This is a genomic window from Vibrio sp. SCSIO 43097, from assembly GCF_023650755.1.
Taxonomy (GTDB): Bacteria; Pseudomonadota; Gammaproteobacteria; order Enterobacterales; family Vibrionaceae; genus Vibrio; species Vibrio alginolyticus.
Genome location: NZ_CP071841.1, coordinates 1,610,725 through 1,726,067, shown reverse-complemented (window position 1 = coordinate 1,726,067; position 115,343 = coordinate 1,610,725). Strand labels below are relative to the sequence as shown.

95 protein-coding genes (2 of these 95 only partly in view) are annotated in these 115,343 nt (G+C 44.8%); 46 read left to right on the top strand and 49 right to left on the bottom strand.

Going from position 1 to position 115,343, the window contains the following annotated elements; translation table 11 throughout:
* The 14 genes from J4N40_RS24120 to katE2 all read left to right on the top strand — a co-directional run.
* Nucleotides 1-270, top strand: the 3' portion of a protein-coding gene (locus J4N40_RS24120; RefSeq protein WP_005375265.1) for a polysaccharide biosynthesis/export family protein. Its footprint begins 264 nt before the window's first position; 270 of the gene's 534 nt are visible here — the last part of the coding sequence; the start codon falls outside the window, past its left edge; its stop codon occupies nt 268-270.
* A gap of 15 nt (nt 271-285) precedes the next feature.
* Nucleotides 286-2,466: a GumC family protein gene (locus J4N40_RS24115; protein WP_017821253.1), complete on the top strand. Its 2,181-nt coding sequence runs from the start codon at nt 286-288 to the stop codon at nt 2,464-2,466.
* Nucleotides 2,444-3,253 carry a putative capsular polysaccharide synthesis family protein gene (locus J4N40_RS24110; RefSeq protein ID WP_005375261.1) on the top strand — a complete coding sequence of 270 codons (810 nt, stop codon included), beginning with the start codon at nt 2,444-2,446 and terminating at the stop codon, nt 3,251-3,253. Before J4N40_RS24115 ends, J4N40_RS24110 begins: the two co-directional genes overlap by 23 nt.
* Nucleotides 3,254-3,255: 2 nt before the next feature.
* On the top strand, nt 3,256-4,308 hold the full coding sequence (locus J4N40_RS24105; RefSeq protein WP_017821254.1) for a glycosyltransferase: 1,053 nt from the start codon (nt 3,256-3,258) through the stop codon (nt 4,306-4,308).
* The gene (locus J4N40_RS24100; protein WP_017821255.1) at nt 4,274-5,521 is read left to right on the top strand and encodes an O-antigen ligase family protein; all 1,248 of its coding nucleotides are present in this window, start codon (nt 4,274-4,276) and stop codon (nt 5,519-5,521) included. The genes J4N40_RS24105 and J4N40_RS24100 overlap by 35 nt, the downstream gene beginning before the upstream one ends.
* 15 nt (nt 5,522-5,536) lie before the next feature.
* The gene (locus tag J4N40_RS24095; RefSeq protein ID WP_017821256.1) at nt 5,537-6,370 is read left to right on the top strand and encodes a putative capsular polysaccharide synthesis family protein; all 834 of its coding nucleotides are present in this window, start codon (nt 5,537-5,539) and stop codon (nt 6,368-6,370) included.
* Entirely contained in the window at nt 6,367-7,398 is a 1,032-nt protein-coding gene (locus tag J4N40_RS24090; RefSeq protein WP_250654571.1) for a glycosyltransferase family 4 protein, read from the top strand. Before J4N40_RS24095 ends, J4N40_RS24090 begins: the two co-directional genes overlap by 4 nt.
* Before the next feature lie 8 nt (nt 7,399-7,406).
* On the top strand, nt 7,407-8,714 hold the full coding sequence (locus J4N40_RS24085) for an oligosaccharide flippase family protein (RefSeq protein WP_250654570.1): 1,308 nt from the start codon (nt 7,407-7,409) through the stop codon (nt 8,712-8,714).
* Nucleotides 8,715-8,716: 2 nt separating this feature from the next.
* Nucleotides 8,717-9,112, top strand: a complete 396-nt coding sequence (locus tag J4N40_RS24080) for a VanZ family protein (protein WP_033906760.1) — start codon at nt 8,717-8,719, stop codon at nt 9,110-9,112.
* Nucleotides 9,113-9,179: 67 nt separating this feature from the next.
* On the top strand, nt 9,180-9,500 hold the full coding sequence (gene yqfB / locus J4N40_RS24075) for a N(4)-acetylcytidine aminohydrolase (RefSeq protein ID WP_005385855.1): 321 nt from the start codon (nt 9,180-9,182) through the stop codon (nt 9,498-9,500).
* 50 nt (nt 9,501-9,550) lie between these two features.
* The gene (locus J4N40_RS24070; protein WP_005385858.1) at nt 9,551-10,150 is read left to right on the top strand and encodes a TetR/AcrR family transcriptional regulator; all 600 of its coding nucleotides are present in this window, start codon (nt 9,551-9,553) and stop codon (nt 10,148-10,150) included.
* 151 nt (nt 10,151-10,301) lie between these two features.
* The gene (curA, locus tag J4N40_RS24065; protein WP_005375239.1) at nt 10,302-11,336 is read left to right on the top strand and encodes an NADPH-dependent curcumin/dihydrocurcumin reductase; all 1,035 of its coding nucleotides are present in this window, start codon (nt 10,302-10,304) and stop codon (nt 11,334-11,336) included.
* 14 nt (nt 11,337-11,350) lie between these two features.
* Nucleotides 11,351-11,968 carry a glutathione S-transferase family protein gene (locus J4N40_RS24060; protein WP_005375238.1) on the top strand — a complete coding sequence of 206 codons (618 nt, stop codon included), beginning with the start codon at nt 11,351-11,353 and terminating at the stop codon, nt 11,966-11,968.
* Between the two features lie 281 nt (nt 11,969-12,249).
* Complete coding sequence (katE2, locus tag J4N40_RS24055) at nt 12,250-13,689, top strand: catalase KatE2 (protein WP_250654569.1); 1,440 nt, start codon at nt 12,250-12,252, stop codon at nt 13,687-13,689.
* 194 nt (nt 13,690-13,883) lie between these two features.
* Here the strand turns inward: katE2 and J4N40_RS24050 are convergent, their stop codons facing one another.
* The 4 genes from J4N40_RS24050 to norV all read right to left on the bottom strand — a co-directional run bounded on the left by J4N40_RS24050 (nt 13,884) and on the right by norV (nt 17,989).
* Nucleotides 13,884-14,762 carry an NAD(P)-dependent oxidoreductase gene (locus J4N40_RS24050; RefSeq protein ID WP_005375233.1) on the bottom strand — a complete coding sequence of 293 codons (879 nt, stop codon included), beginning with the start codon at nt 14,760-14,762 and terminating at the stop codon, nt 13,884-13,886.
* A 184-nt stretch (nt 14,763-14,946) separates the two neighbouring features.
* Entirely contained in the window at nt 14,947-15,285 is a 339-nt protein-coding gene (locus tag J4N40_RS24045; protein ID WP_005375231.1) for a TehB family protein, read from the bottom strand.
* Between the two features lie 42 nt (nt 15,286-15,327).
* The gene (gene norW, locus J4N40_RS24040) at nt 15,328-16,476 is read right to left on the bottom strand and encodes an NADH:flavorubredoxin reductase NorW (RefSeq protein ID WP_250654568.1); all 1,149 of its coding nucleotides are present in this window, start codon (nt 16,474-16,476) and stop codon (nt 15,328-15,330) included.
* A gap of 10 nt (nt 16,477-16,486) precedes the next feature.
* Nucleotides 16,487-17,989: an anaerobic nitric oxide reductase flavorubredoxin gene (norV, locus tag J4N40_RS24035; protein WP_171345498.1), complete on the bottom strand. Its 1,503-nt coding sequence runs from the start codon at nt 17,987-17,989 to the stop codon at nt 16,487-16,489.
* A gap of 190 nt (nt 17,990-18,179) precedes the next feature.
* Here norV and norR point away from each other — a divergent pair, with 190 nt between their 5' ends.
* From norR to azu, 4 genes are all read left to right on the top strand, one after another.
* Nucleotides 18,180-19,712, top strand: coding sequence for a nitric oxide reductase transcriptional regulator NorR (gene norR, locus J4N40_RS24030; protein WP_171345499.1), 1,533 nt, complete (start codon nt 18,180-18,182; stop codon nt 19,710-19,712).
* Nucleotides 19,713-20,111: 399 nt separating this feature from the next.
* Complete coding sequence (locus tag J4N40_RS24025; protein ID WP_053307894.1) at nt 20,112-20,630, top strand: DUF7691 family protein; 519 nt, start codon at nt 20,112-20,114, stop codon at nt 20,628-20,630.
* 269 nt (nt 20,631-20,899) lie between these two features.
* On the top strand, nt 20,900-21,550 hold the full coding sequence (locus tag J4N40_RS24020; protein ID WP_171345500.1) for an HAD family hydrolase: 651 nt from the start codon (nt 20,900-20,902) through the stop codon (nt 21,548-21,550).
* Between the two features lie 335 nt (nt 21,551-21,885).
* Nucleotides 21,886-22,338, top strand: coding sequence for an azurin (azu, locus tag J4N40_RS24015; protein WP_005375211.1), 453 nt, complete (start codon nt 21,886-21,888; stop codon nt 22,336-22,338).
* 226 nt (nt 22,339-22,564) lie between these two features.
* Here azu and J4N40_RS24010 read toward each other — a convergent pair whose 3' ends face one another.
* The 5 genes from J4N40_RS24010 to J4N40_RS23985 all read right to left on the bottom strand — a co-directional run bounded on the left by J4N40_RS24010 (nt 22,565) and on the right by J4N40_RS23985 (nt 28,442).
* On the bottom strand, nt 22,565-22,915 hold the full coding sequence (locus J4N40_RS24010) for a EutQ-related cupin domain-containing protein (RefSeq protein WP_005385875.1): 351 nt from the start codon (nt 22,913-22,915) through the stop codon (nt 22,565-22,567).
* Nucleotides 22,912-24,228, bottom strand: a complete 1,317-nt coding sequence (locus tag J4N40_RS24005; RefSeq protein WP_005385877.1) for an NAD(P)/FAD-dependent oxidoreductase — start codon at nt 24,226-24,228, stop codon at nt 22,912-22,914. Before J4N40_RS24005 ends, J4N40_RS24010 begins: the two co-directional genes overlap by 4 nt.
* A 12-nt stretch (nt 24,229-24,240) precedes the next feature.
* On the bottom strand, nt 24,241-25,674 hold the full coding sequence (locus J4N40_RS24000; RefSeq protein WP_447076181.1) for an FAD-dependent oxidoreductase: 1,434 nt from the start codon (nt 25,672-25,674) through the stop codon (nt 24,241-24,243).
* Between the two features lie 142 nt (nt 25,675-25,816).
* Nucleotides 25,817-27,253, bottom strand: a complete 1,437-nt coding sequence (locus J4N40_RS23990; protein WP_053303840.1) for an aldehyde dehydrogenase family protein — start codon at nt 27,251-27,253, stop codon at nt 25,817-25,819.
* Nucleotide 27,254: 1 nt separating this feature from the next.
* Nucleotides 27,255-28,442, bottom strand: coding sequence for an aromatic ring-hydroxylating oxygenase subunit alpha (locus tag J4N40_RS23985; RefSeq protein WP_054577059.1), 1,188 nt, complete (start codon nt 28,440-28,442; stop codon nt 27,255-27,257).
* Nucleotides 28,443-28,760: 318 nt separating this feature from the next.
* Here J4N40_RS23985 and J4N40_RS23980 point away from each other — a divergent pair, with 318 nt between their 5' ends.
* Entirely contained in the window at nt 28,761-30,497 is a 1,737-nt protein-coding gene (locus J4N40_RS23980; protein WP_138939664.1) for a BCCT family transporter, read from the top strand.
* A gap of 90 nt (nt 30,498-30,587) precedes the next feature.
* On the opposite strand, the gene gcvA is transcribed toward J4N40_RS23980, so the two are convergent.
* From gcvA to J4N40_RS23950, 6 genes are all read right to left on the bottom strand, one after another.
* Complete coding sequence (gcvA, locus tag J4N40_RS23975) at nt 30,588-31,514, bottom strand: transcriptional regulator GcvA (RefSeq protein ID WP_047103923.1); 927 nt, start codon at nt 31,512-31,514, stop codon at nt 30,588-30,590.
* Nucleotides 31,515-31,761: 247 nt separating this feature from the next.
* Entirely contained in the window at nt 31,762-33,126 is a 1,365-nt protein-coding gene (locus tag J4N40_RS23970; protein WP_250654567.1) for a TrkH family potassium uptake protein, read from the bottom strand.
* A 1-nt stretch (nt 33,127) separates the two neighbouring features.
* Nucleotides 33,128-33,781, bottom strand: coding sequence for a potassium channel family protein (locus J4N40_RS23965; protein WP_005375180.1), 654 nt, complete (start codon nt 33,779-33,781; stop codon nt 33,128-33,130).
* Nucleotides 33,782-33,932: 151 nt separating this feature from the next.
* The gene (locus J4N40_RS23960; RefSeq protein ID WP_017821850.1) at nt 33,933-34,631 is read right to left on the bottom strand and encodes a response regulator transcription factor; all 699 of its coding nucleotides are present in this window, start codon (nt 34,629-34,631) and stop codon (nt 33,933-33,935) included.
* On the bottom strand, nt 34,628-35,662 hold the full coding sequence (locus tag J4N40_RS23955) for a sensor histidine kinase (RefSeq protein ID WP_025768539.1): 1,035 nt from the start codon (nt 35,660-35,662) through the stop codon (nt 34,628-34,630). Before J4N40_RS23955 ends, J4N40_RS23960 begins: the two co-directional genes overlap by 4 nt.
* Nucleotides 35,663-35,899: 237 nt before the next feature.
* Nucleotides 35,900-37,753, bottom strand: a complete 1,854-nt coding sequence (locus J4N40_RS23950) for an ABC transporter ATP-binding protein (protein WP_042521744.1) — start codon at nt 37,751-37,753, stop codon at nt 35,900-35,902.
* A gap of 145 nt (nt 37,754-37,898) precedes the next feature.
* Here J4N40_RS23950 and J4N40_RS23945 point away from each other — a divergent pair, with 145 nt between their 5' ends.
* Genes J4N40_RS23945 through fhuB form a run of 4 tightly spaced genes read left to right on the top strand, consistent with a single transcriptional unit; the run spans nt 37,899 to nt 43,722 of the window.
* Nucleotides 37,899-40,001: a TonB-dependent siderophore receptor gene (locus J4N40_RS23945; RefSeq protein WP_250654566.1), complete on the top strand. Its 2,103-nt coding sequence runs from the start codon at nt 37,899-37,901 to the stop codon at nt 39,999-40,001.
* A gap of 51 nt (nt 40,002-40,052) precedes the next feature.
* The gene (locus J4N40_RS23940) at nt 40,053-40,838 is read left to right on the top strand and encodes an ABC transporter ATP-binding protein (RefSeq protein ID WP_250654565.1); all 786 of its coding nucleotides are present in this window, start codon (nt 40,053-40,055) and stop codon (nt 40,836-40,838) included.
* Nucleotides 40,829-41,758, top strand: a complete 930-nt coding sequence (locus tag J4N40_RS23935; protein ID WP_250654564.1) for an iron-siderophore ABC transporter substrate-binding protein — start codon at nt 40,829-40,831, stop codon at nt 41,756-41,758. The genes J4N40_RS23940 and J4N40_RS23935 overlap by 10 nt, the downstream gene beginning before the upstream one ends.
* Nucleotides 41,755-43,722 carry a Fe(3+)-hydroxamate ABC transporter permease FhuB gene (gene fhuB / locus J4N40_RS23930; protein ID WP_005383903.1) on the top strand — a complete coding sequence of 656 codons (1,968 nt, stop codon included), beginning with the start codon at nt 41,755-41,757 and terminating at the stop codon, nt 43,720-43,722. The genes J4N40_RS23935 and fhuB overlap by 4 nt, the downstream gene beginning before the upstream one ends.
* A gap of 95 nt (nt 43,723-43,817) precedes the next feature.
* On the opposite strand, the gene J4N40_RS23925 is transcribed toward fhuB, so the two are convergent.
* The 8 genes from J4N40_RS23925 to J4N40_RS23890 all read right to left on the bottom strand — a co-directional run bounded on the left by J4N40_RS23925 (nt 43,818) and on the right by J4N40_RS23890 (nt 52,722).
* Nucleotides 43,818-44,666, bottom strand: a complete 849-nt coding sequence (locus J4N40_RS23925) for a mechanosensitive ion channel family protein (protein ID WP_005375171.1) — start codon at nt 44,664-44,666, stop codon at nt 43,818-43,820.
* A 95-nt stretch (nt 44,667-44,761) separates the two neighbouring features.
* Nucleotides 44,762-46,102, bottom strand: a complete 1,341-nt coding sequence (locus tag J4N40_RS23920; protein ID WP_005383906.1) for an HlyD family type I secretion periplasmic adaptor subunit — start codon at nt 46,100-46,102, stop codon at nt 44,762-44,764.
* On the bottom strand, nt 46,077-47,795 hold the full coding sequence (locus J4N40_RS23915) for a type I secretion system permease/ATPase (RefSeq protein ID WP_250654563.1): 1,719 nt from the start codon (nt 47,793-47,795) through the stop codon (nt 46,077-46,079). Before J4N40_RS23915 ends, J4N40_RS23920 begins: the two co-directional genes overlap by 26 nt.
* A gap of 152 nt (nt 47,796-47,947) precedes the next feature.
* Nucleotides 47,948-48,538, bottom strand: coding sequence for a calcium-binding protein (locus J4N40_RS23910; protein ID WP_005375168.1), 591 nt, complete (start codon nt 48,536-48,538; stop codon nt 47,948-47,950).
* 210 nt (nt 48,539-48,748) lie between these two features.
* Complete coding sequence (locus J4N40_RS23905) at nt 48,749-49,405, bottom strand: LuxR C-terminal-related transcriptional regulator (RefSeq protein ID WP_005383910.1); 657 nt, start codon at nt 49,403-49,405, stop codon at nt 48,749-48,751.
* Nucleotides 49,406-49,633: 228 nt separating this feature from the next.
* Nucleotides 49,634-50,302 (bottom strand): LuxR C-terminal-related transcriptional regulator, encoded by a 669-nt coding sequence (locus tag J4N40_RS23900; protein ID WP_005375166.1) that lies wholly within the window; start codon nt 50,300-50,302, stop codon nt 49,634-49,636.
* A 246-nt stretch (nt 50,303-50,548) separates the two neighbouring features.
* Nucleotides 50,549-50,749 carry a restriction endonuclease subunit S domain-containing protein gene (locus J4N40_RS23895; RefSeq protein ID WP_005375165.1) on the bottom strand — a complete coding sequence of 67 codons (201 nt, stop codon included), beginning with the start codon at nt 50,747-50,749 and terminating at the stop codon, nt 50,549-50,551.
* Nucleotides 50,750-50,805: 56 nt separating this feature from the next.
* Nucleotides 50,806-52,722, bottom strand: coding sequence for a methyl-accepting chemotaxis protein (locus J4N40_RS23890; protein WP_017821859.1), 1,917 nt, complete (start codon nt 52,720-52,722; stop codon nt 50,806-50,808).
* Nucleotides 52,723-53,032: 310 nt separating this feature from the next.
* Here J4N40_RS23890 and J4N40_RS23885 point away from each other — a divergent pair, with 310 nt between their 5' ends.
* From J4N40_RS23885 to J4N40_RS23860, 6 genes are read left to right on the top strand one after another with little or no spacing between them, the layout of a single operon-like run.
* The gene (locus J4N40_RS23885) at nt 53,033-53,989 is read left to right on the top strand and encodes an AAA family ATPase (RefSeq protein WP_005383914.1); all 957 of its coding nucleotides are present in this window, start codon (nt 53,033-53,035) and stop codon (nt 53,987-53,989) included.
* A 13-nt stretch (nt 53,990-54,002) separates the two neighbouring features.
* On the top strand, nt 54,003-54,929 hold the full coding sequence (locus J4N40_RS23880; RefSeq protein WP_065275457.1) for a DUF58 domain-containing protein: 927 nt from the start codon (nt 54,003-54,005) through the stop codon (nt 54,927-54,929).
* 37 nt (nt 54,930-54,966) lie between these two features.
* Nucleotides 54,967-55,443 carry a DUF4381 domain-containing protein gene (locus tag J4N40_RS23875; protein WP_065275458.1) on the top strand — a complete coding sequence of 159 codons (477 nt, stop codon included), beginning with the start codon at nt 54,967-54,969 and terminating at the stop codon, nt 55,441-55,443.
* Nucleotides 55,436-56,440 carry a vWA domain-containing protein gene (locus J4N40_RS23870; RefSeq protein WP_250654562.1) on the top strand — a complete coding sequence of 335 codons (1,005 nt, stop codon included), beginning with the start codon at nt 55,436-55,438 and terminating at the stop codon, nt 56,438-56,440. Before J4N40_RS23875 ends, J4N40_RS23870 begins: the two co-directional genes overlap by 8 nt.
* On the top strand, nt 56,433-58,298 hold the full coding sequence (locus tag J4N40_RS23865) for a VWA domain-containing protein (protein WP_250654561.1): 1,866 nt from the start codon (nt 56,433-56,435) through the stop codon (nt 58,296-58,298). Before J4N40_RS23870 ends, J4N40_RS23865 begins: the two co-directional genes overlap by 8 nt.
* 4 nt (nt 58,299-58,302) lie before the next feature.
* Nucleotides 58,303-59,949 carry a BatD family protein gene (locus tag J4N40_RS23860; RefSeq protein WP_199267664.1) on the top strand — a complete coding sequence of 549 codons (1,647 nt, stop codon included), beginning with the start codon at nt 58,303-58,305 and terminating at the stop codon, nt 59,947-59,949.
* Between the two features lie 125 nt (nt 59,950-60,074).
* Here the strand turns inward: J4N40_RS23860 and J4N40_RS23855 are convergent, their stop codons facing one another.
* The 5 genes from J4N40_RS23855 to J4N40_RS23835 all read right to left on the bottom strand — a co-directional run bounded on the left by J4N40_RS23855 (nt 60,075) and on the right by J4N40_RS23835 (nt 66,080).
* Nucleotides 60,075-62,201, bottom strand: a complete 2,127-nt coding sequence (locus J4N40_RS23855) for a sensor domain-containing diguanylate cyclase (protein ID WP_065275462.1) — start codon at nt 62,199-62,201, stop codon at nt 60,075-60,077.
* 328 nt (nt 62,202-62,529) lie between these two features.
* On the bottom strand, nt 62,530-63,279 hold the full coding sequence (gene pstB, locus J4N40_RS23850) for a phosphate ABC transporter ATP-binding protein PstB (protein ID WP_005375156.1): 750 nt from the start codon (nt 63,277-63,279) through the stop codon (nt 62,530-62,532).
* A gap of 60 nt (nt 63,280-63,339) precedes the next feature.
* Nucleotides 63,340-64,203 (bottom strand): phosphate ABC transporter permease PstA, encoded by an 864-nt coding sequence (pstA, locus tag J4N40_RS23845; protein WP_005383923.1) that lies wholly within the window; start codon nt 64,201-64,203, stop codon nt 63,340-63,342.
* 22 nt (nt 64,204-64,225) lie between these two features.
* Nucleotides 64,226-65,158, bottom strand: a complete 933-nt coding sequence (pstC, locus tag J4N40_RS23840) for a phosphate ABC transporter permease subunit PstC (RefSeq protein WP_005375154.1) — start codon at nt 65,156-65,158, stop codon at nt 64,226-64,228.
* Between the two features lie 100 nt (nt 65,159-65,258).
* A complete protein-coding gene (locus J4N40_RS23835; RefSeq protein ID WP_005375153.1) occupies nt 65,259-66,080 on the bottom strand; it encodes a phosphate ABC transporter substrate-binding protein in 822 nt (273 codons plus the stop codon).
* 331 nt (nt 66,081-66,411) lie between these two features.
* Here J4N40_RS23835 and J4N40_RS23830 point away from each other — a divergent pair, with 331 nt between their 5' ends.
* Nucleotides 66,412-68,055: a methyl-accepting chemotaxis protein gene (locus J4N40_RS23830; protein WP_005375152.1), complete on the top strand. Its 1,644-nt coding sequence runs from the start codon at nt 66,412-66,414 to the stop codon at nt 68,053-68,055.
* A 108-nt stretch (nt 68,056-68,163) separates the two neighbouring features.
* Here the strand turns inward: J4N40_RS23830 and J4N40_RS23825 are convergent, their stop codons facing one another.
* The 6 genes from J4N40_RS23825 to J4N40_RS23800 form a co-directional block, all read right to left on the bottom strand.
* Entirely contained in the window at nt 68,164-68,739 is a 576-nt protein-coding gene (locus tag J4N40_RS23825) for an Lcl C-terminal domain-containing protein (protein ID WP_250654560.1), read from the bottom strand.
* 1 nt (nt 68,740) lies between these two features.
* Nucleotides 68,741-70,192 (bottom strand): Lcl domain-containing protein, encoded by a 1,452-nt coding sequence (locus tag J4N40_RS23820; RefSeq protein WP_005375150.1) that lies wholly within the window; start codon nt 70,190-70,192, stop codon nt 68,741-68,743.
* A 25-nt stretch (nt 70,193-70,217) separates the two neighbouring features.
* Nucleotides 70,218-72,470: a proprotein convertase P-domain-containing protein gene (locus J4N40_RS23815; protein WP_250654559.1), complete on the bottom strand. Its 2,253-nt coding sequence runs from the start codon at nt 72,468-72,470 to the stop codon at nt 70,218-70,220.
* Nucleotides 72,471-72,479: 9 nt separating this feature from the next.
* Entirely contained in the window at nt 72,480-74,621 is a 2,142-nt protein-coding gene (locus J4N40_RS23810) for a TonB-dependent hemoglobin/transferrin/lactoferrin family receptor (RefSeq protein WP_250654558.1), read from the bottom strand.
* Nucleotides 74,622-76,619 (bottom strand): prolyl oligopeptidase family serine peptidase, encoded by a 1,998-nt coding sequence (locus J4N40_RS23805; RefSeq protein ID WP_213915564.1) that lies wholly within the window; start codon nt 76,617-76,619, stop codon nt 74,622-74,624.
* Between the two features lie 324 nt (nt 76,620-76,943).
* On the bottom strand, nt 76,944-78,287 hold the full coding sequence (locus tag J4N40_RS23800; RefSeq protein WP_017820508.1) for a DEAD/DEAH box helicase: 1,344 nt from the start codon (nt 78,285-78,287) through the stop codon (nt 76,944-76,946).
* A gap of 550 nt (nt 78,288-78,837) precedes the next feature.
* Between J4N40_RS23800 and J4N40_RS23795 the strand changes: the two genes are divergently transcribed.
* Nucleotides 78,838-79,092 (top strand): Lpp/OprI family alanine-zipper lipoprotein, encoded by a 255-nt coding sequence (locus J4N40_RS23795; RefSeq protein WP_005375145.1) that lies wholly within the window; start codon nt 78,838-78,840, stop codon nt 79,090-79,092.
* A 26-nt stretch (nt 79,093-79,118) separates the two neighbouring features.
* Here J4N40_RS23795 and J4N40_RS23790 read toward each other — a convergent pair whose 3' ends face one another.
* The 4 genes from J4N40_RS23790 to J4N40_RS23775 are packed head-to-tail and all read right to left on the bottom strand — an operon-like array spanning nt 79,119 to nt 83,230.
* Entirely contained in the window at nt 79,119-80,045 is a 927-nt protein-coding gene (locus J4N40_RS23790) for a L,D-transpeptidase family protein (RefSeq protein WP_017820509.1), read from the bottom strand.
* A gap of 6 nt (nt 80,046-80,051) precedes the next feature.
* Nucleotides 80,052-81,467 carry a deoxyribodipyrimidine photo-lyase gene (gene phrB, locus J4N40_RS23785; protein WP_047104510.1) on the bottom strand — a complete coding sequence of 472 codons (1,416 nt, stop codon included), beginning with the start codon at nt 81,465-81,467 and terminating at the stop codon, nt 80,052-80,054.
* Between the two features lie 22 nt (nt 81,468-81,489).
* Nucleotides 81,490-82,290, bottom strand: coding sequence for a MerR family transcriptional regulator (locus tag J4N40_RS23780; RefSeq protein WP_033906723.1), 801 nt, complete (start codon nt 82,288-82,290; stop codon nt 81,490-81,492).
* A complete protein-coding gene (locus J4N40_RS23775) occupies nt 82,280-83,230 on the bottom strand; it encodes a YbgA family protein (protein WP_017635475.1) in 951 nt (316 codons plus the stop codon). Before J4N40_RS23775 ends, J4N40_RS23780 begins: the two co-directional genes overlap by 11 nt.
* Before the next feature lie 398 nt (nt 83,231-83,628).
* Here J4N40_RS23775 and deoD point away from each other — a divergent pair, with 398 nt between their 5' ends.
* The 9 genes from deoD (at nt 83,629) to J4N40_RS23730 (ending at nt 94,318) form a co-directional block, all read left to right on the top strand.
* On the top strand, nt 83,629-84,339 hold the full coding sequence (gene deoD, locus J4N40_RS23770; protein ID WP_005375140.1) for a purine-nucleoside phosphorylase: 711 nt from the start codon (nt 83,629-83,631) through the stop codon (nt 84,337-84,339).
* 70 nt (nt 84,340-84,409) lie between these two features.
* Nucleotides 84,410-85,879, top strand: coding sequence for a hypothetical protein (locus tag J4N40_RS23765; protein WP_005383936.1), 1,470 nt, complete (start codon nt 84,410-84,412; stop codon nt 85,877-85,879).
* Between the two features lie 166 nt (nt 85,880-86,045).
* Entirely contained in the window at nt 86,046-87,530 is a 1,485-nt protein-coding gene (locus J4N40_RS23760) for a tetratricopeptide repeat protein (protein WP_005375137.1), read from the top strand.
* Complete coding sequence (locus tag J4N40_RS23755; RefSeq protein ID WP_250654557.1) at nt 87,514-89,097, top strand: GGDEF domain-containing protein; 1,584 nt, start codon at nt 87,514-87,516, stop codon at nt 89,095-89,097. The genes J4N40_RS23760 and J4N40_RS23755 overlap by 17 nt, the downstream gene beginning before the upstream one ends.
* Nucleotides 89,098-89,341: 244 nt before the next feature.
* Complete coding sequence (locus J4N40_RS23750) at nt 89,342-89,722, top strand: DUF3302 domain-containing protein (protein ID WP_042521635.1); 381 nt, start codon at nt 89,342-89,344, stop codon at nt 89,720-89,722.
* Complete coding sequence (locus J4N40_RS23745; RefSeq protein ID WP_005375134.1) at nt 89,722-90,852, top strand: HlyD family secretion protein; 1,131 nt, start codon at nt 89,722-89,724, stop codon at nt 90,850-90,852. The genes J4N40_RS23750 and J4N40_RS23745 overlap by 1 nt, the downstream gene beginning before the upstream one ends.
* A 335-nt stretch (nt 90,853-91,187) precedes the next feature.
* Nucleotides 91,188-91,736 (top strand): ECF-type riboflavin transporter substrate-binding protein, encoded by a 549-nt coding sequence (locus J4N40_RS23740; RefSeq protein WP_005375133.1) that lies wholly within the window; start codon nt 91,188-91,190, stop codon nt 91,734-91,736.
* 6 nt (nt 91,737-91,742) lie between these two features.
* Nucleotides 91,743-93,482 (top strand): ABC transporter ATP-binding protein, encoded by a 1,740-nt coding sequence (locus tag J4N40_RS23735; protein WP_047104520.1) that lies wholly within the window; start codon nt 91,743-91,745, stop codon nt 93,480-93,482.
* Nucleotides 93,479-94,318 carry an energy-coupling factor transporter transmembrane component T family protein gene (locus J4N40_RS23730; RefSeq protein WP_005383942.1) on the top strand — a complete coding sequence of 280 codons (840 nt, stop codon included), beginning with the start codon at nt 93,479-93,481 and terminating at the stop codon, nt 94,316-94,318. Before J4N40_RS23735 ends, J4N40_RS23730 begins: the two co-directional genes overlap by 4 nt.
* 122 nt (nt 94,319-94,440) lie before the next feature.
* On the opposite strand, the gene J4N40_RS23725 is transcribed toward J4N40_RS23730, so the two are convergent.
* The 4 genes from J4N40_RS23725 to napG form a co-directional block, all read right to left on the bottom strand.
* Entirely contained in the window at nt 94,441-94,722 is a 282-nt protein-coding gene (locus J4N40_RS23725; RefSeq protein ID WP_025768568.1) for a YrhK family protein, read from the bottom strand.
* Between the two features lie 206 nt (nt 94,723-94,928).
* The gene (locus J4N40_RS23720) at nt 94,929-96,110 is read right to left on the bottom strand and encodes an MFS transporter (protein WP_005375129.1); all 1,182 of its coding nucleotides are present in this window, start codon (nt 96,108-96,110) and stop codon (nt 94,929-94,931) included.
* 199 nt (nt 96,111-96,309) lie between these two features.
* Nucleotides 96,310-97,164 carry a quinol dehydrogenase ferredoxin subunit NapH gene (gene napH, locus J4N40_RS23715; protein WP_053350046.1) on the bottom strand — a complete coding sequence of 285 codons (855 nt, stop codon included), beginning with the start codon at nt 97,162-97,164 and terminating at the stop codon, nt 96,310-96,312.
* Complete coding sequence (napG, locus tag J4N40_RS23710; protein WP_005383947.1) at nt 97,164-97,934, bottom strand: ferredoxin-type protein NapG; 771 nt, start codon at nt 97,932-97,934, stop codon at nt 97,164-97,166. Before napG ends, napH begins: the two co-directional genes overlap by 1 nt.
* A 395-nt stretch (nt 97,935-98,329) precedes the next feature.
* On the opposite strand from napG, the gene J4N40_RS23705 reads away from it, so the two are divergent.
* Nucleotides 98,330-98,830, top strand: a complete 501-nt coding sequence (locus J4N40_RS23705; protein ID WP_017820512.1) for a GNAT family N-acetyltransferase — start codon at nt 98,330-98,332, stop codon at nt 98,828-98,830.
* Between the two features lie 46 nt (nt 98,831-98,876).
* Here J4N40_RS23705 and J4N40_RS23700 read toward each other — a convergent pair whose 3' ends face one another.
* Entirely contained in the window at nt 98,877-99,854 is a 978-nt protein-coding gene (locus tag J4N40_RS23700; RefSeq protein ID WP_213915637.1) for a phosphotransferase, read from the bottom strand.
* Nucleotides 99,851-100,126 carry a GNAT family N-acetyltransferase gene (locus tag J4N40_RS23695; RefSeq protein WP_017635482.1) on the bottom strand — a complete coding sequence of 92 codons (276 nt, stop codon included), beginning with the start codon at nt 100,124-100,126 and terminating at the stop codon, nt 99,851-99,853. The genes J4N40_RS23700 and J4N40_RS23695 overlap by 4 nt, the downstream gene beginning before the upstream one ends.
* A 127-nt stretch (nt 100,127-100,253) precedes the next feature.
* Here J4N40_RS23695 and J4N40_RS23690 point away from each other — a divergent pair, with 127 nt between their 5' ends.
* Complete coding sequence (locus J4N40_RS23690) at nt 100,254-101,000, top strand: flagellar brake protein (protein ID WP_042521645.1); 747 nt, start codon at nt 100,254-100,256, stop codon at nt 100,998-101,000.
* A gap of 124 nt (nt 101,001-101,124) precedes the next feature.
* Here J4N40_RS23690 and J4N40_RS23685 read toward each other — a convergent pair whose 3' ends face one another.
* From J4N40_RS23685 to J4N40_RS23675, 3 genes are all read right to left on the bottom strand, one after another.
* A complete protein-coding gene (locus tag J4N40_RS23685) occupies nt 101,125-102,084 on the bottom strand; it encodes a porin (protein ID WP_064354918.1) in 960 nt (319 codons plus the stop codon).
* Between the two features lie 397 nt (nt 102,085-102,481).
* Nucleotides 102,482-104,110 carry a methyl-accepting chemotaxis protein gene (locus J4N40_RS23680; RefSeq protein WP_005375120.1) on the bottom strand — a complete coding sequence of 543 codons (1,629 nt, stop codon included), beginning with the start codon at nt 104,108-104,110 and terminating at the stop codon, nt 102,482-102,484.
* Between the two features lie 293 nt (nt 104,111-104,403).
* Nucleotides 104,404-106,764, bottom strand: coding sequence for a Lon protease family protein (locus J4N40_RS23675; RefSeq protein ID WP_054574916.1), 2,361 nt, complete (start codon nt 106,762-106,764; stop codon nt 104,404-104,406).
* Nucleotides 106,765-106,951: 187 nt separating this feature from the next.
* Here J4N40_RS23675 and J4N40_RS23670 point away from each other — a divergent pair, with 187 nt between their 5' ends.
* Nucleotides 106,952-107,449 carry a hypothetical protein gene (locus J4N40_RS23670; protein WP_005375116.1) on the top strand — a complete coding sequence of 166 codons (498 nt, stop codon included), beginning with the start codon at nt 106,952-106,954 and terminating at the stop codon, nt 107,447-107,449.
* Nucleotides 107,450-107,534: 85 nt separating this feature from the next.
* Nucleotides 107,535-109,166, top strand: a complete 1,632-nt coding sequence (locus J4N40_RS23665; RefSeq protein WP_017635486.1) for an ABC transporter ATP-binding protein — start codon at nt 107,535-107,537, stop codon at nt 109,164-109,166.
* Nucleotides 109,167-109,408: 242 nt separating this feature from the next.
* Here the strand turns inward: J4N40_RS23665 and J4N40_RS23660 are convergent, their stop codons facing one another.
* Together J4N40_RS23660 and J4N40_RS23655 are read right to left on the bottom strand one after the other, a co-directional pair.
* Entirely contained in the window at nt 109,409-111,442 is a 2,034-nt protein-coding gene (locus J4N40_RS23660) for a prolyl oligopeptidase family serine peptidase (RefSeq protein WP_115386801.1), read from the bottom strand.
* A 120-nt stretch (nt 111,443-111,562) separates the two neighbouring features.
* On the bottom strand, nt 111,563-112,462 hold the full coding sequence (locus tag J4N40_RS23655; protein WP_005375112.1) for a LysR family transcriptional regulator: 900 nt from the start codon (nt 112,460-112,462) through the stop codon (nt 111,563-111,565).
* Between the two features lie 162 nt (nt 112,463-112,624).
* Here J4N40_RS23655 and J4N40_RS23650 point away from each other — a divergent pair, with 162 nt between their 5' ends.
* Nucleotides 112,625-114,316 carry an L-lactate permease gene (locus J4N40_RS23650; RefSeq protein ID WP_033906714.1) on the top strand — a complete coding sequence of 564 codons (1,692 nt, stop codon included), beginning with the start codon at nt 112,625-112,627 and terminating at the stop codon, nt 114,314-114,316.
* Between the two features lie 315 nt (nt 114,317-114,631).
* Nucleotides 114,632-115,343: the 5' portion of an FMN-dependent L-lactate dehydrogenase LldD gene (lldD, locus tag J4N40_RS23645; protein ID WP_115386802.1), read on the top strand. Its footprint extends 428 nt past the window's final position; the window shows 712 of its 1,140 coding nt (coding positions 1-712); its start codon is at nt 114,632-114,634; the stop codon falls past the right edge of the window.

The window sequence follows — 115,343 nt, the reverse complement described above, 5'->3', positions numbered from 1 at the left end:
TATCTCATCAATCCAAAAGTGATGGTCACCATCAATAACTTTCGTCTGTTTTACGTTAATGGAGAAGTCAGGAAACCTGGTGGATTTGAGTACCGTCCAGGGTTAACCATAGAGAAGGCCATCGCTCTAGCAGGTGGCTTGACCGACAGAGCCTCACGCAAAGGCATTAACCTCACCAAGCATAAAACAGGTCAAACGATGGAGGGGGTCAGTATGCACCGCAACGTTGAACCTGGTGACATTGTATTTATTGACCAGAGCTTCTTTTAAGTGACAGGGAATCAAATGAACGGGACTCATCCAAATAATCTCCAGATGAACAAAGTAGAACTGATTCGTTTTGGCCATCACTTCAAAGCGATTAAAAAGAATTGGCTAAGCATCGCAGCATTCACGCTTCTGTTCTCATTAACTTGTACTTGGTATATCTACTCCAAAGCATCGATATACCAAGCTACAGCTACGCTACTCATCCAAGAGGAGCAAAAAAGCGCCCTTTCAATCGAGGAAGTATATGGCGTCGACACGACAAAAAAAGAGTACTTTCAAACGCAAATCGCCATTTTAAAATCGAATCATATTGCAGATAAGGTCATTAGAGAGCTGAACCTTACCCAATTACCTGAATTCACAAGCTCAGGGGGGTTAAATAAAAAAATCGACCAAATAAAGTCGATTCCTTTTGTTCAAGACCTACTGAATGTGGCACCAAGCCCAAAAGAAACCGCCCAGTTTTCAGAGTCCTATTATCAGGCACTTCAAGCTTTCAGAAGTAAACTCGATATTGAGCCAGTACGTAACACCCAATTAGTCAGAATTCGCTTTCGTTCTATCGATCCTAAGCTTGCGACGACAATCGCCAACGCGGTCGGCCAAGCCTACATTGACGCAAATTTTGAAGCCAAATTGGTCGTTACACAAAATGCGGCTACTTGGTTGACAAATAACTCTCAAAAATTGGAGGAGCGATTACGTAACTCGGAGCAAGCGCTGCAAGAATTCTTGTTAAAAGAAGGGTTGATCGATATAAACGGTATTGATGAAATTTACGCAAATGAGCTAGAAGAACTCACTCGCAAGCTGAATATCGCTGTTAATAAGCGTATTGAAGCGCAGACGTTAATCCAACTGTTACGACGTAAATCTTCGCAAAGTTTAGACAGCTTGTTGTCAATTGATGAATTCGCTAATCAAGCGCAAATCCGCGATCTAAAATTGTCGGAAGCACAGGCAGCCAAAAATCTCTCTGAACTGGCACAGCGCTACGGACCTAAGCATGATCGAATGATTCAGGCGAAAGCACAGCTTGCTGAAATTCAATCAAGAACCCAGCAACTCATCCGGGACATTTCCTTCAGTAAGCAACAAGACCTTCTTGCTGCAAAAGCGCAAGAGGACATGCTTCGAGCAGAACTCGATAACAAAAAGTCAGACTTCCAATCGTTAGGGTCACAAAAAGCGCGTTACGAACAGTTAAAACGCGAGGTTGAATCCAATAAGGCACTCTATGAAGCGTTCTTAAATCGTGAGAAAGAGACCAACGCCACCAGCGACTACAAGAATGTCACGGCTCGCTTTACTGATAAAGCCATCATTCCTCTATTCCCGGTGGCACCACAACGAATCAAACTGGTACTGATTGCCACCTTTTTTGGCTTTGCCATTGCTTGCGCTCTGGTCATCATCTTAGAAACGATGCGAGAAGTTATCCGAAGCACAACCGATGTGCAGGAAAAACTTGGTGTTACGTGTTTAGGTGTGATTCCTATGGTCAAAAAACGCAATTTGCGTAAAAACGGCGTCAGTTATACCGCGTATTTAGATGATGAAGAAAAGCTATTTAGTGAAGCTTGCCGCTCCGTCAGAACCTCGCTTCTGCTCAGATTAACCAACACGAAGCAAAAGATATTGCCCTTTACCTCTGCTATTCCAGAAGAAGGAAAAACATCGACCAGTATCAATATGGCGGTGTCGTTTTCAAAAATGGAAAAGGTGTTGATCATCGACTGCGATTTACGTCGACCTTCCATCGCAAAGCGATTCGGTATTGCTGAATCAAGCCCTGGCTTAACGCATATCCTGACGATGGATACGCCAATCAAAGATTGTGTTACACATATAAAAGAAGCCAACTTAGATGTATTACCGGCCGGCCTAATTCCGCCAAACCCACAGGAATTACTGGCTTCTGATCGCTTTAAAAAGTTGCTCGAACATTTTCAAAATAAGTATGACCGGATCATTATCGATACACCACCCCTACTGTCAGTGAGTGACGCACTTATTCTTGGTCAGTATGCCAATGGTCTGATCACCGTCATTCGCTCAGAATCAACAAAATCATCACTGGTTAACCTTGCGTTATCTAAACAAATACAACACTCAGTTCCATCTCTTGGCGTCTTAATCACACAAGCCAAGGCCAAGGAAGGAGAGACGCTTTATGTCCAGAAATACGCCTACTAACGTAAACCTATCTTGGTACCAAACGTTGAAAAGCCAAGAACAGCCGGTATTGATCTATCAAATGGGCAAAGTAGGTTCGAGTGCATTAGAGCATTCCATTCCTAACTCGATTCACTTGCACGACCTTATGACCGTCGATGCGCAAAAACAAATATCCCCCGTTAGAGCGCAATTGCATAAGCCTCAGATCAATGCGTTAAAGCGACGACTAAAGCGTATAACGATGAGCCATATGTTAAAGCGCAAGAAAAAAGTTCGAATTATCTCGCTGGTGCGTGAACCGATCGGACGAAATGTCTCAATGTTCTTTCAAGCACTTCCTTTTTGGATGGCGGACAAATATCTAAAGGATGACAGCGCAATACGTACCGAACGACCGCAATTACTCCAAGAAGCATTTGATAAGCACATGAATCATCAATATGCGCTGCAGTGGTTTGACAACGAGATCAAACAACTAACAGGGATTGATGTGTTTAACGAGTCTTTTAATCACGAAGTAGGCTATCAAACATACCATAACAATAACTTCTCGCTGTTGGTCATTCGAAGTGACAAGCTAACAAAGGCTAACTCCGCAGTTGAAGACTTTTTAGGTTACCCCGTGGATGTTGTTTATGAAAATCAATCAGACAACAAATGGTACTCGCCACTAATGAAAGAATTCAAAACGCAATTTCAACCTACACCCGAGTACGTTGAAGAAATGCTGAATTCTAAATTGACGAAGCACTTTTTCTCAAATGCAGAAATCACCGACCTTAAACAGCAATATCTGACCAATTAATCATGAAAACCAAGATTCTACATATTATCAATGATCTTTCTCAGAACGGCGGTGCTCAGAAGTTCTTAGTCGACCTTGTTTTAGAACATAAGCCTGAATACGAAATCAAAATTTTGGTCTTGTGTGATGAAAATGATTACTTACCAATGCTATCCGCCCAAGGCATAGAGTGTTTTAACTGGCGCACATTGCCATTGAGTGAGAAATTCTCTTTGCTGCGTTGGCCGGATGTCGTTCACGGGCACCTCTACCCTTCCATTTACCTAGCGCTATTGGCGGTAGGTAAAAAACGAATCCAGACTGAGCACTGTTCTTATAACCGTCGACGTGACTATCCGCTGTTTAAGTTCATGGAATACGTCTTATATTGGGGCCACGACTTGACAGTCAGTATTAGTGAAAAAGTACAAGATGAACTGGTGAAGTTCATGCCTCGCTACCAACACAAATATCACGTGGTGCACAATGGCGTTGATTTAAAAAGGTTTTCTATGACGCCAAGATGCGCCAGCCACCTAATCGACAAACCAGTTATCAAGATTGGAATGGTGGGCCGACTTCACCAACATAAGGATCATGAAACGCTTATCCAAGCACTTATCCATTTACCAAGACGATACGAACTCCACCTTGCGGGAGATGGAGAAAAAAAATCGTCACTGCAAGAATTGGCAACAAAAATCAACGTCGCGCAACGTGTTCACTTTCATGGCGTAGTTTCTGACGTTCCAGCCTTTTTGAACGACATGGATATTTACGTGCAATCGTCGCACGTCGAAGGCTTTGGCTTGGCGGCGGTTGAGGCCATGGCAGCAGGCTTACCCGTATTATCATCGGACGTACCTGGTTTGGATGACGTCACCGGACGTGCCGAATATTTATTTCAAGTTGGTAACGCCACTGAACTGAGCCAAAAAGTCCTCCAGCTGTGTGAAAGTGTTGAGCGGTACGACGCTGCAAGTCAATACTCAGTCAATAGGGCCTCTCTCTACACCATCGATAAATTTCGTGAAGGTTACTATGGAATCTACCAGCAGCTTTGCGCCAACAAATAGTTCCGCGCCATCGAGCCATCGCGCCTCATTGCTTGCAGCATGCCTATTAGTATTGTTCTTTATTCCAATGAAGTTTCGTGCTGGAGGAATAGCGCTAGCCCCATCTGACATCGCAAGCCTTTTGTCTATTGGTTTTACTGCATTAGTGGTATTGGAAGGAAAAGCTGAAAAACTCATGCATCCCTGTATGGGGTTCCTCGTATTGTTCACTGGGTATGTGTTCATAAATGGTCTGCTAAATCGCGTCCCTTTAATGCCGCTAGTTATAGAAACTGTGCAATGGTTAGCGATTTTGTGCCTACTGAGCCTAATGTACGCCTATGGCGTGTTTGATGACGAACGGGTAATGGTATATTTCACGTATCTGTTGTTTTTCATCTGTACGCTCGTTGCCTTATGGCACTTTGCTCAGGGCTATCAAAGTGGGTTTAAGTTACTCGGGGTAAGTAAATACGGGTTCGGTGTACTGTGCTCACTACTGTACCTTTATCGAGATAAAATTCGCGCTTTCCACCTTTTGATGCTCGTAGCTTTAGTATTACTGGTGTTGTCACAAGAAAGAAAAGCGCTACTTGGTTTTTGTCTGCTTTTCTTCTTTGACCAACTGCTCGTAAAAAACTTAATGAGAAAATCGCTCAGCGAAACGTACACGTGGACGATTTTATTAGCCTTAAGCTTTATTGTGTTTACTGCCGTCACAACCACACTCTACGTTGGGTTTGAAACGCTAGCAGACACATTGGAAATAACCCAAGAAGACGTCTTATTTGCCAACCAAAGTGAAGCCCGCTGGGTATCGAATCTTCATAGAAAACTTTTACTTGCCAATGGGCTAGATATTTTACTTCAACACCCAGTGTTAGGTGTCGGCGCGAAAATGTTACCCAACTTTATGATCAGTTACTTTAACTATGATGAGCTGGCGATCTACACCCACAACTTTGTGTTAGATACCGCAATTGAATACGGATTACTTGGTATCGGTCTGCTGTTTGGTGGTTATTTTCTTTTTATTCGCTTTTGCTTCCGTAGTCTTAATGAAAACAGAAAAAGCCTATTACTTGCGATATACGCCCTCATCATGGTGTTTTTCGTTGCGGTAAACACCACCATAATTTTAATACTCTTATTACCCGTCATGATCAGCATGAGCAACGACTCAAGGGCCATTGCTCATACTTTTCCGGTAAACCATCACCACGAATATGAATAATCAAGGATAGGATAGATGAAGTATTCAATCTCTCGACAATTTGAAAAGAACCGAGAACTCCAAGCTGATAATTTTGTTTTAGTTTACCAAATGGGCAAAGTTGGCTCCTCATCAATTGAGCACACGCTAGGGGAGAAAAATATCCCGAGCTATCACATCCACACCTTTGATGATCACGAAGAATTTCACATGTATCACAATAAAAAAGACGTGAGTAAATTCTTCGACTTCCGAAACCGCGCACTCTATCGCTTAGTGCTCAAGCAGCGAAAACGTATCTTACAAAAACGCGAGCAGATTAAAATCGTTACGCTGGTCCGCGATCCAATCGCAACTGTCTTTTCTCGCTTCTTTCAAGATCTCCATTTGCAATTTATCGAAGGCAAAAAGAACGATGCAATTCACCGAGATATGGAAGTCACGTATCAGCACCTCGAGCATTGCTTTGATAACTATATCAATCTCAACTATTTTGCGGACTGGTTCGACAACGAGTTAAAGCGTAATTTCAATATCGATGTGATGCGCCAAGAGCTGGACAACACTCAACCTTTCTTCACATTCCAGAACGCTCAGGCCAACGTCATGCTAATCAAATGCGAACAGCTCAGTTCTCTTGATAAAGAAATCGGTGAGTTTCTTGAGTTGCAAGACTTCGTGCTGAAAAACAGCAACGAAGCGAAAAACAAGTGGTACTCCAATATCCACCAACACTTTAAGAATCACTACGACTTCTCAAAACTGTTCTATATGTACGATCTTCCCTTGTATCGCCACGTTTATTCAGAGCAAGAGCGTGATGCTTTTAAACACAAATGGATGCAAACACCAGGGACAAAATCATCATGAAGAAAGTGCTCCATGTTACAGAAGCATTTGGAGGTGGCGTTCAAACCGCCCTCTATAGTTATGTTCACTCATCCAGAGACGAGCCTTATCAGCATTTCTTGCTAGCCAGAGCCCGAGAAAACGACTTGACCAATGAGAACAACCATCATATTTTCACACAGACCAAATGGGTGGAAGGCGGTTTACTTCAATTTGTTCGCGATGCAAACCACATGATTGCATCACTTGCGCCTGACGTTGTGCATTTGCACTCGAGTAAAGCAGGATTTCTCGGGCGATTTCTAAAACTTGGCAAGGCGCGCTTGGTTTACACTCCGCACTGTTATGCTTTCGAACGTGAAGATATCTCCGAATTCGCGCGCCAGCTCTATAGAGCGCTAGAGAAAGTAAAACTAAGCAAAATTGATGTGGTGGCAGGCTGTAGCCAACGAGAATGTGACTTGGCGATTAGCATTGGCGTGAAACGTGCCGAACTGCTCAACAACTACGTGTCTTATCAAAGTGAAGATCGTATAGAGCGAAACAAGCAAGAAACGCTGAAGCTCGTTGTACTTGGTCGTGTCACGCCCCAAAAAGATCCTCAGTTTCTTATCAGCACATTGCAGTTCCTTAATCGGTATGCGCTTAACCGCCCGATAGAGATCACATGGATAGGTGGCGGTGACCACGTACTCGAACAGAAATTACGCACTGAAAATGTGGATGTAACGGGCATGCTGCCTCGCGATGAGGTAGTTGAAAAGCTCAAGGGTTCAGACCTTTATCTACATACTGCAGCATGGGAAGGGATGCCGTTAACCATTCTAGAAGCATCCAAGTTACATCTTCCTATGGTTATTCGGACCATCGGCGCAACCAAAGATCTCAACTACCCGTTTTTAGCGCTCACACCTGAAGAAATGGCCAAGCAGATCGCGCATTGTGTCAATCATTATGAAGAGATCGATTTTCGCCAATATACAGCAGGATTAAACGATGCCTTCAGTGAAGAAAAACAGCGCCTCGCACTCAATAAACTTTACGGTTAAATGCCCCTATGTTTCACACTGTTCAACAAAAATTACTGTTGATGCCCAGCGGTACAAAAAGCTTGTTATCTACTGGATTAAAAACCGCAATCACGCGTGTGTTGAGTGCGCTATTTGCTTTTTTACTGACTCTGATTGTATCGAAGACCAGTGACGCTTCGACGGCCGGTCAATTTTTCTTTTTATTCAACCTAGTCTCGCTACTCGCTATCGTTTCTCAGCTAGGTTTTGATGTCTCGTTAGTTCGTTACAATGCGATCGCTTTTAATAACAAAGAGAAGCTTGAACAAAGCCAAAACTATAAAACCGCACTGTATCGAAGTATGGCATTTTGCTTGCTCGCCATAGGCGTTTTGTTGGCAGGGTTTAATCTGTTTCCAGAACAGCTAAACCAGACTCAATCACCAATGTATGCGATTACTTTATGCTTGCTTTGTATACCTTTCTTGGTGCTTGCGCAAACCAACAGTCGGGTGCTTCAAGCATGTAGAAAAGTCGTATCATCTCTGTTTGCGTTGCAGCTTGGGGTAAGCATGTTGATGGTCATTTTTGTCTTTGCCCTAGACTATATCGGTCAGCAAAATATCAACAATCTAATGACCGCACTGCTTTTAGCGAGCATAGGCGTCGCGGTCATATCTAGTGCCAATTGGCTTGGCTCAGATCAATATCAAACATCGGCTTTCGTACCAAACAAAAAAATGTCCGCTTCTGCCAAGCAAGTCTGGGTTGGCAGTATCTTCACGAATGTTCTTCAATGGGGAAGCCTTGTTATTGCGGGCTTTTTTATCTCAACAGCGGAAATCGGTTTGTTAGCCGCAGCCCAACGCACATCACTACTGATTGGCTTTGTGCTGATTACCATTAACTTTGTGGTCGCCCCGATGTTTGCCTCTCTCTACAAAGAGCGTCAAATGCGCAAACTGCAGAACCTGAGCCGCTTGGCGTGCCGAGCCAATGTTGGTTTAGCGATTGTACCCGTAATTATTTGCACCCTCTTCCCCGAGTTTGTAATGCAGTTTTTTGGTGAGGAGTTTCTCGCCGCGGCACCACTATTAGTCGTCCTTTCTCTGGGGCAGTTAGTCAATGTTGCGACTGGTTCAGTAGGTTTTTTATTATTAATGAGTGGTCATGAGAGAACCATGAAATACATTACAATTTCCTCCGGTACGGTGTCCATCTGCCTACTTGTTACGCTTTGTCAAATGTTTGGTGTGATTGGTGCAGCGTGGGCAATGGCAATTGGCATGGCTATCCAGAATTTAGCTGCACTGTACTTTGTAAAACGTTACTTAGGCTTCTTTCCAATAGGTTAATTATGGCTTTAATACTGGCACGCACGAGTTTTGTTTTAGTCCTGATGCTAACCGCTTCACTCTCTTTGTGGAAAAGCTCTGACCTACACCATACTGCTTACCTGCAAATGGAAACCTACTTAGGCGGATCAAGTACGCTTCACTTTACTTTCAGTTTATTGATCGGCTTTTTATCGGTCTTCACGTTCCCTTCTCTGGTGAGCTCGAATAAAACCGACGTTTTTGGGATTCGTCTTTTGCTACTGCTGTTAGCTATCGTTTCAATGGAAGAAATAAGCCAACTTTTTATTCCAAATCGATCATTTAGTTTTGATGATCTCAGCACCAACTGGATAGGCGTTATCTCAGGTTACTTTAGTGCCAAGTTAATTCGCTTCATCCGCGCTCGATCGTTCTAGTAATACAGGAATCTCTGGGGGATTTGGGTATATAATTACGCCAAACAACCAGACTAACGAGTACATCATGCCATCTCATCCAACCAAGATTACTTTTTTTGAATTCTTAACCCCGTTGATCACGTCAGGCAAAAAGACGATAACGATTCGAGATGAATCAGAAAGCCATTACGTTCCCAATACAGAAGTCGAAGTTTTTACCTTAGAAACGGATCGTAAAGTCTGCGATATCAAGATACGTTCTGTAGAACCACTTCACTTTGAAGATATTAATGAGTTTCATGCAGAACAAGAAGCCATCGAACTACCAAAACTCAAGCAGTTAATTCGAGAAATCTACCCAAATACCGACACGCTCTTTGTTATTGAGTATGAGCTGATTAAATAACCCACAACAAATACTAGACGACTGGTCTAATCCATCCTATAGTAAACTTTATGAACGCAAAGACGAATGACACACGCCAACATATTCTCGACGTCGGATACGAGTTGATCGTAAACCGAGGGTTCACGAGTGTTGGTCTTTCAGAGCTATTAAAAAAGGCCGCAGTGCCAAAAGGCTCGTTTTATCATTACTTCAAGTCCAAAGAACAATTTGGTGAAGCGATGATTCAAGACTACTTTACTAAGTATTTTGAGCGTTTAAACGCACGCTTTACCAATACTGAACTGAGTGGCTACCAACGCCTAATGAGCTATTTCGAAGAAATGGTCAAAGTAGAAGACGACGTGTGTAATGCGAACAAATGTTTATTGGTTAAGTTAAGTGCAGAAGTCTCCGATCTCTCTGAGTCAATGCGCTTGGCATTACGCCAAGGAGCAGACAAAACCATTCAAGCGATAGCGGATTGCATTGACATCGGCATTCAAGATGGCTCAATCCCCAATGGTGACAGTGCGTTATTAGCAAGGCAGATATACTACCTTTGGAATGGCGCTAGCTTGCTGAACAAACTTTATCAAGATCAGGCAGCATTGACGCAAAGTCTGACCTATACTCAACACTTACTGCAGAATACGCGCACTTGCCCATAACGGGCGGCGTGGAAGCAGAATGAACACCCTACACACGTTTCACTGTCAGAAAAAGCGTCAGTGTTAACACAGTAAACCTTCCCGCTTTAAATAAGCGGGATATTTTGAAACAAATACTAGACGACCGGTCTAATCAACAAGTGAGATAGATATGACTAACGCAACAAATCGCAGAATCGTACTCGCGTCACGTCCCCATGGTGCACCGACACAAGAAAACTTTCGTTTAGAAGAGGTAACGAAACCGACTCCGAAAGAGGGTGAAATGCTATTGAGAACGGTTTATTTATCTCTAGATCCATACATGCGTGGTCGCATGAGTGATGCCGAATCATACGCTGACCCTGTTGCAATTGATGACGTAATGGTCGGTGGTACAGTTTGTCAGGTAGAAACATCAAACCACCCAGATTACGAAGCAGGTGAATGGGTTCTTGCCTACACTGTTGGCTGGCAAGACTACGCTATCTCAACTGGTGAGATGGTCATTAAACTTGGTAAAGAACCGCAAAACCCTTCTTACGCGTTAGGCGTTGCAGGTATGCCAGGATTTACCGCGTACATGGGTTTACTCGACATTGGTCAGCCAAAACCAGGGGAAACCATCGTGGTAGCAGCTGCTACGGGGCCTGTAGGCGCAACAGTTGGTCAAATTGGTAAAATCAAAGGTTGCCGAGTTGTTGGTATAGCAGGCGGAGAAGAAAAATGCCGTTACGCTAAAGAGGTGCTTGGTTTCGATGAGTGTATTGATCACAAAGCTGAAGACTTTGCAGAACAACTGAAAAATGCCTGTGACAAAGGTATCGATGTTTACTTCGAAAACGTAGGTGGCAAAGTATTCGAGGCTGTAATGCCACTTCTGAATACAAATGCGCGTATCCCACTTTGTGGTTTGATTTCTCAGTACAACGCGACAGAGCTGCCTGAAGGTACCGACCATCTTCCATTACTAATGGGTAAGCTCCTGACCAAACGAATCAAGGTGCAAGGCTTCATCATTTTTGATGATTACGGACATCGTTACGGTGAATTTGCGCAAGATATTAATCAATGGTTGGCAGAAGGAAAGATCCAATACCGCGAACATCTAGTACAAGGACTGGATAATGCGCCAGAAGCATTCATCGGTCTGTTGGAAGGTAAGAATTTCGGCAAGCTTGTAGTACAGATTAACGACCCATTATAAAAAGGGATATGTAAATGATTAAACTTCACCACCTCAATCAGTCTCGTTCAAAGCGCATCATTTGGTTACTTGAAGAGCTAGATGTAAATTACGAGATTGTACCCTATGTCCGTGATTCCGTGACCTTCATGGCACCGCCAGAACTAAAAAGTGTTCACCCATTAGGAAAGTCACCTGTTCTTGAAGATAACGGCGAGATTATCATTGAGTCAGGTGCAATGACCGAATATTTGATTGAGAAATACAGTGACGGAGCCTTTGCTCCTGAGCGCGGTACAAAAGCACACACAGAATATTTGCAATGGATGCACTTTGCAGAAAGCTCCGCAATTTTACCTATGCTGCTAAAAATCTTCGTAAGCAAAGAGCCAAATGAAACTCAGTTTTTATCAGGCTATGCCGACAAGGAAGCAATGAATGTACTAGGCTACTTCGAGCAATCCTTAGAAGGCAAAACTTACCTAGTAGAAGAGCGTCTGACTGGCGCTGACATCATGATGTCTTTCATTGTCGAATTGGTTCAAAAGTTTGGTTTAGTTAATCACTTCCCTAATATTGAACGTTATGGGAAACAGCTCGCGACACACCCAGCATTTGCAAAAGCTGAACAACTTGAAGTGAAGTACTCTTAATTACTTCGCCCCTTTGATGACACGTAAAACTTCATTTAAGGGGCGATATTACTAGCATCGCAGACACGCTAACTGGATAGCGCTCCCCCCAGTCAATCGCATTCGAGAACGTCGATTGTTATGTCAATCAAGCTAATGTAGTAAATTTCTGATTCTAATATAGTTTCGACCATAGTCACCATCTATTGAATTGATAAGCAATATCAGTTTTCTCCCCCAGCTTTTCCGTAATAACCTCCTCTACAGTTTCTAAGGTATTGAGCCCTGGAGGGGGAAGAAAAATGACAAACAAGAAATTGACTACAGCAGCAGGTTGCCCTGTCGCACATAACCAAAACGTTATGACTGCAGGTCCTCGTGGCCCTCAACTATTACAAGACGTTTGGTTCCTTGAAAAATTGGCACACTTTGACCGCGAAGTGATCCCTGAGCGTCGTATGCACGCAAAAGGTTCTGGTGCTTACGGTACGTTCACAGTAACGCACGACATCACAAAATACACTCGCGCTAAAATCTTCTCTGACATCGGCAAAAAAACAGAACTATTTGCTCGCTTCACTACCGTAGCTGGTGAGCGCGGTGCAGCAGACGCAGAACGCGACATCCGTGGTTTCGCACTTAAATTCTACACTGAAGAAGGTAACTGGGACTTGGTTGGTAACAACACACCAGTATTCTTCCTACGTGACCCACTAAAATTCCCAGACCTAAACCACGCAGTAAAACGCGACCCTCGCACTAACATGCGTAGCTCTACCAACAACTGGGATTTCTGGACATCACTACCAGAAGCATTCCACCAAGTGACTATCGTAATGAGTGACCGTGGTATCCCAGCGTCTTACCGTCATATGCATGGTTTTGGTAGCCACACATTCAGCTTCATCAACACAGAAAACGAGCGTTACTGGGTGAAATTCCACTTCAAAACTCAGCAAGGCATCAAAAACCTAACTGACCAAGAAGCAGAAGCAATCGTAGGTAAAGACCGCGAAAGCCATCACCGTGACCTTTACGAAGCGATTGAGCGTCAAGACTTCCCTAAATGGAAGATGTACGTACAGATCATGCCTGAGCTAGAAGCGGATGAAGTCAACTTCAACCCATTCGACCTAACACGTGTATGGTCTCAAAAAGACTACCCACTGATCCCAGTTGGTGAGTTCGAACTGAACCGTAACCCAGAAAACTTCTACGCAGAAGTTGAGCAATCAGCGTTTAACCCAGCAGCAGTTGTACCTGGTATCGGCTTCTCTCCAGATAAGATGCTACAAGGTCGTCTGTTCGCTTACGGCGATGCTCAGCGTTACCGTCTAGGTGTGAACCACCATCAAATCCCAGTGAACGCACCTCGTTGCCCTGTTCACAGCTACCACCGTGATGGCGCAATGCGCGTTGATGGCAACTTTGGTTCAACACTGGGTTACGAGCCAAACTACAAACAAGAATGGGCAGAGCAACCAGATTACTCTGAGCCACCTCTGCGCATCAATGGCAACGCTGATCACTACGATCATCGTGTAGACGAAGACTACTTCAGCCAAGCGGGTGACCTATTCCGTCTGATGAGCGAAGAGCAACGTCAAACTCTGTTCGATAACACAGCTCGCGCAATGGACGGTGTGCCAGAGTTCATCCAACAGCGCCACGTTCAACACGCATACCAAGCGGACGAAGCGTACGGCAAAGGTCTTGAAATTGCACTAGGCTTAAACAAGTAAGCGAACGCTGCAATCATTACACTGCGTGATTTAAAGACGAAAAAAGGAGGTGCTCTACAGCACCTCCTGATTTCAAATCACTAATCCTTAATCACAAGTCACAAACCATGCTCAAGGAGATTCATTATGATTAACTTAGATTTCTTTAAGCTCTTTGATACCAAAGAACTGTTTATCTATTACTGATTCATCAACTACTGATTTTTAGCTACCGCTTTGATCAGTACTGATGTATCCATGCGACCTAAACCATCACGTTGAAGGTCTGCGTATTGCTCATCCACTTTCTTAGTCAGTGGAAGTTCTAGACCCACTCGCTCAGCTTCTTGCAGACAGAAACCTAAGTCTTTGCGCATCCAATCAATAGCGAAGCCAAAATCGAACTTGTCTTCAGCCATTGTATTTGCGCGGTTTTCCATCTGCCAAGAACCTGCAGCGCCATGCTTAAGCGTTTCTACAACTTGAGCGATGTCCAAGCCTGATTTTTGTGCCAGCAACAAAGCTTCACTCAGACCTTGTAAAACGCCTCCAATACAGATTTGGTTTACCATCTTACAGCGTTGACCCTGACCGTTTTCACCCAGTAGCGTCATCTGCTTCGCGTACACATCCATCGCCGGAGACACACGGTCAAAAATGCTTTGTTCACCACCACACATGATGGTTAGAACACCATTTTCTGCGCCCGCTTGACCACCAGAAACTGGCGCATCAATGAAGTGATTACCATACTTAGCACACGCTTCAGCCAGCTCAACCGCTAGGTCTGCAGAAGTCGTCGTGTGATCGACTAACACTGCATCTGCTTTCAAACCGACCAGAATGCCTTCTTCACCGTAAACAACGCTACGAACGTCATCATCATTACCCACACAGGTAAAAACGATGTCACAGCCTTCTGCCGCTTCACGTGGTGTTTCACAAGCTACGCCTTGGTATTCTTCAGCCCATTTGTCGGCTTTCGCTTTTGTGCGGTTGTATACTTTGGTTTCAAAGCCCGCTTTACTTAGGTAACCAGCCATTGGGTATCCCATCACACCCAGACCAATAAATGCTACTCGTTGTTTTTCCATTGCACGCTTCCCTTAGTTCACCTGACTGAAATGTTTCGTAACATGCTACTAAAGAATTGAAATCATTACTCGTGATTTCTCTTTCCTCGGTCTCGATGATCCTGCATTGCAGTCCGTTTATTGCGCCTTCTACACCCCTTTACTTGACGATTAGCGTAACAGTCAAAGCACTTACAAAGATTCACTACTGCTTAGCGTGGAACATCGCTTGCCCACTTTTGTCCTTGTTCGACCAGAAATTGATGTTGAACTGAGCATCATCGCTCATCTCAATGCGGTGCCAGTACTGCGGTGGGCTTGTAGCAAACTGGCCTGCATTAATCACCACCACAACTTCTGCTTCTGTGGCATTTTCATCAGCAAAGCCGTAGTAAGTCACTTGCCCTTCCATGACGCACAGCTGTCCAAACACTCCCTCAGCGGTATTATGATGAGTCAGTAGCGCTGGTGGCACATTGTCTTTAGTGAAGAAAGGCGTTGAACGTTGAACAGTCCAGTCTTTAGGAATTCTTAGATGCGACATAATGATACCCTCTCTAATTACAATTCTTTTCGTTAAAATCGGTTAAGCCTGAGCGGCTTGAGACAACTCTCGGAGTAGTGGAAATGCTTGCGTAACTTGTTCTCCCGTCACGACGAAGCCCATGAGTCGGCTATTTTCATCTTCTGCTTTCGCGGCAATGCCAGTTTGAGAAATCTGCACGCTCCAGTTCGTCACCGAGCTAAAATCGCCTGCCAATTGAATTGGGTAGCTCGGCGTTTTGACCTTTACCATCATAGGCGGTAGTTTCAGCTCTGCTTCTTGCTCCAGTAGTTGTTTCCCTAAAACATTGGCACTTAGCACGATCGGTTGGAGATAAGGCATCATTCGACCTTGGATCTCGGCGCAATCGCCTAATGCAAATACATTGGCTGCTGATGTCTGTAATCGGGCATCTACCTCGATGCCTTTATTGACACTCAACCCACAAGCCTTCGCTAACCAAGTGTTAGCACGTAAACCCGCCGCTGAAATCACTACATCGGCTTCGATTGCTTTACCTTTGCTCAAGCTTGCCACCAGCGAATCATCTGAACGATTGATCGCAACTACACCAGTCTCCAAGGCAAGTTGAATACCTTGCTGCTTAAGTTGGTTTTCGAGCGGCAATGCGACGAATTCAGGAATCAAGTTAGCGAGCAAACGGGAATTTGGCTCAACCACCGTAACCGCTTTACCACTGGTTGCGAGATCCATGGCGATCTCGACGCCGATCAAACCACCACCCATTACTAGAATTCGTTCCGCGCGGCTAATTTGCTCTTCCGCTAATTGATATTCTTGTAGCGAGTTCAGCGTTATCACCTCAGGTGCTGCACCACCAGATATTGGCGGCACAAAGGCTTTCGCGCCTGTCGCAAACACCAGTTTGGAATAAGGATAGGTTTGGCCGTTGGCGACCACTTGCTGAGCTTGCACGTCGACATGCTCAACCTTGGTATGGGCGAACAGTTCGATGTTGTGTTCCTGTGCAAACGCCTCACCACTTTTAACTACCAAGTCTCGGGCAGTTTGCTTGTTACTGAATACATGACTCAAATCGGGCTTGTTGTATTCCGCGCCATCATCAGCAGTAAACACTTGCAGCGGAATATGTGCGTCAATTCGACGCACTGTTTTCACCAATTGGTAAGCCGCAAAGCCGCTACCAATAATCACAATAGGTGCTTGCATATTCGCCCCCTTACCCGTTGTATTCGACAAAGACGTCTTTACCCAAGTGACATTCTGGGCACAAGAAGTAATCTGGCACTTCAGACCATGCCGTACCCGGTTCAACGCCTTGATTAGGCTCACCTTTAGCTGGGTCGTATACCCAATTACAAACTGTACACACCATGCATTGACAATCTGCGGGATGCGCCTCGGTAGTAGGGTTATTAGGAGCAGCATCTATCACAGCTTGTGTTGTCGCTGGCGCAGCGGGTTGTGATTGAACTTGTGGTGCAGACGCCACAATCGCCGGAGAAATAACAGGACTTGTCAGGTCATGCTTTGCCCACAATTTCGCGATGTTTTGACCATGTTCGCGACACTCACGCATCGCTTTACCATCTGGTCGCCATTTGGTTTTCAAGCTCACTGCGGTTTCAAAACCTGCGTCGGTCAATCGAGCATGGATACGATCCACCGCGCCACCATTCCACCCGTAGCTACCGAATGCAGCGGCTTTCTTCGCCTTAAAGCGCAGACCGGTAATTTCTTCTAGCATGCCTGCGATCTTCGGCATCATGACGTTATTCATGGTAGACGAACCAACCAAGATGCCTTTTGAGCGGAATACGTTGGCGAGAATTTCATTCTTATCATGCTTAGAGACATTAAAGACTTTGACCGCCACGCCAGGGTCGACATCGTGAATGCCTTGCGCAATGGCATCAGCCATCATTCGAGTGTTGTTTGACATAGAGTCGTAGAAAATCGTAATGCGATCTTCTTGATAGTTGTCTGCCCATGCCAAGTATTGCTCGATGATTTGAACCGGATTATCGCGCCATACAATACCGTGTGATGTTGCGATCATGTCGACAGGCAAATTAAAGCTCAGCACTTCTTTGATTTTAGCGGTTACCAAGCTGCTGAATGGCGTTAGGATGTTTGAGTAGTAACGCAAACACTGTTCCATCAACTCATTTTGATCCACTTCATCATTGAATAAGCGTTCATCGCAGTAGTGCTGACCAAATGCGTCGTTACTGAATAACACTGCATCGCCCGTTAGGTAAGTCATCATGCTGTCTGGCCAATGCAGCATCGGCGCTTCCACGAACACCAATTGCTTACCGTTACCAATATCGATGCTGTCGCCCGTTTTTACGGTTTTGAAGTTCCACTCAGGATGGTGGTGATGACCCACAATCGAATCAATCGCCGCTTCTGTACAGTAAATTGGCGTGTTCGGAATCTTCTCCATCAATGCCGACAATGCGCCTGAGTGATCTTCTTCAGCATGGTTTACCACAATAAAGTCGATAGACTTAAGGTCGATTTCCATTTCTAAATTTTGGATGAATTGTTGACTGAATCGATGATCGACCGTATCAATCAATACGGTTTTCTCTTCACGAATTAGATAACTGTTGTAGCTGGTACCTTTTGTCATTTTGTATTCTGTACCGTGGAAGTCTTGAACTTCCCAATCGCGTTGACCTACCCAGTGGATGTTGTTTTTTACGTGAATTGTCATAATTACTACCTTGAATGACGGGATAAACAAAAATAATTTCTTCTTGTATTGCACTGGGCGTGCCAACTTTTAATTGCCATATATTTCAACATCTTAATTAAAACCCAACCTTAACAAGTGTCATTTAGACACAGTTGAAAATTGTCATTAAGACACTACAATAGTCATATTGACATAATTGGTATTGGCTATGACTTCTTTAATCGCGCAATGGCTACACATCACGCAAGACCTTAACTCGGCGCTCACTCAACAGGCTCGCTTCGATACGTTATTAACCACGATTCGAGAGGTATTGAAGTGTGACTCTTCAGCCCTTCTTTTGTATGAAGACCAGCACTTTAAACCTTTAGCGATCAATGGATTGGCGAAAGAAGTGCTTGGACGCCGTTTCTCCATTGAGCAGCACCCAAGATTAGAAGCCATTGCCCGAGCAGGCGATATCGTGCGCTTTCCCTCTGACAGCGACTTACCTGATCCATACGATGGTTTGATCCCTAACCACGATGACAAACTGCATGTCCATTCCTGCATTGGTTTACCTCTGCTGATCGACGATCAACTGATTGGTGCCATTACGATTGACGCCTTCGACCCCAACCAATTTGATGGGCTACGCAACCAAGAGTTACGTTTTGTCAGCGCATTGGCAGCAGGTGGCTTGCACACTGCACTCCTACTAGAACAGCTAGAGACACAAGCGAGCCTGCCACGCGACTCTTACGCCGAGAAGCGCACCTTAAGTAATGAAATCATTGGCAACTCTAAGGGGATGAAGAATCTTCAAGAGCAGATTGATGCCGTCGCCGATACGGAATTGTCTGTGCTAGTGATGGGAGAAACGGGCGTGGGTAAAGAGTTAGTTGCCAGCGCTATTCACCATCGCTCTAGCCGCTCGAACAATACTTTGGTTTACCTCAACTGTGCGGCGCTGCCAGAATCAGTCGCGGAAAGCGAGTTGTTCGGACATATCAAAGGCGCATTTACGGGCGCAATCAGCAATCGTAAAGGTAAGTTCGAACAAGCCGATGGCGGCACACTGTTTTTGGATGAAGTCGGCGAACTGTCGTTAGAGCTGCAAGCCAAGTTACTTCGAGCCCTACAATACGGCGACATTCAACGTGTGGGTGATGACCGCCATATTCGAGTCAGCACACGCATTGTCGCCGCCACCAACCGTGTATTGCATGAAGAAGTGACTGCTGGTCGCTTCCGAGCCGACTTGTATCATCGTCTAAGCGTCTTCCCGCTTCATGTTCCACCTCTTCGTGAACGTGAAGACGATGTGGTGTTACTCGCAGGCTTTTTTGCCGAACGCTTAAGAAGCAAATTGGGATTGAACAGCATTCGTTTGTCCCCCACTTTAGTACAAGCACTCAAAGACTATTTATGGCCAGGCAACGTGCGAGAGCTTGAGCATGTAATTAAACGTGCCGGTGTTTTGGCAAAAGCACGTACTCACGCCATAGACATTGAGTTGGTTGAGCAAGATTTTGATATTAGAACGCCGAATCAGAACATCAAGAACGTTGAAGAAACGGAACAAAACTCTCGGCTTGAGTTACCAGAAGGCGGATTAAAGCCTGCCACAGATGCCTTCCAAAAAGCGATGATTGTTCGAGCTCTGGAAGAAAACCAAGGCAACTGGGCAGCAACTGCACGTCAGCTTGAATTAGATAACGGTAATTTACACCGGTTAGCAAAACGCCTAGGGATAAAATAGACACTAACGAATATCACCTAATATGGCATATTCATCGCCAAATAATGTGCCTGATGCCCAACCGCGCACTCAGCCCACCATAAGTAGTGAGCTGAGTGCTCAGATAGAATAGCCACCTAAGTTTGACGGTATTTTCTTCTAAATTTTATTGTCTTGAACCACCTCACAGATTTAATAACCCTTAACAATAAACACAATAATAGTTAAGGTATTTTTATGAGCTAGATCTAATAAAATTAAATATATAGTATTTATTTTAAGAATTTAAACTTTCAAAGTTCATCATAATAAATACAACCTCTATATATACACTTTACCTTCAAAAAACATCAAAATATAATCCCTTCGATAAAAAACACTTAAATGAATTTAACTGTATAAAAGTGAGGAGAATAAAATATGGGATATGGGGCGACAGTATATTCATTAGATACTGAAAAGGTTTTTAACGTACTAAAGAATGAGCGTAATCCAGAGCTAGAAAAAGCCATCATGGAAAGGTGTCAAGACTCCTTTAAAGTGATTAATGAAATGCTGGAAAGTAGTGGCGAAAGCATCCGAGCTGAAGAGCTTCTTATGCAGATGCTGTCTGAAGAGATAAAATACAGTCACTTGGGTTACGCCTATGCTTACTTGCTTGAAGCTATATGTAAGATCACTGGTTATTACTTATCCAATAACTCTTGGTATCCTTGCGATGTAAACGATTTCTGCGATATTCCATTCACTAATACCGATTATCCCATAAAATTCCCACTCCCTGACGATTTCCCTGTTGTTTTTATGATAAAAAATCAAGATATTCACCAAGATAACGTTGACTTCGGAGGCTTATCAGAGCAACAAATATCTGAAGTCAAGAGCTGGTACACTCATGCAGTCGTAAACAATCGTGACTTGGTATTATTTTATTATTAATTTTAACTATTAATAAATTATCCAATAGTTAAAATAACAATAGAATATTAATAAAACTCTAGCTTATATTAAGATAGAGTTTTATCTATTTAACTGAAATTTTTATAATTTTAAAAATATTATATTTCACACCTAATTTATAGACTCTGTGTATAGTGTGTTCAGAGGCAATGTGAACTCATAGGATCAAAATCAAGTTCTAATTTTTAGAAGAAAAAACGATCTGCTTGTGTCAAAATGCGCCATCCCAACCAAAAAGTCTTAATGTAATGAACTACCAAGCTGCTATTTTTGATATGGATGGTTTGCTCCTTGATACTGAGCGCGTCTGTATGCATATTTTCCAAGAAGCATGTGAAGCCCAGAACCTACCCTTCTATAAAGATGTTTACCTTTCAATCATTGGTCGCAATGCAACGGGCATTGAAGTGATTTTTCGTAAAGCTTATGGGGATGATCTTGACCGCTTACACCAAGAGTGGCGCGACCGTTACGACGCTGTGGTTAAGCACCAAGCGATACCGGTAAAAGAAGGGGTGATTGAGCTGCTTGAGTGGTTGAAAGGCCAAGGGTTGCCAATTGCAGTCGCCACTTCTACAGCAAAAGAAGTGGCACAGAAGAAGTTGGAGTTAGCGGGCCTAAGCAAGTATTTCGACAACTTAACGACAGGCTGTGAAGTGTCACACGGCAAACCTGATCCAGAGATCTACCTGCTTGCAGCAAGTCGTCTAAGCGTAGATCCAACCAAATGTCTCGCTTTTGAAGATTCAAATAATGGCGTACGTGCTGCGGTAGCAGCGAACATGATCACTTATCAAATTCCTGATTTGGTTGAGCCTTGTGACGAAATAAAGCAATTAGGCCATACTGTCGCACCTTCACTGCATGATGTGTTGCACACGTTAAAGCAAACTCGCTAGGCCTACTTGTCGTCTGTTCTCTAGAAGCTCAGCAATTTAGCTGAGCTTCTTTCTTGAAACCTCTCCAACACCGTAAAACCAAACAATTCTGCCACCCGTTTAGAGAGATTATTTTCACCTTAACTCTGGCTAATCACGACTTTTGATTTAACTCACGCAATCGCATGAAATAAGGCATTTGAGTGATCAAATAGCGGAACTGACCAGTACAAGCTTGCAACAAAACGTCAATATACCGATTGAAGCACGTTTTTGGAGTGAAAATTGGCTGATAATGAGAACTATTGGATAAGATCAATCCAAGTCAGCCTAAAATACAAAATGGAGAGTGTTATATGTCTTTACGTTTATTAGCAACAACCTTCGCATTAGTAGGAATGAGCTTTGGTGCCCAAGCCAGTGCCGAGTGTGAAGTGTCATTAGATGCTAACGATATGATGCAGTTTTCTACTAAAACATTGAGCGTACCAGCCACTTGTAAAGAGGTAAAACTAACGCTGAATCACACAGGTAAGATGCCAGCGCAATCGATGGGTCACAACGTGGTCATCTCTGACACAGCCAACCTACAAGCAGTCGGTACTGATGGCATGGCAGCTGGAGCAGAAAATAACTACGTAAAACCAAATGATGATCGCGTCTACGCTCACACAAAAGTAATTGGTGGCGGTGAAAGCACCAGCATTACGTTCAGTACTGAGAAAATGAAAGCCGGCGGTGACTATTCATTCTTCTGTTCGTTCCCGGGTCACTGGGCAATCATGCAGGGTAAATTTGAGCTAAAATAAAAGCTTTAGCCAAGCCAAAAGAAGACTCATTATAGGGAAGCCAAGGCTTCCCTTTTTGATAGATAAAATAGCAATTGAGAAAGGTCTAACACGTCTGGAAACGTGACCAAGAAACATAGCAAGTATGAAACCCTTGCTCCATTGAGATTAAGTTCTTTTGCGAAAAGTTATGGTTAAAAATCAGATTTTTATTTTGCCTTTCCGAGACACTACTAAATGATAAAAGTCATTCAATACCATGTAACTCTTTCCAGTTTCCTGGATGAACCACATAGCCGAACAGAGCATGCCCACCATAAACCAATTCAGTTCCTTCCGGTATCCAAAGCATCTGACCTGGGTGCACAAAATGTGTCTCACCATTTGCGGTCAGCTCAAAACAGCCTTCAATCACAAAAACAACTTCATCATAAAGCACTGTCCAAGCCACTTTAGCGCCTTCCCATTTAGCAAAGCCTACACCAATGTTTGGTGAAATTTCTGGGCTTAACGCCCTGGCAACATACGCCATTCCCGGCGTATCACCACGAACATTGAAATCTAGACTTTTACTATCAACAAGTTTGACTTGCTTCATAATTCACTCCGGCTTTGCCATTTTGCTAATTGGATACGCGTTTTTACTCCCAAACCTAAAAAAGGCTCTGGCGGATTCAAACAAGGCATTCCTGTCACTTGCTGTATGTCATCCAATGATTTAGATGTCGCACCAACGACATAGTCAGCTAACAGTGTTCCAGAAATGGTTCCCCACGCAGCACCAACACCATTGTCACAAGCGCTGGCATAAACACCTTCATCTAATTGACCGAAAAAGTTAGTAAAGTTACGAGAGATGGCATACACCCCACCCCATGTGTGAGTAAATGGTACGTCGGCCAGCTCGGGGTAACGCGCCAGAAAGACCTGACGATGATCGTCGCGAATTTGTTCTCTGACTTTATCGTTCATGCTTGAGCCATATTTCGGCACGTGTTTGTAAGTATTGCGGATCAAAATACGTCGATCGGCGGTCATACGTAACGTCGTTCCCGCATGATCAGCTGGAGTTAACCCCCAATTCAGCTCACCTCCGTATCGTTGCATTTCTGCGTCGGTTAATGGACGCGTCCAGCTTGCAAACGTCATCACTGGAAGTAGTCTGTTTTTAAGATAACCAAACTCCCGAGTAAAAATGCTGGTCCCAAGCAGCAGTTCAGGGGTTTCAACAGAGCCACTATCTCCATGTAATACCCAGCAACCGTTTTCTTTACTGAGCTTGCGGATTGGCGAGTTCTCTAACACCTCGACGTTCTCTGGAAGGCTTTCCCCTAGCCCACGCACCAAAGCAGCAGGTTGCATTAAATAACCACCTGGCGTGTAAATTGCGCGGCTGTAGTAGTTGGTTCCCAAGACTTTCGCCAGCTCACTGCCATTAACATGGAAGTATGGTTCGCCAAGGTCTTTCATTAGGTGCTCAAAGTGATCGAGATACGCTTCACCGCGCGCCCCTACGGCTCCTTGATATTTGCCCTTTGCTGACCACTGACAAGAAATACTGTGCTTCGACACTAAAGTGTTTAGCTGAGCAATCGCAGAACGGTTGAGCGACAATAACTTTTGTTTGTGCTCAGGGTCGGGATGCTCAAGTGAAAACTTATGAGGCAAATCGATAACAAAGCCCGAATTTCTTCCTGAAGCCCCTTGGCCGATACGTTGCGCATCAATCAGTATAATTCGTGCATTAGGCATAAGTTCAGCTAAACGTCTTGCCATAGCTAGGCCTGCGAAACCGGCACCTAACACGGCATAGTCAGCACTTTGTTTACCTTTTAACGCCGATTTTTCTGGAATACTTGGCAACGCATGGTACCAACCACACGTCACGTCATCATTGGGTAAATGAATCATCTTTTTTCTCCGCTACGCTGCTGACAGTTTCAATGACAATTGATCTAGCCAAGGGCCGCGTAATGACTGTACTTTTCTTCCTAGCAACGCAAAACCGAGCATTGCTCCTTCTGGTGAATAAAACGCAGCGGTCAATTCATCTGCTTGGTTCTCAATGTACCATTGTCCCTGTTCTTCAGCGGCTACCGGGAAAATCGTGAGTGGAAGAATCGGCGTTTTTACAATCACTGGAGTTGGTGTTAAAGAGGTAGGCGTAATATCACCTAGCAAGCTTTTCGCTACGGAAGGAATCATTTGATTAATCGGCGCAATATACGGCTGCCAACCTTGCTCCGTTTCAACACAGTCACCTAGCGAGTAAATATTCTCATCACTCGTCTGGCCGAATTGATTCACTTTAATGCCGCGGCCAACTTCAAGCCCCGCGCGCTCAGCCAGAGAAACATTTGGCTTGAGTCCAACCGCGCTCAGCACTAGATCTGCTTCAATCTGCTTGCCACTGTTTAGATGTAAAACCACACTAGATTCCGACCTTGGCTCGATTCTGACGATACTGTCTTGCAGAGCCCATTGCACGCCTCGATCGGCAAGTGCGCTTTGTAATGATTCACCCAACTGTTGCGGGATCAAACGCTCCATTGGCCATTGACCCAACCCGATAACTGTCACTTCATAACCGCTTTCGATCAGGTCATTCGCAAACTCACAGCCAATTAAGCCATCACCTAGGATCGCGATGCGCTTTTTGTCTTGCAGCTCCGATCTGAAACGGCGGTAGTCAACTAAGTCGTTCACACTCATAACCCAAGAGCGATCGCCCTCAATTGGGATTTCAATCGGTGATGCACCTGTTGCAAGTACCAAGCGGCTGTAGGCGTATTTACCGATGGAGGTATGTAGCGTTGAATTGGCACGATCGATCTGTTCAACACGCGTATGCGGGTAAACGCGGATATTGAGACGGCTTTCCCACTCCAACGCGCTTTCACTTTGCAGCGCGTCGCCGTCTTTGTTCATGACCAACGCATTAGACAATGCTGGTTTGCTGTACAAAGCGCCATCATCAGAGGTAAAGATGGTGATAGCAACCGTCTCGGATTGCGCTCTAAGTGCCGCCGCCAACTGGTAACCACTGTGGCCACTACCGATGATAACGATAGGGTCATTTGAGAATACAGGTTGAGTAACTTCAGATGGAAGAGGCTGAGCCGTATTTGGCTGAACAGACGCTTCTACCGACACCGAAGACACAGCTGCAACCTCTTCTAGTGGCGCATCGTCGGTGATTTCGATCATTTCAAAATCGGCCTTACCCACTAAACAGTCAGGACATAACCAGTCATCCGGTACATCTTCCCATGCTGTTCCTGGTGCAATACCATCGGATGGCCAACCTTGTGCTTCATCATAGATTAAGCCGCAAATAATACAGAGCCACTTTCTCATCACTTATACTCCAACTACCTTGTTCAGAATTTCCGTGTTTACAAACCGCTGTCAGATTTGTTGTGATTCCATCAACCTCGCCCTAGCTTGTGGTCTGAAATCCAAGCCGGTACGAGGTGATGAAAATACAGTTACACGGTAGCTATACGTTGCTGTCTTGCTGCAAACGAATGGCAATATTGCGTGTCTGGACGTAGCTATAAATCGCTTCTTGTCCTTTTTCTCGCCCAAACCCGGACAAGCCCACGCCACCAAATGGTGTTTCGATGCCACCAGCAAACCATTCATTGATGAACACTTGTCCACCACGCAGTTGCTGTGCCACACGCAATGTTTGGTTTAGGCTTTCACCAAAGACACCAGCGACCAGGCCAAAATCGGTGCCATTCGCGATTTCAACGGCCTCTTGCTCGGTTTCAAACGGTGTAATTACCAGTACAGGGCCAAACACTTCTTCTTGAGCAATACGCATATCTGGTGAGGCTTCAATCACCGTCGGTGCCACAAAGTAACCCGACAAATCAGGGGCGTAGCCACCCGTTAGGATGTTCGCGCCGTCGGCTTTTGCTTGTTCTATCATTTCAAGCACGCGCGCTTGTTGATCAGCCGATACCAACGGTGTGATGTCCGGCTGGCTTTCGCCTTGGCCAATGGTTAGGCTTTTTGCCATTTCCACAACCGCCGCTTTTACTTCTTCATAACGCTCTTTTTGAATCAGCAAACGAGACATTGCCGAACAAACTTGACCAGCGTTAAAGAAAATACCGACCTGAACGCTTTTCAAAAGTGTTTCGAGGCTCGCATCTTTCAGCGCGATAGCAGCCGATTTACCACCCAGCTCCATCACCGATGGAGTAGCGCGTTGCGCTGAATCTTGCAGGATGCGTTGGCCAGTTGGAACAGAACCCGTAAAGACAATTTGATCGACCTCTTGGTGCTGCACCAAATGACTGCCAACGACTGAGCCTTTGCCACATAGCAAGTTAATCGTGCCTTTTGGGAAGCCCGCTTTTTCAATCGCTTTAATCAACAACGTCATGGCAAGTGGAGAAATCTCTGGCGATTTGATCACCACTGCGTTACCTGCGGCTAATGCAGGTGCCAATGAGCGTGCACAAATAGAGACAGGGAAATTCCACGGCACAATCTGCACTGACACGCCAAACGGCACATATTGAGTGAAGTCGACATAGTCTTTACCCAACGGAATTGACGTGCCTTCCAGCTTGTCGGCCATGCCAGCGTAGTATTCGAAGTAACGTGCCGACTCTAAAAACTCATCTTTGGCATCTTGCAAAGATTTCCCATTTTCACGACAGGCAACTAACCCACCTTCATCAACCATTTCACGAATAGCTGCGGCGGCTTTTAACATCCACTCGGTTCTGACGGCGGGACGAACGTCCGAAAGAAGACCTTGATAGACCACTCGACGTGCCGCTGCCATTGCGCGATCGGCATCGGTGATAGTGGCTTCTGCAATCGTCGCATACGCTTCGGCTGTGCCAGGGTTCATGACGGTCAGCGCTTGCTCTGAATCGCACCACTCACCATCAATATAATTAAGGTAATGCATCATATTACTGCTCCAGTGCCGCTTTCACTTGCTTTGCCAACCAGGTTTGGAAGAAATGCGTCGGAACATCCATTTCTGGTGAGAACACACCACCACCAAAGCCAGGTGAGTAACGACCTTCCTGCATGCCCTCGACCGCTCCAATATCTTCGCCGAATACGACTCGCCATGACTCAACGGTAGCAGTACGGCACGCAGCGAACTCATCTTTCGTTGCTTCATCACCCACATAGAAAACACGTAGGTGCTCAACACTCTTATTCGCAGTGATTGGTTCAATCATCATCGCAAAGGCATGATCGGCTTGAATACCAAGCAACACGTTTGGAAAGAGTGCAACATATTCTGCATGACGCAGTTTATCTTCTGGCCAGTTTGGAAATTTAGGTAAGTGTGTTCCTGCAGTATCAGAGAGGTTGTATGCGAGACTACCTTGGCCAGCAAAACGCTCTGCAAACATGATGTTGTAGTGATCCTCTAGGCGAGAATAACTGTTCAAACTCGGATGCACCCAAGGTAAGTGGTAAGCTTCACAGTAGTTTTCTACGGCAAGCTTCCAGTTACTTTTCACTTCTATCTCTAGGTTGCCACCCATGTTCACGCGGCGAAGAAGCCCTAATCCTTCTTCACCTAAGAATTGCTGCCAACGTTGCTCTAGCGGCGCGATATGCTCTTCAAAGCTTTCTGCATTGCCCGATAAGTTGACGAACACCATGTCCATCCAAACGGCTGAACGAAGTGGCTTAAGGCCATGTTTTTCACACTTAAATCGGTCATCTTTGTGTTTTGCGATACCACCAATGTGTGGTGTGCCTTTTAGATTGCCGTCAAGATCGTACGTCCATGAATGGTAAGGACAGCGAATCATGCCTTGAACTTCGCCTGCCTCATGAACCAGCTTCATACCACGATGACTACATACGTTGTGGAAAACTTGGACTTCACCTTGGCGATTTCTCATCATGAGTAGTGGAAGATTCATGAAATCAAGTGGCATCACATAACCATTTTTAAGCAGGTCTGATGCAAAACCAATACATACCCAAGTGTTACCAAACACCTGATCACGCTCAAAAGTAAAATACTCTTCGCTGGTGTAGGCCTGATTCGGCATTCCTGTTGCTTCACTGATTGGGTTCAGTACATTATCAACAAGTTCAACAGGAATAATGGTTTGGTTGACATTGCTCATATTCTTATCTCCGAGAGTCGAGTTGCATCCAGTGCGTACAACATCGTGTTGTGTTAGTGGAGAAGATTTTGATTAACAACCCGGCAACAAACAAACGACTTTTTCGCCGGGCTTGGATGAGTTTTTGTCATTCATGCATTGATCTCGAACAAAAAATAACCTTTTAATTAACAATGATCTTCTTGTCATGATTAATACTCATTAACCGATGAGTATTAATCAGTTGAAACACAAAAGCCCTCTCTCTACTCTCTTTCAAAAATTAACAATAACGCAACAAACAATAACGTTAAAACAAACGCACTGTGAGGGATGCCTATGAGAGCAACATCTGGGATATTGAAAGGACTCAATCCGACTGTGACAATCGCATCAAAGATCGTCGTTATCGGTTTTGTACTTTTCTGCGCCATTCTCGCCAACCAAGCGGGCCAATACTTCGAAACGATTTCCGGCATTTTGCTACAGAATATGAAGTGGTTTTACATCGGACTTGTTTCACTCGTTGTCGGTTTTCTTCTTTACCTTATGGTTAGTCGATATGGGCATATTCGTTTGAGTAAAGATGACGAAAAACCAGAGTTTAGTTATTTGTCTTGGGTATCCATGCTTTTTTCCGGAGGCATGGGGATAGGCTTAATTTTCTGGTCGGTCGCCGAACCGATGTGGCATTACGCTGACAACCCATTTACTCAAGGCCTGACCAATGAAGCCGCAACAACATCAATGAAACTGACATTCTTTCACTGGGGTCTACATCCTTGGTCTGTCTTTATTATTGTTGCACTCGCATTAGCTTACTTTTCCTACCGTAAAGATCTGCCTTTTACCCTACGCTCTATCTTGTACCCTTTGATTGGTGATCGTATTTATGGGCCTATCGGACACACGGTTGATATCCTAACAGTCGCGGTGACTGCTTTCGGTATCTCTCAAACCTTAGGGATGGGAGTTATCCAAATAAACTCTGGTTTGAATCAAGCCTTTGGCCTAGACATTAGTTTGGGGATTCAACTCTTTATTATCGTTTCCCTTTGTACTTGTGCGGTTGCGTCGGTGCTATCTGGTGTAGGAAAAGGTATTCGCCGTTTATCAGAATGGAACATGCTGCTTTCACTCGCACTCGTGCTGGTCGTACTTTATATTGGCCCAACTCGCTATATCTTAAATACGCTACTCGAAAGTACGGGGCTTTATGCACAAAACATTGTCGGTATGAGCTTATGGAGCGATGCACAGAATGACTCTGGCTGGCAAAACTGGTGGACGGCTTATTACTGGCCTTGGTGGATGACTTGGGCACCTTTCGTTGGCATGTTTGTGGCTCGTATCTCTAAAGGACGCACAATACGTGAACTTATCGGCGGTGCTCTCATCGTACCCACGCTGATCACGTTCTTATGGATTTCAGTATTTGGTGGTGCAGCGTTGAAGGTAGAGCAAGACGCTCGTGTTGCTCATCAAGAGCAAGTCACTGCGGCACAAGAAGCCAAACAAACACCACCTGCGGATTTTTCTGGCGGCCCGATTCTTGAAGCGACTAAAGCCGATACGACACGCGCTTTGTTTACGCTATTCGACAATCTAGATACAGGTATGTTTGGTAAACTACTTAGCGTGCTTGCGTGTCTATTGCTCGGTACTTATTTCATTACCTCCGCAGACTCGGGTACCTTGGTTCTATGCACCCTCGATGCCGCTGGGCACAGTGAGCCTCCTACCTCTATACGCGTATTGTGGGGGATCATGATCGCAGCCATTGCGGGAGTACTTCTATACGCAGGAGGGTTAAAAGCAATGCAAACGGCCTCCATTATTGCCGGTTTCCCTATCGCCATTTTTATCGCGGTGATGAGCTTAACGCTGTTTCATAGTATTCGACGCGAACCTAAGCCATGGGCAATGCTGCCTGAGCATGTTCACCCAGAGCAAGAGAAACTTGATGGTCCTGTTGAACCGCTTGTTGAAAGCAAAACAGTGGCTTCCGAGCCTATCGCTTCAAGATCCTCACAAAAAAGTGATTCCACACTCAATCAGGGACCAGTACTAAGTTAGTGCGTCGTTTCATCAATTAAAACAAAGCGGGAACTGGTACTCCCGCTTTTTTAACATGACCAAACTCTGTTATTTTCTCTGCTTATTGATTTAGGCTAAACCTCGATCACCCACCTCATCTGGCAACTGTTGCAAAAGCCACTCTCTAAAACGCTTGACGCTTGCTGGGATTAAACCTCTATTTTTAGGTTCAAGCATAGAGAAATTGGAAGGTGTTGAAAGCACGTGTTCGACTGGCCTAACTAAAGCACCGCTTTGTAAATAGTCGTCCACTAATGACCCCCAGGCTAACGCGATGCCCTGACCATTAATTGCCGCTTGTAACAGCATTGGATAGTTATTGATGTTCATGCGATTACGAGGCGAAATATTTGGCAATCCTACACTCGCAAACCACTGCTCCCAATTCACCCAATCTCTTTGAGACTCTTCCAGATAGAGTAACGTTTTATTGAAGATTTCTTCTGGCTCACTAGGCTGGCCGATTTTCTCTAAATAAAGCGGGCTACACACAGGGAATACCTCTTCTGAAAATAGCGTTGTCACGTCCATTTCCGCAGGTGGAGTGCGACAATAAAACAAGGCGATATCGCAATCTAATCGGCGTAAGTCCAACACATTATCTGAGGCCAATATTCTTATATCGATGTCATCATGTTCATTTTGAAATTGAGCAACCTTAGGCAACAACCACAAGGCTGCCATTGCATTTGTCGTCGCAACCGTGATCTTTTGTTCGCCCTGCCACTTCTTCACTTCACCCGTGATTTGAGCAATATCGAGCAAAGATTGGCTGACAGCTTGATAATATTGAAGACCTGTAGGCGTTAAATTAATGCTTCGATTGGCTCGCGTGAACATAGCCTTGCCTAAATATTCTTCTAATTGTCTAATTTGGCGACTGATAGCACCTTGGGTCACGTTTAGCTCGTCAGCGGCTAACGTAAAACTCAAGTGCCGCGCCGACGCTTCAAACGCAACGAGGCTATTTAAAGGTGGGAGGGGTTTAATTTTCATGTATCTTCCAGTAAGGCAGTATTGTAATTATTTTTATTCCCGGCAATCTTATGTTGCACGTGGATAATGCCATTCTGGACAACACCTCAAAAACGACAATTTATAAATGATAAAAAATAGATATGAATCATAAATTGTTGTGAGAGAGACCGCCGTATACAGTTTCGTGGCTACAACGAGCGCAAAAAGAGGAGCAGTTACTCCTCTTTTGCCTAGCCTTTTGCTCACTTTGTACGAGTTAGCCCATTTACCCTATTGCCAGTTTAGTACTCGCGTAACGCGCTTTTTTCTTTCTTGGACTGGCTAAGAAGTACGCTAATGTAAGAGGCCCTAATCGTCCCATAAACATCATGAAGATGATCACTAACTCACCTGGTTCGGACAAACTGCCCGTTAAGCCTCGCGATAACCCAACCGTACCCAGTGCCGAGACCGCTTCGAACATAATATCTAACATAGACGCTTTCTCTGTCAGTAACAGCGTGAATATGGCAAACCAAGTCACCCCCACCGAGATCAGAGTCAGCGCCAATGCCTTGCTGATGGTCTCTTTGGGAATCTCGCGTTGAAAGGCATAGGTTGCTTCATCGCGACGCAAATAGCTGTAAGTTGCCAAGACCAATACCATAAATGTCACAACTTTAATGCCACTTGCCGTACTCAATGAACCACCGCCGATAAACATCAACACCAGAATGATCGCCGTTGTGGCATCTTCCAACTGATCGATAGCTAAAGTATTGAACCCCGCCGTTCTTGGCGTCACCGCTTGAAACCACGATGCCCACCATTTCCCTGCTTCGCTCAAAGGGGCAAGCGTGTTGGGGTTGTCATATTCAATCAGGTAAATCGCGATAAGTGCCACCACGTTAATGGTCACCGTGCCTAAGATCATCATTCGACTGTAAACGGTGAGTCGGTGCCAACGGCGATTGCGTTTTAAGTCAATCCAAACCGAGAAGCCTAAACCACCAATAATGAACAAACTGGTAATGGTGAAGTTAACGATCGGGTCGTCCACGTAAGGCATTAAGCTATCGGCACTCAACGCAAAACCTGCATTGTTAAACGCACTGATGGTATAGAAGAAACCATGGAACAAACTGGTTTTCCAGCCCAGCTCTTCACTCCAATAAACGCTCAAAATAGTGAAACCAATAAGTTCAACGAGCAGAGCGAACATCAATACAGATTTAGCTGTGGCAATGAGTGTCGATGAATCAGTTTGGTTGAACGCCTCTCTCGCGACGGCTCGCTCCAAAAAGCCAATTTTTCCGCCCAGAGCCAGCAAGGTCACGATAGCAAACGTCATCAAACCTAGGCCACCACATTGAATCAGGAAAGCAATAACCACTTGCCCAAAAGGCGTAAACGCCGTGCCCGTGTCCACCACAACTAATCCCGTCACCGTAATGGCCGATGTTGCTGTAAACAGGCTTTGAATCCAAGTGATGGGCTCTGTGGTGGCAATCGGCAGTTTGAGTAAGACCGTGCCGAGCATGATCAAGCACGCAAAGCTGAGGCTAAGTATTAATGGCGGTGCGCCCAACAATTTTTTGCCCGCTTTGGGTTTTCGCTCGATTGGGATAACAGAGGGATGCCACAAAACCATGTTACACCAACCTTGGAGCGACGTATTTCAGCTCAGCGCGACTACCGCAAAGCAACAGCGTGTCGAACTCATTAAGCACAAACTCATCATTGATATTGGTGTAGACGGCTTCTTCGCGCTTCACCAAGATAGGCTGAATGTTGTAACTGCCTCGGCTGATCAACTTAGAAAGCGGCGTATCGTGCAGATTGGATTTAACGTGGATTTCCACCACATACAAACCATGCCCCATTTCCAAATAGTTGTTCACCATCGGATAGTTGAGTGCCTGCGCGACTCTTACGCCCATCTCCTCTTCCGGATGAATAATGCGTTGTACACCAAGCTTAGACACGATGGTGTGGTGTGCTTTGGTGCTCGCTTTGACCCAAATAGATTTCACACCCAGATTTTTCAGCGCCAGCGTACACAACAAACTGGCTTGCATGTCTTCGCCAATCGCCACCAACACCACATCACTGTTCGCTAACGCTAACTCTCTGAGTGCACCTTCGTCTGTTGCGTCACATATGACCGCTTGCGTTAACTCTTCGACGTATTTTTCGACGATTTTCGGGTCGCTATCCACCCCCGTTACGGTGTGTCCAAGATGAATAAGTTCTAAGCTGGCGGCAACGCCAAATCGCCCTAGACCAATTACTGTAAAGTGAGCCATATCAATACCTAACTGTGTTTTATGTATAGAAAATGCTAATGCGTTAAGGGTTAGACTGATTTTCCGTCACGGAAAATAGGCAACACGAATCCCGTTCGAGTGCCGATAACCAGCACTAAACCTTGGCATTAACGTTGATTAAATTTGGAATTTAGTGGTGCTTGGACGCCTCTAGCACTAAACGATAACCCAACCCCGGCTCGGTTTTTAATAGCCGCTGTTCGTCAGCACTATCGTTCAGTTTTTTGCGTAGTTGACTCACTAACACACGTAAGTAGTGAGTATCTTCGACATGACTTTTTCCCCAAATCACCGCTAGCAAATGAGTTTGCTCAATGAGTTTTCCCGGCTTGAGAATCAACTGTTCAATGAAAGAAAACTCTTTCTTGGTGAGTGGAATTTCCCTCTGATCCAACCAAAATTGGTGAGTACTTTTGATGATTTTGACTCGGCCAGCCACCAGCTCATCAGCGACGGTTTGCTCATCCACCAAATCTCGAACCAGCACTTTGATGCGCGCGATGAGCTCTTTTACGCCAAAAGGCTTGCTCAAGTAATCATTCGCGCCCGCTTCTAAAAGGCGGATTTTTTCCTCTTCTTGATCGCGAGCCGTCAGCACTAGCACTGGCGTTTTATACGTCTGACGAAGCGTAGTGAGAAACTCCTTCCCATCGCCGTCGGGCAAGCCTAAATCTAGCAGAATGACGTGCGGCGAATGCGCTTCGAAACACGCTTTGGCTTCTGCAATGGTACTCGCGCCAATGTAATCAAACCCTTCAGCAGACAGCGAAATTCGAATAAAGGTATGAATGCGAGGCTCATCGTCCACGACTAAAACTTTGTAACTCACGCCTGCTCTGCTCCTGGATTGAGTGGAAGTCGAATGCGGATCAGCGTCCCTTCTGATACTGGCATAGATTGAATCTCTCCTTGGTGTGCGATGATGATGCCTTTGGCAACCGCGAGTCCCATTCCGGTGCCTGAATCGGCCGATTTGTTGTTCGCGTCGGAATAGAAAAGGCTGAATATTTTTTCCGCATCTTCAGCTTTGATGCCAATCCCCATGTCCCGAACATCAATCACGCACGACGAACCCTGCTTAGAAAGTGAAACCTCGACAGATTCATTCTCTGGTGAAAATCGCATGGCATTATCCAACACATTAAAAATCGCTTGCTCGATGAGCGAACGACTTACTGACAAATAATCAACGGAATCATCCATATTCATGGACACTTTCTCGGTGTAATTTGGCAAACGAGAAACCGCATCCCGAACAATATCTGCAATCAACTCATCTTTTTTGGTAATTTTTAATGTGCCGTGCTGGAGCTTAGTCGCCTGTAAGAGGTTCTCGATATATTGATGCAAGCGATGGCTTTCTGAAGTCGCACTGTCGAGCAATTCTTTACGCTCTAAGTCATTGAGCTTGGGCATGTACTCGTTGAGTGTGGTCAATGTTCCAATAATGGTTGCCAGCGGCGTGCGTAAGTCATGGGACACCGATAGCAGGATGCTGTTTTGCAGCTTGGTTTGTTTTAACTCGCCCTGCTGGCGACGATAAAGATCCGCAAAGGTGCTGGTGATAAATGCCACCACCATAAACACGACTAAATTAAAAATGTCTTCCGGACGAAACATCTGCAAAGAGTAACGAGGTGTCGTAAAAAAGAAGTTGAAGCTCAGCGCTTCGATCACCGCCGCCGCATAAGCGAATCGCGAGTTGCATTGAAACGCCACTACCACGACCGCTAACTGTAAAATCAGCAGGACGGCAGCCGTAGAGCCAAACAGTTGGTCTAACAACCATGAGACGACAACCGCGCCAACAATCACGGTAGTAGAAAAGAGAAAGGTGTTATCTCGCCATTGAACAAACATAAAATACATCAACCAAAATTCGATGTAGAAAACTTTAGCAAAAGCCCATTCGGAGTTCGCGTAAAAAAAGCGTAAAAAATTCAATAACGACAGTGAGTTATAAACATAATCATCATTAAGTTGGCCTAACTTAATGAATAATCACAAGTTAACGTTGCCCATTAACGCCTACTTACTCGGTATAAACGACAGACACAAAAAAGAGGAGCATTTGCTCCTCTTTCGTGTAGCGTCATATTAGATGACTTGCAGCTGAGCATCACCTTGCTCAGACAAAAATCCGCCGGTTTGATGCTTCCACAACTGAGCGTAAACACCACCCAATTGCAGCAGCTCGTAATGCGAGCCTTGCTCAATGATTTTGCCGTCATCCATTACAATCAAACGATCCATCGCGGCAATCGTTGATAAACGGTGAGCAATCGCAATCACTGTTTTTCCTTCCATCAGAACTTCAAGGTTTTCTTGAATTGCCGATTCTACTTCTGAATCAAGTGCAGACGTTGCTTCATCCATGATCAAAATTGGCGCGTTTTTCAGCAGAACGCGAGCAATCGCCACACGTTGACGCTGACCACCAGACAGCTTCACACCGCGTTCACCCACTTCAACGTCATAGCCAACGTTACCTTGCTCGTCTCGTAGAGATTGAATGAAATCATGAGCATGTGCTTTCTCAGCAGCTGCGATAACGGCATCCATTGAAGCATCTGGATCACCGTAAAGAATGTTCTCTTTAATTGAGCGATGTAGCAAAGAGGTGTCTTGCGTGATCATACCGATGTGTTGGCGAAGCGACTCTTGTTCAACTTGAGAAATGTCCTGTCCATCAATACAAATCTTACCGCTATTTACGTCGTAAAAGCGCAGCAACAAGTTGACCAACGTGGATTTACCTGCCCCAGAGCGACCGACAATGCCGACTTTTTCGCCCGGTTTGATAGTCAGATTCAAGTTCTCAAATACTGCCTTCTCATCACTGTAGTTAAAACCTACGTGATCAAAGCAGATCTCACCTTGAGAGATTTGCAAAGGCTTAGCATTTGGTACGTCTTTCACTTCAACATCGTTTGAAATCGTATTAATACCGTCTACTACTGTACCGATGTTTTCAAACAGTGCGCTAACTTCCCACATGATCCACTTCGACATACCTTGTACGCGCAACGCAATACTGATGGCAATCGCAATAGCACCAATTGTTACAGCGTGATCTAGCCATAGATAAACCGAAATGGCACTAATAGACATCAGCAGCAAATAGTTGATGGCATCCACACTAAACAGTAAACAAGTCACCATGCGCATTTGGCGGTAAACCGTCACCAAAAATTGCTTCATGCTGCTTTCTGCGTATTCCAACTCTCGTTGCGAGTGTGCGAATAGCTTTACGGTAGATATGTTGGTGTAAGAATCGACAATGCGCCCAGTCATTACAGAACGAGCATCCGCTTGCTCTGTCGCTACTTGTTTCATTTTAGGGATAAAGTAGAACTGGATAACCGCGTACATTCCTATCCAAATCACAATAGGTAACATTAGCAAACCATCGGCTTCGCCCATCATCCAGAGCATCGAAAGAAAATAAACGCTGATATAAACCAGTACATCCACCAGCTTCATGACCGTTTCTCGTACCGCTAACGCACTTTGCATCACTTTGGTCGCAACTCGGCCTGCAAAGTCACGCTGGAAAAATCCAACCGCTTGTTTTAGCAAGTAACGGTGAATCAACCAACGGATAGACATCGGGTAGTTACCCAATAACGTTTGGTGCATCACCATTGAGTGGACAAAACCGAGAGCTGGCATCACAACCGCCACTAAGAACAGCATCATTAGCATGCGATCACCCTGGTCTTGCCAGAATGTTGCGCGATCTTGATTAGAGAGAATATCGACGAGCTCGCCCATATAACGCAACAGCGTCACCTCAGTAATGGCAATAAGCGCACTGAACACAGCCATAACGAGTAAAGGGGCTTCAAAGCCACGAGTGTAAAAACGACAAAAGCCAAATAGCGTCTTCGGTGGCTTTTCGGTTTCCATCTGGGGAAAGGGTTGGGTCAGCTTTTCAAACCAATTGAACATAACAATGACTTTAGGTACCGCGAATGAATTTGCGAACGTTTTACTATCTTTTGATACAAAAGTCAGTAAAATACCGAAACAAAAGATCAAATGATAATAATTACAATTAAGCTTAGCGTTAATCATAATTATCGGGAATAGATTTATGCAAAAGAATAACTCACTGACCATCGCTATCCGCAACGCGTTGGTTTGTGCTTTAGCACCTACAGCAGTGGTTGCATTCACAGCACAAGCTCAAGAAGACGTCGTACAAGATGACGTGATTGCCATGGAGACCATAACGGTCACCGCGCAAGCACTTAAAGTAGAAACCCCTGCAGCAGAAACGCCGCGCAGCGTATCTATCATTTCTGAAGATGAACTTCGTGTTCGTGCACCGAAAAAGCTAGATGAAGCATTACGCTACACGTCTGGTGTAACCGCTCAGCCTTATGGCGCAGACAACGACACTGATTGGTTCAAAGTTCGTGGATTTGATGCAGCGACTTACCTAAACGGCAACCGCCTATTCCGCGATGGTTACTACACATGGTTGGTCGAACCTTACGGCCTAGAAAGTGTAGAAGTCGTTAAAGGTCCATCGGCTATTCTGTTTGGTGAATCGGCACCAGGCGGTATCGTGAATGCTGTTCAGAAAAAACCAACGTTTACGCCTCAAGGCGAAGTAAAAGTCGAAGTTGGCAACAACCAACACCAATCCGTAGGTTTTGACATTGCTGACGAAGCAAACGACGCAGGCACTGTGCGCTATCGTTTGGTTGGTTTGATGACAAGCCAAGATGGTGAACTGGACGGCACAAACAACGAGCGTTTCTACCTAGCGCCAAGTGTCGAGTTCGACATTTCTGACCGTACAATGCTGACCGTTTTGGCAACTTACCTTCATGATGACGGTGTACCAACTAACCCATTCTTCCCGGCAGCAGGTACTCTGATTGGTTCTAACTTTGGCAAAATCGATCCTTCGACTAACCTTGGTCAACCAAACTACGATAAATACGAACGCACGCAGTTTTCTCTAGGTTACTTACTAGAGCACGACATCAATGACACGTGGTCACTCTCGCAAAACCTCAACTACGGTTCGAATGAGTTGTACTTGCGCAGCTCTTACGCGTTCTCAAACAACGATCCAGCGAAAGAAGAATTAACGCAAGGCATCGTATTCCGTGACGGAAAAAACCAGAGCATCACGTTCGATAACAATGCTGTCGGCAACTGGATGACAGACAACGCAGAGCACACAGTGCTTATCGGTATGGATCTGCAATTCCACAAAACCGATGGCGACGAGCAAGACAACTATGCATTTGGCACCATCAATCCGTGGAACCCAGTTTACGGCAACTTCACCCCTCTTGATCCTGCCGACAACGTGAAACGTGAGATTGAGAAATCTCAAGCAAGTCTCTATTCACAATACCAATTGAAACTGCATGAACAGTGGATTGGTAACATCGGTGCTCGTTACGACTGGGTGAAAACAGAAAACTCTGGCAAAGGCGCTACCGTTGATCAAAGTGAATCTCGTGATGATGGTCAGCTCTCTCTAAGTGCGGGTGTGATGTACCTTGCAAACAATGGTCTGTCACCTTACGCAAACTACTCTCAGTCGTTTGAAGTGATCAGCACTATTGATGCGGCAACCAATGAACTTTACAAACCGCTGGAAGGCGAGCAAGTAGAAGTGGGTGTGAAGTATGAACCAAACTTTATGGATGGCTTTATCAACCTTGCATGGTTCGACATCACGCAAAAGAACGCGTTGGTCACTAACCCATCAACATGGATTGCGACACAAACAGGTGAAGTGACATCTCAAGGTATTGAGCTAGAAAGCACGGCGCAGCTAACCGACGATCTAAAACTGATGGCAAGCTACACCTACACTAAAGCGAAAACAGATGAGAGCTTTGGCCAAGGTAAAAAACAAGCCGCACTTATTCCTGAGCATCAAGCGTCTGCATGGGTAGACTACAGCGCCTACAGCCTGATTCCAGGCCTCAATATCGGTACTGGTGTGCGCTACGTAGGTGAGTCAAAAGATAACCCTAAGAGCTCGAACCTAACGGTTCCTTCTGTCACTCTTTGGGATGCGTCAGTCACTTACGACATCACTTCACAGTGGCAAGCACAGCTAAACGTGAACAACATCCTAGATAAAGAGTTTGTTTCAGGTTGCGATTACTGGTGTTACTACGGCCAGTCTCGCTCTGTTATGCTAAACGCAAACTACCGCTGGTAATTGTACTTCTACTCCCCTCTATTGAGGGGAGTTTTCTCCTAAGAGCCATCCATGTTTCAACTGTCTAATATTGAGATCGTGCGAGGTGGACGTCAGATCCTCGGCATCGAACAACTTAACATCCCAACAAATGAGCTAACGGTCGTTTTAGGCCATAACGGTTCAGGTAAGTCGACACTGGTGAACCTGCTTTCTGGTCAAATGCCACCAGATAAAGGCACGGTAACACTAAACGATACTTCCCTTTCATCACTCAAAACCAAAGAGTTGGCAAAACAGATCGCCTATTTGCCACAAAAGCTGCCCTCTTCGGCTGGTTTAACGGTAGAAGAGCTAGTGCGCTTAGGTCGCTTTCCGTGGCGTGGGGCACTTGGTCGTTGGAAAGCTGAAGACAAACAGATCATCACGCAGGTTATGGAACGAACAGGAGTTACACCTTTTGCTCAAGCTTTGGCGGATGACTTATCGGGCGGAGAGCGCCAACGCGCTTGGGTGTCTATGCTACTGGCTCAACAATCGCCAATTTTAATTCTCGATGAGCCAACCTCGGCGCTCGATGTTCACCATCAGTTTCAACTAATGGCGCTGCTGTCAGAACTGAATCGAACCGAGAATGTAGGCATTATCGTGATCCTGCACGATCTGAACTTAGCACTGCGCTACGCCACCCACATTGTTGCGCTCAAAAAAGGTAAGATTGCCTTTGAAGGCAACGCCGACATGTTGTTAGACGAGGCACGCCTTTCTAAACTATATGAGTCACCAATTAAGCTGATTGAACACCCAAGCCCGGCTAACACATTAGCGAGCCAAAAGGTGGCTGTTGTATGCGCATAATAGCTCGTTTACTTACTGTGGTTACACAATCTGCTTTTCTCCTCGCATTTTTTATGACCAATGCACATGCAGTCATCACCGTTACCGATGAATATGGCGAGCATAGTTTTGAGCAAGCGCCTCAACGCGTTGTAGCCTTAAACTGGGACATCTTAGAACAAGTTTTGGCGCTAAACGTAGAACCAATCGCAGCCCCAAATTTACCAGGCTACCGCCAATGGGTCGTCAATCCAACTGCACCAGAGTCAATTGAAGATATTGGAACCCGAGCAGAACCCAACTTAGAAAAAATAGCCAGTTTGAAACCAGATGTCATCCTTGCTGCGTCTCCACAGCAAGACTTGATTCCGTTACTCAAACAAATTGCTCCGGTAATCTATTTACCTAATTTTTCTGAAAATGAGGCCGCAGCTGAAACGGCCATTCGTCACTTTCGTACGCTCAGCAAGCTATTCAATAAAGAGGCACTTGCTGAACAGAAACTGGCAGAATTAGATGCTTCATTTGCGCAGATGCGCCAGCGAATTCGCCACTATTACTCTGCTCCACTCAGCGTTCTTGTGATGCGATTTTCAACTCCGAATACTGTATTACTTGCAACCGAAAACTCCACCACTGACTACGTGGTTAGAAAACTGGGATTACAGGCTCCAATTAAAGAGGACCCACGAGCGTGGGGAGTAAAGCAAGATCGAATCAATCGGCTTCAGGGCCTTCAAAACAGCTACGTTCTCTACGTACAACCTTTCCCAGAAGAACGAAAACTGAAAGAGTCGCCACTTTGGCAAGCGATGCCGTTTGTGAAAAAGCAGCGGGTAAATTCAGTCAGAGCAGTGTGGGCGTATGGCGGTGCCATGTCTTTGCAATACACCGCTGAAGCGATTACCGACAGTCTAATAGAGTTGGCACCAGAACAATGAGAACGAAACATTATATTGGTTATCTGGCGCTGATTACGTTACTTAGCGTCTTTAGCCTACAAATTGATACTAATTTATCACTTTTCGAACAATGGCAATTATTAACAAAACCAGAGGTAGCAACCGAGTTTCGTGATGTATTCTTTACGCAAGCGCAACTTCCTAGGTTAAGTATGACCCTGCTTGTTGGTGCCATGCTTGGTCTCACCGGCAGCTTAATGCAGCAATTAACGCAGAATAACCTCACCTCGCCGTTGACTCTTGGCACCTCTTCTGGTGCTTGGCTTGCATTAGTCGTGGTAAACATTTGGTTCGTCGATTGGGTCGCCGATTACTCTGCATTAGCCGCAATGTTTGGGGCTTTAGTGGCGTTTGGCCTGATCGTATCAATTGCCGGTGTGCGTAATATGACAGGTTTGCCGTTGGTCGTTTCGGGGATGGTGATCAATATCTTGCTCGGTTCTATCGCCACAGCCATTATTATTTTAAACGCCCAGTTCGCACAGAATATTTTTATGTGGGGAGCAGGAGACCTCTCTCAATACAGCTGGGATTGGTTTGAGTGGTTATTGCCTCGCTGCGCTATCGCAATCGTAATTTTGATCGTCGCACCACGTATTCTGACCTTAATGAAACTAGGACAAGAAGGCGCAGCAGCCCGAGGCTTAGCGGTATTACCCGCGTTTGGTGCGTTAATGGTGATGGGTATTTGGCTGGTATCTGCCTCCATCACCGCAGTTGGTATTATCAGCTTCATCGGATTACTGACACCCAATATTGCCAGAGCGATGGGGGCAAGAACACCTCGCGACGAATTGATCAGCAGCATGCTTTTGGGCGCAATGCTACTAATCATCACAGACTCTGCCGCTATCTCGCTGAGCTTATGGTTAGAGGAAACCATTCCTAGCGGCGTAGCGGCTGCAGCTATTGGCGCTCCCGCTTTAATTTGGTTTACTCGTAAAAAGCTGACGGCAACCGATCAACTTAACCTTTCAATGAGCCAAGGAAAAACGGCGCTTTCTAAACGCGCGGTATGCAGCATTGCGCTATTCAGTCTGGTTGGGATTCTAGCTTACTCATTCGTTACCCATGGTATAAACGGAATTCAATGGTCTGTGCCAGGTGAGTTCCAATGGCAATTGCGTTGGCCGCGAATGTTAACCGCACTTTCTGTCGGTATTGCGCTATCCGTTGCCGGAATCATTTTGCAACGCATTGTTTATAACCCTCTGGCAAGTCCCGATATTCTCGGTGTGTCTTCCGGAGCCACGTTTGCCATTATTACGACAGGAGTCATCGCTGGGTCGCTTCTCTCCGCATTTAGCTGGGGTATCGCTTTTTTCGGAAGTATGTCCGTATTGATGTTATTGCTGGTTATCGGTAAACGAAGCCATTTTAATCCATCTAACTTCGTGTTGTCCGGCATCGCACTAACGGCACTATTAGAAGCCCTCGTTCAATTTTCGCTAGCTCAAGGCTCAGGTGACAGTTACAAAATTTTATTGTGGCTAACTGGTTCTATTTATCGAGTCACAGCCGACACCGCACTGATGCTATGTTTGGCCATAATAGTTCTGCTTGCCGCTGTATTCTCGATTTCTCGTTGGCTAACACTAATTTCCATCGGGCGACAATTCTCAAATGCACGAGGGCTTAACCCTACCGTAGCCAATACGCTTATGCTCACCATCGTTGCTTTGTTATGCGCCTTTTCTACCGCTACAGTTGGTCCAATATCTTTTGTTGGCTTGGTCGCTCCCCATATGGCGATGATGTTAGGAGCAAGAAAAGTGAAAGAGCAACTGTGTGTCGGTGCCTTAATTGGCGCAACCCTAATGTTGTGGGCAGATTGGCTAGGACAAATCGCTATTTATCCAAGTCAGGTCGCAGCTGGCACGTTGGTCGCTATTATAGGCAGCACTTACTTCCTATTTTTAATGCTGAAGAGTAAATTCAGCTAAGTTGGGAATATTGTTACAGCCTAAAAATACGCTAAGAAAAACAAACCCCGCTATTTTGATAGCGGGGTTTGAAATTAAAGGCGAAGTACGATGCTCTATTCTTCTCGCACTACAGGAAAACGTTGCTCATAAAGTTCCATAAAGTCCTTACGAATTAAGTGCTCTAAGTGGTTCGCTTTATCGGTTGGGCAGAAAATCATCACGTGCAGAATTTGTTCACCATTAATGTTACTAGAAATATGCATATGTGGCTCAGAACCAGGAAGGTCAACACCGGCATGTTTTTCAATCATCGCATTGTAACGATGTGCAACATCAGCAAAGTAACTGCAATGTTCTTCAATTTTATCAGTTAAAATCGGTAGCAGTGGATACAAATTGACGAAGTCTTTCACCACTACAGAAAAGTTGTGGTAAACGTACCGCTTCATGAAGTTGAGGTTCTTTACTGGATAGGTAAAGAACATACTATTAGGCAATGTCGCTGTTTTGCCGGTGTAATGATATTGCCCATGATGCAGGTCGATCTCTTGAATCACCGTCGCCATCATATTGTGCTCAATCACTTCACCGCATAACTTCCCGACCTCAATCCAGTCCCCAACGCGAAAAGAACGTGAACTTGCTCTTTGAATCGAACCCGTAAAACACAAAATGATTTCTTTGGATGCCACTACAATGGCAACGGCAATCGCCGTTACACTCAGAGCAAACTCGTTAATTTCTGATTGCCATAAAATAAATAAAATCAGTAATGTAACAGCAAAGGTGCCATTTTTAGTTCTGGACATCCAACTACGCTGATCTTCTGAGAGAAAAGCGTGATCACCACGAATCATCGATAAAATTGCACGACGAATTAACCACATAATCGCAAAGATCAGTGCGGTAAAAATCAATTTATGAGTGAGAAGAAAATCGACAACTAACTGCACTTTCTCCATTCCACGGCTCCCTCGAATAAAAATACGGCCCAGTAACAGCTAACGATAACAAATTATTTTGTCTGTTGTCCGTGCTCACTCAAGTCTTTTTGAAATTACTCCTCTCTGAAGGCGCGATTCATGCTTTCTGTAATTGGCTTTATTAGGTAGCTCAATGGCGTTCGTGGCTCAGATAAAATAAGCACTTCGGCATTCATACCTGAGGTTAAACGATGTTTTGTCACATCTTCCGGTGAAATTGCAATTCTAGCGAGATAAAAATCTTCTTGGTTTTCTTGCGAGAGCTTATCGGCAGAAATCGTCAGCACTGTACCGTCTAAAGGTGCCAACGTCCGTGCATTCAGAGCGGTCAGACGAACATGCGCTTGCTGGCCTGGATTCACTAAATCAATATCCTGAGGATTAACACGAGCCTCGACTAACAACTTATCGTCTTGCGGGACCAGCTCTAGTAACGTTTCACCCGAGCCAATCACACCTTTTTCGGTAAACACTTGCATGTTGACTACGCGACCAGAAATAGGTGCGTTGATCGTTGTTCTTGCGACAATATCTTGAGCGGAGCGATATTCTTCCCGAATTGCGACAATTTCCGTTTTGGTATTTCGTAGTTCCTCGACAATCTCATTCAGCCTTTCAAGCTTCAACTCTTCAATTTGCGCTAGGTTCTCATCTAACCTTTTTCTAACGGTGAGCGATTGCCTGTCTAACTGGCTTAAGGTACTTCTCACCTCCGCTGCTAAGCGCTTGAGTTGAAGTAAAGTAGATTTTCCCGAGAAACCTTTTTGCACCAAGGCTTGGTTGCTGTCTATTTCTTCAGCAATAAAGTTGAGTCGTTCCGTCTCAATCACTTTGGTTTGCTGAAGGTTTTCAAGCTCTAAATTTGCTCCAGAAATACTCTGCTCAATGATACTCAGTTTACTATCAAAGAATCGCTTTCTCGCTTCAAAGATCTTGTTTTGAACCAGTTGTGCTTCTTGTACGATATCGACACGGGGAATGCTTTCAAGATCATCAGACCATACAATCGTTGGAAGCTCGTCAAGCTCCGCACTTAAACGGTTTTCCTTTGCTAGAGTATGGATAAAACGACCACTTAACGAGTCCAACTTAGCCATAGCTTGACGCTTAGAAAGTTGAATTAATAACTGACCTTTTTCGACTAAATCCCCCTCCTGTACATATAGCTTTTCAATAATACCGCCTTCTAAATGCTGAATTTCTTGTCGCTTAGTGAGAACTGACAAATCACCATAAGCAATCGCTGCACTTTCTAATTTGGCTGTTGCAGCCCAGTAGCCAAGACCTCCAAGAAAAACACTTAAGGTCACCACACCAAGTAAAATTGGTTTTCGAAAGCTTAGTCTCGCTTTGGGGCTAAAACGATATACGATCTCGGTAGAACTCTGATTAACGGTTGGCAGTTGATTGCTCATTTCTTACCCTTGGGATATCTGTTCTTTCTTCGCCCATCAAACGTTTTAATACTTCATCTTTAGCGCCGTATAACTTGACTCGGCCGTCAGCCAAATACAACAGCCTATCCATTTGTCGTAACGTACTCGGATTGTGGGCAATGACGATAATCGTTGTACTCTGTGCTTTTAAATGGGCAATCAAACGTTGATACGCAGCCTCTCCCTCACCATCGAGGTTGGCATTCGCTTCATCGAAAATCACAATAGGTGGGTCGCCATAAACGGCTCTTGCAAGAGCGATTCTCTGCCTTTCCCCCCCAGATAAACCACGGCCATTTTCACCAATAATGCAATCATAGCCTTTGTTTTTCTTGAGTATTAATTCATGACATCCTGCTAGTTGAGCCGCCTTGATGACTTTAGCGGGGTCTTCTTCTTTAAAGCGCGCGATGTTCTCTCGAATTGTGCCAGGAAATAACTCCACCTCTTGAGCGAGATACCCAAAATGCACGCCGCGATCTTCAGATGCCCATACGGAGACTTCCATTCCATCAAGAGTCACTTTACCCGCTAATGGCTTAACCGTACCTAATAACAGCCGAGCAAACGTCGATTTACCCGTACCAGAAGGGCCAATCACCCCAACAGCAACACCCGGAGGAATCGATAAGCTGAGCGATGAGAGCACTGGTTCGGTTGCTCCAGGATGGCGATAGGCCAGTCCGGTAAGCTCATAGTGTCCTTTTGGTTTAGGTAGTGGCATATCTGATTCATCTTGGCGCACGATCGCATCGATTTCTTTCAACCTTTTATAGGCGCCTTTAGCAGACATCGCACTTCGCCACGTGCCTATCGCCTGCTCCATCGGCGATAATGCCCGACTCATTAATATGGAGCTCGCGATCATCGCCCCTGCCGTTATCTCATGTTGGATTACTAACCATGCACCACCTCCCAGCAAAAAAATCTGTAGTGATCCACGCACAAACTTAGAAAAGTTAGCCATGTAGATAGACTTACCTGCAACTCGCTCTTCAAGCACATTCACTTCACTCACGCGCGACTGCCACTTCTCTAAAAATGCATTCATCATCCCCATTGCGAGAATTGAATTGGAGTTTTGCGTGGCTAATTCTGCGTTGTTGATATGAGAAATCGCTCTGACTTCGCTCTCTTGCATTGTTTTACGCGTCATTAGCTCATTAAGTAGACCTAGGCTAAACAATACGATAGATCCAAGTAACGCGATGTGACCTAGTATCGGGTGCAATAAATACACAAATAAAATAAACAGCGGTGTCCAGGGCGCATCCAACAGTGGATAAGGTGCTTGACTGCTCAAAAAGCTTTTGATGTTCTGAATGTCTCTCAAAGTTTGCGAGGTATAACTCTTCCCAGTATGTGATTGATATTGAATCGTGCGCTTGAGCATGAAAGCGGAGAGTTTTGTGTCCATCCAATAACCAAAAGATTTACTCATTTGTGCTCGTGCAATGTCGATGATGGACATGGTTAACAGCGCGACAATTACGATGACAGTGAGCAAGAATAAAGTATCGGTTGAGTAGGAGGATATCACTCGGTTGTACACTTGAAGCATGTACAGCGGAATCGAGAGAACCAATAAGTTGATAAAAAGGCTAAAAACGATCAGCAAGCCCGCAAGCGTGCATAGTTTTTGTTTCACTTCTTTGAAAACCGTTTTTTGCACGACTACTTCCGTTTAACGTGAAAATTGTAGGCGCCAGAAATACTAGCGCCTAGCTTAAGGTAACCTCAAATCGCTCTAGAGTGTCCGATTAGTGCACCTCAGCATGGCAGAGCCACGCAAACTAATTCCCATCCAGAGTTATTTTCAGTCGTTTAGATTACGAACAGATCTGCACCATAGGTGTTGATGTCAGTTTCAGTCACGCCAATAAGTTTCACTGTTAGATCAGCCCCATCGGTAAACACTGCATTCCCAACTGCATCGTAGCTAAAGCTTAAATCACCAAAGTCAGTGACAGAGTCGCTAATGATGTGCAAAGAGTCTTCACCAATGGTGAAATCAACAACTTTGGCTTCGCCATGGCCACCAAACTTATCCGTGAACACAAACTTATCGCCATTGCTGCCGCCAACTAAAACGTTGTCACCAGAACCAGCAACAAGAATATCTTCACCGACACCACCATTTAATTTATTGTCACCCAGCAAACCCAACAGCAAGTCATTACCGGTACCACCGCCGAGGTAGTCGTTTCCTGTACCAGCCCTAAGGATGTCATCTCCAGCACCACCAGTTAGGCGATCGTCGCCGTCGCCGCCGATCACATAATCATTACCGCCACCGCCAACAAACGAGTCATTACCACCAAAACCGATAAACAAATCATCGCCGCCATCGAAATCAGCAAATTGGTTATTTACACCTGCATCGCCTAAATACGTGTCATTGTCACTTGCGCTCATTTTTATTCCCTCTTAGCTTATTAATTGAATAGACCTTCTGTCTGTTCCACGTCTGACTAGATTCGTCACGACATGAGAAGTCTAATAGTCAACTGAATAGGAATAAGTTTGAATATGGCATGATATTTCAGACTGACATTTTAATAATAAATATAAAATTTAGTACTTTATAGAGTATTTTCTTTTTATTACAGCAAGTTAATACTAGTACTACAGGTTTCTCTTAGCCCAACTTGTAGCTTGCGTACGGTTCTTTACTTCTAACTTTCTAAAAATATTGTATAGATGTGATTTAATAGTATGCTCGCTGATAAATAAAGAATCAGCGATTTCCATATTTGAACCACCTTCTTTCAACATTTTTAAAACCTGAACTTCACGCCGAGTAAGCTCAACCTCAATAGCAGGTTCGATAATGTTATTTGCTTCTCTACCTCGATAATAATTTACTAGCTGATCAAGTAATCTTCGAGACAGCCAGTTATCCCCTTTTATTATTGCTTTTAATCCCTGACAAACCTTGTCCATTGAATCTCCTGGACCAAATATACCTTTTACATGAGGCCAAGAAGCGAGTTCTTCTGTGTCTAAGTCATAACCTAGATTAAGCATTATGGTTCCTAGCACTTTATTACTATCTTTTAAATAAACTAAAGTTTCGGAAGGAATCTCAACTGAAAAATCAACAAGCAAAAAGTAGCGTTCCGGAATTAGTTCATGATAGCTAGGGTTCTTAGTATCAATGATCGTTATTTTAGTTTCTGTATTTTTAGAAAGCATTTCCTTAAAGTTTTCACTCTGTAAACTTTGTTGAGTGAGCATTAGGATTTCAGGCTTTTCCATATACTGTTCCATAATGTTTCTCATACTTTCAGTGACTTAACATTCTTAAATTAGTAGTTAATCGTCAGCACTTAGTTTGATATGTAAGTGCTAGTTCACAGAGTAAAGTTATTTGCTACTTTTTTAAATTCTAAAGTTATTAAAAAGAGAATCAAAAAAAGTGTTTCTCATAAAAGAAACACTTTTAACACATTCAGGTCACAGAAATTATTAAGAGTTTACTAAATTAGGCAACCTAATATTGCAATAGCATTACACCATTAACGAGTTGTCTGAAATATTTTCCTTTGCCCAAATAAGTGCTTGAACTCTATTTTTCACATCAATCTTCTTGAAAATATTATGTAAATGCGTTTTTACCGTATTCTCGCTGACAAATAATTGTTCGGCGATTTGTTGATTGGACGCCCCCATGGAAAGAAAGGTAATTATTTGTTGCTCTCGTTTGGTCAGAATAGCGGAAACATTCTTATTTATAGGTTTGCAATGTCGACGAAGGTAAGTAATGTACTGCTGAGAAAACTTACGGCTGAACCACATATCTCCTTGAAGCACCTTACCAATACCAACTTGCAACGTTTTTATATCATCAGAGGTATAGAAAATACCGGCCAAAGTACGCCAAGCAAAGAGATCTTCTGTCGATATGGATTGCTCACAATTAATTAAGATTTCAAGCGTGTCTTTCTGCTTGGCCGCTTTAAACTCCGCATAACGGCGAAAAATTTCATCCGTGATCACGCTGCAATCAACAATAATGGCTGATGCAAGAGACTCATGTAACACTCCGTGAATCAGATTATCTGGCGTGATTAGAGCAACACTAATACCGAGTTTGGTCTCCAATACATCTTTCAACAGAGATGACTGTAGACTTCCCTCCGTGATTAAAATAACGTTTCTTTTTTTTTGCTGCTCCATCCTGATCGCATTCCCTTGGTCGTTTTTATTGAAATACGCAATAGATTTAGATAGAGCGGTAGTATTGTCAAGTATGAAAATCACTAGTACTAATTAATAACTCATTGAAGTGTCAATAATTTTTAAGTGGCAAGTATGTGAGAGGTATTAGCATTTTTCAGACATTAAAAAAGGGAGTATAAACTCCCTTTTTGTGTTTGAGCAGGTGATTTAATCACGCACGTTAGAGGCAAAACACCACCTAACTTAGTGGATTGGAACTGCGTTTTTTTGGTTAAACTTACCAAAGTGTTGTTCTAACACTTCTGGCGTCAGCTTACCTTCCGCTTCCAGCTTTTTCAGCTCAGCGACGATCGCTTTTTGCTCTTCTAGCGACGGCAGTTTTACTTCTGGCTCCTGAGCGGTTTCTTGAGAAATTTGCTCTAGTTCTTTTTCGAAGTCATTCATAGTACTTACCTAAAATTAATGATTGAACTTTTAAACTTCGCCTATTCTATCCAACTCTATAACTTGAAGCTACCAACCATCTTGTCTAAACGAGAAGAGAGCGCTTGAAGATCGCGACTTGCATCCGCCAACTCTTCTGCTGTCGCGGTTGTCATTTCATTTATCGCGTTGATTTCTTCGATATTTTGATTAATGGTATGCACCACCGTGGATTGCTCTTCCGTCGCCGTTGCAACTTGTGTATTACGATCAGAGATGTCGGTGATTCGTTCAGAAATACTGATTAATACCTCGACTGCTTCATCGGTAGAAGTAACCCCTTCTATGGTGACCGCTTTGCCCGCTTCCATAGCACTTACCGCGTCTTGTGCGTCACTTTGAAGCTGATTGATCATGCGCTGAATCTCTTCTGTAGAATCGGCCGTGCGTGAAGCTAGGTTTCTTACCTCATCAGCAACAACCGCAAAACCACGTCCCTGCTCACCAGCACGAGCAGCTTCAATTGCAGCGTTTAGCGCAAGTAAATTCGTTTGCTCAGAGATGTCACGAATTACACCCAGAATCGAGCCAATATCTTTGGTTGTCGATGCCAACTGCGTAACAACAATATTGGTTGTTTCAACATCATCGGCTAGGCGGCTGATCACCTCTTTTGCTTTCATCACAACTTCTCGACCAGTTTGAGTGTTATCTGAAGCCTGATTTGCCGTATCAGCAGCGGTAGCAGCGTTCGATGCAATTTCACTGATGGTCGCACCCATTTGGTTGATAGCTGCAACTACTTGAATGGTTTGATCACGCTGCTCTTGGCTGTTGTCGTGTGTGGATGTTGCTTTCGTTGACACACTTTCTGCCGCTTGACTTAATGAGCCACTGGTTAAAGCAACCTCTTTCATCGTGGCATGAATCTTCTCAATAAATCCATTAAAGCCTTTTGAAAGCTGAGCAATTTCATCATTACCCTTAATTTCAATACGCTGCGCCAAATCGCCTTCACCTTGCCCAAGGTCGGTAAAACGATCGGCAATCAGTCGGATTGGTTTCGTAATGCTGTTTGCCAACCATACGCCCATGAGAATGAATACAACGGCAACAATGATGGTCGTAAACAGCATTTTTTTAGCTGTCGCATTCAGGTCTGCGAATACTTCATCAACGGGAACCACGCCAATAACAAACCAGTTCATTGAAGGAACATACAAACTAGAAACAAAAGTATCCTGCCCTTCAAACTCCACATTAATTAGGTTGAAGCTATTTTTGTTCAACAGCGCACTTGCGTCACTACCAAATAGTTTAGTGATAGAAGTTTGGTTCTTACCTTGTTGGCGGTGTATTTGAATCTGGCCTTGTTCATTAGTGAGGAACACGTAACCCGTATCTTCAATTTTAAACCCATTGAGCAAAGCAACCATGTCTCCCATAGATTTAGAGAGACCTGACATTGATGTACCATTAAGATCTTGGAAATTGGCAAACATTTTCACTTCGCCATTTGCCTCTTGGAACACACTCACGGACGTTTCTTGACCAGACGACGTAAATCCAAAGAACCAAGCATCTTGCGTTCGGTTAAGTTGACGTAAGAATCCGTTTTGATTCCAGTAATATGCCGTTTGACGATTCGCTACCGACGCATCATTAAGACCATACTGTGATTTAACGTTATTGAGCTGCTGAACCAACTGAACTTCTACTGACGGATCACGGTCTGTATTAGATAGGGCTTCAACAATAAATTCGTTTGTAGCCAGCTGTTTTGCCGCTTGTTGCATTTCGACAACTTCGCGGTCAATTTCGGTATTGATTTGCTGCAACATCGCAGGTAGCTCGATGTCAATAAGACGATGGCTCAATACATCTCTCGCATGACGCTGAGCCATAACACCAACAATGATTGTTGATGCTAGAACAGCAAACGTAATGCCAAGTACAACCTTCTGTTTGATGCTCAAGGAATGAAGTTTCAACATATTCGGACCTTTTAAAAGAATCACTTGTTATTGGCCCCACAAGGGGAATCAGGTGCATATCTCATGACACGCACACCACGGAATCTTTATCGGCTCATATGTACAAAACTAGAGGCATTTCTCATTATATTATGAAAAATAAATGTAACACACTGTCAAATAAGCACTTTCAGAGGTAGCACGTACTTGCAATTCTCTGTAGCGTCCCAATATTGAAAAGATAAATTGCAATAGAGCGTTGGAACTTTTTTCACATGGAAAATGACCAATACTCAACACGAAAATCACATGGATACCGAGAGTCCAAAGCATGCATAAATCTAACTTCGAAACTCTTCAGCAATACTTAGAGTCGCAGATCATCGGACAGCAAGATCTGGTAAAGCAACTGCTTGTTGCGCTTCTTGCGGATGGGCATATTTTAGTTGAAGGCCCTCCTGGGTTAGCAAAAACTCGTGCAGTAAAATCACTCTCAGACTGTGTTGAAGGTGACTTCCACCGAATTCAGTTCACCCCTGACTTGCTGCCAGCCGATTTAACCGGCACCGATATCTTCCGTCCAGAAACCGGAGAGTTCACTTTCCAGTCAGGTCCTATCTTCAACTCGCTTATTCTTGCGGATGAGATAAACCGTGCACCAGCCAAAGTACAAGCGGCAATGCTTGAAGCAATGGCAGAGAAACAAGTCACAGCAGGTCGTCATACCTACCCGCTGCCAGAGTTGTTTTTGGTTATGGCAACTCAAAACCCGATAGAACAAGAAGGGACCTACCCCCTTCCTGAAGCGCAGCTAGACCGCTTTTTATTGCATTTAGAAGTGGAATACCCAGATGCAGAGCATGAGCTATCTATCTTGCGTATTAACCGCGGAGAAGCAAAGGGCGAAGTAAAGGTTGAACGCCCAATGTTAAGCCAACAAGATATATTCACTGCACGTAAAGAGGTGTTGGATATTCATATGGCAGAAACGATAGAGCAGTACATCGTCCGTTTAGTTATGGCGACACGTCAAGCCAACGAATATGACACTGAGTTGGACAAGTGGTTGTCAATGGGTGTGAGTCCGCGTGCCACCATCGCTCTTGATCGCTGTGCACGTGCGCACGCTTGGCTTGCTGGTCGTGATTTTGTCTCTCCGGAAGATGTTCAAACCATGGCTTATCCGGTACTGCGCCACCGTTTATTGTTGAGTTACCACGCTCAAGCGGAAGGCATTACGGCAAACCAGGTCATCGATAAACTGCTAAACCTTGTTGGCAGTGCATAAACAGGTGAGTGATATGTCCGCTACACATTCATTACCACCTCATGCGAATGGGGTGACATTAACCCTTGAAGAGCTGCTCCAATATCGCACTCAATCTGTACTTTGGTTACCACCAGCACAGAGTCTCTGGTCGCAGATGAGTGGTAACCATACCAGTCGCCAAAAAGGGCGAGGTATGGATTTTATGGAGGTGCGCCAATATCAACCTGGCGACGATATTCGCAGCATTGATTGGCGAGTCACCGCTAGGACCGGTAAAGCACATACAAAATTGTTTGCAGAAGATAAAGAGCAAGCGGTCATTCTTTATCTTGATCTAAGTTCTAGTCTACATTTTGGATCTAAGTATGTACTCAAATCCGTTCAATTGGCCCACTTTGCCAGTGTTCTAATTTGGCTAACTCTAGCTAAAAAAGATCGCATCGGCGCAGTGATTGATGACGGACATCAATGTCTTGAATTTCGCCCCTCTTCTTTACAAAGACAAGGGCTGCGGATTCTTAACGCCATAGTCGACATACATAATGCGCAAGTAACTCGTACTGCAAGCAACGACACTCGTACACTGCCTTATACACAAGTATTGGAGACACTTCATACGCTCACCCCAAAAGGCAGCGAATTGATTATGCTCAGTGACTTTGCCCACGTAACACCAACGGAACTGGCACAACTACGTCGACTCAAACAACACAATAGCGTAAGGGCCGTTCAGTTTTATGATCCGTTAGAAAGAGGCGAAACAGACTTTAGAGGTCAAGTGAAAGCTTCGGATGGGCTGCATAGTCAATGGTTTAACTTTGGCTCTAAAGGACAACGAAGAGAACTCGAAAGCCACTTTACCCAACATCAAGAAACCATTAAGCAGCAGTGCCATTCGATAGCAATTCCATTTAACACGCTATCAAGTGGCTGGCCCTTAATTTCACAATTAAGCTAACAAACTGACAAGCAGTATTTATTAAGCAGTAATAATAATGACAACAAACAACCAAAGCCTAGACCTTGAACCTTTGATTTTGCCAAACGCTCCGGATTGGTTTCCGCTCGCTTGGGGATGGTGGGTGGTGCTTGCAGCCACCTTGCTCTTCGTTTTCGGCATTTGTCTTTATGTGAGATGGCGTAAAAAACACTTACGCGCAAAAAAGACAGCATTAACACTTTTAACTCAACCTACCGCGCCTCATACCCCCTCTTCTGCTCTGGAAATATTGCGCCAGGCAGCATTGAGTTACTTTCCGCGTGAAGAGATCGCACCATTAACCGGAATCGCTTGGTATAAATTTCTCGATAGCCATACCAAAGAAAGTCGATTCGTAGACAAACAACATCAGTGGCAAGAAGCGTTGTATCAGAATTCTTCCCAAGGGCAGCATCAAAGCTTGGTAGACGATTGTGTCTTTTGGATAACCTACGCTTTGCCACCAAAGAAAAAGGCAAATAACCGTGACTGAGCAAACACTCATAACCGATCTTGCCCAATGGCTAAACATTGAATTTGTCTGGTGGTGGGCACTGTTTTTGTTGCCCATCCCATGGCTGGTATACAAGTTCCTGCCACAAGAATCTCAACAAGCCGAGATCAAATTGGCGTACTTACCAACCAATGAGAATCGCAGCAAGCCTAAGCAAGCGCTGCAAAAAGCACTTTCAATCGCGATCTGGGGCCTTCTTGTCGTCGCGTGTGCGCGTCCAGTTTGGTTTGGCGATCCCGTTGAATTCCAAACCAAATATCGGGACTTGATGTTAGTCGTCGATCTGTCCGGTTCGATGCAGCAGGAAGACATGGAACTCAACGGCGAATATATCGATCGCCTCACAGCAGTCAAAAAAGTTCTGTCTGATTTCGTAGCAAAGAGAAAAGGTGACCGTCTCGGAGTTGTTTTGTTTGGCGACCATGCTTATTTGCAAACACCACTCACTGCAGACCGCAAAAGCGTCATGCAACAGATTAATCAAACCGTCATCGGCTTGGTTGGTCAACGAACCGCCATTGGTGATGGTATTGGGTTAGGCACAAAAACCTTTGTAGACAGTGATGCTCCCCAACGAGTCATGATTTTGCTCAGTGACGGCAGCAATACTGCAGGGGTGCTCGAGCCGCTAGAAGCAGCGGAAATTGCGAAAAAATACAACGCCACTGTTTACACCGTGGGCGTGGGCGCTGGTGAAATGATGGTAAAAGAGTTTTTCATGACTCGCAAAGTCAACACCGCAGCCGACTTAGATGAACAAACACTGACTAAAGTGGCAGAGGTGACAGGTGGACAATATTTTCGAGCGCGAGATACAGAAGAGCTCGAAAAGATTTATGACACCATCAACCAGCTAGAACCCGTATCTAGCGACACACAAACTTGGCGCCCTCAGTCTGAATGGTTTCCATATCCATTAAGCGCTGCATTTGTATTGTCGGTATTGTTATTCCTATTAAGGAGAAAACATGGCTGAGTTTATTTTCCTCAATCCTTATTGGCTTTTGGGGCTCATCGTGATCCCTATTGCACTCTTGCTTAATCACAAATTTAGAGCCCAAAAGTCCACACTGATTGCCCCTCACCTATCGCGGATGCTCGGACAAAACACGCAGTCTAAGCATTACTTCACTCTATGGGGTTTAGCTTGGGCAATAACTTGCATTTCATTAGCGGGGCCAAGCTGGCAGTCCAATGCTCGACCAAGCTTTGAGTTAAACCAAAACCGTATCTTGGTGCTTGATATGTCTCGCTCTATGTTTGCTACAGACATCAAACCCAATCGGCTAGCACAAACACGTTATAAGGCGCTCGATTTGCTGCCTAAATGGAAAGAGGGAGCCACTGGACTTATTGCTTACGCTGGCGATGCCTATAACTTAAGTCCACTGACAACTGATTCCAGCACGCTTGCTGGCATTATCGAAAATTTGTCACCAGAGCTGATGCCTTTTCAAGGAGCAAACCTGCCTGCCGCGATTGAACTTGCGATCAACCAGTTTTCTCAAGCAGGCACGCAACAAGGCGATATCATCGTGTTAGCGGATGATCTTGATACGTCAGAGCTGTCTCGCGCGTTAGATTTAGTCCAAGGTACAAAGTTTCGCATTTCTGTTCTTGCCGTCGGGACTCCTAACGGTGCGCCTATCGCGCTGCCCGATGGATCTCTGCTAAAAACTGCACAAGGCACAACCGTCGTAGCGAAAACAAATCTGAAAAATCTACAAACGCTAGCGAATAAGACTGGTGGCCTATTTGTTCCTATTCAACACACCAACCGTGATGTTGAAAACATCGCGGCCTTTACCAATAACATTGGTAGCCAGCTTTCTGCAACCCAAAGCGAAGAAGTTAAAACTGACTCTCGTCTCAACAGTGGCTTTTGGTTACTGCCGTTGTTACTTCTTCCTGCGGCTTTACTGTTTCGACGCGACCTGATTTGGATGGTAGTTGCGACTGTAGTCCCAGTAACGTGGACACCGCATGCAGAAGCTAATCCGTTCTTAAATGCCGACCAACAAGGAGCGGAACTCTACAAGCAAGGTGAGTATGAACAGGCGCAAAACCTATTTACAAACCCAAGCTGGAAAGGAGCCGCCAGTTATCAAAAAGGTGACTACGAAGCCGCTATCGAAGCATTTTCTCATGATGCCTCCCTTAACGGCCGCTATAACCTCGCCAACTCGCTCGCTCAAAATGGTCAATTAGAAGATGCGGCTGATTTGTATAAAAAGCTGCTAGAGGAAAAGCCTAACTTTGAAGCCGCGAAGAAAAACCTATCGGTTGTAGAAGAAAAGCTAAAACAGCAACAGCAACAGCAACAGCAACAGCAACAGCAACAGCAACAGCAACAGCAACAGCAACAGCAACAGCAACAGCAACAGCAACAGCAACAGCAACAGCAACAGCAACAGCAACAGCAACAGCAACAGCAACAGCAACAGCAACAGCAACAGCAACAGCAACAGCAACAGCAACAGCAACAGCAACAGCAACAGCAACAGCAACAGCAACAGCAACAGCAACAAAAGTCTCAAAACGAAGGGAAGGAAGCGCAAGGACAACAGTCACAAAATCAGCAAGATTCTGAAAATAAAAAAGAAAAACAAAAAACGGAACAACATCAACCGCAACGAGATGACAAGCAAGTGAAGGATCAAGGTGAACCAATACAGGCTAAAGCGCATCCCGAAAAAATGCATCAGGATGATCCTGAGTTCCGTCGACTAGAAGCAGTAGAAAGTGCTCGCGACCCAAGCTTTTTGATCCGTGCGCAAATGCAACTTCAAGCGCAACAAAAACAACCTCCACAACAATCTCAAAAGGAGTGGTAAGCCTGTGATGAACAAAGGCGTAAAACTGGTCTTTATTTTTGTGGCCAGCCTAATATCCAGTTTCTCGGTGATAGCACAGACACTTCAAGCTAGTGTGAATAAAACACAAGTAGCCAAGAATGAAGTGATTAACCTCAGAATCATTTCAGATACTGAGCTCAGCTCAGACTCAATCGACTTCAATGTTCTAGAGAAAGACTTCTTCTTGGGTCAACCTCGTTATGGCCGCTCTAGCAATAACATTAACGGAAGAAAATCAGTGCGTACCGAGTGGAGTATCTCAATTGCACCAATGAAAGAAGGTGTTCTGACTATTCCAAGTTTTTCCGCTGATGGTATGAGAACGGAGCCGATCAAACTGCGTGTCAACGCGAGCCAAACAGACCCCAATCTTGATGATCTATTTAGCTTCAATATTACGGTCGACAACAGTACGCTCTACCCTCAGCAATCTGCAACATTACGTATACAGCTTCTAATTAAAGCGGACACTCGACGCCTAGATAACCCGCAAATAGTACCTCCGCAGATTGAAGGCATGAAGCTTGAGGCACTGGGTGGCTTACAGCAAAGACAGAAGATCTTAAATGGGTTAGAAGTAGCGGTCATAGAGCAGTCGTTTCGCTTAACGGCCAATCAACCAGGCACTTATACCTTGATAGGTCCTAAACTGACCGGTTCTTATATTTATGGCGACAGCTTGACGGGCTCAACCAAAATAATGCCTATCAACACCAAAGCGGAACGCATGCCAATCACGGTCAAACCGATTCCGAGCGAATTTAAAGGTGAATGGCTTCCTGCTTCAGCGTTAGAAATGACACAGAGCTGGCAAGACGATCAAGGTAATCTACTGTCGACTAACGCGATCAACACAGTAAAGCAAGGTTCTTCACTCACTCGAACCATTCAAGTTAAGGCTCGCGGTACACAAGCCGAATATCTGCCACGAGTCAATATTAGTTACCCGAGTTCACTGCGCGTGTATCCCGAACAACCTAAGTTCGATAGCGGAAGAGATGGCACCGTTACCATGACGGTGAAGCAAGTCATTATTCCTACAGAGGCCGGGAGATATACCTTACCAGGATACGACTTGAACTGGTGGGACAGTCAAAATGATGAAGCGAAGAAAACAACGTTACCAGAGCTAACATTAGACGTAGAGAAAAATGACACTGGGCTAATCACGTTGCCGGAATCGCCTCTTTCAGCACCTTTAGTGTCAGCCCCTAGTCCTGAATCAAGCGGCGGTGTGAGCAGTCTCTGGCGAACGTTAACCTTTGTTTTCTTAGGGCTTTGGATAATGACATTGGGAATCGCAATTTGGGCATGGAAAAAGCGGTCAATAACAGCGAGTGGAACGGTTTCAAATACTGAACAACCACTTTGCATCGACGCGCTAAAAAAAGTCATCGAAGAGGGCGATGCTGCGAAAATTGAACGCTCTGTAAATGAGTATTTAACCACTCATCAAGACAGGTTAAACCCTGGTGACGTACAAGCAATTAAGCAAGAGCTTAATGCCATGAATCAAGCGCGTTTTAGTGCTAACCAACAACCTTGGAGCCCTGATTCGCTGCTAGCGAAAATTCAAAACCTTGGCAAAGCAAACGTAACGAAAACCGACCACCAACTCGAAAAGCTATAAATAACTAAATAACAATGGCAGCTCTCATGAGCTGCCAATTCTCTTATCCGGCCAAATTTTGCTTTAGCGGTTTTATCTAGAGCACCAACCGCCGCTTCTTCCCTATCAAGTTGCTCTTATGAACATCACTTACTCAACAAAACTTGGGGCTCGTATTCGTATCGCCTTACACAATTTCGCCCATGATTCTTCGCTTGATAGAGTGCCTTATCCGACAACTGATATAAATGGTCGAAATTAAAGTCTTTGCCTTTCGCTTTATAACAGGAGTAACCGACTGAAACGGTAAGTAACTCCCCTTCTGGGTTATGTCGATGCTTTATCCCCTCGCCCTCGATGCACTGACGAATGCACTCTGCTCTCAGTCGAACCTCCTCTTGCTCAGAACCAATCATGAGCAATGCAAACTCCTCACCTCCGATACGGCAAAAAACTTCATCTTCACCTTTGGTATGATGATCCAAGATATAGCCAATTCGCATCAATGCGATATCGCCTTCGAGATGACCATAGTGATTATTGAATAAGCCAAAATGGTCAATATCAATCAGGATCAGGCCAAACGACATGTCGTCTTCACACTCTAGGGCACAATATTTTTGCATCACATGTTCTAACATGCGGCGATTACCAAGACGCGTCAAAGGATCGAGCTTAGAAAGTACCTCAAGCTGTCGATTGGCTTCCTCCAACTCTTTTGTTCGGTTCTGAACCTCCAGCTCTAAGTTTTCGTTTAATTCGCGAATCGCCTCTTGAGCTTGAGTACGTTGCAATACTTCAGCTAAGCTGGACGCGAACATACGAATCACTTCACGTAACTGAGAAGTTAACGGCGCACGTGTCAGCAAATTATCAACAGCGATAAAGGCGATAGGACCACTGCTATTTGAAGTCAATACCGTCATCGCAGCCCAACCAAAGCCAACAATATTACAGTCATGATAAATAGGCATTGATTCTTCAAATGCGACTTCGTTTGGCATTGAGCGAGCCAGATTTATAAGAGAGAAATCTTGGGTTTCGCCAAAGAAGTAAGATTCATCCACCACGTTACCTTGAATATCGGTACCCCACGTTCCTTGCATGTAAGAGCAATTTTCATCAGTTAAAAACACCGCCATTCGATCAATACCAAGATTTTTAATGGCGAAAGTGACGGCCGATTTGCATACTCCACTGACAGTAGTGCAACGTGATAACTCAACCATGCTTGAATGCAACATGCGTACGTTTTGTTCTTGGCGCTTACGAATGTAAATTTGAGAGAAGAGTGAACCAAACGAGTCCAACATCTGTTTTTGATATGCCGTTATCGGCTTACGATGAATAAAGTTATCTAGCGCGAACCACCCAAACGGTTCATTGCCATCGCGTAAAATCAACATCGCATTCCAGCCCTGCCCGATGACCTTGCCTGCTGTGTATATTGGCGCGTCTTCTACAATCACTAAGTTGCTCTCAAGGCTAGATAACGCGGTGATATACTCCTCGCTAAGTTGATGTAAATCGTATTGTGTGTGAAATTCATCAATCGTAATTCCTGACTCATCCGTGCCGTATGTACCACTGAAGCTGCGCTTTTTCATATCGAGAAGCATCAGTGTAGAGCGATCAAACCCAAGTCGTTCACGTAACGCTTCGACGGCTTTGTAGTACAAGTCCTTTAAAGAATCAGGATTAGAGATTTCGAGTGCAACTTGCTGAACTAACTTCATATTTTCGATAAAGCGCTCGCGTTGGCTAATCTCATCAACATATTGCGCTTCACGAATATCTCTGTGCCTGATCTCTTTCGAGGCATTTTTTTCGGCACGAATACATTGCCAACGCGCCGCTGCAAGCTGCATTGCGTCGTAACTTTCTTCATAGATATTATGTGCCGTGCGAGCATGAACAGATTGAATCAGTAGGTAGGTACGTTTGATAGGCGTGTTGTCGAGCATCATGATGTAACTATCACCACCTAAATCTCGGGTGTGATTCCAGTTACAAGTGTTGATCGCCAGAGGTATGATGCTTTCAGAGGTGTCAAACTGACTTGCCCACTCCCAGAATGTCTCAGGATAGTTTTGGGTTGGGTAAAGCTCTCCGCGAGAGAAGCTCATCGAATGACGAGGGTTAATTGAAGGATCTTCAAAAATAGCGAGGGCTTGAGGGGAGAACAGACTCTCTAAATGATCAAAGATTGCCTCCGCTAGCAACCGATGGTCCCTCGTTGAAGACACTTTTCTTGTAAAACTTCTTAAACTCACCCTACCAACCTAATCTACTTTTTTATCCTCGATAAAAAACTACTTAGGCCATGATATGCAATCAATACGTTCAAATTTGAGCTGTTAAGTCATTCGCAAAATTATCAGACTTAGTGTTACATTCGAGAGCTCTTCAGCACTTTTAAAGCCATGTTTCACATAAGTTACATACTTTATAAACTGGGGAGGAAAGTTGTACTTATTTACAAGATTTTTTGTGTTGGTAGGCGTTATAAGCCCACGACTTAAAAAGAAAAAGGCCCCTCATTAAGAGGGGCAAAGTTACCATCGCTTATAGTTATTTAGTTATGCTTGTAAATACGGTGGATTAACCGAAATCACCATTTACGTAGCCTTGAGTACGGTCGTCTTGAGGGTTGCTAAAGATCACTTGCGTATCGTTGTGCTCGACCAGTTCTCCCATTAGGAAAAACGCAGTGCGGTCAGAGATACGACGCGCCTGTTGCATTGAGTGAGTCACGATAACGATGGTGTAGTTCTTCTTTAGCTCTTCCATCAACTCTTCGATTTTGTGTGTCGCAATTGGGTCAAGTGCCGACGTTGGTTCATCCATCAGAATCACATCAGGCTCCATCGCGATTGTACGTGCAATACATAAACGTTGCTGCTGACCACCAGAAAGACCGAATGCGTGTGATTTAAGGCGATCTTTCACCTCATCCCAAAGTGCAGCACCGCGCAGCGAACGCTCTACCACTTCATCAATTGTCTTTTTGTCTTTGATACCTTGAGCACGTAAGCCGTAAGCCACGTTCTCGTAAATGCTCATCGGGAATGGGTTTGGCTTTTGGAATACCATGCCGACTTTGATGCGAAGGTCAGCAACATCAATGTTGCCGTAAATATCTTCGCCGTCCATCGCCAATTTACCTGTAATTTTCACGCCTTCGATTAGATCATTCATTCGGTTCAAACAGCGTAGAAGCGTTGATTTTCCGCAACCTGACGGGCCGATAAGTGCAGTTACTTGGCGAACTGGAATTGGTAAGTTGATCGATTTCAGTGCTTGGTTGTCACCGTAGAATAGGTCTAGGTTTTCAATATCAAATTTGTTCATTGTCTTAATCTCTTAATTCTCGAATTCGTGTCTTTTAACGTGCGTTCTTAATTAGTGTTGTTAGTAAGTTGCGGTGTTAAAACGTCTAGCAATCAGTTTCGTTACCATGTTGATCAAGAGAACAACTACGATAAGCACTGTTGCCGTACCGTAAGCCTGATTCCATTCTTCAACGGTAAACAGTTCGGTAGTCAGTTTGTATAGGTGAACGGTTAGCGTACGACCTGAATCCAATAAAGAATCCGGAATACGTGCAACCATACCTGCTGTCAGGAATACTGGAGCAGACTCACCAATGACACGACCAATACTTAGAATGACCGAGGTTAAGATACCTGGCATTGCGCTCGGAAGAATCAAACGCCAGATAGTGTAAATCTTAGAAGCACCGAGGCCATAAGAGCCTTCACGGTACGTTTGTGGTACTGCCATCAGCGCTTCTTCCGTCGTACGGATGATAACTGGCAGGATTAGGATACTTAGCGTCAATGCACCCGATAGAATCGAGAAGCCAAGGCCAAGAATCGCCACGAAGAAAGTCATACCAAACAGGCCGAAAATGATCGACGGGATACCCGCCAATGACTCGGTACAGAATCGGATGATTTTCACCAAACGACTGCCCACTTTCGCGTATTCGGTCAAGTAGATTGCCGTCATGATACCGAGTGGCGCTGCCACTGCGATAGAAGCGATAACCATGTAAATGGTCGCCACAATCATTGGGAAGATACCGTGCTCTTCACCTGTGCGCGTATAGTTATCAGTAATGAAGTTCCAATCTACGTGTTGTAGACCGTTTGATAGGATGTACCAGATAATCCAGAACAAGAAACCTACCGTTAGTGCTGCCGAGATCCAGACAAATGCGTTAAAGACATTATCTTTGAACTGGCGTGCTTTTTTTAGTTTTGCGCGATCCATAATAGTCACCTTTAACGAGCGATTACTTCGCTTTTTCTCGGTTTAGGTACAGTAGTACAGCGTTCAACGACATGATGAAGACCAGAAGTACTACACCTGTAGCGTAAAGTGCGTTCGCGTGAACACCACTTGCGTAAGACATTTCAATAGCGATGTTTGCAGTTAGTGTACGAGCCGAATCAAGGATGCCTTCTGGCATTGCCGGCGCGTTACCCATAACCATGATAATCGCCATGGTCTCACCCAACGCACGACCGATACCCAGAATCACACCTGTCATGATGCCTGAGCGAGCCGCTGGAACGAGCAACTTAAAGATGGTGTAGATTTTCGATGCGCCCAGTGCCAAAGAACCTTCTTTATAAGTACGAGGGACAGCGCGGATAGACGTTTCAGATACCGTAATTACCGTTGGTAGAATCATCACACCAAGAACAATGATACCGGCAAGGATAGTATTACCTGCAGGTACATCAAATACCTTCTGAATCAATGGAACGATAATAACCAGACCGAAGAAACCGTAGACCACTGAAGGAATACCAGCTAGCAGCTCAACCGCTGGACGGATAATGTCTGCTAATCGCTTTGGTGCGATTTCAGCGATAAAAATGGCGGTCAGAACACCAATTGGAACCCCAACAATGACAGCACCAGCCGTCGATACGATAGATGCCACAATCATGGTGGCGACACCGTAAAGCGCAGGTGGTAACCAGTTTTGTCCTAAGACAATGCCCGATACGCCTGCTTCTTGGAATGCCGGAATACTCTCTCGAACGATGAAGTATGCAATAACGGCCAATGAAACAATGCCGATTACGGCACTCGTTAGGAACAAGCCGTGGAAGATGCGCTCTTTCCAGTCTACACGACGCTTCTCGCGTAGGCCTGACTTGCTGATAGCTCTAGCGTCAGTATTCATAAGCTTTTCACTATTTGTTGCGATGGTCATTTAAAAATCTCACGGTTCTGGGCAATGCCGTTGAACACAATGGATAGAAAAGGCTCAGCCCGAAACGTTGGGCTGAGCAAACTTTAGAGTCCCGATGGGATTAGTTAACTGAGATGTAACCTTTTTGGTCAACTAGCGCTTGCGCTTCGTCAGTTAGCATCCAGTCTAGGAATTTTTGCGTTTCTGTTGATGGCTTGCCTTCTTTGTAAAGAACAAGGAATGGACGCGCTACTTTGTAAGAACCGTTTTTAACGTTAGCTACCGTTGCATCAACGCCGTCGATTGCTAGCGCATTAACAGTGTTGTCTACAGTACCAAGAGAAATGTAGCCGATTGCGTATGGGTTAGATGCAACCATTGTTTTCAGTGCGCCGTTACCGTTTGCAACTTGAGCACGTTGAGAGATAGCTGATACCTTCTTACCAGAAATCTTCATTTTTAGAGACATGATGTCTTCAAATGCGCCACGAGTACCAGAAGCTGTGTCACGAGTAATGGCTACGATTGGCTTGTCTGCACCACCGACTTCTTTCCAGTTTGATACTTCGCCTTTGTAGATTGCAGTCACTTGCTCGGCTGTTAGACCTGGCAGTTTGTTTTGTGGGTTAACAACCACTGCGATACCATCACGAGCAACCACTTCTTCGATTAGTGTTGATTCTTTTTCAGAGTCTTTTAGATTACGAGAAGACATACCAAGGTCTGCTGAACCATTTTTCGCTGCTTTTACACCAGCTGAAGAACCAGGACCTTGAACTTCGATAAATACGTTAGGGTTCTTCTTCATGTACGTTTCAGAGAAAACTTCCATCAGTGGAGTTACGCTGCTAGAACCCACTGCAGAGATAGTTTCTTTAGCAGAAACAGGAGTCACTGCCATTGCGCCTAGAAGTGCGATTGCACCGATTACTGTCTTTTTCATCACAATTTCCTTAAGTGGCTTTATTGCCGTTGTGTTTCACTTGAACGGTGCTCACTTTAGAATTTGAATATGACAGTTGTGTTTCACTTAGTTGAACCCTCTATGACACGTTGTCATTTCTAACTATTAATTCCGCGACTTATCCCTCTCTCAATTTGAACGTAACGTTTTTATAACGTTGCCTCATGTTCAAGATGATAACCCCATCGATTTTGGTACATTTCATAACAATTAGATATGAGTAACTCATTGATTTGGCATATATAACAATTAAAATCGAAATGCTTATTTATAAAAAAGATAATAATCAAACCGATAGAGGGTCAATCTCATGCGTCAATTTCTTAGTACGCTTTCTATTAAACTTCAGGTTTTTCTGCCTGTTCTATTCACAGTTATATTACTCATCATTGGACTGAGTGTCGGAATCGGTAAACTCGATCAAGCATTCAATAAGGTTTCGGCTTCCACCCATAAGCTAATCATTCACAAAGAGGAACTTAGCGGCATCGTAGACAACACTTACGCCATGCGCATCAAAGCCATTTATAGTCTATTTAGAGCCGAAGATGTTCAGTCTCTCAACCAAGAGCTTTCTGAGCGACAAAACAAAAACCGCGATTTTCTTAACTCCATCGACAATCTCCCTGGCGTTCAAAATGAAGTCAATGCTATGCGTAAGGCCATGAATCACTATGTTGATTTCACTCGCGTTACCATGACACCTCTGCTCACCACTAAACACTCTTCTGATTACACCACCTCTGATTTCAATCAAAAGTACGAATCTGCAATGGCTGAGTATCGATTAGCTGGCGAAGCGATGATCAACGCCATCGACAAACTATCTAAACAATTGAATCAAATCGTCACCGATGAAGTCGAAACGAATGGCGAACAACATTCAACCACGCTAACTTACAGCGCCGTCTCGCTTGCGGTGATCTTGAGTGCCGCTTCACTTATTAGTTGGGTACTCGCCAGCTACATCGTTGCGCCGATTCGTAACCTTCAAGTAACGATGCAGGAAGTCGCGAAGGGAAACCTACTAGTTAAGGCCGAAGCCATCGGGAAAAACGAAGTGTCTCAGCTGGCTCGAGATGTAAACCAGACCATAGAAAAACTGCGTGAAACTGTAAGCGCATTGGTTCGCATTAGTGAAGATGTGGCATCAGCATCAACCGAGTTAGCAACTGTTATGACTCAAAGCAGCGTCAACTCGGATCAAGAAAAGCAAGAAGTTGAGCAAGTAGCCTCGGCGATCAATCAGCTAGAGTCGACCGCAGCTGAAGTATCGACCAATGCACAAGAAGCCGATAGTGCATCAAATCAAGCACGTACGTTAACCTCACAAAGTATAAGCATGTTTGGGGAAAGCACTCGCGCAAGTGAAAAGATGGCGGAACAACTTAACGAAGCCGCTGCCGTCGTAACTTCGCTAAAAGATCAATCAGAACACATTGGTCGCGTGATCGAAGTGATTGAAGGTATTTCTGAGCAAACGAATCTACTTGCACTGAATGCAGCGATTGAAGCTGCACGAGCGGGCGAAAGTGGCAGAGGCTTTGCGGTAGTGGCCGATGAAGTACGTATGCTGGCAGCGCGAACTCAGGAGTCCACCAAAGAGATCCAAACCATTATAGAAGAGCTACAGCAACAATCTGGTCACGCAAATGAAAGTATGCATTCCAGCTTAGCCATGTTGTCAGACAACCAAGCTCTTACACAAGAAGTTAGCCAATCACTTGCTAATATCAGTAATGCTATCGCCGATCTGAACTCAATCAACACTCAAGTTGCGACCGCATCAGAAGAGCAGAAACAGGTTACGGCTGATATCAACAACAACTTAACGAACATCTATGAACTAGTGAGCCAGAACGTCACTGGTATCACTCAATCCGCCGCGGCAGCGCAAGAGTTGTCTGGTTTAGCAGAAAATCAAAAACATCAACTTAAGCAGTTCCAAGTTTAAATACTCTGCTCAACACGATAAGTTCCAAAGGTTAGAAAAGAAAAAGCTCCGCACTGGCGGAGCCTATCATAAAGGCAAAGCTATCAACCCTTATTAACGTAATAATTATTATTCATCTGTCACTAACAAGAGAGAGCTTTTGAAACTTGAGTTTAACGGATCTCTATTGAAAACCTCACCATTAGTCGTATCAAAAGTTGCAACATGCTTACCGTCGCCATTAGGTGTGTTGCTCCAGACATAACGCCCTAGAACATCACCTCCATCTGTCAGACTATAGCCGCTAGCAAACCCTGTACTATTTATGGCTGGGCTGTGGCAAGCTCGCTCAGTTAGAGATACCAGCTCTTTGATATTTGCTAGTCGCCAATTTTTTTTGTCAGCAAAATTGTGAAGAGGATGGTTGCCATCCTTATTACGAATTTGTTTGGCTGTGGAGAGAGCGAGTTGCCATGACATTGTAGATCGCGTCCCCTGGCATTCTTGGTTTCCTACATTCCATGTCATACCAACTGGACAGCGCATCCATGTTAGACCTGTTTTCAGGTCAGTTACGGTACCGCTCTCAGAATATGTATAACGCGTGTTAGGTGCCGTTTTAGCAAAGTCAGTAGAACACTCTTGTGCAGCTATTGCAGTTTGAGAAGCCAAAGTAAGAGATAGTACAGTTATTAATTTCTTCATCTTATTGCCCCTTAACTGCGACTAGACGGATTGGGAATTGGTAAGAATCATCGGCACCCGCACTTGTGTTGCTTGATCGAATCTCGACGTATGAAATAGTGCCTCTATCTTTGCCCCGGGAGACAATCGCAGGGAAATAAATCTCGCCATCAATAAGTTGTGATGATGCATTCGTAAACTTAAAGTCGCTATGCCAAAACGCACCATATCCTAAATAAGGGCTACCTATGGTTTGCTGTGGAAAGTATTTAACATTAAAACCATAGACGTTGTATTTTGCATATTCATCGTTCGGAGCAAACAGTGTTTGTTCACCAAAGTCTAGTAAGTCATAAGTCTCACGGTAAGTAGGCAAGCGCCAACCAGTGATTCCACATAACGATTGTTTGTTTATGTACTGAACATATTGGCTAGTGGTACAAACTTCATCACCAGCGTCTTTACAACCTGCAAGCTCTACATCTTTGCTAAATGGCTTAAATGTTTCAGACTCAAACGCAAATAGGCGATCTTTAAATTGAACTGAGCTCGCATCCGCACTTTTGTTTTCCCAAACAAGACCAGTACGCTCGTCCATAGTACAAGCCCACTCAGTCGCATCTGCAGCTAAAGCTGCACCTTGTGAATCTAGCTTAACGAACTTAAAGCCAGCGCCTGTCGACGTTTGCTTGTCCTCTTTGTCGAAGCCGTATTCTGCATCTTGACCAGGGTAAGACGCTTGAACCTCAGCAACGTCTGCTGCTCCTTCAGCAAAATAAAGAACGGCGCCCGTATCGTTACTACCAACCGTTTGTTCAGCAACCGCTACAATTTCTTCAGCAAATGCACTTACTTCCGCTTCAGACAGAAGATCAGAGGCCAACGATTTACCTTGAAAGCTAAGATTTTGAGCAAGCAGCGCTACGCCTTGGGTCATTTGCTTTGGTTGCATCGCAGCTAATAGCACAACCGTGTTTTGCTCTAGCTTGTCTAGCTCGCTAGCTTCTGCGTTAGACATCACCGTACCAGAAAGAGAAACGCCGGCATCGGCGAGTTGCGCTTTCACAATCTCTTCAGCTTGAGCAACGGTTTTACCGTCAATTACAAGACCCGCGAGCAACGTTGTTACACCATTGACCGTGTTACCCGTTGCTAAATTTTGACCCGGAGCCGCAAGACGCAACGTTTGGTTTGAACCTTGATCAACTTGAGCAAGAATGGTGCTGGTTAGTACGTTTTTGTCGCTTGAAGTCAGGCTAAATTTACCGGCATTATCCGTTTTAGCACTCGGTTCAGTGGAATCACAAACGTAGTTTTGGTTTAAATCGATACATACTGGCGTATCAAGAAGTGTACCTGCAGAAACGATGGTGCCAGCTACATCATAGGTCGGTGCCGACGTGTCACCACCAGAACCTCCGCCACAGCCAGCAAGGGCTAGTGACATAGCAACGAAAGAATATTGAAACTTCATAGATTTTATCTTCTTTTGATTTTAATTAACGAGAGCGAATCACTCTCACCATTGAAAGCAGGAAAAGTCCTAACAAGGTCCAAGGCGAACCACTGCCACCTGAACCACCGCCACTGCTTTCTTTAGTGGTATCAGCACTACACTGATACTGAGCAAAGTGACTCACACCCCACTCTTTCAACACCCCAGAGTTCCCTGACACGCGGTCAGACACTTCGAGACGCCAAGTACCCCAACTCGGTTGACCGACAAGTGCTTGTAACTCCTCGTCATACTGAGCGGTGAAGTAACCTTTAAATCCTTTGGTATTGCTTGATTGATGGCTAAGTAGCACGACCGATTTGCCTTGTGGAGACACTAGCGTCACTTGCAGATCTTGCAGTGAGTCATGTTCGATGTTCAGGTAAACCGCAAACGAATCATCAATCGTGCGTGACTTGTCCGATAGCGTCTGAGAGAACAGTCTGTCGCCCTGTTCCGGCAAAGCGGAGTTCACTGGTTGAGGCTGGATATCGAGCTCTGGCGTACCATTAACCAGCATCACCTTTTCACTCCACTGGTGAGTCTTTAGGCCTTCAGAAAATTGATAATCCAATGAAATAGAGGAATCGAATTGCGTGCCACATGTTAGACCGCTTGGTAACGCCACCTTCATTGAGGTCGAGTCAGAAAGCGTTTCATCAAAGTCGAAAACAGATGCGTTGTTTAGCTGCCATTGCCCTTTGATGCTCGCTTCACGGCCAGTTTGGCTCAGGCTCAAACCAACGTCTTGACCTTGTGCGATGTATCGAGCGTCATAGCGAACACGAAGAGGCGCTTTAAGTAAGTTGTGTTTGTTGAAGCTATCCGTCAGGAATTGGGCGTAGTCTTTATTTGGGAACAAGGTGTTTGCGGCAAACACGGTCGACTCCGCCAGATCATTCATTTTCACGCCACGACCAATGCCGTACATGCCTTCAAGAACAATGGTGTCAAACTCGCGGAACACCCTATCGGTATCATCACCGTATCGTTCAACCGATGCTTTAAGTGCTTGGAACAGTGGCGTTGACCATAACTCGTCGCCTAGTTCACCGCCCACACTAACGTGCGCAGGATACTCTGAACCCTCGAAGTAACGAGCTCTTTGGTTCCATAAGCTACGAGTTGTTTTGCGTGTTCCGAACACACCGTCCCAGTTGAACACCGTATCTAACTCGAATTCTTGACCACGACGCGAAGCATCCAAATATTGAGTTCGGTAGCTCGCGCTGCCCGCCCAGTAATCAGCAAAACCCTCTGCGATAGCACCAGTGTGACCGTACGCCCAATCCGGTACGATTTGGTAATGAATGCCATGCCCAAGCTCGTGTATCACGACATCAGCATCGACTGCATCCGGAGAAACACCACCGACACCTAGCATGAGTGCTTTCGGACCGTAATAGTAAGTAGAGTTATCTTTTGATAAACCGCGAGCGTCAAAACGAAGCGGTTCGTCAAACAAGTCGTAAGTCAGGCTTGTCAGATATTGGATCGAGCTATCAAGATGATAAAAAGCCATCAACTGTGGGAACGCATTGTCACCAAACTCGGTGCTTTGCATCTCATCAACACTGTCAAACGCTTGAACTCCTTCTGCGCTGAGAAAATCCAACGTATCAAGTACAGGCGCTTCACCAGGTGTTGGGGCTGCAAATAAGCCCGTCGCATCCACTTGCTTCAATCTTGGGTTAGACAAATAGAACTTACCGCCGGACTGTAAAACCTCAATCGACTTGGTGACGTACTCGATCGGCTGAGGGTAATCGGATAGTGCTGACCACGTCGATTCTGGTGCCGCTTGCTGTTGCATGGTGCGAAGATCTGGGTTGAACAAAGAAACCTCAACATCAACCAGACTTCCAGAGCTCAAAGCAGGTGGCTCTTGTGCTTGCAGTTGGCGAGGTGATTCCAATTCCATTGCAACCGTTGGTTTGCCGTTACGAATGATCGTATCTTCAAGGCTCTTAAACACTCGCACAACGTGATGATTTTTATCGGTTGTTACTACGAGGGTGCGCTGTGCTTGATATTCACCGTTTACCCAAACATCAAAATTGTAATGCTCACCAAGCTGAGACTGGGTTTTGTAACGGAACTTAAACTCGCCCGCTTCCGAGTAGTGGCTGTCTAGATAAGTTTTCGCTTGCGCTTCATTCGTTACCACAGAGTCCGTTGCGGGATAATCCCACTCTGCAGCCTGTGCCGCAGGGGTACAAGCAATAAGCAGCGAAAACGCCAATGGTTTTAGCTTCATGATTTCGTCCTAGAATTCGTATTTTGCATTTAGCGTGAAGTAGCGCCCAGGCTCAGTTGAGTAACGCTTACTTTCCTCAGCGATACCCGCTACGTCTTGGTATCGGATGTATTCTTTGTCGAACAGATTGATGATGTTTGCGCTAACACGAAGGTCTTTGGAAACGTGGTAAGTTGCGCCAATATCAAACGTATTCCACGCACTTGTCTGCGCGCAATCTGTCGCTAGACCAAGCGTGGTCTGGCATTTAGGAACGCGATCCATGGCCGCGGCCCAGTTCCAAGCCACGTAAGCATTGAAGTCTTGGTTGACGTATTTCAGTTGAGCGTTACCTTCGAATGGCGTAATGCTTCGAACGTATTCACCTTCCGCGTCTTTGCCATCTACGTAGCCAAACTTGGTGCTGATGTTCCATCGCTTAGTGATCGCGTAACCCGCAGAAAGCTCTGCACCATACGTCTCAACACCATCGAGGTTTTGGTATTGTTTAATGTAATTACCATTGCTTGAGTCAAAGCCCGTGGTCACAACGTCGATGAAGTTTTCAAACTTGTTGTAGAACAAAGACGCATAGACATACGCACGACCGTTATCGAACTTGTTACCGATTTCAAATGAGTCGGAAGTTTCAGCTTCTAGATCCATGTTTGGTGCAATGACAAACGGCGTGAGCGGCACAAAGTCGTGGCTTACGAAGCCATACGCTTTATCGTATTCCGGAGCACGGTAACCATGGTTATAAGATACATAAGCAATGTTGTTGGCAAATACTTCACGCGAAACCGACAGACTTGGAGATACCTCTGAGCTATCCATGTCTTTTAATGGGAAGCCGCCCACTTCACCCGCACCGTCTGGCGTGAGACGGTGGGCATCAAAGCGTAGGCCACCTGTGATGGTCCATTTATCCAGTTCCACCATGTCTCGAACATACAAGCCAATGTTATAAGCACGAGCAGGAGCGAAAGGTTGTTTGGTCGAAGGTGTTACTCCGTTCCAATCAATCTTGGAGTCGCTATCTGTGCGTTCGTAATAGTCTGTAGAAAGCTCAACACCGTAAGCCAATTGGTGCTCAGCATTTGCTGCATAAATCGTATTGGTTAAATCGCCACGGAAGCCAATTGTTTCGTCAATGAAGGTTTTGTGTTCCAGCTCGCGACGCTTGGTGATCAAACCATTGTGATCCACTTGGCGCATTAAACGGTTGGTGTCTTCCACCACTTCGGTGTGACGCCAGTAAACTTTGGTATCCAACTCTTCGAACCAAGTTGGATTAATCGGTGTCACCTCTGCACCAATATAAGCGCTGTACTCTTCTGTGGTTTCATCCTCAGCAAAGTCTTCAATATGCCAAATTCCATCAGGTTGAATGGACGGTGAACCCTCCAAACGCTCTTGGTTCTGGGTGTAGAGTTCCGCTTTCGCTTTCAACATCACCTCTTCATTGAAAAAGTGGTTGATCGTATAAGCACCGCTGTAACCATCGAGGTCGCGGTTATACAAATCTTCATCAAAGTTACGTGTCTCTTGTCCTTGCCAGTATGAAACGTTAAACAAACTCTCTGTATCACCGGAACGGAAAGCTAGATTACTCGTGCCTTTGTACTTGTTGCTGATATCCGTGTAAGTACCGGAAACATCGGTGTAGAAGTCTTTGTCTTTTAAGAAATCACCCGGCTGACTGGATTCTAAAATCACCACACCGCCGATCGCGCCAGAGCCATGCACCGAAGAACTTGCCCCTTTAATGATTTGCAGCGATTCAAAATTGGATAAATCAAAAGTATCTCGCCCAACTGCATCATTAATGTCATTCGCACCGAAGCCATCCGCAGAACGAATGCCATCACGAACGATCATAATGCGATTACCCGTCATACCACGGATGGTAATGTTTTGCGGACGTCCTGCACCGCCCGTCACGCTTACACCAGGTTCGTTACGCAGCACGTCATATAGCTCGGTCTCGCCTCTTTCTTCGATTTGCTCGTTTGTGATAACCGCGACACTACCTGCCACTTTTGACAATGGCTGATCGATTTTATTGGCGGTTACCACCACCTCTTCCATTGAGAAAACCTTAGATTCGGCGTGCACTTGACTGGCAGCAAGTACCGAAAGTACTGCCGCTGACACTGGGGTAAGCTTCATTTACTGCTCCGCTTTAGATGTTTTAATGAGTGATAGTAGAAATGCGTATTCTTTTGCTTGTTGTTCTTGCGCTTGTCGCGGGTCCATTTGGTGGCCCGAATTAAAATCAGTTTGCAACAAGTACGGCCCGTTGCGCTCACTTAACGCTGAAACTTTAGCGAGATACTTAGCGCCCTCCCAATATGGCACGCGCTGATCGATTAAACCGACTTGAACAAACATGGGTGGGTAAGCGTCTTTATGGATATTGAGAATCGGATCGTACGCCTTCATTAACGCCAATTGTTCAGGTTTGGTTGGGTTACCCCATTCGCCATACTGCTGTGTGGTAAGCGGAAGTGAGGTATCCGACATACTTGCAACCACATCAACAAAAGGCACTTTAAGTACGACACCTGAAAACAATTTAGGATCTTGATTAACCGCTCCGGCCACCAACGTGCCACCAGCACTAGAACCGATGGCGAAAACCTCTCTATTGCCACGTTCGAATGTTTGCAGCGCCTTCGCGGCCGCGACAAAATCACCAATAGAATTGGCTTTTCGTACACCACGGCCTTGCTCGTGCCATTCATCGCCAAAGTACCCACCGCCACGGACATGGGCGATAGCGTAAATCACACCTTGGTCGAGTAAACTGATAACCTGAGGCATAAAGTATGGTTTCATCGTAAAACCATACGCGCCGTAACCGTAAATCATCACAGGAGATTGTGGGTGCAATTTGTCTTTGCGATACGCCAAAGAGACCGGGACAGAAACGCCGTCGTGCTTAATAAAAATACGTTGGGATACATAACGCTGACTATCAAAGTCTTGGTAAGCATCTTGAGAGTACAAGGATTTATTCAGCGTTTTTACATCGAACTCTTCCCACTGAGGAGGCGTAGTCATCGACATGCTTCGGATACGAATTTTGTTTGATTCAAAATCGCCCAATGTGCTTAGCCAAGCGACATTACCATCGTGTTCCAATGGCAGTATCACTTTTTCCTGCCCTTGGTAAGAATACACCGTCAAAGTCGACTCATTGTTTGGCTTACTAAGTGCCACAACTCCTGCATCATAAAGGTAGAACTGTTCAAGCGGCTCACGAGGATTGGTAAAGCGTTGCCATGTTGCGCCAAGCGGTGCGAGTTCGGCTTGGTAAAGGGCGAACTTTCCTTCCAGGTTGCTTTTAAGATAAATGTAACCTTTCGCCACATCCGCGTAATATTCCACACCCACTTCAGGCTTTCGCAATGAATCTGAGACAGTGCCCGTTTCTAGGTCGACAAGCTTCTGCTCTGTTGTTGACTCGTTGTTGCTTTGCAGCACAGCATAACGGCTATCTGCCGCACGATAGAAAGAAAGTAACCAATCTGACTTGGGTTCATTCCATAGGACTGTTTTTGCCAAAGATTCAGTGGAGATACGTAAGATCTGATGAGGTCGCTGGGTGCGCTTTTCTTTTGCAACGAGGAATGCCACTTTCCCGTTAGGTGACAACAATACGCCACTATCGACGTGCGTCGCCAGTTCCGTAGATTGACCGGAGAGTAAATCAACAACCACAGCACGATATTGTTCGCTGCCGTCGATATCTTCCGTGAAAAGTAGCGTGTCACCATTCACTTGCCATTGACCAAGTTGGTAGTACTGATGCGCAGATTGTCGTTCATCGAAATCGAACACCACGTTTTCTGGTGCATGTTGACTCGCACGGGATAATAGTAAGTAACGACCATCGCGACGCATTAGCGTCCACTCTCTTCCACTCACGATCGACCATGGCTTATCACCTTTGTCTGCCACAATGGTATCCCACTGCGTTAGTAGGTTTTTTGTCAACGTCTGATAACTTTTTTGGTGCTGTTCAGTTTTGTGGTTTTGTTCTGTTAGGTAGGTAAGAACTCGCTCATCTTTACGAGCATCATCTCGAAGCCAGTTGAAATCATCAGCAGCAAAGCCAGAACTAGAGGTAATTATGAGCCCTAAAAAAACATGAGTAAATTTCATATAGAGAGCGAATTCATTTATAGGATTAATACAATGGCGCGTATTCTGCCCTCAAATAAAAATGAGATCAATTATCATTTTCATAATCATGTAAGATTTTTATCTAGTGTGTGAGGAAAAACGTTTGCTTTGACCGAGGTTATAAAACTTAATAACTTCCTAAATTAGCGTTCTATGCTGTTTATATACAACCAGACAGATATAAAAGCTGACTAACGAGTGAGTATGGAAAGACGCTATTTCACCTAGCGACAGACATAAAAAATCCGAGTGCGAACACTCGGATTTTTAAGAACTAAAATCAATGGGAAACTACAGCAGCTTTTACTCTTCAGAGCTCGGTGCCGCTGGTTTTTTCTTAGGGATGAAGACATCATCACCCACAGATACGTTTTTGTAGAAGCTCTTGTCACGCTTAGCTGGTTTTTTCGCCGATTTTTTCGCTTGAGGGCGAGCTTTCTTTGCGGTCGCTTTCTTATTGCGGAAATCTGGTTTAGGTGGCTTAAGGCCTTTAAACTTACCTTTCAAATCTTCGAACAATGAAAACTCAAGATCTTGTTGTAGGTATGCTTCTACACGTTTAAAGCTATCCCAGTCTTTTGGACCAACAAGAGAGATTGCATCCCCTTTATTTCCAGCACGACCAGTACGACCAACTCGGTGTACGTATTCTTCGGTATGCTTTGGCATATCGAAGTTGATGACGTGTGTCACAGTTGCAATATCCAAACCGCGGGAAGCAACATCAGTCGTTACAAGGATCTTAAATACTGCGCGCTCAAACTGACTCATAATGGTGTTACGTTGAGTCTGGTTCAAGTTACCACTTAGTGCTACAGCCTTCAGTTTCTTTTCGTTCAGCTTTTCTGTTAGTCGCTCAGTATCATCACGCGTTGCCGTAAAGATAATAACTTGACGGTATTCAGCCTCAGAAAGAACACGATCTAAAATTGCCTCTTTATGATCTAGGTGATCACACAAGTAAAATTTTTGCGTGATATCTTTATGTTCTTCGTTAGAAACGCCGATAGCAATTCGCTTTGGCGCATTGAGCATTTCAGCCGCGATTTCATTGACGTCTGCATGATCTAATGTCGCAGAGAACATCAACGTTTGACGACGACGATGCTTGGCTGCTTTATGAATGCGACGAAGCTCTGGTGCAAAGCCCAAATCCAACATACGGTCTGCTTCGTCCAGAATTAGCGTTTCCAAACCATCCAGATAAAGCGAACGGTGCTCTAAGTGATCAGCCAAACGTCCTGGTGTCGCCACGATAAATTTCGGGTAACGACGCAGAGCTTTTACTTGATCGTTAAAGTTCTCACCACCCAAAATCAGTGCTGCTTCATAAGATAGGCCAGCTAGCATAGAACGAAGCTCACCATATACTTGTTTCGCTAGCTCACGAGTAGGAGCAAGGATTACCGCGCGAGGGTCTTTCGCAGAAAACGATTTTGTCTTTAAAGACTTATGAAGCATTGGCAATACAAACGCCAAAGTCTTGCCCGAACCTGTTTTCGAAGATGCCAATAGATCCTTGCCTGCAATCGCAACAGGAATCGCCTGCTGCTGAATGTCAGTCGCTTTTTTAAAATCGTAGTGTTTTAGGTTCTTCAACAATCGGTTGTCTAGGCCTAGATCTTTAAATTGCAAAGTATTCTCCAATAAATCAGTCAGCGTCTGAGCGCTCTGTAGTGTCGTTTCCGCTCTAACGCAGCAAAAAAATAAAGCTCGGTATAATACCGCAAATCATAGGAGTATAGATAGAGATCACACAAACTAATTCCCTGTGGTAACGGTAAAACATCATTTGTGGCTCAGTTCAGAGTAAAGACTAGCCTTTTTGATGAGCAGCTGGACAGGAAGTTTAGAGAAAAGCCGTTCAAATATGCCTTCTATCCATCAACAAAACGACTTAAATAGCAGTTATTTGGGCCAATAAACTTTCATTTGTGTCAATATCGTCTAAATTATTGATATCAGGAACGTGGCAAATACACCTGCTATGAAAACTGTTGTGAGAACGAAATAAAGGATAGGTAGTTAAACTTTGTTAAGTTCAGGTAAAAGTTGACGTCAGGTACTCCATGAAATTCTTGGGTTTTTTTGACTTTTGCTACATCATGTACTGATAAAATGTAACCACATTTAACCTCGCTACTGTATAAAATAATAGTTAGTGGCGAGACTTTCACTATAAGCAAGGAGTTCTTATATGAACAAAACGTTGATCGCAGCTGCAGCAACTTCAGTACTTCTACTAGCCGGTTGTGCTTCTTCTGATGACGCAGCTACAGCAAATGCAGCAAAATTAGACGAACTAAGCAACCAAGTTAGCCAACTAAGCCAAGACGTACAAGCTCTTCAATCTGACGTTCAAAAATCAGGCGCAGCAGCAATGGCTGCTCAAGAAGAAGCTGAGCGTGCTAACGAGCGTATCGATAACATCGCTCAGTCTTACACTAAGTAAGATTTGATACCGCGTCTTAACGCCCGTTAAGGCGCGGTTATTTCGACAGGAACCCCATTCTGTGCAGCGATTGCTGCTTTAGCCTTCACGTTTTTCATACCGAATTCATCCAGCCACCACTTTAACTCTTTCGGCACTTTGAGTTCATCTTTCTCGCCATTACTACGAGTCAAAGGCTCATGTGCTTCTAAGAACACACTTCTGTCAGGCTCAAGTGTCATTTTGATAGGCTGGTTAATGATGTTAACGTCTTCGCCGTTACGAACCTTGTCAAATAACCACTCAATGTCACTTGGGTCCATACGAATACAACCCGCGCTGACTCGCATACCAATCCCAAAGTCCTTGTTGGTACCATGAATTAGGTATTCGCCATTCCCGTAAGCTAAACGCAATGCAAACATACCAAGTGGATTATCAGGCCCCGCAGGAACAACGGCTGGTAGGTCAATGCCCTTTGCTTTGTACTCGGCACGAATAGAGGCTGGAGGAGTCCATGTAGGGTTCGGTCGTTTTTGGCTGATACGCGTTGTCATTACTGGGGTATCGCGCCCTATTCGGCCAATTCCGACAGGAAATACATGGACAATATTCTCTCCTTTCGGAAAGTAATATAAGCGCAGCTCGGCTAGATTAATAACGATACCTTTATAAGGTACGTCTGGGAGGATTAGCTGTGTCGGAATAGTAAGAACATGCCCCTCTTCTGGTAAGAAGGGATCCACGCCTTTGTTTGCGGCCATTAAACCTAGCATACCCACATCGTAGAGCTTAGCGATATTTGCCATGGTTTCGCCTTCTTGCACGACGTGGTTTTCAAGGCGACCAATTAAACGGCTTCCATCCTCTGGTAATTCGTACATCTTAGCGAATGATAGACCACTCACTAAAGATAACGACACAGATAGCAGGGTACGTTTTGCGAAACTCATTGATCGCTTTTTGCTAAGCATTTCACTCTATTCCTTGGCACTTTTAAAGAGCTGTAAGGTTATCTCTCTTTCTGTCTTGTGATCAACCATCGGCTTGTGATATTCCAGTAAAGAAAAGCCCTCCCAAGTCCAAGGTTTATGGATGTATTTGTTCGGTACACTTTTGATTTCTGGTACCCAGTGGCGCACAAATTCACCATTAGCATCGAACTTTTCGCCTTGGCTTATCGGGTTGAAAATACGAAAGTATGGCTGCCCGTCACAGCCCGTAGAAGCAGACCATTGCCAGCCACCATTGTTCGCTGCAAAATCGCCGTCCACCAGCTTACTCATGAAGTACGCTTCTCCCCATCGCCAATCAATATGTAAGTCCTTGGTAAGAAAGCTCGCGACAATCATACGTAATCGATTGTGCATCCAACCTGTTTGATTGAGCTGACGCATTGCTGCATCAACGACTGGGTATCCTGTTGTTCCTGTCTTCCATCGCTCAAAGGCTTTCTCATCATAGGACCACTGGATTTTATCCTCCCAATCGATAAATCCTTTGCCTTTGACGAGTTTTGGTTCGAAAACCAATAGGTGCTGATAAAACTCACGCCAAATGATCTCACTTAACCAAGTTGCTTTCCCTTCTGTAAGGTCATTTTGTTGATTTTCAGCATACAAACGAGCAATACACTGCCTTGGTGATAGCGCGCCAATCGCAAGGTATGGAGACAGTTGGCTAGTGCCATCAATAGCTGGAAAGTCTCGCTCGCTTTGATACGCGTCACTGCGCTCCCGTGCAAATTCCCTAAGCTGCTTCAAAATATCATTAGTCGAAGCCAGCCAGTCTTCACTGGATTCTCGAGGATAGCTAAATGTGAAGCTTGAATTAAATCGAGCCGACTCTAATTGTTCGAGTACCTTTTTATTGAGTGGCGCTTGCTCGTGAGGTTTTACTACCGTCGGCATATGGAACTGCGTTAACCAAGCACGCTTGAATGGCGTAAACACCTTAAAATATTCGCCTTGCTTATTAAGAACCGTCGTTGGCGCGTGCACACATTTGTCATGAAACAGTTCAAATTCGATATCGTGAGAAGCTAACGCTTCACTTACTTGTGTATCGAGCTCTCGTTCGTTCACCTCATAGTGAATGTTTGCCATGACAGACGTAGCTTCAAGTGTTTCCGCCCACCCACTAATCACATCTGTACAATCGGAAAACGACGGTACCTCTTTGTACAAAAAGGGAATATTAAGGCTTTCAAGCTCCTCGTTAAGACAAGCTAAGCGACGAGCAATGAGGTCTGCCTGCATCGGCGCCATGTGATGCTCCCGCCACTGCTCTGGCGTCGCGATAAAGCAAGCGACGACAGGCTGACCTGAATCCAATGCCGCTTTGAGTGCCGTGTGGTCTAACGTACGTAAGTCACGTCGAAACCATACTAAAATCATGGTAGCTCCTATCTTTTGTCTACTAAGTTAGGTGTAATTTCTCTATCACTTCAGAGCACCCCATCCGATCACCTAGTTGTGCGTGAAGCATTTTGATGGACGCTACTTGTTTAGCAGCTAGCGCTTTGTTGGAGAAAAGGTAGATAAACGAACCATTTTCAACGACCTCGTGATCTAGTAGACCAGAAACATCATCAACCTTATCGATCAAAGTCGTGTGATACCCTTGTTCGCAAAGCTTCGCTGCTTGAATCCAACTCTCAGACTCTCTGTTTTGTTCAAAGCTAATGAGCAGACACTTTCCTTTGGAAGCGGCTTTGTTTTCAGAATCGATAACAAGGGCAAGTCGAGTGATCAAACAAGTCTGAAATAACCCCACCTGCAAGGATCGCAACGATCCTTTTACCATATCTAGCGCATCAAATACTGGGCTAATAAACTGATCAATAACGAGTTTTAGTGGGTACTCTTTAAGAACAGAGGCAAGTAAACTCTCTGCTTTTCCTCGATTCAGGGTAGACAGCGCAAGCAGCATGTTTTCAACTTCTTCGAGTGTGCGAACCTCGTTTTTGACTTCGACATCGGCGCTTTTTCCTAGCAATCCCTTCACTTTACCAATCGAAATCCCCTTCGCGAGCCAACTCTGGACTTCGCGAATCGTATCGAGATCTTGCTGGCGATAGAGTCTGTGTCCTTTTTCTGTTCGCTGAGGCTGGATCAAGTTGTATCTTCGTTGCCAAGCTCTCAGCGTAACTGGTTTTACACCCGTGATTTCTGCGACATCTCGGATCGCGTATAGTTTTTCTTCTGAACTACAAACCATAGCGTAATCTCATCTCCTGCGGATACGGTTCTAAAAACTTCTGTTTTGCTAAATACTCGTCTGGGTAAGTATTTAAGTAATGCTTAATCAATGTAAGTGGTGCTAACAGAGGCAGCATTCCGATACGGTAGTCGTGAATCACTGTCGCTAACTCTTCTTTTTCTTCTTTAGTTAGTGAGCGTTTGAAGTATCCTTGTAAATGCATCAACACATTTGTGTTATTTTTGCGGCTAGCCCGATTCGTTAACGCCTTCATAAGTCCTAAACGATACTCTTGGTAAAAGTCTTCAATTTCATAATTAGCGACATCAGCGACTAAGCGGCCAAGGGAGCGGTATGACTCTGGGTGGTGTGCCATTAACGTCAGTTTGTAGCGCGAATGAAAGTCGATGATTTTGCCACGAGTAGGCTCACCATCCATCGAGTCGTAAAAGTCATTTAGACAAAATACTCGAGTGATAAAATTTTCTTTCAATACAGGGTCGTTAAGTCTGCCATCCTCTTCAACAGGCAACCAAGGCATTTTTTGCATCAATGTTTGTGTATACAAGCCAACACCTTCTTTCGCAGCACTGTTCTTGCTGTAAACCTTGACTCGCTCCATGCCACAAGTTGGTGACTTAGCACAAACGATGTAACCACAAAGCTGCTCGCTTTGAAGTTCATCTACTTTATTGGCCGAGTAAGTGAGCATATTGTCGGTATGATCATTTTCTGGATTTTTGGTTTCAACCAATGCAACACGCTCTTCATTAGAAACAAGACGAATGGTTGGACGGGGTACTGGCATACCTACGCCGACTTCAGGGCATACCGAAATAAAGTCAAAATACGGGCTAAGCTCTTTAGTCACAAAGTTGCTCACCTTATGACCAGAGTCAAAACGCACTCGTTCACCCAAAACACACGAACTGATACCTACTTTGATCGAAGATTCCATGATGACGCATCCCTATACAAAAAGTTTTGTTGTATAACTTATAGCAAGCCTTTCCAGATTGTACAAGAAAATAAGTTGTACAATTTAATCGTTTTACTTCACTCGAAAGTATTTCGATCAACCAGCTTTCAGAAAAAAGTTTGGCCCAAAAACAAAGAATTTGTGCGCGCAATCGACAAACTGCTCAAAAGCAAATCGATTGCTCTTTTGGTTTCAACAGATTTAGTTATCAATAGGAGTTGCAGTTTCTAAATGCGTGGTTTTTGTGACTAAGCTCTCAAGGGGCTACTGTACGTCCCGATATTATTGCCTCAACGAAAACGAACAAGTTCAACAGAATTGGTAATAGCGTTCTATAATAGAGGCGTTTTATCAAAACAAAACTTTGGAGAGCACTTATGGCAACCCCACACATTAACGCACAACCAGGTGATTTCGCTGAAACAGTTCTGATGCCAGGCGACCCGTTGCGCGCTAAATACATCGCTGAAACGTTCCTAGAAGATGTGAAACAAGTTTGTGACGTTCGCAACATGTTCGGCTTTACTGGCACTTACAAAGGCAAAAAAGTTTCTGTAATGGGCCACGGCATGGGTATCCCGTCTTGCTGTATCTACGTACACGAGCTAATCGCTGAATACGGCGTGAAAAACGTTATCCGTGTGGGTAGCTGTGGTGCAGTACGTGACGACGTGAAACTAATGGACGTTGTTATCGGTATGGGTGCTTCTACAGACTCTAAAGTTAACCGTATCCGTTTTAACAACCACGATTTCGCAGCAATCGCTGATTACGGTCTTCTAGAAGAAGCAGTTAACCAAGCACGCGCTCAGGAAGTGCCTGTAAAAGTAGGTAACGTATTCTCTGCAGACCTGTTCTACACACCAGAAGCAGACATCTTCGAGAAGATGGAAAAACTAGGCATCCTAGGTGTAGACATGGAAGCGGCTGGTATCTACGGCGTAGCAGCTGACCTAGGCGCGAAAGCACTGACTATCCTGACAGTTTCTGACCACATCATCCGTGGTGAAAAACTAAGCTCAGAAGAGCGTCAGAAGTCGTTCAACGACATGATGAAAGTTGCACTAGAAACTGCAATCAACATCTAAGAACAAATAGTAAGTAATAATTTGCAGCCAGAGTTATGCTGGCTGCCCGAATTATCCCGAGGGGGCGATTGTGTCTAACGGCGAACTGCCAAAAGACGCAGATGGGTTACAACTCAACTTTTGTAAAACATTGGCGTGTGACAACTTTGGATTGAGTGATGCAAAGCGTTACGTTCTGCAACATGCGAACCCTAAGCGTCCGGCGATGGTATGCCGTGAATGTGGAGCTTTCCCCCCCTTACTTAATAATCGCGATGTCGTGAACGAACTTCATCGCCTGCGGCACGTCCACAGTGACGGGTTGCCTGCTTGCCGTAATGATGATTGCGACAACTTTGGACTTTCTGTCCACACTCACAAACACCTCTATCACGCTTTCGGTTACAGTGGCGATCGCCAACGTTACCGCTGTAAAGTGTGTCAAAGTACCTTTGTCGACAAGTGGTCTGGTGCCAACAAGAAGCTTCAATTTCAAGAGAACTTGATGGGCTTGTTGTTTACGGGATATTCCGTACGAGAAATCTGCCGTAAGCTTAGTATTAACCCAAAAACCTTTTACGACCATGTTGACCATATAGCTAGCCGCTGCCGCCGTAAGCTGGCAACCATTGATGCGCGCTGGGTAAACCACGCAACGCATTATGAATTGGCCTCAAACTATATTGCATTGCAACCGAACAGCAATAATGGTGTGTATTGGATTGTTTCTGGCGAAGCGCATTCTGGCTATATTCTTTGCCAGCACGTCAATTATTCCGCTGATGAAGAGCCAATCGCAACGCTCGATCATAATCCTTACGATGAGGTGTCTCGTTTTGTTTCCCAGGAGTACGTAGCGGAAGCAAGTGAGCCGCTTGCGGAACCTTCTCATCACCTCAGAGAGCGAATTGACCAAAAATACCAAACAATTTTGGCTCGCGGTAACGTAGAAGACCCTCTTGGTAATCTATCTGTATTTCATTACCCTTCAAAAGGGGCATTAGTCCGTCCACCATACACCTCATATGCACACTATTTGCACGTACTTGATATGTGCTGCCCAAACAAACGTGTATCTCTATACATGCCTCAAGATCCCCTACTACGTTCGGCTGCACTGAGCGTTTGTTTACCTCGCATTAAAGAGAAAAGTGTCGACTTGATGTACGTAGAAGAGGACGCTAGTTGGGACATGAGTACTCCCTTTGGCAAAGTCGATATCGCCTATATGAGTTGGTGGCGCGATCGTTGGGCAATCTCTAGTCAAAACGAAAACCACAAAGGCATTTGCTACCTCGCTGGCGATCAAAATGAGCCTGAAAAATGGTTTAACGTTGCGACAACTCGTCATGTGAAGTTTTATCAAAACCGCTTTCAGATTCTTTTCGAAAGCTTCATTAACGAGCCACGTCGCAAATTACGACCTGCTGGTATTTTACCTCTTTTAGATATATTCAGAGCTTGGCATAATTTGTGCTATCAGGATAAACAAGGTCTTACCGCTGCACAAAGGTTAGAAGTCTCTGATGCACCTTTGACAATCAAACAGCTCCTATCGTAGCTATTCTATTGGTAATTTAGATGTAGTAATTAGGGGTTGTAACGGTATACATTACGGCCCCTGATCGTTTACCAAAACGTTATCCGCATCGCTTTGGTAAAGAAACATGCATCTAACCACTTAATATTAGGTGTGATTTCCAGTTCGATAGTCATGGATGTGAACGTTGGATAAAAACCAAATTCAGCTAGAAGATGATCTCACTAAGCTTAAAGGCCAAATAAAATCGGCCCCTAAACATACCTTTAATATTGCGCAGCAATATCGTATCCGCGCGGAACAAATTTTATTTGTGGACGGAGAGATCAAAGCCTTACTCATCATGGCGCAATGCTGTTGGTGCCTAATGGATTACCGACAAGGCTTAAAACTCGTCAAAGACGCTTACAGCAAACAAACACAGCTTGAAACCGACGATCATCTCCCGGAAATTCTCCATCTTTTTGCACTCCAATATTGGGGCCAAGCAAAGTATTATTCCGCGCAACAATATTGGATTAATGCGCTCGAACAATCTGCTCTTGTTGATGATGTTGAAATTCAAATCGAATCTCTAATTGGGCTTGGTAATGTATGGCGCATCACTAATGAACACCAACTTGCCGCTTCAACTCATGAGTTAGCCGTTAAAGTGGCAAACAATGTTCGTATTGCTTGGTTAGAAGGCAAAGCGCGCATCCTATTAGCTTGGGACTATTACTTACTAAATAAGTTTGTCGAGATGCTTACGGTACTGGATGGAGCAACCGAAGTATTAAAAGATCATGATGACAGTACGTGGCAAGCCGAGATCTGGGACTTTAAAGGGTTAGCACTGCTTGGACTAGAACGCCTTGATGCGGCCGAAGAAGCCACCCAAAAAGCCCACCAGCTCGCCATTGAGCATGATCTCGTTTGGATGAAAGCACACTCTTTTATTAGCCGAGCAAGACTTGAGCTTTTGCGCCAAAATACAGACAGCGCTGCCAAGTTGCTACTTGCAGCAGAAGAGTCTGCACTCAGTTTCGACCACGGTGAGCTACTCAGCCAAATTTGCTTCCAACAATCACGAGTCGCTGAAGAACAAGGAGACTTTGAGTCTGCGTTTAACGCGTTCAAGAAATACCGTAAGCACGCACTCAAAATGCTCAAAGAACAAACTCACCGAATCAGCATGGATAAAGCAAGAGGCTCTAAACGCCAACTAGAGCAGCGAGCACGTAAGCTGATCAATCATATTCGCTCTCAACACGAATACGACCCTGAAAAACAGTTCTCTAATGTCGTTTCTGAGACCTACTGGTGGGAACAGTTAGTTTTGTTTAAAACGGAGCTCAAACGCTCTAACCACGCCATCATTATGATTCAGCATTCAAACCCCGAAGTTCTCGATGTTTGTACCGAGCTCGTTCATGCATTGACAACCTCCAGCGACCTCATCTCGAGAATTTCCAGTAACAGGCTAGCAATGTTAATTGCAGAAAAAGGTCAAGCAGCAGAAGAGGTCTACCGCACTGTCCAAGCGATGTTAGACATCTATCCATGGAAGCGACGCGGAATCAAAGGCCCTAAACCGATACTGTATTTGCAAGATATCCTGACCTTCCCATTCACGTTAGAACAGCTCGAAGAAAGTTATATTGAGGTAATGAAGAATGGAACAACTGCTTAGCAAGGTGACTGACGCAGGTATCGATCCTTCTTCCGTTTCAGGTGAAGAAGCGATTACGCTATGGGAACACATAGGGTTACATATTGCGTCAACAAACCGAGAGAAAGCGCATTGCTATATCATTAGCGCCGAGTATCGAAGAGAGGTCAAACAGCTCAACGACAGCATTAGTGAATTGAAACAAGCGCTTGAGTTGCTTGTTTTACCAGAGGATGTAGAAGATATTCTTTCTGTGAAAGCAAGCTTGAGTGAGCGTTTAGTTGAAGTAGGTGACTACAATGCGGCATTAACCGAGTATGTTGCTTCAACCAATATCGCCGTCGAGTACGGCTATATTGATGAGTACGTATTGGCCATTATTGGAATGGGTAATTTGTGCGATGCCTATGGGGATCACCAACGTGCATTACGTTATTATCAAAAAATAGATGCTATCGATCACGCTATTGGCAGTCGATCCCTACGCCTTCGTTACAAGCTGTACATGCTTGCCTGTTATATCAGCTTGAACCGTACCGCAGACGCCAAAGAGCTATTGAGTGAATGTGAAGAACTGAGCATTCTCGTCAGTGATAAAAACCTCGCCGCACAAATTCACCTCTACCGAGCCAAATTACATCGTCTGCAAGAAGACTACCCCAGTGCGTTGCTGGCTATTTCGAATGTTCAGTATACAACGGGTAGTGCCACGACATACTGGTTATCTACGATGGTCAAAATTGAGACTGCGTATTGTCTAAACGGTGTAGGGCACACCTCTTTAGCTAATTTAACGTTGGACTCCATCAGTAAAAGGATTCAAAAGCAGCTATCTCCTATCGTTACTCAGCATTTTTATAACGCGATGAGTCAAGTTTACGCCTCTCAAGGGTTGTATCAAGAAGCATTAAATTGTGAAAAAAAAGCGCATAGAATCGAATCTGATCTTGTAAAACATATTCCGATCGGTGAGTTAGGGTCTGCTCAACTACGCCGACTTTCACGCTTTGAGTTACAACTCAAACTCATTTTGTCAGAGCTAGAAAACAAAGAACTAAAAGAAACCACCAAGCAGCATAAAAATACTGTTGCTCAGCTACAGCAGGACGTCTTTACCGATCCACTTACGTCTTTACACAACAGACGCTGGTTAGAAGTTAAACTAAAAGATCTACTTCTGCACGATACTGCATTTGCATTGATGGTCATCGATATCGATCACTTCAAATCCATCAATGACGAACTAAGCCACTTGGTGGGCGACAAAGCGATCAAAAGTGTGTCACAGGAACTGGCGTCCTACTTCAGATTTAAAGGCGCATCGTGCGTACGATTTGGTGGTGAAGAGTTCCTCGTGATCCTTGAGAATACCCAACTGGAACGCGCAGAAATGCATGCCGAGAATTATCGTGAACGGATTTATCAATATGGTTGGGACGATATTCTTGGTGAGCGGGGGCTGACCGTATCCATAGGGATTACCTTGCATCGAGAAGGCGAGAATACTCAGCGAACTTTTTATCGTGCAGACAAAGCTCTTTATCGCGCCAAAGCCAATGGCAGAAACCAAGTCTGTACCGAACTTTAAACCATGCCCCGGTTGACACCTGGGGCTTTAGTATACTTTTTACTTATCCTTCCTATATCACTTCACTGCTTGTTTAAATAAGTACTCAGCAACACCTTAACTGCCAATAAACATCAGTGGATACTTACATCGCATAAACATAATTCCTACATAAAAACCGCTTGATTCATCTGTAGTTAAGACAAATACTTAAATTGTTAATTTACGTAGATTTTCCATTTCGCAATACGCACAGGTAGGTAAGATGTTTCTAGACTATTTTGCACTTGGGTTACTCATCTTCGTTGCTTTAGTGATCTTTTACGGAATCATTGTCATCCATGATATTCCATATGAAATCGCCAAAGAGAGAGAGCACCCGCACCAAGACGCAATTCACTACGCTGGCTGGGTCAGCCTTTTCACTTTGCATGCGCTGTGGCCATTTTTATGGATCTGGGCAACATTATGGCGCAAGGAACGCGGCTGGGGTTTTAAACAACTAGAACAAGAAACACACGACATTCATCACCGCCTTGAAGAACTCATCGATGAAGTCAACGAACTCAAAAACGAAGTATCGATGTTGAAACAACAAAATATTCAGCAAAAGCCTTTGCCTGAACAAAGTAAAGAGGACGAATAATGGACTTATTGCTGATTCTGACTTACGCCGCTCTTTGTATTGCCATTTTTAAAATTTTCAATATTCCTCTAAACAAATGGACCGTTCCAACCGCCGTACTTGGCGGCGTAGTGTTAGTGGGCACACTCGTGCTGCTTATGAACTACAACCACCCATTTACTCAATTGGGTAACCAAGTGTTCCCGACTACGCCTATCGTCTCTGGCGTGCGTGGCCGCGTGGTGGAAGTGCCAGTCCAGGCCAACCAACCGCTCAAAACGGGCGATATTCTTTTCAAAATCGATCCTGTGCCTTTTGAAGCAGAAGTTGCTCGCCTGGAAGCGAAAGTCAAAGAAGCAAGCCAAGGTGCGTTGGGCTTAGAGTCTGATCTAAGAGAGGCAGAAGCTGCTGTATTGAAAGCGCAAGCGGACAGAGATAAAGCACAAAGGGAATTTAGCCGATATCAAAGGGGCTTTGATCGTGGCGCGTTTACTGAACAAGATTTGGATACTCGACGCCAAGCGTATAAAGCGGCAGAAGCCATGTTAGACGTTGCGATTTTGCAACAAGAACAAGCGCAAATCGCTCTGGACTCTGAAATCGGAGGCGAAAATACCCAAGTCGCGCAACTTCTTGCCGAGCTGCGTAAAGCAGAGTTTAACCTAGAGCAAACCGTCGTTCGTGCGCCAACCGATGGTTACGTTACGCAATTGGCTTTACGTCCTGGAGTGATGGCTGTGCCGTTGCCACTTGCCCCGGCAATGACCTTCGTACATACCGAAGACATTACGTACACCGCGGCATTCAGACAGAACTCATTACAACGCTTGAAGCCAGGCTTTGAAGCAGAATTTATGTTCCGCGCAATTCCGGGCAAAGTGTTCCGTGGCGAAGTCATTGACGTGATTCCAGCCATTGGTGAAAGCCAAATTCAAGCGCGAGGCGCTCTGCTTGGGACTGATGCCTTGCGCACGAGCGGACGTGTTTTTGCGAAGCTGAAAATTACCGACGACTTGAGTGGATACCACCTACCAATGGGTACTGCGGTTGAAGTTGCAGTTTATTCAGACAGCTTTACTCACGTATCAGTGATGCGCAAAGTGCTTATTCGTATGAAGAGCTGGCAGAACTATTTATACCTCGACCATTAATGAACATATAGCGCATTCATTTATTGGTAAAAATAACATCAAACCGTGTAATCAGGGGCTGACGATCAGCCCCTGATTCATTCTAGCCATCCAGATAGATAGCATTCCCACTTTTATTAATATTCTGTATAATGCGCGCCTTATTTTTAATGCTTGCTAAAACCAAAGCCAGTCAAAGGGATGCGTGAATCAAATCACACATTTCCTGAAGAAAAATAGAGCAAACAATAAGCAGCTTGGTTGTTTTGAATATATGTTACACAATCAAATAACTAACGCTTTCCAACAATATAAATGAACGTTCTTTAAAATCGACTATTGAACTGAGGTTATCTATGAATCTTTCCGCTAAAACTGTTGTGGTTATTGCAATCGGTGCTGCTCTTTACGGTATCGGCGGCTTACCTATGTTTGGCATCCCTGTGTTTGCAAACACAACGCTAAAACCAGCAATGGCAGTATTAGCATTGTTCTCAGTACTATTTGGACCACTTGTTGGCTTCTTGGTTGGTTTTATTGGTCACTGGGTTACTGACCTATTTGCAGGTTGGGGCGTATGGCTCACTTGGGTACTTGGTTCAGGTATTGTTGGTTTGATTATCGGTCTATTCCCTTCTCTAACGCGCTACCGTTTGGAGAAAGGTGATTTCAATATGAAAGACTTCGCGTTATTCGTAGTACTTGCGCTATTAGGCAACGTATTTGGTTACGGTTGCTCTGCATTCCTCGACACGATTTTATACGCAGAACCGTTCACTAAAGTGTTTACCCAGCTTTCTATTATCGCGATCGGTAACACCATTCTTATTGCTATTGTTGGCTTCTTCATTCTTAAGTCTGTCGCTAAACGTAACAAGCAAAGCCGTAACTTAACAGAGGCTTAATGTCGAATGACAATCGAATTTTCTAACTTCTCTTTTAGATATGAGTCGCTGGACAAACCGACGCTAAAAAATATCAATCTAAGGATAGAGAAAGGAGAGAAAATCGTCATTATCGGTCCAAGTGGTAGTGGTAAATCTACCCTTGGGCAATGTCTTAACGGACTGATCCCACACGCAATCAAAGGGGAAACCAGTGGAACATTGACCATCAATGGTCAAGACACCGCCCCTTTCGACATGCACCAATACACTGAGCAAGTTGGCACCGTACTGCAAGATACGGACAGCCAATTTGTCGGTTTGAGCATTGGCGAAGACATTGCATTTGCGCTGGAGAACCAGCTAACTTCAAATATCGACATGTACCCATTGGTCAAAGCCACGGCCAAAATGGTCGACTTGGAACAGATGCTAGAACGCTCACCCCACGATTTATCTGGCGGGCAGAAACAGCGTGTTTCTTTGGCGGGCATTCTCGTCGATGATGTCGATATCCTTTTGTTTGATGAACCACTAGCTGCGCTTGACCCTAAAACGGGTAAAAAAACCATCGAGATCATCGATGATCTACACCGCGAAACGGGCAAAACCATCGTAATCATTGAGCATCGTCTTGAAGACGTTCTGCATTGCTCAGTTGACCGTATTATCTTGATGGAAAGCGGCAAAATCATTGCCGATACAACGCCAGATGAAATTTTAGCGTCGCCTTTGCTAGAAGATTACGGCATCCGCGAACCGCTTTATATTTCAGCACTGAAAGAAGCAGGCTGCGCGATTGAGGGCGATGCAAAACCTTCTAGCTTAACTACCTTACCGTTGGAGCAATATAAACCGGCAGTACAAGCATGGTTTGATGGTTCAACAGCACAACCGCCCAAAACGCCAGCCGAGACTTTGCTTGAAGTCCGTGGCCTCACCTATTCTTACGACGGTGAGAAAAACGCGTTAGAAGACGTGAGTTTTGACATCAAGCGTGGCGAGTTTGTCTCTGTACTTGGCAAAAATGGCTCGGGTAAATCGACCATCACCAAACTGATTATGGGCGTTATTGAAGCGGATAGCGGCTCAATGAGTATGAATGGTCAAGATCTTAACGAACTGACCATCTTCGAGCGCAGCCAGAAAGTGGGCGTGGTGATGCAAAACCCGAATCACATGATTTCCCATCACATGATTTTCGACGAAGTGGCCTTCGGCCTCCGTAATCGTGGCGTTGAAGAGAAACAAATCGAAGCTAAAGTACTTGAAGTCCTTGAGCTGTGCGGTTTGAGCAAATACCGCCACTGGCCAATCGAAGCATTGAGCTACGGCCAGAAAAAGCGCGTAACCATTGCGTCAATTTTGGTATTGGAACCAGAGCTTCTGATCCTTGATGAACCGACGGCAGGTCAGGACTATCGAAACTACACGTCTATGCTGAGTTTCATCGAAAAGCTCAATCGCGAGTTGGGCGTAACCGTGATGATCATCTCTCATGACATGCATTTAGTGCTGGAATACACCACGCGCTCTATCGTGATTGCAGACAGTAAATTAGTCGCGGATGCACCAATGACGCAGGTATTCAGCAGTCCAGAGCTACTAGACCAAGCAAACCTCACCACAACAAGTCTGTTTGAGTTGGCTACGAAAGTTGGCATCGAAGACACCAATGGCTTTATGCAGCACTTTATCAATGTAGAAAAAGCGCACCGCCAACAAAAAAGCGACGACGTAAACCAACTAGAGAAAGCGGTGGCATGAAAGACAATAAGATGAAGTTTGGTATCAACTACATCGATACCCAATCACCACTTCATAAGTTGAATGGCATTACTAAGTTCTTGCTTTTCATTGCTTGGGTAACGGTGGTGTTGACCACATTTGACTTGCGAATCATCGCACTGTTGATCGTGCTTGGTTTAGGCTTACTGAAAATGACCAAAGTGCCCTTTCATGTCTACAAACCGCTGTTATTCGGTACAGGCACGGTATTACTGATCAATGCCCTGTTTATGTTCGCGTTAGCACCGCAACAAGGTACTGAATTCATGGGCTCATCAACGGTTTTACTCTCGTTACCCGGTAATTACTCGCTCACTCAAGAGACGTTGTTTTACCTAGTAACAGTGACGTTGAAATACTTCAGCATGTTTCCAATCGCGTTGGTGTTTGTATTTACCACTCACCCGACGGAGTTTTCAGCCAGCTTGAACCGCTTGGGTGTACCTTACAAAATCGCCTATGCCGTAAGCTTAACGCTGCGCTACTTGCCGGAAGTGAAAAAGGACTTTGTTAACATCATGCACGCGCAACAAGCACGCGGAGTAGAACTGAGCAAGAAGGCTCCGTTGTTCAATCGTATGAAGAACGTCGCGAAGATTCTTGGACCTCTGATTTTCTCTAGTTTAGACAGAGCCGATCAAATCTCAAACGCGATGACGCTACGTGGTTTTGGCCGCCACTCCTCTCGCACTTGGTACAGCTTAAAACCACTGACCAAAGCCGATATGATCTGCATGGCTGGGATTGCGGTGATAGTGATTGCTGCGATCAGCAAGCGTGTGATGGACACACAACTGTTCTGGTATCCGTTTTAAATTCTGAAGCTTCAAACTGAACATAACGTGGTTAGTGTTGTGACCACGTTATCTTCCGTCTTTCCCCTCGATAACTCGCCTGTTGGCTTCTTGCTTGCAAGTATTCAAAAGAAGCGGTAATTTCAGCGGCTCGCTGATGTGCCAGAAAGTTGCTTATTCAAACGACCAACATGAACTAAACTCATCAGTTTTATCAGGGGCTTAATGATCAACTGCGCACTGCCTACAATGAAAAGCCAAGTACCACTTTCAATCAACGAATCATTCAAAAAGAAAAAGCTACCAATTAAAAACCAAATAGCAATGAGTAGGTCGTTTGCAGCACCTAACGCCTCATAGCGGCGCTGAATAACGATGTGACGGCTTCCTAGATCTAAATCCAACTCTCTGCCATGTATCTGCACTGTATAGCTCCCCTCTTATTGTTTCGCGTCAGTTACGCCCAAGTTATTTCGAAATACTTAGTTCTAAACCCTAACGGACGTGGCATGCATTGACAACCATTGGAGGGATTATCTATTTGCAATAAAAAGAAAAGGGCGCATAAGCACCCTTTTTAGCGAGTCTAATTACAGGTATTCGCTTTAATGATTAGATAGTGAGTACCAACTTAACTCCACTTCAACAAGCGAGTTTCGTTGCCTTCTTCCGGCTTCGCTGGAATATTGAGTGACAACAGCAAGCTCACTGCTGCCATACCAGCGCCGATGTAAAATACGCTAGCAGGTGAAACCAGCCAAATCACACCAAACGTAACAGGTATTACAACCGCCGCAATATGGTTAATCGTAAACGCAACGCCCGCGGTCGACGCCATATCTGCTGGGTCGGCAATTTTCTGGAAGTAGGTTTTAATCGCAAGCGCTAACGCGAAAAATAGATGATCGACAACATACAATGCTGCCGCCCACTCAGCCGTTTGCACCAAACCGTACCCGACAAACACGAAGATCAAACCGACGTATTCAAACATCAACGCTTTGCGCTCACCTACAACGCCGATAAAACGGCCTATTCGCTTCGCAAACAAGAAGTTAAAGACATAGTTAATCAGGAACAGCAACGTAATATCTGCGGCGGAGTAACCAAACTTTTCTACCATCAAGAAACCAGCGAACACCGTAAAAATTTGACGGCGTGCTCCACTCATAAACGTAAGCGCATAGTATAACCAGTAACGTTTACGCAGGATGAGCTTCTTGTTCTGAGGCACTTTTGTCTTAAATTGTGGGAAGGCAAATGCCATCACCAAAATGAGCACAAAACCTAAACCACCAGCCATTAAATAGACCGTTTTAAAATCAAGTTTGAGCTGTTCGAGCGAAACCCAAATGGCGCCGTAGGTAAACAGAGAAGCCAAAGCTCCAACAGAAATAAACTTACCCAGCATTTCTGGCGCTTCTTCTTTAGATAGCCATTGTAAAGACAAAGACTGCTTGAGTGTTTCAAAGTAATGGAAGCCGGTGGACATTAACAAGGTTGTAAAAAGTAGACCGTACAAAGTGGGAAAATAACCTGTTAATGCCGTACCAAGCGTAAGCATCGCCAAAGATACGAGCATAAAGCGTTGCTCTCGGATAAACAGCAATACAAACACGGCGGTAAAGGCCAAAAAACCCGGAATTTCGCGCACACTTTGCAATAGGCCTATGTCGGCACCATCAAAGTTTGCTTTCTCTATAACAAAGTTGTTCAACAACGCCATCCAGGTAGAAAAAGCAATGGGCACGATAATGGAAATTAACAGGAGGAAATTTTGCGGCGTTCTCCAGCCGTGCGATGAGGTAGTCATGATGTTTCCTTTAAATATGAAGGCATCATCATAGCTTTAAATGTAACAAATTCGCAATATCATTATTATTTTCAACCCAGAGCAAGCTGATATGGCTGAGGAATATTGTTATGAAGATAAACATCGCACTCAATTCCTTGGCTAAGCGCGATGTTCAAGTATCAAGAGAACTAAAGCATGAGTAAATGTGCTCAGTGGCTTAATCAATGACTTTTACTGATAGGCGATTTTTAAATTCAAACACATGTTCTGGACACACATCCAAACAACGGCCACAGCTAATGCAGTTTTGATCCATAACTCGACGATCTCCCTCTTTCAAAGGCTGCCGAAGCACTTCTGGTTCTGGGCAAATGTAAAAGCAATCCATGCATTTGGTGCAATCTTCGCGCCGAACAGCAGTAACGCGCAACAGGCTTTTTCGGCCTATCACGCCATAGGTAGCCCCCAGTGGACATAAGTGCCCACACCACCCATGCTCAACCAAGAGTAAATCCAACACAAACACTAGGGCGATTAGCACCCAACCTGCGCCCATACCAAACACCAACCCGCGATGCAGTGCCGCAACTGGATCTAACCATGTCCAAAGAATCGCGCCAGATAGCGCACTGCCCAACATCAAAACAGGGATCAGCCAATAACGAATCATGGGAGACCAACGATAGCTCGCTTTAATGTTGAACTTTCGACGCAACCACGCCGCCAAGTCTGTCACGATGTTCAACGGGCACACCCAAGCACAAAATGCGCGCGGCGCCAAAATCGCGTAAAACGCAACGACAATCACTACGCCTAACAACGCATTAAACTCCGGAACATGCCCTGTCGCCAAAGCTTGAAGCACAATTAACGGGTCACTTAACGGCACGGTATCGAGCAACATACTTGATGACAGATTACCAGTTAGAATTCCCAGCGTCGGCCCAGCCATAAACAGCGCAATGATGGTGAACTGACATAGCCGACGTAAAATCAAAAACCGATGCGCGCGCCACCAACCAAGCTTTTCAAGCGCTTCTTTGCCAGCATTTTGAGCTAAATTCTTTGCCATTACTTACCTCCTTTTAGCGATTCAAGCGCACCTTCCGGTACAGGCGTCTCACTAGGGAGGATATTTTCGAGTGGTTTGTCGATCTCTTTCCAACCAAAATTGTAGTGGCTGCCCACTTTGCCTTTCGCCAAATCCGTCGGGACGACTTTAATAGCAGCGACATCCAACACGCACGCTTGTTCACACTTACCGCATCCGGTACACACTTCGGAATTCACTGTTGGGATAAGTTTGGCGTGATAACCGGTTCGGTCGTTGTGAACCATCTCTAATGTGATGGCTTCATCAATCAGCGGACAAACGCGATAACAAACGTCGCATCGTAACCCTTGCCAGTTAAGGCAAGTTTCATGGTCAATAAGAACCGCTGTACCCATTCGAGCATCATCAATATCGGTTAGTTTCGGATCCAGCGCCCCACTCGGACAAGCGACAACACAAGGAATGTCTTCGCACATTTCGCAGGGAATATCGCGTGCAGTAAAGTAAGGTGAGCCAGTCGCGACGGGTGAAAGTAATGTCGCAAGTTTCAAGGTATCGTAAGGACATGCCTGAACACACAAGCCACATCGAATACAAGCTGATTCGAAATCGCCTTCCGGCAGTGCACCAGGCGGACGAATAGGCACACCTTTGGTTTCTCGAGCTTGGCTTTGTAGCGATTGTAAGCCCAATACACACGCAGCTGCGCCAACACCAGCCGCAGTTCGAGCTGTATCACGCAAAAATCGGCGCCGACTTTGCGATATTTTAGACTGAGAGGATTTCATGCTATTTCCTCAACAAAACTCCCTTATCAAGTTAAGCATAAATAGCCCTAAACGTGTCGTTTCCCTATACCTCATAGGAGGTAACCCCACCCTCTATTGATTCAAGTCAACTGACGCACAGTGCCGTCGTCACAGTTTGACTAAATGCGTTTATTTACTGCGACATGAAATTCACCACGATACTCTGCAGTACGCGCCATTCTCAGTACAATAATTCAACACCTTTGCAATCTACTCGCTCAATTCGATGATAAATCACCACTAAAAATTCAAAAAATGACATCATAACAAGCTAATTTAAAAGGCATTTATCCATTAAACATAAAAAAACACTATCCAAATAAGAAAACTGTGGTTAGATTAAAAATTAAAACTAAAAAGCGAAGGAGAGAGGCATGGAAATTATCGTACGTCCAACGACCGTCGAAGACGCAGCGGCACTCGTAGAAATCTATTCACAACCAAAAGCACAACGTGAAACCCTGCAACTCCCAAAGCCTTCGCTCGCGATGTGGGTGGAAAGATTGTCAAACATACCTGATGGTGTTTATAGCTATGTCGCTGAAATTGATGGTAAAGTCGTCGGAAATATTGGCTTTCACCACTCTCTACGTCCAAGAACGATGCACACGGCATCGTTTGGCATCGGAGTACATGATAGTTTCCACGGACTCGGTATTGGTAGCAAATTGATAGAAACAGTCACTGAACTAGCAGATAACTGGTTAAATGTGAGAAGAATTCAGATAGAGGTCAATGCCGATAACGACGCCGCCATTGGGCTTTATAAAAAGCATGGATTTCAAATTGAGGGTGAAGCGATTGACGGTTCCTTCCGTGATGGTGAATTCATCAATACCTATTACATGGCGCGCATCAGACCAGGCCAAAGATAAAACAAAGCCTCCTACTAATTGGAGGCTTTTCTTTTTAAACTTCGACTCACTTTCGTAAGTAAGCCAACGCTCTGCGAGTCAATGCTTCTGTGTAGGGATTGATCTTCCAGTGGTCGGGACTCCAACCTTTCACAAATCGCTGAAAGTCTGCCCAAGCCACAGCAAACAAAGGACGCCATTCACGCTCGACTTCATTAGGGTCAAGATTCGGTTGATAGCCCATTAGCGCGTGTTGCAACTGAGCAAAATACGTATCCAAAACCCAAACTTCCATCTCTGCACAACGTTCTGGCTTAACGGCACTACTCATAAACAGTGCCACATCTTTCATGGCACACCCACATCCAACGTATTGAAAGTCAACCGCAGCAACGTTTGATTCTTCTTCATCAAAACAGAAGTTCGCCAATTTGGCATCACCGTGTACTAGTGTTTTAAACTTAGCTTGCGAAAGCGTTTGATCAATCAATTGAGCCGCATTTTGTAGCTCAGTGTCTTGCAATGCTTCAAGCTCGTCGGGTCTGGTTGCTAAGTGCCAGTATGTACCGATATGCCACAACTTATCCGAACGAACATCGATGTATCGCGCATGAAAGTTCGCCAACCAAGTGAGGCAGGCTTGTAGATGCTTTAGCTGTGCATCTGTGATGACTTTTGGAAAGCCCACCTCGGCGAGATCTTCCATCACAATGAGCCATTCATTCTCCGATTGGAACGTTTTTAGACCTTGTGGTACTCGGCAGCGAGTATCCACCCCTCCGGAAAAATACTCATACCAATTTACTTCCACCTGATAAGAGTGCAACTTTCTTTGATGAGAATGGTCCGTATTCCAGCCTCTAGGATGCTCTGAAGGCTTAGGGAGTTTTACATGCTTAATGATCACCGAACGAAGTGAATAAGTAACTCGGACTAACTCCCCATAGCCTCCCCATAGCGATTGTATGACTTCTACAGAGCGGTAATTACCGAGATTGAGTTCCTGGCCAATAGTTTGGTAGCGTTGGTGGTTGTTACTCATCATGCGAGCAGATGTGACCACGTTTGGTTCTTCTCCATATAGTGAATAACATATGGGCAAACTGGTTTGATTTGATAACCGAGTGACTCAATTTCTGGCAACACCGCTTCCATCATCACTTTTCCGTACCCCTTACCTCGCAGTGCTTCAGGAACAACCGTTGATGTAATGTGCATGACATTACCCTTAAGCTGATAAATCACCTTGGCTTTATAACCCTGCTCTAAATCAACCCAGAATGTACTATTCGTGGTCTCATGAGTTACTTTATGCATATCTTGCTCTCTAATTTTTGTTACAGATTGATTGAATCAAACTATATCACTGAATAAAATCGATACCATGCGAGAGTGCTGCTTCGCCTCACGCGATTACCTTCTTACATCAGGTACGACAATTATAATGAGAAATATGAGCCCAATTGCCAGAGACGGCAAGCTACCTCTGCAAAGCAAGAAGGCACCAGAACGTCAGGCAAGTACATTAAATAGCACCGATGCAATGGCAATGGTCGAACATGGCAGTGAAGTGAGCTTAAACGTCACCACCCCCGTTGGTACAAAGTTTATTACAACCAGCACATTTGTTGGCTGTCACTCAAATAATACTGCATTGATAGAGGTTCCGAACATCTCCGATGAAGACTTGAAGTTCTATTTTCAAGAAGGCTTTTGGATCAATGTAAAAGCCTACTCTCATCGAGGTGAAGGGGCCGTTATCCCATTTCGGGCCCAATTACAGCATCGACTAGGCGATCCGTACCCAATTTTGGTGCTAGACCTACCCAACACTATGCAGGTCTTTCAGCTTCGCAAAGAAGTGCGTTACGAAGTAAATTTGAGAGCGCGCGTTTGTTTAGAAGCCTATCGAACTGAATGCGAAATAAGAGATTTATCTCGTAGTGGCTGTCGTTTTGTAACATCACCAATGAGCCGGCCACTTCAGGTTGGTGACCACGTTTCATTGGATCTAACGATGCCCGGAGAAAGTCGTATGCTAGCGCCGTTGCGAGGTCGTATTTGTAATTTACAAAAATCAACGCACTATGCTCGCTACGGAATGGAGTTTGATGAGGTTGGTAAAAACAACGCTAAAAACCTCCTCAGTCACCTCAAATTTGATGGTACTAAGCTCACACTAAAAAGATAGATTTGATCACCCCTATCGCTTATCAAGAAGCTTTGAAGTGCTAGAAAACAAGAAACCCCTTACTTTTCAGTAAGGGGTTTTTATTTACTAAGAATAAGGCAGTATCTTAGATAAGAGTCATGACTTAGAAGTCGTAACGTAGACCTAGCGCTAGCTCATCTTTTTCAGCCGCGCCTTCGTTATCCATTAGATCGAAGTTGTATGATGCGTAGCCACGGAAGTTAGGCTTGAAGTAGTAAGTTACATCAACAGCTAGGTTTTCTACAGTATCTGCGTCTTCTAGTTCACCTTTGTTGAACGTAGAAGTGAATACAGTTTGACCCATAGTGTAAGCAGCGGCTAGTTCGTAGCCTTTGTAATCAAAAGTCTTACCTGCAACATCCATATCCGCGCCAGTGTAGTTACCAGCGAAGTAGAAGTCACCTACAGAGTATGCAGCTACCAGCATGAACTCATCGCTGTCGTTTTGATCTGCGTAACCAGCACCTAGTTCAAAACCAGTGTTAGCAAACGCGTAAACACCAGATAGAGAGAAGCCATCTTCCTCGTTGTCTGTAAAGCCTTGTGCATCTGTTGTGCGATCAGCAAAACGGTAGCTAGCGCGTACAGCTAGTTGCTCGAATTGGCCTTTGTAAGACAGCATGTTATCTGTACGGTCAGAAACAGGCAGTTTAAGTGCTGCTGTGTTACCGTGGTAAGCCATAATGTCAGTAAAGTCAGTAAGAACCACTAGTGCGCCGTCGTTTTTACCGTAAGTTACTTCACCGTATTTGCCACCCAGACCTGCATAAGCGTAACGAGTTTCAAGATCACTATTGTTATCTACGGCACCTTCTTCTTTTGTTTTGAACTCACCTTCCCAAAAACCAACGCCGTATAGGTTTTCATTGATTTCCTGTTTGCCTAGGAAGTTAAGACGGATGCGAGTACGGTCTTCTGCCTTACCATCCATCATAGAAAGACGCGCTTCAGCGCGGCCGCCCATCTCAAGAGAAGTGCCATCTTGGTTGTATAGTTCTGAAGCGACAACTTGAGATCCTGATGCCATTAGCGCCACTGCTACAGCTAAAGTTTTTAATTTCATTGTTATTTTCCATATCATTGTTTTATATGTGTTTTCTCACCAGAAAAACAGGACTTTTCTGTACCAACGAGAAAACTGGCGGCATAGTAGCAGCTGTTATTTTTCACGCAACGTGTTGAATAAACAGCACTTATAGAAGAAAACACCACTTAAAATGACGATATGAATACCTCTCAACCATCAAGTTATCGGTTGAGTTAAAAAAAATGTTCGCGTCAAAAAAAAATTGACGAAAAAAATGTAAAAACAATATCACAAAACGTGATATTGCCCGCAAAAAAATCTTGTTAACTGACTGTTTTAGATAGACTTATTGATAATAAATCCGATTATTACAAACAAAAAAATCCCTGAGCATTCACTCAGGGATTTAGAGATTTGATAAGTAGATGATGAATTAAAGCTTAAAGAAACTTAATTGCTCTTTCTGCTTCTCTGCAAGTAATGAAAGCTCAGTACTCGCACTTGCACTTTGGCTGATGCCCGCTACGTTTTGGTTTACAAGCTCCGACATGTTAACCACGTTGCGATTGATATCTTGAGTAACTTGAGACTGCTCTTCGGCTGCGGTTGCTACTTGCGTGTTTGAATCGTTGATGTTGGCGACCGACTCGGTAATTCCAACCAACGCTTCATTCGCTTGTTGCGTCAGCTCGTTGTTGCGGCTAAGCATATCAAGGCTGACTTGCATACTGTCATTCGCCAGCCCAGACTGCGCTTGAAGCTCTTCAATGATCGTTTGGATCTCTTGTGTCGAGTCTTGAGTACGAGCTGCTAGCATGCGTACTTCATCAGCTACTACCGCAAAACCACGACCAGACTCACCAGCTCGCGCCGCTTCAATCGCAGCATTCAATGCTAGCAAGTTGGTCTGCTCAGATACGCCGCGAATCACTTCAATAACATCGTTGATCTGTACAGATTGCTCTTTTAGACGCAAAACAACTTGCGCTGCATCGTTCAATGCTTGAGACATTTGCGCACTTGCTTCCGCACTTTCTTGGAAGATGGCCAAACCTGATTGAGCAAGTCCATCAGCTTCACGCGCAGTTGCGTCAGCAGAGGTCGCGTTATCACTCACATTATTCGCAGTGCTTGCAAGCTCATTAACCGCAGATGCAACTTGCTCGATCTCCGCCAACTCTTGTTGAGCGTTCGCTTCCGCTTGCGTCATTACCGCAGCCAATTCGGTCGATGCAGATGCAACTTCCTCACTAATACGGGTTAACTGGTCCACAGTGTTGTATAACTGCTCTGCGGTTTGGTTTACATCTTTGCTCAGCTTAGAGATCTCATTGTCCCCATCGACATCTGCACGTACTGATAGATTACCCATTGCTAACTGACGCATCACTTCTTGCAGTTTTTGGATTGGTGTAACAATCATGCCAGATAGGAACCAAGCGCCTATCAATGAGAAAGCAAATACCGCTAAAACCGTCAACATAGCGTTATTTTGCACACGTTCATTTTGCTGATGGCTTCTGATAGTAGATTGTTCAGCTTGCTCGTTTACATGCTTTGATAGCGTGTTAATTTGTTGGACCATTTCTCGGCCAACATTGCGATACTCTTTAACAAATGCACGGTACTCGCTATCCGATTTCAAACCTTGATCGTATTGGTTGAAGAAAGCAACTGAGCGCTCTGAATATCGCACATAGGATTCAATTGCTTGGCGAACTTTAACGGCATCGTCACGGAATAGATTTCGGGCTTCAATTGCGCTTAAATCGGCATCAACTTGCTTTAAGCCTTCTTTCAATTCGGTTAGAAAATTCTCACGACGAGAAGCATCGTAAATAGCGTAAACCGCGCTTATGCGCAGAGGGTAAATTTGGTCGTCAATACTCGCCAATGTGTCTTTGTGAAAAACCAAAGATTCTTGGTTGGAAGCAATAACATCTTGCTCTGCTTGAAGATTGTTTTTAGTAATCCAAAGAGCAATAAACAAAACAATCGCGGTAAATAATACCGGAACCAAAATTTGCGTTCGTACTGACAAATTTTTCAGTGATAACTGCATGACAGGGCCTCAGTTGTATGCGTGATGTCTATATCCAAACAAACTCGAGCTGTGCTTATAACAACGTTACTTTTCGGCAGTTTGAATATCTATGCTTCCTTGCGACGGGATAAATCCCAGACGAATAAACAAGTGGCGAATATTAGAGGTCGATCACACTTTTGTCTAGTACAAAAACTCTCCATTTTCAATCTGTTATTGACAATATCCCGACAGTGGTGTCGGAATATTATCGTTATGATAAATTATGATCACTTATGATGAGATACATTCACATTTAGGACGGTTTCAGCCTATTTTCTCAACGAATTGAGCTTGGCTTGGGCAAGGCCAAAAATGGTATCGATTGGATAAGAGCCTTCATCGGTTGGCTCACCAGCAACTTTCCCCGTAAACAATTCGATAGCTTCAGTAACATGGTCAATCGCCCAAATATTAAACTCGCCTTTTTCGACTGCTTTCACGATGTCGGAACGAAGCATTAGATTGTGAACATTAGAGCGCGGAATAATGACCCCCTGCCCGTCATGACGACCTTTAATTACACACACATCATAAAATCCTTCGATCTTTTCGTTTACGCCACCAATAGGCTGAGCTTGGCCAAATTGATTCATCGACCCTGTTATCGCAATGTCTTGTCGGTTTGGTTGCTTTGAAAAAGCAGACACAACCGCACATAACTCAGCCATGCTGGCACTATCACCATCAACACCACCATAAGATTGCTCAAAGGTAATGGTTGTAGTTAATGGCACTCGTGCCGTTTTACCAAATACGGAAGATAAGTAGGCAGACAAAATCATCACGCCCTTAGAGTGAATACTGCCTCCCAAATCCACGCTTCGCTCGATATCGATAACCTCCCCATCACCGTAACACGTCGTCGCTGTGATGCGATTCGGTGCACCAAACATGTAGTCACTAGTGCTCAATACCGAAAGTGCGTTCACTTGGCCTACGGCTTCTCCTTCGGTGCGAATCAGCGTTGTGCCGTTAATAAAGGTTTCCATTACGTTATCGCGTAATCGGCTTACTCGCATTTCTTGGTTATTGAGCGCCTCTTCAACATGCCCAATACGGATCATGTTAGAGTTGGCTTGACGAGCAACGTAGTTCGACTCTCGAAGCAAGTTGGCGATATTAGCCGAATGTAGAGATAGCTTGGATTGGTCGCCAGACAAACGTGAGCTGTATTCGATGATCCGAGCAATGGCTTTACGATCGCAATGCAGCATATTGTTGTCATGCACCACGCTAGAGATAAAGCGCGCGTAATGCAGCTCAGACTCCGGCGTACGTTTCATTTCATCTTCGAAATCTGCCGTCACACGGAACAGCTCGCTGAACTCTGGATCGTAATGTTGGAGTAATTGGTAAGTTCGGTAATCACCAAATAAGATAATTTTGATATCAAGCGGAATCGGTTCAGGATCGAGTGATACCGCCCCCGTCAATGTGACTTCTTTTTCTAGAGACGTAAAACTCAATTGACGAGCACGCAATGCGCGCTTCAAACCATCCCAAACGTAAGGCTGTTCAAGTACTTTCTGAGCATCCATTAATAGAACGCCGCCATTCGCCTTATGCAAGCTCCCTGCACGAATCAGCGAGAAGTCGGTAAACACCGTTCCCTTGAAAGTGGCAGTCTCAATCGACCCGAAGAGTGAATGATAATTGGGATTTTCTTCAACAACGATAGGAAATTCGCTGCTTTTACGGCTTACCAAGACGTTCACTTTATAACGACGTGGCAACTTTTTATCCAAGGATGCCGTCGCAATTTCGCCTTGCTCGCCACTTTGGTCAAGGAAGATATCTGCGTTTTCAACAATATCTTTTTGCAGCTCAGTTAAGTAGGTTTTGATTTCGGAATATTGCGCGTAATCCACTTTGAGTTTTTTGATGAAGTGAGTAATCACATCAAGCGTCACTTCATCATTGAGCTTTTTGATTTTATCGCTGTATGTCTCTTCCCACTCCGTAAGCTCACGAACCATCGAGCGCAATCGCACTTCGAGTTCATCAATAGCATCGCTGAATTGCTCTTGTTCTTTTTTGCTTAGTACATCAAAAGACTCTTCCGTATGAAGCTCATCACCGTTCATGGCGACAAACTGATAATCCCCCTGCGTAGTCAGTGTTAGGCTGATGCCCTTTTCTTTTGCCTCTCGACTAATACGATCCAGCTCGTTTTGTTGCTTAGCTGCCAATTGATTTTTTAATCGCTCAGCGCGGCTAAAGTACATTTCATTGTCGAATGCTAGGGGTAAAGCATTCAATAATTTGCCCATTAAAGCTTCAATATCAACACGTAGCTTATTTCCGATACCACAAGGCAACTTTAATACCTTTGGTGTACGGGTATCCTCAAAGTTCGCAACGTAACACCAATCAAACAGGGCTGCTGCATCGTGTTGGTGACGATTCAGATAGCGCAAGATCATGGTGCGTTTACCTAGCCCATTCTGACCAATGGCGTAGATGTTATACCCTTTCTCTTTGATGGACATCGCAAACTCGACCGCTTTTTGCGCGCGCTCTTGGCCCACGATTTCATCAATTGGAGGTAACTCCTTGGTCGACTTACATGGCATATTCTCTAGATCTGCTACAGAATATAGCTGCTTAGCTTCCAATCTTAGTATTGCCATATCCACTTCCTTTTTTCTTATTTTCGTTATTTGAGTGTAGAGATTATTTGCTTAATTTTAAGTGATTTACCTTCCACCCTAGATTGATTGGACATTTTATGAACACATAAGTGATATTAACACGCACTTGCAATTGATAATCAATTTCATTTAATATCTAAACAAATCAAATGTTGTGGAGATGGATATGAATATTGAGCAATGCTGGATGCGCTACTTAAAAGCGGAGCAACTGATGGAACAAGGCCATTGGCCAGAAGCTCATCGTTTATATGACGACGTGCTCAACAATCTACCCAACCACATTCATTTAGCGCTAGAAAATGCACAAACTAAACCTTGCCAGTTTGTATGTCTCATTACGGGGCTTAGAGATGCCAGCGTGACGCAATCAGAGATTCTCAACAAACTCGGCTTACAACATGATGCGTTCTCAATACTCAATCAAACTTACGCGCTATTTCAATTTTTGCAGCTAGAGAGCCATGAACTGATTGAGCGCGTAGGTCACCTACTTGGTCAACAGAGCGAAGACTTGTTAGCTCACATGGCGGCATTTTGCTCTGCCCAACGTAATGCTCAATGGATGATAGAACTCGAGCACGTAACGCGCGCGCATGAGCAGTTCTTACATTTGCAAGCAATGAGTTCGGCAAAATCTTCGCCTTCTCACCTGTATAATTAATCTAAAGCTCAAGCATTGAGGCCAGCTAGGTTTGTGCTGTCCATTACTTGAGTATCATTTGCTTTATCAACCACAAGGATCTGTGATGTCTTCTAAAACCATTCTTTCGGTGAACAACCTATCAGTCAGCTTTACGACAAACGATGGGATCGTCGATGCAGTAAAGAATGTTAGCTTCGATTTAAAAGCAGGCGAGACGCTGTCCATCGTTGGCGAATCTGGCTCTGGCAAGTCAGTATCAACCAATGCACTGATGAAACTACTGCCAGACAACGCTATTTTGCATGAAAGCTCATCCATCATGTTTGAGGGTAGCTCCATCTTGGATAAAACAGAGCGTGAAATGCAAAGTATTCGCGGTGATCGCATTGGCATGATTTTTCAAGAGCCGATGACCTCACTAAACCCGTACATGCGGGTGGGTATCCAAGTCGCTGAGGCCATCATGTGTCACCGCCCGGTCGACAGACGAACAGCAAAAGCAAAGGTGTTAGAGCTGTTTGAATTGGTTCATATGCCAAACCCAGAAAAAGCGTACAACAAGTACCCACACGAATTTTCTGGTGGTCAATTGCAACGTATCATGATTGCGATGGCACTGATTAACGAGCCCGATATTTTGATCGCCGACGAACCAACAACGGCGTTGGATGTCACGGTTCAAGCAGAAGTGTTGCACCTGATTAAAGAAATTCAGGCTCAGATGGGCATGGCAATCCTATTTATTACTCATGACTTAGGCGTCGTAAAACACTTTGCAGATCGTGTCATTGTGATGTGTAAAGGAGAAGTCGTCGAAGAAGGCGAAACGCAAACACTCTTCGAGGACCCAAAGCACGAATACACACGTATGCTAATCAACTCGATTCCTAAAGGCAGTAAGGAGCCTATTAGCGAAAGTGCTACACAGCTGTTAAAGGCCGACGATATACGAGTCAAATTCTTGGTAAAGTCGCATTTTATTGCGAGCAAGAATGAGTACTTCGAAGCGGTAAAAGGCATTTCTCTTGAGCTTAAACAAGGAGAGACCCTCGGGATCGTTGGGGAGTCCGGTTCAGGTAAGTCTACACTCGGCCGAGCTTTGATAGGTCTACTGCCCTCAACTGGCAAAATAGAATATAAAGGCCAAGATATGGCCTTGCTGACAAACAAAGAACGTTTTGAGCTGAAAAAAGACGTTCAGATGGTATTCCAAGACCCTTATGGTTCGCTTTCTCCTCGTATGACTATCGGCGAGATCATCACAGAAGGATTAACTGTCCACCAACCAATGTTGAGTAAAAAAGAACGTATGCAGAAAGCACGCGACGTGCTCCGTGAGGTCCGCTTAGATCCCGCGTCCATCAACCGTTATCCGCACGAGTTTTCAGGAGGCCAGCGTCAGCGTATTGCTATCGCGCGAGCACTGATCCTTGAACCTTCGTTTATTCTGCTTGATGAGCCAACCTCTGCATTAGACCGCTCGGTGCAACTGACAGTGATTGACCTTCTGAAAGATTTGCAGAAAAAACACAATATTGGCTACTTGTTTATTAGCCACGATCTATCAGTAGTTAAAGCACTCTCTGATCGTGTTCTAGTCATGCAAAAGGGCGAGGTCATGGAACAAGGTACGGCCGAAAAGATTTTCCAAAACCCTAAAAATGACTACACGAAAAAACTGATAGATGCCTCATTTGATCTTGAAAACAGTGAAAATCAGCACAATGCGGCTTAGGTTCATCACAGTTTCATATTCATAAACTAGGATTAAGAAAAGGTGATAAATTCATCTTGTCTTAAGAATGGCGTAGCTGCCTTTCGGTTTGGCCGCCGAGACTGGTTGGTTCAAGGGTCAGACTTAGTCAACCTGGCTCAAATACTGGCAAACAGTATGAATTGAGTTCCCCCAACCATGAAAAATGCCGCGACACTGTCGCGGCATTTTTTTATTCTCAGAAGTTTCTAACAACTAGGGCATTAAATCGACTCAATACCCATATTATGTAACGTAAATGCATACACGTCTGTGGTGAGGTCAATTTGCTTACTCAGCGGCATTCCTGCACCATGACCGGCATTAACATCAATGCGTATCAATACTGGATTAGCGCCTTGCTGTTTGTCTTGCAGCTCCGCAATAAATTTGTACGAATGTGCTGGCACAACTCGGTCGTCGTGATCAGCAGTTGTCACCAAGGTAGCAGGATATTGCACGCCTTCTTTTACATTGTGAACAGGAGAGTAACCAAGCAAGTATTGGAACATCGCTTCACTTTGCTCCGACGTGCCATAGTCATACTTCCAGCCTTCTCCAGAAGTAAACGTGTGATAACGCAGCATATCAAGCACGCCAACCGCAGGCAGCGCGACTTTGAATAGTTCAGGGCGTTGCGTCATACACGCTCCAACTAACAAACCACCATTAGAACCACCGCGAATCGCTAGGCGATCCGAGCTAGTGTAGTCGTTTTCAATCAGGTATTCCGCCGCCGCAATAAAGTCATCAAACACGTTTTGCTTTTGCTGCTGAGTGCCTGCGTTGTGCCAGGCTTTACCGTATTCACCGCCGCCTCGCATGTTGGCGACAGCGTATATACCCCCCAACTCTAGCCAGTTGGCTACATTGCCAGAAAACATTGGAGTAAGGCTGATGTTAAAACCGCCGTAACCATACAACATGGTTGGTGCTCTACCATCAAGTGCAATGCCCTTCTTGTATGAGATGATCATCGGAACTTGCGTGCCGTCTTTTGAGGTGTAAAACACCTGTTTTGATTCATACTCATTACGATCGAACGGTGCCTTTGATTCCTGAAACAGTGTCGATTCACCAGATTCGACATCAAATGAGAAAATCGTCGGAGGCGTCACGTAGTTAGTGAATGTGTAATAAAGTGTGGTTTCTTCTTTTTTACCCGCCAGACCATAAGCCGTGCCTTCTCCCGGCAATTGTACATCTCGAATCCACTCACCTTGGTAGTTAAACTGCTGCACTTTAGAAAGCACATCTACCATATAAGTCGCAAACAGATAACCGCCACCTTTGCTGATTTCTAACGGCTGTTCTTGTTCAGCAATCACGTCAGCCCATTGTTCTGTCTGAGTGTTGTAGCTGACAACTTTGCCATTCGGCGCGTCTAGGTTGGTGTAAAGCAGCAAGGTTGCGTCTTGGCTATCAATTAAGTAGGTGTCGCCTTGCGTTGTCTCGCGCAGCGTCACAATTGCCTGTAACTCAGACTGTAAATCAATATAAAACAGACGATTACCCGATGTAGATTCTGCGCCAGAGATAATGAGGAAGCGATCATCTGTCGTCGTCGTACCAGACACATAACGATGAACTTGCGTATCCAACTCACCGAAAATCACTTTATCTTCAGATTGAGGTGTACCAAGTTCATGATAATAAAGCTTGTGATGCTCAGTTCGAGCAGACAACTCGCTGCCTTGCGGCTTATCGTAGCTTGAGTAATAGAAGCCTTTGCTGCCCAGCCAAGAAATCGACGTAAACTTCGCATCAACAATCTCAGGCTCTAGCTGTTCTTTGGTTTCCGTATCAATGACAAAGATCTTACGCCAATCACTGCCCCCTTCCGAGATGGAATACGCGACCAAACGGTAGTCTTTAGAGAAGCTGACTTCGCCAAGAGAGGTCGTGCCCTCTTCGGAGAAAGTATTTGGATCAAGGAAAACCTCGGCTTCTCCCTCGCCTTTACGTCGATACAATACGCTTTGGTTTTGCAAACCGTCGTTTTTGTAGAAGTAGGTGTAGTCACCACGAACAAATGGCTGGGAATATTTTTCGTAGTTTTGACTCTTCGCCACTAAGTCACGGATTTGTTGGCGGTACGGTATCTGACCAAGGAAATCGAAGGTGACCGAATTTTGACCCGAAACCCATTGAGCGGTTTCTTCACTGCGATCATCTTCTAACCAGCGATAAGGGTCGGTAATGTCGTGACCAAAATAAGTGTCCACGACAGAATCTTTACGTGTTTTTGGGTAATGCATAACGTCCGTGTTACTCCGTTGTTTTTATTAAGTTGTTTATCTTCAATCGTTTTATTGCGGTGATTACCTTAGAGCACCCTATTTTGATTTCAACGACATTGTTTTAAATCTATGAAGAACCTAGAAATAATGAGATATCGTTAAGTATCGGTCACGAATGTGCTCAATAAGCAGCTTCACTTTGTTCGGTGGTTGACGAGTAAACGGATACACCGCGTAGATACCCAACTTTTTACCTACTAATTCAGGAAAAATATCCACCAGTTGACCATTACGAATATCGTGATACACCAAACAGCGCGGGACGTAAGCAATACCATGGCCGCCCAGAGCGGCTTTACGTAATGCGGTCGCGTTATCAGTAGAAAAGCAGCCCGATACTTTGACGATGTAATTGCCATCTTCTCCTTTAAACTCCCAATCCGTTGCACCTGTGGTTTGGTAAGCGTATTGCAGACAATTGTGCGTGGTGAGATCAATCGGCTCGATCGGTTTCCCATTTTTCGCAATATAAGAAGGTGACGCGCATACCACCCATTGGGAATCGAGAATATGTCGTGCGATCAAACTAGAGTCGGCTAAGTAGCCAGTTCGAATGACTAAATCGTAACCATCAGCCACTAAATCGACAAAGCGATTATCCAATGACATGTCCACGGTCAGACCCGGATGAAGGTTACAAAATTCGGCAACAGCATCAGCAAGTATCAAATCTCCAGAGATACACGGCACGGACATTTTTATATGACCGCTCACATTCTCTCCAAAGCCTGCAACAGCATCCATAGCCTCCTGAGTGGCCTGCTTCACATTTTTAGCACTGTGGAGTAACACCTTACCTGCCTCGGTCAAGGTTAATTTGCGCGTTGTTCGATATAATAGCTGAGCCCCTATTTCTTCCTCCAACCTCGCCATTCTTTTGCTAACTACCGAATTTGTAAGGTTATTTGCCTCTGCAACCTTACTAAAGCTGCCAAGTTCGATTACTTGAGAAAATAGGATTAAGTCGTCTGCTCTCATACCATTATGTCACTTTTGGAATTAATTATTTTCATTATTTCCCTATATCAACAAAAAATAAAGGAGTAAATTCACGCCAAATTAACAAAACCATTACAACAAAAAGTCACCTCTACAGCGGATTGACACCGTTCGAGAAGTCAGCGTACGAAGGATGTACAAATGAGTGAAACCCTACTTGCCCTAGTGGCATTTTCGCCAATTGTTGTTGCCGCCATCTTATTGGTTGGTCTCAACTGGCCTGCTAAAAAAGCCATGCCTGTTGCGTTCGGTCTAACCGTCGCTATCGCACTAATGTTTTGGGATATGTCAGCCAATCGCGTACTGGCCTCCGTATTCCAAGGACTGGGCATTACTGTCTCTGTTCTATGGATCGTGTTTGGTGCCATCTTCTTGCTCAACACTTTAAAACACACTGGAGCGATCACCACAATCCGTAATGGATTTACCGATATTTCGGCTGACCGCCGTGTACAAGCCATCATCATTGCTTGGTGCTTTGGCTCGTTCATTGAAGGCGCATCTGGGTTCGGTACCCCGGCAGCAATCGCTGCACCACTACTGGTTGCAATCGGCTTTCCTGCGCTAGCCGCTGTCCTTATGGGCATGATGATTCAGTCAACGCCTGTTTCATTCGGCGCGGTAGGCACGCCTATCATCGTAGGTGTAAACAAAGGTTTAGACACCCATAACATCAGTGAGTCGTTGGCCGCACAAGGTGCAACGTGGGAAATGTACCTGCAAGATATCACAGCGCACGTTGCTGTCATTCACGCAGTCGTAGGTACGATGATCCCAGTATTAATGGCGATGATGTTAACACGTTTCTTCGGCAAGAACAGAAGCTGGAGTGAAGGTCTGGATATTCTACCATTTGCGTTATTCGCTGGTATCTCTTTCACCGTTCCATACGCGTTAACCGGTGTTTTCTTAGGTGCAGAGTTCCCTTCACTTATCGGTGGTTTGGTTGGTCTGTCTATCGTTGTTACCGCAGCGAAAAAAGGCTTCTTAGTACCAAAGACTAAGTGGGATTTCGAAAGCGAAGACAAATGGCCTGCAGAGTGGTTAGGTTCGCTAAAAGTCGATCTAAACGACAATCCGGGCAAGCCAATGAGCATCGTAAAAGCTTGGGTTCCATATGTAATGCTGGCAGTTATTCTCGTCGCAAGCCGCGTAAGCCCAGAACTGAAAGGCTTTGTACAAAGCGTAAGTTTGTCGTTCAGCAACATTCTTGGTGAGACTGGCGTTAGCGCTGCGATTCAGCCGTTATACCTTCCTGGTGGCATTCTGGTGTTTGTCGCACTACTTGCTGCAATGTTACAAAGCGGCAGCGTAAAGCCATTGCGTGAAGCATTTGGCGAGTCAAGCAAAACACTGATTGGGGCCGGTTTTGTCTTGGTATTTACCATTCCGATGGTTCGTATCTTTATCAACTCAGGCATCAACGGTGCTGACCTAGCAAGTATGCCCGTCACAACCGCAAACTTCGCCTCTGACCTTGTTGGTTCTGCGTTCCCAGCGCTGAGTGCCACCGTTGGTGCACTGGGTGCGTTCATCGCTGGCTCAAACACGGTATCAAATATGATGTTCAGCCAGTTCCAATTCGAAGTGGCACAAACGTTGTCTATTTCGAGTGTGATTGTTGTATCACTCCAAGCCGTCGGTGCTGCCGCAGGTAACATGATTGCGATTCACAACGTTGTTGCCGCATCAGCCACGGTAGGTTTGCTTGGTCGAGAAGGCGCAACATTGCGTAAAACGATTATCCCTACGTTCTACTACATTGTAATGACAGGCATTATTGGATTGGTGCTGATTTATGGCTTCCAAATGACAGATGTCTTAATGAAGTAACGCGAAATGCAGGGTTTACAGCCCTGCCTAATTTGACACAGCTGTCTGCACTACTACCCCGACATGTTGATTTAGCTTGCTACATCAATTCCCCCGACAGCTGTGTCACCCTTTCCAGTTTGCATAACTGATTGAGTGATTTAATAAAATTTTTCAACCAATTATGTAAATGGGTTACCAACATCACCGATTCAAACGTAAGTGAACCATAGGTAACTATACTCATTTTGATGTCTTCACTGCTTTGCGATGAAGGCTCAACGAAAGAGCAAATTGCTCCACAACTTTGCTTAGAATAACCGCTAGGACACCATTATGATTATCTCAGCTTCTACTGACTACCGCGCTGCCGCGAAAGCCAAGCTTCCCCCGTTTCTATTCCATTATATTGATGGCGGCTCTTACGACGAACGCACGCTGAAGCGTAATACTGACGATTTAGGTGATGTCGCTCTTCGCCAACGCGTCCTACGCGATATGACAGATTTGAGCCTCGAAACCGAGATCTTCGGTGAGAAACTGGCAATGCCAATCGCGCTAGCTCCTGTTGGTCTAACTGGTATGTACGCGCGCCGAGGCGAGGTGCAAGCAGCAAAAGCAGCCGAGAAAAAAGGCATCCCATTTACTATGTCGACTGTTTCGGTTTGTCCGATTGAAGAAGTCGCACCTGCAATTGAACGTCCAATGTGGTTCCAGCTTTACGTGCTTAAAGACCGTGGCTTTATGAAAAACGTACTTGAGCGTGCAAAAGCAGCAGGCGTAACAACGCTGGTGTTTACCGTTGATATGCCAGTTCCTGGCGCACGTTACCGTGACATGCACTCAGGTATGAGTGGCCCTAACGCGGCCATGCGTCGTGTATTCCAGGCGATGCGCCACCCAAGCTGGGCGCTGGATGTGGGTCTACTTGGTAAACCGCACGACTTAGGTAACATCTCAACTTATCGTGGCGAACCAACAAAGCTAGAAGATTACATCGGCTGGTTAGGCGCAAACTTCGACCCTTCTATCTCCTGGAAAGATCTTG

Bases quoted from the DNA above. Each gene is read 5' to 3' on its own strand.
- J4N40_RS23825 (WP_250654560.1), bottom strand. From the start codon at position 68,739: ATGAAGAAATTAATAACTGTACTATCTCTTACTTTGGCTTCTCAAACT.
- norV (WP_171345498.1), bottom strand. From the start codon at position 17,989: ATGACAATTCACGTAAAAAACAACATCCACTGGGTAGGTCAACGCGAT.
- napG (WP_005383947.1), bottom strand. From the start codon at position 97,934: ATGAAATCCTCTCAGTCTAAAATATCGCAAAGTCGGCGCCGATTTTTG.
- J4N40_RS23950 (WP_042521744.1), bottom strand. From the start codon at position 37,753: ATGTTCAATTGGTTTGAAAAGCTGACCCAACCCTTTCCCCAGATGGAA.
- J4N40_RS24110 (WP_005375261.1), top strand. From the start codon at position 2,444: ATGTCCAGAAATACGCCTACTAACGTAAACCTATCTTGGTACCAAACG.
- J4N40_RS23905 (WP_005383910.1), bottom strand. From the start codon at position 49,405: ATGAGAAACATTATGGAACAGTATATGGAAAAGCCTGAAATCCTAATG.
- J4N40_RS23650 (WP_033906714.1), top strand. From the start codon at position 112,625: ATGAGTGAAACCCTACTTGCCCTAGTGGCATTTTCGCCAATTGTTGTT.
- J4N40_RS23775 (WP_017635475.1), bottom strand. From the start codon at position 83,230: ATGGAATCTTCGATCAAAGTAGGTATCAGTTCGTGTGTTTTGGGTGAA.
- J4N40_RS23985 (WP_054577059.1), bottom strand. From the start codon at position 28,442: ATGAGCAATGTCAACCAAACCATTATTCCTGTTGAACTTGTTGATAAT.
- norW (WP_250654568.1), bottom strand. From the start codon at position 16,476: ATGCAAGCACCTATTGTGATTATTGGTAGCGGCTTTGCGGCTTACCAA.
- katE2 (WP_250654569.1), top strand. From the start codon at position 12,250: ATGACAAACAAGAAATTGACTACAGCAGCAGGTTGCCCTGTCGCACAT.
- J4N40_RS24025 (WP_053307894.1), top strand. From the start codon at position 20,112: ATGGGATATGGGGCGACAGTATATTCATTAGATACTGAAAAGGTTTTT.
- J4N40_RS23695 (WP_017635482.1), bottom strand. From the start codon at position 100,126: ATGCATAAAGTAACTCATGAGACCACGAATAGTACATTCTGGGTTGAT.
- J4N40_RS23980 (WP_138939664.1), top strand. From the start codon at position 28,761: ATGAGAGCAACATCTGGGATATTGAAAGGACTCAATCCGACTGTGACA.
- pstC (WP_005375154.1), bottom strand. From the start codon at position 65,158: ATGACCATCGCAACAAATAGTGAAAAGCTTATGAATACTGACGCTAGA.
- J4N40_RS23865 (WP_250654561.1), top strand. From the start codon at position 56,433: ATGGCTGAGTTTATTTTCCTCAATCCTTATTGGCTTTTGGGGCTCATC.
- J4N40_RS24095 (WP_017821256.1), top strand. From the start codon at position 5,537: ATGAAGTATTCAATCTCTCGACAATTTGAAAAGAACCGAGAACTCCAA.
- J4N40_RS24050 (WP_005375233.1), bottom strand. From the start codon at position 14,762: ATGGAAAAACAACGAGTAGCATTTATTGGTCTGGGTGTGATGGGATAC.
- yqfB (WP_005385855.1), top strand. From the start codon at position 9,180: ATGCCATCTCATCCAACCAAGATTACTTTTTTTGAATTCTTAACCCCG.
- J4N40_RS23830 (WP_005375152.1), top strand. From the start codon at position 66,412: ATGCGTCAATTTCTTAGTACGCTTTCTATTAAACTTCAGGTTTTTCTG.
- J4N40_RS23875 (WP_065275458.1), top strand. From the start codon at position 54,967: ATGACAACAAACAACCAAAGCCTAGACCTTGAACCTTTGATTTTGCCA.
- J4N40_RS23910 (WP_005375168.1), bottom strand. From the start codon at position 48,538: ATGAGCGCAAGTGACAATGACACGTATTTAGGCGATGCAGGTGTAAAT.
- J4N40_RS23970 (WP_250654567.1), bottom strand. From the start codon at position 33,126: ATGGTTTTGTGGCATCCCTCTGTTATCCCAATCGAGCGAAAACCCAAA.
- J4N40_RS23965 (WP_005375180.1), bottom strand. From the start codon at position 33,781: ATGGCTCACTTTACAGTAATTGGTCTAGGGCGATTTGGCGTTGCCGCC.
- J4N40_RS24045 (WP_005375231.1), bottom strand. From the start codon at position 15,285: ATGTCGCATCTAAGAATTCCTAAAGACTGGACTGTTCAACGTTCAACG.
- J4N40_RS23745 (WP_005375134.1), top strand. From the start codon at position 89,722: ATGGACTTATTGCTGATTCTGACTTACGCCGCTCTTTGTATTGCCATT.
- J4N40_RS24010 (WP_005385875.1), bottom strand. From the start codon at position 22,915: ATGAAGCAAGTCAAACTTGTTGATAGTAAAAGTCTAGATTTCAATGTT.
- J4N40_RS23660 (WP_115386801.1), bottom strand. From the start codon at position 111,442: ATGCATTACCCAAAAACACGTAAAGATTCTGTCGTGGACACTTATTTT.
- J4N40_RS23900 (WP_005375166.1), bottom strand. From the start codon at position 50,302: ATGGAGCAGCAAAAAAAAAGAAACGTTATTTTAATCACGGAGGGAAGT.
- J4N40_RS23925 (WP_005375171.1), bottom strand. From the start codon at position 44,666: ATGGAGAAAGTGCAGTTAGTTGTCGATTTTCTTCTCACTCATAAATTG.
- J4N40_RS24105 (WP_017821254.1), top strand. From the start codon at position 3,256: ATGAAAACCAAGATTCTACATATTATCAATGATCTTTCTCAGAACGGC.
- J4N40_RS23920 (WP_005383906.1), bottom strand. From the start codon at position 46,102: ATGAGCAATCAACTGCCAACCGTTAATCAGAGTTCTACCGAGATCGTA.
- J4N40_RS24005 (WP_005385877.1), bottom strand. From the start codon at position 24,228: ATGATTCATTTACCCAATGATGACGTGACGTGTGGTTGGTACCATGCG.
- J4N40_RS23690 (WP_042521645.1), top strand. From the start codon at position 100,254: ATGAGAAATATGAGCCCAATTGCCAGAGACGGCAAGCTACCTCTGCAA.
- J4N40_RS23795 (WP_005375145.1), top strand. From the start codon at position 78,838: ATGAACAAAACGTTGATCGCAGCTGCAGCAACTTCAGTACTTCTACTA.
- J4N40_RS23835 (WP_005375153.1), bottom strand. From the start codon at position 66,080: ATGAAAAAGACAGTAATCGGTGCAATCGCACTTCTAGGCGCAATGGCA.
- J4N40_RS23655 (WP_005375112.1), bottom strand. From the start codon at position 112,462: ATGAGAGCAGACGACTTAATCCTATTTTCTCAAGTAATCGAACTTGGC.
- J4N40_RS23885 (WP_005383914.1), top strand. From the start codon at position 53,033: ATGCATAAATCTAACTTCGAAACTCTTCAGCAATACTTAGAGTCGCAG.
- J4N40_RS23820 (WP_005375150.1), bottom strand. From the start codon at position 70,192: ATGAAGTTTCAATATTCTTTCGTTGCTATGTCACTAGCCCTTGCTGGC.
- J4N40_RS23750 (WP_042521635.1), top strand. From the start codon at position 89,342: ATGTTTCTAGACTATTTTGCACTTGGGTTACTCATCTTCGTTGCTTTA.
- J4N40_RS23755 (WP_250654557.1), top strand. From the start codon at position 87,514: ATGGAACAACTGCTTAGCAAGGTGACTGACGCAGGTATCGATCCTTCT.
- J4N40_RS23990 (WP_053303840.1), bottom strand. From the start codon at position 27,253: ATGATGCATTACCTTAATTATATTGATGGTGAGTGGTGCGATTCAGAG.
- J4N40_RS23780 (WP_033906723.1), bottom strand. From the start codon at position 82,290: ATGGTTTGTAGTTCAGAAGAAAAACTATACGCGATCCGAGATGTCGCA.
- gcvA (WP_047103923.1), bottom strand. From the start codon at position 31,514: ATGAAAATTAAACCCCTCCCACCTTTAAATAGCCTCGTTGCGTTTGAA.
- J4N40_RS24085 (WP_250654570.1), top strand. From the start codon at position 7,407: ATGTTTCACACTGTTCAACAAAAATTACTGTTGATGCCCAGCGGTACA.
- J4N40_RS23680 (WP_005375120.1), bottom strand. From the start codon at position 104,110: ATGCAGTTATCACTGAAAAATTTGTCAGTACGAACGCAAATTTTGGTT.
- curA (WP_005375239.1), top strand. From the start codon at position 10,302: ATGACTAACGCAACAAATCGCAGAATCGTACTCGCGTCACGTCCCCAT.
- deoD (WP_005375140.1), top strand. From the start codon at position 83,629: ATGGCAACCCCACACATTAACGCACAACCAGGTGATTTCGCTGAAACA.
- J4N40_RS23685 (WP_064354918.1), bottom strand. From the start codon at position 102,084: ATGAAATTAAAAACTTTAGCTGTAGCAGTGGCGCTAATGGCATCAGGA.
- J4N40_RS24000 (WP_447076181.1), bottom strand. From the start codon at position 25,674: ATGAGAAAGTGGCTCTGTATTATTTGCGGCTTAATCTATGATGAAGCA.
- J4N40_RS23945 (WP_250654566.1), top strand. From the start codon at position 37,899: ATGCAAAAGAATAACTCACTGACCATCGCTATCCGCAACGCGTTGGTT.
- J4N40_RS23810 (WP_250654558.1), bottom strand. From the start codon at position 74,621: ATGAAGCTTACCCCAGTGTCAGCGGCAGTACTTTCGGTACTTGCTGCC.
- J4N40_RS23890 (WP_017821859.1), bottom strand. From the start codon at position 52,722: ATGTTGAAACTTCATTCCTTGAGCATCAAACAGAAGGTTGTACTTGGC.
- J4N40_RS23815 (WP_250654559.1), bottom strand. From the start codon at position 72,470: ATGAAGCTAAAACCATTGGCGTTTTCGCTGCTTATTGCTTGTACCCCT.
- J4N40_RS23740 (WP_005375133.1), top strand. From the start codon at position 91,188: ATGAATCTTTCCGCTAAAACTGTTGTGGTTATTGCAATCGGTGCTGCT.
- J4N40_RS23805 (WP_213915564.1), bottom strand. From the start codon at position 76,619: ATGAAATTTACTCATGTTTTTTTAGGGCTCATAATTACCTCTAGTTCT.
- J4N40_RS23880 (WP_065275457.1), top strand. From the start codon at position 54,003: ATGTCCGCTACACATTCATTACCACCTCATGCGAATGGGGTGACATTA.
- J4N40_RS23735 (WP_047104520.1), top strand. From the start codon at position 91,743: ATGACAATCGAATTTTCTAACTTCTCTTTTAGATATGAGTCGCTGGAC.
- J4N40_RS23895 (WP_005375165.1), bottom strand. From the start codon at position 50,749: ATGAATGACTTCGAAAAAGAACTAGAGCAAATTTCTCAAGAAACCGCT.
- J4N40_RS24100 (WP_017821255.1), top strand. From the start codon at position 4,274: ATGGAATCTACCAGCAGCTTTGCGCCAACAAATAGTTCCGCGCCATCG.
- J4N40_RS23935 (WP_250654564.1), top strand. From the start codon at position 40,829: ATGCGCATAATAGCTCGTTTACTTACTGTGGTTACACAATCTGCTTTT.
- J4N40_RS24060 (WP_005375238.1), top strand. From the start codon at position 11,351: ATGATTAAACTTCACCACCTCAATCAGTCTCGTTCAAAGCGCATCATT.
- J4N40_RS23700 (WP_213915637.1), bottom strand. From the start codon at position 99,854: ATGATGAGTAACAACCACCAACGCTACCAAACTATTGGCCAGGAACTC.
- J4N40_RS23705 (WP_017820512.1), top strand. From the start codon at position 98,330: ATGGAAATTATCGTACGTCCAACGACCGTCGAAGACGCAGCGGCACTC.
- J4N40_RS23730 (WP_005383942.1), top strand. From the start codon at position 93,479: ATGAAAGACAATAAGATGAAGTTTGGTATCAACTACATCGATACCCAA.
- norR (WP_171345499.1), top strand. From the start codon at position 18,180: ATGACTTCTTTAATCGCGCAATGGCTACACATCACGCAAGACCTTAAC.
- J4N40_RS24020 (WP_171345500.1), top strand. From the start codon at position 20,900: ATGAACTACCAAGCTGCTATTTTTGATATGGATGGTTTGCTCCTTGAT.
- J4N40_RS23790 (WP_017820509.1), bottom strand. From the start codon at position 80,045: ATGCTTAGCAAAAAGCGATCAATGAGTTTCGCAAAACGTACCCTGCTA.
- azu (WP_005375211.1), top strand. From the start codon at position 21,886: ATGTCTTTACGTTTATTAGCAACAACCTTCGCATTAGTAGGAATGAGC.
- J4N40_RS23670 (WP_005375116.1), top strand. From the start codon at position 106,952: ATGAATATTGAGCAATGCTGGATGCGCTACTTAAAAGCGGAGCAACTG.
- J4N40_RS24115 (WP_017821253.1), top strand. From the start codon at position 286: ATGAACGGGACTCATCCAAATAATCTCCAGATGAACAAAGTAGAACTG.
- phrB (WP_047104510.1), bottom strand. From the start codon at position 81,467: ATGATTTTAGTATGGTTTCGACGTGACTTACGTACGTTAGACCACACG.
- J4N40_RS23955 (WP_025768539.1), bottom strand. From the start codon at position 35,662: ATGTTTGTTCAATGGCGAGATAACACCTTTCTCTTTTCTACTACCGTG.
- pstA (WP_005383923.1), bottom strand. From the start codon at position 64,203: ATGGATCGCGCAAAACTAAAAAAAGCACGCCAGTTCAAAGATAATGTC.
- J4N40_RS23675 (WP_054574916.1), bottom strand. From the start codon at position 106,764: ATGGCAATACTAAGATTGGAAGCTAAGCAGCTATATTCTGTAGCAGAT.
- J4N40_RS24090 (WP_250654571.1), top strand. From the start codon at position 6,367: ATGAAGAAAGTGCTCCATGTTACAGAAGCATTTGGAGGTGGCGTTCAA.
- napH (WP_053350046.1), bottom strand. From the start codon at position 97,164: ATGGCAAAGAATTTAGCTCAAAATGCTGGCAAAGAAGCGCTTGAAAAG.
- J4N40_RS23665 (WP_017635486.1), top strand. From the start codon at position 107,535: ATGTCTTCTAAAACCATTCTTTCGGTGAACAACCTATCAGTCAGCTTT.
- J4N40_RS24070 (WP_005385858.1), top strand. From the start codon at position 9,551: ATGAACGCAAAGACGAATGACACACGCCAACATATTCTCGACGTCGGA.
- J4N40_RS23720 (WP_005375129.1), bottom strand. From the start codon at position 96,110: ATGACTACCTCATCGCACGGCTGGAGAACGCCGCAAAATTTCCTCCTG.
- pstB (WP_005375156.1), bottom strand. From the start codon at position 63,279: ATGAACAAATTTGATATTGAAAACCTAGACCTATTCTACGGTGACAAC.
- J4N40_RS23940 (WP_250654565.1), top strand. From the start codon at position 40,053: ATGTTTCAACTGTCTAATATTGAGATCGTGCGAGGTGGACGTCAGATC.
- J4N40_RS24080 (WP_033906760.1), top strand. From the start codon at position 8,717: ATGGCTTTAATACTGGCACGCACGAGTTTTGTTTTAGTCCTGATGCTA.
- fhuB (WP_005383903.1), top strand. From the start codon at position 41,755: ATGAGAACGAAACATTATATTGGTTATCTGGCGCTGATTACGTTACTT.